This window comes from Halioglobus sp. HI00S01, from assembly GCF_001635445.1.
Lineage (GTDB): Bacteria > Pseudomonadota > Gammaproteobacteria > Pseudomonadales > Halieaceae > Halioglobus > Halioglobus japonicus.
Genome location: NZ_LWEE01000058.1, coordinates 1 through 115343, shown reverse-complemented (window position 1 = coordinate 115343; position 115343 = coordinate 1). Strand labels below are relative to the sequence as shown.

Sequence of the window (115343 nt, the reverse complement as noted above, 5' to 3'; positions counted from 1 at the left end):
ACGCTCCAGCGCCACGCCCAATTCGCGTATCGCCTTTCCTGACGGAGAGACGCTGATAGCCGAGGGTTCCGGCTACCGCGCCGCAACCGTCGAGGACCTGTTTAATTACCAAGCCTTTACCACCGCAGTGGTGCCGCTGGAGCGAAGCAGCATCTACGGCAATGCCAGCTACGACTTCAACGAGAGCATCACCGGCTACGTCGAGCTGAGCTACCTCAAAACCAATGCCAGGTCCACGCTAGCCCCCACCCCGGTGTTCACCGGTTTTGAAACAGAACCGCTGGTGGTTGCCGCAGACAATATCTACAACCCCTTTGGCGAAGAGTTGCTCGATGTACGCCGACGGCTGGTCGAGCTTCCTACCCGGCGCCAGCGCAACGAGTCCCGAGTGTCCCGGTTCAGCGCGGTTATCGAGGGTCTATTCAGTGAGTGGCACTGGGACATCGGTTACAACTGGAGTCGCAGCGAGGCCAGCGAAGTAACCTCCAACATTGTCAATGCCGACAATCTGCGCCGCGCCCTGGGCCCATCATCCGGTTGCCAGGGGCTGGCACTGGATGGATGTATCCCGATCAACTTGACAGGACCTGCTGGCAGTATAACGAAGGAACAGGCTGACTATATAACCGCCGTTGGTGAAGTGAGCGGTTACTCGCATCTTTCTTCGGGTAGTATCAACGTCACCCGGGCTATGCAGGGCCTTCCCGCTGGCCGCCTGGACCTGGCGATGGGACTGGAGGTACGCCATGAGTCCACCAGAAAGCGCCCCTCCCCGCTGCTAGCCAACATCGGCACCATCGGCGCAACCAATTTCGAACCTACGCGGGGAGATCGCAATATCATCGAAATTTACGCGGAGGCAATACTACCGGTCTGGAAAAGTGCTAGTAACCTTTCCCATTTCGATGTAGAAGCGGCCGTTCGGTACTCGGACTACAACGACTTCGATGACACCATCAATCCTAAGCTGGCCCTACACTGGCAGGTAGGGCCCGAGTTCCTGCTGCGGACCAACTATGCGGAGGGGTTTCGCGCGCCGAGCCTGAACGAGCTGTTCGCTGGTGTCACAGAGAGCCAGGACTTCCTAGAGGACCCCTGCACCCGCCCGAAGAACGTGAGTGCACTACCGGGGTGCAGCCAGTTGGCGGACCCGTCACGCAACCAGTTCCTCACGCTCAAGGGCGGCAATACCGAGCTGCGGCCCGAGACCTCGAACAGTTATAGTGCCGGGCTAGTCTGGACGCCTGTCGCCCTCCCCGGCCTGGCGGTCTCAGTGGACTATTTCATAATTGACCAGGGGAACGTGGTCTCCTCTAGCGCCCAGTTTATTGTCAACCAGAGCGCCCGCGACAGCAGCTTCCAAGACAGAGTCGAGCGTGACGCCCAGGGCAACCTGACACTGGTTCGGGCCAACAATATCAACATCGGAAAACGCAAGGTGTCCGGCGCGGATACGGCCCTCACCTACCACTACCGCAAAGGACCCTGGGGCCAGTTCAGCTTGGTGGGCAGCTCCACCTATATGCGGGGGTACAAAGCGCGTCTGAACCGCACCGCCTCTCGAATAGATTTTGCTGGGACATTCCGTGACGAAGCCTCCGAGGGATTGGGTGGTATCCCCGAGTGGAAGGCCCAACTGGGTCTGCGCTGGGCCCGCGACAGGTGGCGCGGTAGCTGGCAGATGCACTACGTGGGCAGCATGGAGGAGTTGGTGCCAGGCATAGACAATACCCGCGAAATCGACAGCTGGTTGGTGCATGACTTGCAACTCAGCTACACCGTCCCCGTACTAGGTGGCTTGCGGCTGACCCTGGGCGTGGACAACCTGCTCGGCGCCGAGGCACCCTTGGCGGCCTCGGCGTTCAATGACAATATCGACGGCCGCACCCATGAACTGAAAGGGCGTTTCTGGTACAGTCGAATCTCCCAGCGCCTGTAAACGCAGTATCCAGAGGGCTAACTCCATGACCGGGACTGCCATTGATCCTATTTCCGCACTCTTTTCCCGCTCACTACACCTGTGTGTATGCCTGATTGCCTGTGCTCTCCTTCTTCCAGCCCTGCCGGCATTCTCAGAGGAGTTCCCAGGAATTCGCGAACTGATGAGTGGTGACGAGTTCGAAGCCGCCGGACTGGGACAGCTGGACGCAGAACAGCTGCGCGCCCTCGATACCTGGCTGCTGAAATACACAGCCGGGGAAGCGGAACTGCTCCAGATCGACAATGAGGAGGTCAAGGAAGCCCGGGGATTCTTCTCCCTGCGGGCTCGGATAGATGGTGACTTCCAGGGGTGGGACGGCGAGACGAAGTTTTACCTGGATAATGGCCAGGTCTGGCGCCAGCGGCTCTCGGGCCGCTACAAGCATCGGGGTGAGCCCAACCCGGAAATCGAAATCACCCGCAACTGGCTCGGGTTTTACAAAATGACAGTGCTTGAGACCGATAAGAGCGTCGGCGTCAGTCTGGTCAAATAGTGAACAAAATCGCCGTCTGAGGCGGTATCAGGGTCAAAAAGCAGAAGTTGACAGCAAACCAACCATCAATGCTCCCACAACCCTCCACAATCGTGAATTTTTCACATTTTTTAATGCTCACAACACCTACACTGCTTTGAGGTTAAGGGAGACTTGTACGTCTTACCCATATGGTCGCGTGGCTCCGCCCACTATAAAAGTGGCCTACCTTTATCTAGAAAATACAGGGGTATTAAAATGATGCATAGAAAACCACTAGCACTCGCTGTGAGTGCTATTTTGGGGATGGGCGCAGGTGTGTCCTCTCAGGTCTCCGCACAGGAAGGTGCTGACCAACTTGAAGAAGTTGTTGTCACCGGCTCACGAATCCTCAAGGCAAACCTGGTAACCTCAAGCCCAGTAACCGAGCTGGACGCTGAGCAGATCGAACTCACCGGTGTTACTCGGATCGAAGACGTGCTCAATTCCATGCCGCAAGTCTATCTGGACCAGAGCGCCGGCCAATCCATTGAATCACAAGGTACCGCAACGGCCCAGCTGCGTAATCTCGGCGTAAGCCGTACTCTGGTTCTGATGAACGGTCGTCGTCTCCCCGCCAATTCGCCCCTGTCGTCTGAATCAGGCGCCGACCTTAACCTGATCCCTACGTCTCTGGTCAAGCGGGTTGAAATCCTGACCGGTGGTGCCTCTTCTACCTACGGATCCGACGCTGTCGCTGGTGTCGTCAATTTCGTCATGATGGATGATTTTGAAGGCATTAAGATCGACTACCAGCACGCTGCATACCGCCATGACAACAGCGGTAACGCTCCTGGCGATGCCACCGTGGCAGCCGGCTTCCCCGTACCCGACGGCGTACAGAATGACGGTGATATCGATGACATCACCATCATGCTGGGCGGAAACTTCGACAACGGCCGAGGCAATATCACTGCCTGGGGTACTTACCGTGAGATCGAACCTGTTCTGCAGGGCGATCGCGATTACAGTGCATGTGCGGTACGCCGCGTATCAGATGGCTCCCTGGCGTGTCTGGGCTCAGCCACAAACCAAGCCGGTTCCTTCTACTTTGAAAACGACGGGTACACTAACATCTACAACGTTCAGGGCAACAGCCTTGAGCCTGGTCTCGGCAAGCGCTTCAACTTTGCCGCACCCAGCTACTACCAGCGTCCTGATGAGCGCTACACCCTTGGTGCCTTTGGCCACTATGAGCTGAATGAGCACGTCGAGGCCTATACCGAACTGATGTTCATGGACAACCGCACCGTGGCCCAGTTCGGCCCGGCAGGTGTCTTCTTCAACAGTGGCTTCGAAGTAAACTGTGGCAACCCCTACCTGTCAGCTCAGCAGAGAGACACCATCGGCTGTGCCGGTGCTTCTGACGACACGACTGTAGGCGCCATCTTCGGACGTCGCAACGTGGAGGGCGGTCCTCGCCAGGAAGACCTGCGTCATACCACCTACCGCTACCTGTTCGGTGTTCGCGGCGACATCAACGAGACCTGGCGCTACGACGCTTCCTGGCAGTACGCGGAAGTGGACATGCGTTCAAGAGGCAGCAGCTACGTAAACATTGCTAATGCGCAGGAAGCGCTGCTCGCGACTCGTGACGCAGATGGTAACATCGTGTGTCTCTCTGGCGGCAACTGTGTGCCTTGGAACATCTGGCAGACTGACGGCGTTACCCCTGATCAGACTGGCTGGCTGAACCAGCAGTACTTTCAGACCGGCACCACCGACCAGGAAGTCTTCAGTGCATACGTCCAAGGTTCTCTGGGAGACTACGGTATCCAGATTCCCACCGCGCAGACTGGCATTGACGTGGTACTGGGCACCGAGTACCGCAAAGAAAGCCTAACTTACCAGCCCGATGATGCGGCTCTGAACGGCGAGGTAGGTGGTCTTGGCGCAGCCCTAACCCCTGTTGACGGAAGCTACGACGTAATGGAGTTCTTCGTCGAAGCCAGCATACCCCTGGTAGAAGGCAAGACCTTCATGGAAGAGGTCGTACTAGACGTTGGCTATCGTTACTCAGACTACGACCCCAGCGGTGAGACTACCAACACCTATAAGTTTGCAGGTTCTTGGGCCTTCGATCAGGACATCAAGGTGCGAGCCAGCTACCAGCGTGCAGTGCGTGCGCCGAACATCAACGACCAGTTCCAGCCCCAGCAGGGCACACTGTTCGCGATGGACGACGACCCCTGTGGCAACGTAGTTAACGGTCGGTCCGGTCGCGGCTATACGTTCGAGCAATGTGCTCGCACAGGCGTGAGCCAGGCTGTATGGAACAACGGCGGCCCGACTGATTCTCCTGCGAGCCAGTACAACGCGCTGATCGGCGGCAGTACTGAACTGGCTCCGGAAGAGTCCGACACCTATTCTGTCGGCTTTGTATTTACCCCCAGCTATATTGATGGCCTGAGCTTCAGCTTGGACTGGTACGACATCGAAATTACCGATGCGATCTCCAACATCGCGGCAGAAACCACTCTTATCCAGTGTATCGAGAACGGCCAGTTCTGTGACAAGATTCGCCGTGGTCAGAACGACTCTTTGTGGCTGGGTAGCGCCGGTCCGGACAACGGTATCGAGGCCCTTTCGCAGAATATCGGCTTCTTCCGCGTGAAAGGTATCGACGTAGAGATCAACTACAACCTCGATATAGGTAGTATGGGTAGCATCCTGTTCAACAACAACTATGGCTACATCGACAGCTGGGAGCAGGAAGAATACCCCGGCGCTGGCGTCGTCAGCTGCGAGGGCGCCTACGGTGGTTCTTGTGGTACTCCTACAATTGAAAACCGCAATCGCTTCTCTGCTAACTGGGCCACCCCCTGGGACGTCAACCTCAACCTGACGTGGCGCTACATCGGTGAAGTAAAGCAGGAGTTCACCGCCAACCCGCCCTCCGACCTGGATGCGGTCAACTACCTTGACCTCTCCGGTACTTGGAATGTTACTGATTGGGCGAGAATACGTGCAGGTGTCAGCAACATTACCGACGAAGAGCCCGAGTACGTACCTCAGGGTGTGACCGCTCGTGAAAACGGCAATACTTTCCCAGGCTACTATGATGCGCTGGGGCAGTACTGGTTCGTTGGTGCGACCTTCGAGTTCTAAAAGAGCTCAATTTAACTCAGACAAGGCCGGCTTATGCCGGCCTTTTTTTCTACCTCGCAGCCGCTTGTGCTGGATCAGCACCGAAACGCAGAGGCCAAACCCTCGCTGTGGTATCATCGCTACTCTTCCCAGTGTATGACTCAGGTTCGGGGCAACCCATGCAAGAGCGCGCGATGCTGCAAAAGGCGGCGTCTTTTTTACAATCCGGCAGGCGCGACGAAGGCGTGGCAATCTGCCAACAGGTACTGCGCAACAATCCCAACAGTTCGGATGCCACCCATTTTCTAGCCATGGCGGCGCGCGATGCCGGCCAGTCGCAGCAAGCCGAGGCATTGTTTCGCAAAAGCCTATCCCTTGCACCGCGGCGCCCCGACTTCATGGTGAATTTCGCGGCTTTTCTGCGCAGTCAAGAGCAGCTAAAGGAGGCGCGCAAGGTTCTGCGTCGAGCGGTAAAATCCTCAGCGGACTTTGTCCCGGGCTGGTACCAGCTAGGTCTTCTGCAATTCAATACAGGCGAGCTCGCCGACGCGCACCGCAGCGCTATAAAGGTAACCAAGCTCGCCCCTGATCACGCGCCTGGCTGGGAGCTCCTGGCGGCCATCGAACAAAAGCAGGAACGACCGAAAGCAGCGATCAAAGCCTGTCGGCGCGGCCTAGAGAAAGCAACCAACGCTCCCCGGCTTCAATACTCCCTCGCGCAGCTGCTGCGACAGGAGTGTGAGTTTGAGGCTGCTGCAATGGCCTATAAGCAGGCGCGTGTCCTCGGCTTCGAAGCTCCCGATCTTTATCGCAACTTGACGGAGTCACAGCTGGAAATGGGCGATGCAGATGGTGCCATGACCTCAGCCGTCGAGGGTGTCAGGCGTTTCCCGGACAACCCAATGCTGCTAAAGTCCCACGCCCGCTTACACTGGGAGCTGCAGGCCCCCGGTGATCCACTGCTCACATTGTGGCAGTCCGCCCGCAACCTGCCGCAACGGCCGGACGTATGGCAGACACTGGTAGAACTGCTCAACCGCTTCAATCGCTATGATGAGAGTGAGGAAGCGCTGCGCGTGGCGGCCTCCCTGGGATGCCCGCAGACACCCGAGATACGGATGCTGATGGCCATGGGCACCGCTAGGGCCGGCGAGCCCACAGAAGCTACGGCCATCTATTCGCAGCTCGAAGAAGCGTTCCCTACCCATAGGGGGATCATGCTCAACTTCGCCCAGCATCTTCTGGCCAACGGCGATCCCGCGCGCGCGGAGGTTTTGTGTTCGCGCGCACTTGAAACGCATCCGCAAGACCAGCTTGGGCTGGCCTACCTGGGCACTGCGTGGCAGATGCTAGGCGACGCACGCGAACACTGGCTGATGGACTATGAGACCATGGTCAATACCGTGACGCTCACACCGCCAGAGGGTTACTCAGATATTCGCGTCTTCATGGCCGACATACAGGAAGTACTGGAACAACTGCACCGAAGCCAGGCCCACCCTATCGACCAGACGGTTCGAGGAGGAACCCAGACTAATGGACACTTGTTCCGCCTGAGAGAGCCACTGTTACAAGATTTAGAGACCCGTATCAGGGCAGCCGTCGCTCAGATTATCGAACGCTTCCCACACGACCCCACACATCCACTGTGGGGGCGCCGGGCCAAGGCGCAAACCGAGGTCAAATTTGCAGGGGCGTGGTCCGTTCGGCTACGCAACGAAGGTTTTCACACCAACCACATTCACTCGGAGGGCTGGCTCAGTTCTGCCCTCTACATCGCCCTTCCCCATGAGGTTCAGGCGCAGCAGGTAGGGGACAAAGCAGGCCATATACAGTTTGGAGTGCCGTCGCTGGAGCCGCCATCAGACCTAGAACCGCGGCGAGTCCTGCGGCCCAAAATCGGCACCCTTGTGCTGTTCCCATCCTACATGTGGCACGGTACAGTACCATTTGCCTCGCAGCGGTCCCGGATCACGGTGGCCTTTGATTTGCTGCCCCGGAACTGAACCAGACTACCCCCCTAGCAGGAGAACTAACGTGACCCAAGCACTGCAGAGCATTCTGTCGACGGCAGTTAATCACCTTCGCGAAGGAAGACTGGAGGACGCCGAGCGGCTCGCCCGGCAGTTGCTGTCCGGCTTCCCGGAAGAGCCGGAAGCGAGCCTGTTTGCGGCCGAAGTCTCTCGTCAACGCAATGAAACGGGTCTAGGTTTGGAGCGACTGGAGAATGCGATAACCGCAAATTCGACGGACGCTAGGTTACTGGTGCGCAGAGCCCAATTCCTCTTTGAACTGCGCAGGCGCGAAGACGCTCGCAACGCGGTACAGGCCGCACAGCGCTATGTCAGTAGAGACCTATGGCAGCAACGCACGGTTGCCCACGTGCTGCGTGACTGCCAGGATCTTGAAGGTGCCCGGGCATGGCTGCTCACCTCGATAGAGGAGTTGCCGGACAGTATTGAGCTGCTCTACGACCTCGCCATTATCGAATTCCACCTGAACCTACCAGAAGAAGCGACTGCGCACGCCGAAAGACTGCTGGAACTACAGCCTTTTCATCACGGCGCTTTGCACCTGCGGTCCACTCTGCGCAGGCAGAGTGCCGAAGATAACCACATAGACGATATCAGGGAACGGCTAGAGCAGGCCCAGGAACACCCCCGGTTCGTGGGGGTCGCCAATTACGCGCTGGCTAAGGAGTATGAAGACTGTGGCAATTATGCCGCCTCTTTCGAGGCACTGCAGCGCGGTGCCCGAGCCTACCGCAATACCGTCCAGTTTTCGCTGGAGGATGAGGTGGGCGCCCATGAACACATCATGAGTACATTTACTGCCACGGCCCTCGAGCAGCTCGGGGAAGGCCACGCGGAGCCCGGGCCCATTTTTGTGGTCGGGATGCCACGCACCGGCACCACCCTGGTGGAACGGATACTGAACTCCCATAGTCAGGTCGCATCCCTTGGGGAATTCACAGATTTTCCGAACCTGCTGTCGGAAGCGATGCAGCAAACGCCGGCAAAGACATCCACTATCGATACCTCCCTTGCCCTCGACTTCACAAAACTCGGCAGGGATTACATGGCCGCAGCCCGTCAGCTGGTGGGGGAGCAACCCCGCTTCGTGGACAAACTGCCATTCAATTTCCAGTACTGCGGCTACATTCTAGCCGCAATGCCGGAGGCAAAGATCGTTCACCTCACGCGCGACCTCATGGATACCTGCTACGCGGTATATAAAACCATTTTCTTCGGGGCCTACAACTTCTCATACAACTTGGAAGAGTTGGCCCACTACCTAGTCAGCTATCGCGCACTCATGGATCACTGGCACTCAGTCTACCCCGATAGAATCGTTGACGTTGCCTACGAGTCCCTTGTTTCTGATCCTGACCAGGTCTCGCGCAACCTGCTAAGCGCTATCGAGTTGACCTGGGAAGACGCCGTGCTGGACTTCTACAAGCTGGATTCTGCATCGATGACGGCCAGCGCTATGCAGGTGCGCAATCCCGTCAATAAGGATTCAATCGGCTCATGGCGCCGGGCAGAGGCAGGCATGGCTCCCGCGAGGAAGATTCTGGAAGACGCCGGACTGCTGTACTAGCCCTCTTGGGTACTCCAGGCATAGTTGGCACGCAGCAACACGCGTATCATTTCTTTCTCCGCCTCGTTCAGCAGCGGATTCCACACGTCGAAAATCAGGATGACGCGCGTTTCGTCTGCGTTATTCCACGCCTCGTGTTGGATGCTATCATCGAATACCCAGGCCTCCCCAAGGCGCCACTCGCGAGTCTCGTTGCCCACACGAAATCCCGCCGGGCCGGGCAGCACCAAGGGCAGGTGCACCAGCAGCCTGGCATTAGTCGAGCCGGTGTGGGGAGGGATTCGCGTGTTAGGTGCCAGCGCGGAGAACACTGCCGTAGGGGCAAAGTCCTGTTGGTCAGCCATGGGTATCGACGACAAAACTTCTGTGGTCTGAGGGCACAGACGCTGTGGCTCCAGCTGGGGCTCGCCATCTCGCCACAGCCATAGTGCGCTCCATAGTTCGGAGCCATTGAGCTCCTTGTACTGGTTTTCCGGGGTGCCGGGCGGATAGTCTATGTAGGGCGCAAACCCAGGTAGGTCCAGCTCCAGCAGCGCAACAAGCTCGTCGCGGATCGTCCCAGTGTTTGCTTCGAGCGCCTCCAGCCACGGGAAGTATTCCCTGTCGAAGAAGGGTATGGCCGGCAATCGTGGGATATGCAATTGAATGGGCTCGGCATTGTAGATTCGCTTTGTGCCAGCAAGAATGCCGATTGTCTCCTCGATGCGCGCACTGGTGTCACCGGATGAGAACCTGTCAATGCCCGCAATGGCATCACGCAAATACGCCTCCAACTCCACGCTGACCGCATCCACGGTCTCGCGCGCCCTGGCGATGGGTGCTTTCAGCGAACTTGGTATCTGGCCCTCAGTCGGCGCAATTTTGAGCGCATTGGCAAAGATCTCGGCTGCTAATCGCTCCTTACCCATCTGTTTGAGTATTTCGCCCTTGGAGAGCAATGCAAGGAAAAAGTAAGGATCTGCGGAGAGCGCCTGATCGAGAACCTGCACTGCCGTGCTGAATTCGCCAGATAATCGATGGGCGAGGGCCCGGTGCAGCTTAAGCTCTAGGTTCTGCGGGTAACGGCGCTCGAGCTCGGCGAGCTGTGCTTTAGCACCCGCCAAGTCTCCGCGCTGCAGATGATCCATCGCAGCGGCGATATCAGCGCGCTGCTTAGCGTCTACAATCATAGGGTTTCCTAGCAGTATCTGAAGTCAAGTCCCTATTGTAAAGGTTGAGCCTGTCGCGGGCGAGTGTGGGCGATCAATAGCGAATGAGGTAACTGCGCTCTACCGGGCTGGATGCAACCGCTTCTCCGGCGACAAGGCTGGGCCGGAATCGGATGTTCTTGAGAAAACGGTGGCTACGATTCACCGTATCCGAGTTGTCAAGCTCACTAGGGGAAAGAACTTCAATATCCCTAGCTTTACCGTGCCGGGACACCGTGAAGCGTAGCCTCACCTCGCCGCTGTGGGGCACCGGTATGACCAAGCGCCCCGGCTGGAAGACGACCTCCCTAGGCAACTCCAGTGGTGTGCCGAAAGTTTGCTGTCGCCATATCTCGACTTCCGGCTCGTCATCCATCAGTTCCCACGCATCCGCATAAGTGTTCTGGGCCAGAGCGTAACGATGGTGCCATTGGTACCAGTCGCCCAGTGCCACCACCATATCGGCTCGATCCCGCATGCTCTTCGACGGATCATTGTCTACGATCGCCTGCATTTGCCTGATGTTTTGCTCACCGTAGCGATAGTTGAAGTCGCGAAAACGCATGAACCGCATCTTTTTCAATGTCGGCAACTCGACGTGATCCTGCTGTCGCATTTCGACTGCGACGGAGGCCTCGGACTCACCCGCATAAGTGGACATCAGGTACTGGGCCTTCAGCTTGCCCAGAAGATAAGGAAGAGCTGCAGGGTCATGCTCACCCTCGCGCGAGATCACGGCATCCACCATCTCAGAATACAGGTCGATCATCCCAAGAATGCGCGGGTAGCGCTCCCGGTCCAGTTCAGAAATGTAAGCATTGCGCTGCCAGTCCGCGTACTGCTCAACAGCCAATAGCATTTCAGGATCTGCCGCGTGCATATTTTTCCGCTGGATCCTGAAAAGGTAGTTCTGGTAATTGTCGGCTTCGACAAACTGGCCCTGGGCCATCAAGGCTTCCACTATCTGCTGCACCAGCGGAATCTGCAGAGGTGTTTCAAGGCCTTCGTTGACGCGCAGCAGGTGAATCGCCTTGCTATAGGAGTCTATGGCTTGAGAATAACGCTGATTCTCATGGTGAACGGCGCCTTGGCGACTGAACGCCACTGCCTGCTCTGCTGAATAGGGGCCGAAGGCCTGCGTGGAACCCAGAGATTCTTCAAGATAGGTCGCAAGTCCGCCGGAGTCGAGTGGGGAGTGGATGTGCGGTTTGTAGCCGTTTACCGGGTCGTCCAGACGCGCAAGGTTGCCGCCGTAAGCTGTGGCGGTGGGCAATTTTGGAACGATAGAGCTGCAGCATCCGGCGTCATACTCCCCCGCGGTGACGCCCGAGGACGTTGCCAGGAAGAACAGTGCCAACCCGGTCATAACTCGGGCAGAAGTCATCTTAATCAGTCCTGGGACCCTGAAACGATTTTCAGTATATCCTGCTCGCGATTGCAGATCTACTGTTGCTCCCCCTCGGCAATCCCGGCTGCCTTACGGAAACTATCTTCAACTTTTCGCACTTCATTTCGAGTCAATTGAGAGGACCCCATCAAACGGTAGGACTAATGTACGTTGGAATTGCGGAGTATGGCCATGTTAAGAAAGTGCTCGTCCTCCTCGTAGTCTGCCTCCGCATAGGCCTGCTCGGCTAGGTGGTACAAATGGTAGGGATTCTGACGACTGAATGTTCGCATTTGAGCGGCATACTGCTCTCCAACTCGGTCATAGAGCCGTGCCAGATTGCTCATGGCGGCCGGATCATCGCTTTCGTCTATAGCACGTAGATAAGCGGCCAAAGAACGGGGAGGAAACGCCCTGAAGTGTTCCGGTCTTCACCAACAGGTCGGTCTGCAGCTTATGCATTGACTCCAGGTAGAACCAGATGTCCATGGGGCATTATGCCGCCTTGTAACCCATCCACTCGGTGTGTTCGTACACCTGACTGCGCAAGTTCATGATATTGGCAAGGCGCATGATCTCAGCGGGCGGCGGCGCTGCCTGTTTGTTTTTCTTGCTGGGTTTGGCCATGGGATTACCTGCGCTTCGAAGGAGAGTATTATAGGCACTTCGCCAGCGGAGGGGCACAGGTGCCTGCCAGTAAAAATTCATCAGCCGAGCACTGGAGCCAGTGGTGGTCCGAGGGGCACATCACCAGCTTCGGCCCCGCGCTCATCAATAACTATGAAGGCGCGACGCGCGCGCACTGGTTACAGATATTCGCGGAACTATCCGAAGCCGATATCCTTGATATCGCCACAGGTAACGGCGCTCTGGCCACGCTCGCGGTAGAGTGCGCCGAAACGCATGGCAAGCACTTTCAGGTGACGGCAACAGACATCGCCGCCATCGGCGAGCATACCAGCAGCACCGACTCTAATATCCCCCGATGGCGCGGGCAGATCAGTTTTCGTGCAGAGGTGCCCTGCGAACAACAGCCATTCCCGGATGCGAGCTTTGATCTCATCGTGTCCCAGTACGGATTCGAATACAGCGATATAGACGCCACCCTGGCGGAGATACACCGCTTACTGCGCCCCGGTGGCCGCTTCCAGGCCGTCGCCCACCACGCGAGTTCCGGGGTGATCAAGCGGCAGGGGCTTAGCGCGCGCATTTATCAGGCTGCGCTACAGCAATTGAAGTTATTCACGCTGTTAAAGAGACACTTTGACAGCTGGGGCAAGGCCCGCAATCCACAGGCGGTTGAGAAGCTGACCACCAAGCCCAAATTCCAGAAGAGCCACAATGCGCTGGAGAACGCATTGCGCCAGTTTGTCGGTGCGTTCCCCAACGACGAGACTGCAGCAAGGCTGTTCTGCGCGATTGACGATCTGCGCGGCGACGCACCTCGCATGTCGCCCGAGGCCCGCACGGCGGCACTGAAAAAGCAGGAGGCCGGCTTCCTTGGCGCACAGGCGCGCCTGCAGGATCTTTTTAGCGCGGCACTGGACAGCGACCGTATCGAACACATAAGATCGCGCGCCCGCGATATCGGCTACAGTGATGCTACGGCCGAACCCTTTCTCGATGAGGATGGGGCCCTGGCGGGGTGGTCTTTGCGGCTGCTGAACTAACGACTGATACAGGATTTCACCGTGGACTTAATGACCGCTTTTATCACCCTGCTTTTCGTCATGGACCCGTTGGGCAACGTGCCCATCTTCCTGTCGGTGCTGAAGAATGTGGACCCCGCTCGCCGCCAACGGGTACTTGCGCGGGAGCTGGTCATCGCATTGGTGGTCCTGCTGCTGTTCCTGTGGGGCGGTGCTGCCCTGCTCGACCTGCTCGGCCTGCGCCAGGAGTCAGTCAGTATTGCGGGTGCGATCATCCTGTTCCTGATCGCTATTCGCATGATTTTCCCGTCACCCTACGGCCTGATGGGAGATACCCCGGAAGGCGAGCCATTTATCGTTCCGCTGGCCATTCCCATGGTCGCCGGCCCCTCTGCCCTGGCGATTGCGATGCTGCTGGTGACCACCAATCCGGACCGGATGATGGACTGGACCCTGGCCCTGATCGGCGCCTGGGCCGCATCTGCCGTGTGTTTGATGAGCGCGCCGCTGTTGCTGCGTGTACTGGGCAATCGCGGCCTGGTCGCGGTAGAACGGCTGATGGGAATGGTGCTGGTAATGATCGCCGTGCAGATGTTCTTCGAGGGTGTAGATGGATTCCTGCACCTGCGGGGCTAGTACCGCGGCGACCTGAACTCCGGGGGCATCAGATGACTGCCCCCAACCTTGCCGCTATTTCTAGCGGGCGTATTCGAACAATAAATTGAAGCTCACCGGCACGGCCGTGCTGATGTTCGTCAGGCCGGCCACTGCTCGCAGTGCCTCCACGCCACCGGCAAGGCCAAAGTCCGCCGCACTGACCACAATAGGCTTTGCAGTGACCACCCGCAGCGACGCCTCATCACCAAATACCACCACCGGCGCTGTATATTTCCTCTCCAGACCGTGCATGCTGACGGCAAAGGTAACGTCCGTGCTCATCGCACGACCATCGGCAGCCGCGGTGAGAATATCGGGCTCTATCAGCGCAGAAATCGTCGTTGTTGGAAACTCGGCAGTTTCAAAGAGCAGTTCGCGCATACGTTCATCGCGAATTTCGATCAGCGTGTTCACACTGTCCAGGTTAATCGTCACCGTGGCATTGCCGTCCTGGCCGATAAAACCCATCAGACTTTCAAAGCTGTGGCTCTCCGCAACCGCGAGATTCTTGACGGTTATGAAATCAACACTGGACTTGGCATCGTCCAGCTCCCACTGCGCCAGCGTCGGCAGTGCGGTCGCCATCATGCCCATGGCCAGACCCCAGATACCCACTCGTTTTGCCGTTTCTCGCATGGTCGTCACCTCCTTTCAACTGTGAATAGCGCACCATCCTAACCGGCGAGTCACACCCTCGCCAAGGCCATGGCAGCACTACTATATATATGTTTTTACATATATATGATAATGCATATATGATATGCGCCACGCTGGAGGACACCATGAACCCACAAGCCCTGTTTAAATGCCTGGCAGATGACACCCGCCTTAAGACCGTGCTGCTGATCGCCGCCGAGCAGGAGCTGTGTGTCTGTGAGTTGACCACAGCACTGGAAGTGAGCCAGCCCAAGGTCTCCCGCCACCTGGCGCAATTGCGCGATGCCGGTTTGCTGGCAACACGCCGCGCCGGGCAGTGGATTTACTATTCTATTAACCCTGAGCTGCCTGACTGGGCAAAAGATATTGTCGCTACCACCGCCCGTGGCAATCAGGAGGTCGTGGCGAGCTGCTGTGAGCGGCTGCACACCATGGGCGACCGCCCGGAACGCAATCGAAAGTACTGCGGAGCCAGCGCATGAAACTGTTGTTTATCTGCACACACAATCGCTGCCGCAGCATTATTGCAGAGGCTGTGACCCGCCAGTGGGGAGCACACACCCTGGAAGCACGTTCCGCGGGCAGTCAGCCCTCGGGGGTGGTTCACCCCCTGTCGCTGAAATACCTGGCCGAGGCGGGCGCAAACATCGACGGCCTTACCAGCCAATCCTGGGATGTACACGAAGCCTGGGCACCGGATGTGGTCATCACTGTGTGTGATCAGGCAGCCGGGGAATCTTGTCCGGTGTGGTTTGGCCAGGCCCTGAAGGTGCACTGGGGCCTCAGTGACCCCTCGCGCCTGGCGGGAACGGACGAAGAAATTGGCGCCGCATTCAAGGCGACCATCGCTACACTGAGCTCACGTATCGAAGCTTTGGCGGCGGCCCAACCGGATACGCTGGACACCGAATCACTGCGCGCCTTGCTCACAGCACTGGGAGAGAACTAATGGGAATTTTCGAACGCTATCTGAGTGTCTGGGTCGGGCTCTGCATTATCGCGGGCGTACTGCTGGGCAATCTGTTTCCCGCAGCCTTCGCCACCGTGGCCAGCTGGGAGTATGCCCACGTCAATCTGCTGGTAGCCGTGCTGATCTGGCTGATGATTTATCCGATGATGATTCAGGTCGATTTCTCCGCCATCAAGGATGTCGGTAAAAAGCCTAAAGGCCTGGCACTGACGCTGGTGATTAACTGGCTGATCAAACCCTTTACCATGGCCGCCATTGGCTGGCTGTTTTTCAAGATGTTTTTCGCCAGCTGGGTAGACCCGCAAACCGCCAGTGAATATATCGCGGGCATGATTTTGCTGGGTGTCGCGCCCTGTACCGCTATGGTCTTCGTCTGGAGCCAGCTGACAAAAGGCGACCCGAATTACACGCTGGTGCAGGTGTCGGTGAACGATATCATCATGATCTTCGCCTTCGCCCCGATTACCGCTTTTCTGCTCGGGGTTAGCGATATCACGGTACCCTGGGAAACGCTGTTGCTGTCGGTGGTGCTCTATGTGGTGTTGCCGCTGGTCGCTGGCTATCTCACCCGCCGCTTCCTGCACGACAAGGTCTCGGACTTTGTCCACAAACTGAAACCCCTGTCTGTGGTCGGATTACTGGCAACTGTGGTGTTATTGTTCGGCTTTCAGGCGGAAACTATTCTGGCCAAGCCAGAACAAATTGTGCTCATCGCCATCCCCCTGCTCATCCAGACCTACGGCATTTTCTTTATCGCCTATCTGGCCGCGAAAAGAATGGCCCTGCCGCACAACGTGGCCGCCCCGGCCGCCATGATTGGCACCAGCAATTTTTTCGAACTGGCGGTCGCTGTGGCCATTTCACTGTTTGGGCTACACTCTGGCGCAGCACTGGCCACGGTGGTAGGCGTACTGGTGGAGGTGCCTGTGATGCTGTCACTGGTAAAGTTCGCCAACAATACCCGGGACTGGTTCCCCGCGCCTGAGTCACAGCCCGCTACCAACGCTTGAGATCAACTATGAACGACCTACCCAATATCGCCCCTGACTCCCTGCAGGTCCCCACGGCAGAAGACCTGGTACCCGCTGAGCGATCCACCCATCCGCCGCGTATTCTACTGCTGTACGGATCGCTGCGCGAGCGCTCCTTCAGCCGCCTGGTCGTCGAGGAGAGCAAACGGCTGCTGCAGGCCATGGGCTGTGAGACACGCATCTTTAACCCCAGTGGCCTGCCACTGCCCGACGACGGCGATGAAAACCATCCCAAGGTGCAGGAGTTGCGCGAGCTGATGACCTGGTCAGAGGGTCAGGTGTGGTGCTCGCCGGAGCGGCACGGTTCGATGACTGCAATCATGAAAGCGCAGATCGACTGGGTGCCCCTTAGCATTGGCGCTGTTCGTCCCACGCAGGGCAAGACCCTGGCGGTGATGCAAGTTGAAGGCGGTTCGCAGTCCTTTAACGTGGTCAACCAGCTGCGCGTACTGGGGCGCTGGATGCGCATGCTCACCATCCCCAACCAGTCGTCTGTAGCCAAAGCCTGGGCGGAGTTTGATGACAACAATCGCATGAAGCCCTCCGGCTTCTACGATCGCATTGTCGATGTCTGTGAAGAACTGGTGAAGTTCACCCTGCTCACTCGCGACATCGCCGACCATCTCGTCGATCGCTACTCCGAGCGCAAGGAGACCGCAGAGGATCTCATGAACCGGGTTAACCAACGCTCGCTGTAGCGGAATGACACCACTTATTAAGAGGCCCGAGAACCAACGCCGACACCGAGCGGGTGCTATGCTGGTCCAGATAAGACCCAAAGAAATCTGGACCATGGCAACAATGAAACTACCCCTGGTCACGGCGCCATTCTGAATTCGGCTGTCAGCCGGATGCGGCCGGTAATGCTCACAACGGCAACAATCATTCTGGGTTTGATACCGCTGTTAAGTGACGTGTTCTTCGTGAACATGTCGGTGACCATTATGGCGGGACTGGGCTTTGCCTCACTGCTGACACTGGTGGTGGTGCCAACGCTCTACGCGATCTGTTTCAAGATTCACCGCGAGCGGTGACACAACCGGGGGCGGCCTAGATAACCTCAGCCAGGTCGCCCTTCTTCTCGAGCCAGGCCTTGCGATCTGACGCGCGCTTCTTGGCCAGTAACATATCCATCATGTTATTGGTGCCGTCACCGGCATCCAGCACCAGCCGCACCAGGCGCCGGGTGTCCGGGTCCATGGTGGTTTCGCGCAACTGCATAGGGTTCATTTCGCCCAGGCCCTTAAAGCGCTGCACGTTCACCTTACCGCGCTTTTTCTCGGCCTCGATACGGTCCAGCACGCCCTGCTTTTCCGCCTCGTCCAGGGCGTAGAACACTTCCTTGCCCACATCGATGCGGTACAGCGGCGGCATGGCCACGTAAACATGGCCCGCCGCCACCAGGCTACGGAAGTGGCGCACGAACAACGCGCAGATTAATGTCGCAATGTGCAGGCCGTCGGAGTCAGCATCGGCGAGGATACAAACCTTGTGGTAGCGCAGACCCGACAAATCGTCAGAGGCAGGATCAATACCCAGTGCCACTGAAATATTGTGCACCTCCTGGGAGGCCAGAATCTCCTGGGAATCCACTTCCCAGGTATTAAGAATTTTTCCGCGCAGGGGCAGGATGGCCTGAAACTCGCGGTCGCGGGCCTGCTTGGCGGAACCACCGGCAGAGTCACCCTCTACCAGGAACAGCTCGCCGCGAGTGGGGTCATCACCGGAACAGTCCGCCAGTTTGCCAGGCAGGGCCGGTCCTGCGGTGACTTTTTTGCGCACGACCTTCTTGGCGCTGCGCATACGGCTCTGGGCATTGCTAATGCACATCTCCGCGAGCTTTTCAGCCTCTTCGGTGTGCTGGTTCAACCACAGGCTGAAAGCGTCTTTAGCAACGCCAGACACGAAAGCAGCCGCCTCCCGGGAAGACAGTCGTTCTTTAGTCTGACCGGAGAACTGCGGGTCTTCCAGCTTGGAAGACAGTACATAGCAGCAGCGATCCCAGATATCATCGGGCGTGAGTTTCACGCCGCGGGGCAGCAGGCTGCGCAACTCACAGAACTCACGCATGGCGTCAAGCAGGCCGGTGCGCAAGCCGTTAACATGGGTACCGCCCTGGGCGGTAGGGATCAGGTTCACGTAGGATTCGGCGATGACTTCGCCGCCTTCCGGCAGCCACTGCACCGCCCAGTCCACGCCCTCGGTAGAACCGGCAAAGCTGCCGGTGAAGGGCTGTTCCGGAATGGCCGGATAATCAATGGTGGAGTCAGCCAGGTAATCGGTGAGGCCGTCCTCGTAGTACCACTCCTGGGTTTCGCCTTTCTTTTCGTCCTTGAATTTCACTCGCAGGCCAGGGCACAAAACGGCCTTGGCGCGCAGCACATGCACCATGCGCGATACGGAGAAATTAACCGAATCGAAGTACGCAGGATCCGGCGTGAACTTCACCGTGGTACCGGTATTGCGCTTACCGCAGGTATCGATCACCTTGAGGTCAGAGGTTTTTTCCCCGCCCGAGAAAGTAATCTGGTGCACCTGGCCATCGCGCTTAATGGTGACAATCAATTCGTTCGACAGGGCGTTGACCACCGAGACCCCGACGCCGTGCAGGCCACCGGAGAACTGGTAGTTCTTGTTGGAAAACTTACCACCGGCATGCAGCGTGGACAGAATCACCTCTACGCCAGGCTTGCCCTGCTCGGGATGAATATCCACAGGCATGCCGCGACCATTATCGGAGACCGACACCGAGCCGTCCTTGTACAGCACAACTTCGATCTGGTCAGCGTGACCGGCGAGGGCTTCGTCGACACTGTTGTCGATGACTTCCTGGGCCAGGTGATTGGGTCTGGAGGTTTCGGTATACATGCCCGGGCGCTTGCGCACGGGCTCAAGCCCCGTTAGGACTTCGATATCTTCGGCGTTATATGTGCTCATTATGGTGTTACTTGATACTACTTGGAGAATTGGCCGGGTTCATCGCATTGTACATGAGGGGGCGGCCAGCGAACGGAAGCTCTGAGAAAAATTTTGCGGGACTACTTCAGTCCAGATAACCGCCGGATTCCAGGTCGACATACAGCGATGTGGTCAGCCTTGAAACCGCGGATTCAATCCGCCCATCCGGATGCAGGTCGAGCCAGCGATATCCCGGCGCCTGGGCGTCGGCCTTGAAGTTGTCGCTGCCCGGCGCAAACTGCACGCAGGTAGAGGGGGAGGCCATAAGCTCAACCGACCCGCGCTGACGATCAATCTGCTGGTGCACATGCCCCCACAGCACCGCGCGTACCCCGGCAAAACGCTCCGTCAGTGCCCAGAACGCGTCCGCATCAGCGACCATTTGCTCGTCGATCCAGGCGCTGCCTACGGCCACCGGTTGATGGTGCATGCACAGCAGACTGTGCAGACCCTCGGCTTCAGCCAGGATGAGAGCCGTCTCGATGCGCGCCAACTCCGCAGGTCCCAGGCGCCCGCCAACCTCGCGGGGTATCTGCGAATTGAGCATGAGAATCTGCCACGGCCCAACTCTGATTTCCCCTGTCAGACGCTCGGGATCACGGGCTGCCGCCAGCATCTGGTCGCGATCGTCGTGGTTCCCAGGCAGCCAGTAATGGGGCGCTGCGAGGGTCTCCAGATAGGATTCGAGGCGTTCATAGGCGTGCAGTGCGCCCTTGTCGGATAGGTCACCGGTGGCCAGCACCAGGTCGTACTGCGCACGCTCCCGCTGCACCTGCGCTAACACCTGCTGCAGGGATGCATCAGTATCCATTCCCAGCAGAGTGCCACCGGCCTGCTGGCACAAGTGGATATCAGTGAGCTGAACCAGACGGACGACGTCTGTCGCCGGTGTTACGCGCGCGATGGGTGCTGGTTCCGTCATACCGGTGGCTAGGGGCCGCTACTATCGACCGAAACAGGTTTGGTGCTGTGACCGTTGCCAAGACAATGTTCGAGCCAGTCCGCCAGGAAGCGGTTTTGCTGGGACTTCTCGTCCTGCTGGAACATCTGCTTGTTGGGATAGGCGTATCGCCCCTGAATACGACGGTGCGATTGGAAGCTGCCGACCTCGAGCATGCCCGCGTCGTGATAGGCGCGCACTTCCACCTTCAGGCTCCCCAGCCAACGCGCCTGGGCATGCTGCTGGTGGAGACGGAAAATGGTCGTATAGCGACAGCGCTCGACCACCTCCAGGCACACCGTGGCGGGACCGACGGCGAACTCGCGGGTGTTGGTGCTCTCGTAATCGGGAAACAGGCGCAACAATCGGGCATAGTTCGCCTCGCAAACAGCGTGAAGCTCTGCGAGGTTGAGGTTGAATTGTCGGCTTCTGGCAGCGTGCACGAAAAGCAGTTCCTATTTGCGACGAAACCCATGCAGGGCACGATCTATGTCATGGACCTGCTGGCAGTGTACCACTTATGATGGCCGTGACTACGTCCATTTTGGGCGGCAGTTCACACAATGCAAGGAACACTAGCGGCTGCTAAACTCTCTTTTTGCTTTTCGCCGCACTACCTTTACAGGGGAACCAATATGAAACGGACCGGAGTGGCGTTAATCGCACTGACACTCTCGATGGGCGCAAGCGCAGAATCCCTGCGCGATATCTATGAACTCGCACTTGAAAATGACGCCCAGCTCAAAGCGGAAGAAGCAATCTACCTGGCCAACAAGGAAAGTGAATCACTGGGACTCTCCGGCCTGTTACCGCAGATCGGCGCCAGCTACTCGCGCTCGGGCTCTGACACAGACACTGACTCGGAAAACTTCACCCTGACCGAAGACGGTATTGCCACGATTTCGTCCACCACCACATCAGATACGTATACCGACGCCTTCTCAGTGTCGCTCAACCAGCCGCTGTTTGACCTGCCGGCCTGGTTCAGCTTCAAAGCGGGCAAGGAACAGAGCAAACAGGCTGAGGCCACCTTTGCCGGCAACCAGCAGAATCTGATAGTGCGCACGGTTGATGCCTATCTGGCAGTGCTGCGCGCACAGGACAACCTGACCGCCTCGATCGCCGAGGAAAAAGCCTTTGAGCGCCAGTTAGAACAGACCCAGCAGCGCTTTGAAGTAGGTCTGATCGCCATTACCGACGTCTACGAAGCCCAGGCGGCTTACGATTTGTCGCAGGTAAACCGCATTGTGAACGAAAACGACGTTGCGGTTGCACTGGAGCAATTGTCGGTACTGACCGGCCAGAAACACAGCAGCCTGAATGTGCTGACCGATACATTTGAGCCCAATCCTCCGGAGCCCAATGATCGCGCGGCCTGGGTAGACTTTGCCCTGCAGAACAATTACGCGCTAAAAGCCGCGGAATACGCCGAGGAAGCAGCACGCCAGAACTCCAAGTCAGCGGCGACCGGCCACGCCTTCAAGATTTCCGGTAGCTACAGCTACTCCGATACTGAGACCGACGGCTCCCGCACCATTGATCCGGCCAACGACTTCCTGAGCCCACCCTATAACGCCACCGATGGCGACCAGTGGTCGGTTAACCTGAGCCTGCCGCTGTACTCTGGCGGCGCCATCAGCGCCAACCGCCGCCAATCAGCACAGCAATTCAATGCCGCCCGCGAACAGCGGATTAACCTTAGCCGCAATACGGTGACCAACACGCGTTCGCTGCACATGACAGTGAACAGCAATATCAGCCGCGTAAAAGCGCGCAAACAGAGTATTGTCTCTTCGCGCAGTGCGCTGGATGCCACCCAGGCGGGCTACGAAGTGGGTACACGTAACGTAGTAGACGTGCTCAACGCCCAGCAAACCCTGTTTGCCGCGGTGCGCGACTACTCCAATAGCCGCTACGACTACATTTACAGCATACTGCTGCTCAAGGAGCAGGCTGGCCTGCTGAGCCCGGAGGACATTTACAATCTGGATTCCTTCCTGATCACACCTGCGCCGCCGACAGCCAGCGAAAGCGAATAATCCCTATCGCCCGGCGCTGCTCAAGCGCCGGGCACTCGTTCGTCCACCAACGCCGTCAGGCGCGCCAACGCCCCGCGATTCTCGGCGACCACCTGTTCACCGGCCTCACCCATGGCCTGCATTACATTGGGTGCCGCCAGTATCTCCATCAGACAACGACCCAATTCATCGCCATCGGCAACCTGGCGCATAGCGCCAGCAGTGGTGAGCAGTTCAGTAATCTCGGTGAAGTTGAACATATGCGGGCCACTGACTACAGGCACACCCCAGGCCGCAGCCTCGAGGACGTTCTGCCCGCCGTGTTGGATGAAGCTGCCGCCTATGACGGCGATATCAGCGACACCTGACAACAGCCGCAGCTCGCCCATGGTGTCACCCAGATAAACGTCGCGACCGGCCTCAGGGGGACGGCCCGAAGAGCGGCGAACCACATTGAACCCCTCTCGGGCACACAGTGCGGCCACGCCGTCGAACCGTTCCGGGTGGCGCGGCACCAGCAACAACAGGGCGTTGGGGTGGTGTTCACGCACCTCACCCAGGGCCTGCAATAGCAACTCGTCTTCGCCCGGATGGGTGCTCGATCCCAGCAGCACAGGCGCGTTCGGCCAGGAGGATTTCAGGGCCGTCGCTTCGGCCCGCAAACTGTTATCCAGATCGATATCGAACTTAATGCTGCCGGTCACCTGGAGCCGGTCCGCGGCAAGCCCCAGCTGGACAAAGCGCTCACCGTCCGCCCGGGACTGACAGGCGACCAACGTCAACTGCTGCATCATCTGCGCTGTGAGTCCGGCCACCCGCTGGTAACCCCGGGCAGAGCGCGCCGAGAGGCGAGCGTTGGCAAGAATCACCGGGCACTGATTGCGCTGGGCGTGGTGTAACAGGTTGGGCCACAGCTCGGTCTCCATGACCACCAGTAGTCCGGGCTTTACCCGGGCAAAGAAACGGGCCACAGCCCCGGGCATGTCCCAGGGCGAATAGACATGAAATACGCGCTCACCAAACAGCGAGCGGACCCGGTCCGACCCAGTGGGTGTTGTGGTTGTGACCACAATATCAGCTTCGGGGTAGCGCTGGAGTAAATGCTCAATCAGGGGCGCGGCCGCCAGGGTTTCCCCCACCGACACGGCATGCACCCACACTGCGGTGCGAGGCAGATCGGGCCGCGGCGCGAACCAGCCAAAACGCTCGGCCAGACGCTGACGATAGACAGGCGCACGCCGCGAGCGCAGCAGCATGCGCAGCAGGATAAAGGGCAGCAACAGGTAGAATAAGGCGCTATACACGTAGCGCATGAACAACTCCAACGGCGTTAGTGGGGCAAGCATACCGCCTGTGGCCCTTCACTGACCACTGCGAGAATCGCCCACTCGGAAAAGTGATTCGAGTTATAATCGCGTTTTTGTTTCCAGGGAGCGGGCATGACCGCACCGGTAATCCAACCCGACATTGCCATCATTGGCGGCGGCATTGCAGGCCTGTGGGCGCTGTGCCAGCTGCGCAATGCCGGCTACCAGGCCATCTTGTTCGAGCAGGAGGCGCTGGGCAGCTATCAGACGGTGGGCTCCCAGGGCATGATTCACGGCGGTATCAAATATGCACTCTCTGGTGCCCTGAGCAACAGTTCGGAAACGATTTCCAGCATGCCCGGCGTATGGCGCGAGTGCCTGGCAGGCAACGGCAAAGTCGACCTGCGCAACTGCGAAGTGCTCAGCGAGGATTTCTATCTCTGGTCTGACACCGGCCTCACCTCACGCGTGGGTTCGTTCTTTGCCAGCAAACTACTGCGCGGCCGCGTCGATCGCCTGGCACCCGCTGACTATCCGGCGGTGTTGGCCAATCCCGCGTTCAAGGGTCAGGTCTACCGCCTGATTGACCTGGTACTGGATGCACCCTCCCTGGTCAAAACCCTGGCAGATCAAAGCGACGGCGCCATCTTCAGCATCGACTGGAACACCAGCACCCTCGCCGTCGACAGCCGCCAGGCCATTATCGATACCCCCTTTGCCCAGGTTTGCCCGCGCCAACTGATTCTCGCCGCCGGCGCAGGCAATGAGGGCCTGGTACAGGCTCTGGGAGGCAGCTCACCAGCCATGCAGCGGCGTCCACTGCAGCAAGTCATCGTCAAACACGAGTATCCCGAGCCCTTTTACGGCCACTGTACCGGCGGCAGCCCTAGCCCTCGCCTGACGGTGTCCAGCCACCGAACCAGCGCGGGCGAGCCGGTGTGGTATCTGGGCGGCGATCTCTCCACCGAAGGCGCCGACTGGGAACCACAGCGGGTCATTGAGCGCGCCAAGGCAGAACTGGATGAGTTATTCCCCTGGATTGACTTCGGCCACTGCGAATGGCGCACCCTGCGCCTCGATCGCGGCGAGCCGCGCCAGTCAGCGCTTAAGCGCCCGGACACCGCTTACGTCGGCGCTGTCGACAGCGTCGACAACGCCCTCGTGACCTGGCCCACAAAGCTGACCCTGAGCCCCGATCTCGGCAACGAACTGGAGCACACCCTGGCCAGACGCGATATGCGCCCCGGACCCAGCGCAGACCTCGCGCCCCTTGCGGGACTGGGTCAGCCACCGATTGCCAGCGCGCCCTGGGATACCCTGTTCTCATGAGTTGGATGCGCCCGCTGGGATCCACCGGCATTGACGTGAGCGCCATTGGCCTTGGCACCGTGAAGCTGGGCCGCGATCAGGGCGTGAAGTATCCCAACGGGTTTACCATTCCCGATGACAGGCAGGTGCTAGAGCTGTTGGCCCAGGCCCGCGACCTGGGCATTAACCTGATCGATACGGCGCCGGCCTATGGCGTCAGCGAAGAACGCCTGGGCACGTTGCTGGCCGGGAACCAGCGCGACTGGGTGATCTGTTCCAAGGTCGGCGAGGAATTTTCTGACGGGCAGTCGCATTTTGATTTCACCCCGGAGCACACGCGCTTCTCGATAGAGCGCAGCCTTAGCCGTCTGGGTGTGGATGCCATTGATATTGTGCTGGTGCACTCAGACGGCAACGATATGCACATCATCGAGACACTCGGTACCTTGCAGGCATTAGCGGAACTGAAACAACGCGGTCTGATCAGAGCCTTCGGCATGTCGACCAAAACTGTTGAGGGAGGCCTGGCCGCCGCAGCGCAGAGCGATGCTGTCATGGTGACTTACAATCTGGCCCAACAAGAGGAAGCCGAGGTACTCGACGCCTGTGCCGCGCAGGGAAAGGCCGGCCTGATCAAAAAGGCGCTGGCCAGTGGCCATCTGGCTGATATCGACAACCCGGTTCAGGCGTCCATGGATTTGATATTAGGCCATGCGGGCAGCACAGCCGCCATCGTCGGCACCATTACACCTGCCCACCTGCAGGCCAATGTGGCTGCCGCAAGACAGGCGCTCGGCGGCGGCTAACCCGAATTCACCGCGTCAGCTGTCTTGCTGGATCTGGTTGACAATGGCCGTGGTGGAGAGGTTTTCAATCACTCCCAGCACCCGCACCTCACCGCCATAGCCCTCGACAATTTCCCAGCCGACCACCTCTTCCTTGCCGGCATAGTCGCCGCCCTTCACAAGCACATCCGGGCGCAGCGCTTCCAGCAGGGAGCGCGGCGTGTCGTCTTCGAAACAGACGACCCAGTCCACCGACTCGAGCCCGGCCAGCACCGCCATACGGCGATCCTCGGGATTAATAGGCCGCCCCGGTCCCTTGAGACGTTTCACGGACGCGTCGCTGTTTACGGCCACAATTAACCGGTCACCCTGTTGCCGGGCCTGCTCCAGGTAGCTGACGTGGCCGGCGTGGATAATGTCAAAGCAACCGTTGGTAAAGACCACACGTTCGCCCTGGACACGGGCATCGGCTATCGCAATCTGCAACTGCTCCAGAGTCATTGCCCCGCGTTCAGAGCCATGCTCCTGCTGCACCGCACGGCGCAACTCCGGCGCACTGACAGCGGCGGTGCCGAGCTTGCCCACCACGATACTGGCAGCAACGTTGGCCAGCCCTACCGCCAGCGGCAGATCGGCACCCGCGGCAACCGCCGTCGCCAGGGTGGCAATGACGGTATCGCCAGCACCGGTCACATCAAACACTTCGCGAGCGCGCGCCGGCAGGTGCAATTCCTCTTCACCCGGACGCAGCAGCGTCATGCCGTGTTCGCCACGAGTTACCAGCAGCGCAGATAAATCTAGCTCCGTCATCAACTGTTCGCCGCGACTCACCAGTTCAGCCTCGCTGGGGCAATGGCCGACCACGGCCTCGAATTCGTGTAGGTTGGGGGTTAACAGGGTGGCACCGCGATAGCGGCTGAAGTCGGTGCCCTTGGGGTCTACCAATACCGGCACACCGGCAGCCCGGGCTGCCGATATCAGCGGCGCGGGACCAGCCAGCGCGCCCTTGGCGTAATCTGACAATATCAGCGCACCGCATTGCTGCAGCCGCGCCTCGAGGCCGTCGGCCAGGGAATCGCCGCTGGCCGCAAGCGCGTCCTCCTCAAAATCGAGCCGAATCAACTGCTGGTGACGGCTGATCACCCGCAGCTTGGTAATCGTGGGCTGGCCTTCTACCCGCGTGAATGCGCAGTCGACACCAGCGCCCATCAGCATATCCTGCAGCGAATCCGCCATCTCGTCTGCGCCGGTATACCCCTCCAGGCTCGCCGCCGCGCCCAGCGCTGCAATATTCAGGGCCACGTTCCCGGCACCGCCCGGGCGGTCCTTGATCTGCTCTACCTTGACCACGGGTACGGGGGCCTCGGGCGAGATACGCGACGTACCGCCCTCCCAGTAGCGGTCGAGCATGATATCCCCCAGTACCAGCACACGGGCCTGGTCGAATCGGGGCATCTCAAGTTTCATTGGCAATTCCTTGGCTTGGCAATGGCGGCATCATACCACGCCCACAGCCTTGCCTTGTCGGGGCAAACGGGCTACTTTGCCCTGCCCCAAAAGGACCACGACTCATGATTCCAGACCTGCCCGCCGACATCGACCAGATCAAAGGCTTTCTCGCCGACGACGAGGCCGCCGCCCTGTACGAACACGCGCTCGCCGAGAGCAGCAAGGGCCCGGTGCTGGAGATTGGCAGCTACTGCGGGAAATCCACTATTTACCTGGGTCTGGCCTGTCGACAACATAGCAGTACGGTGTTCGCCCTGGACCATCACCGCGGTTCAGAAGAGCATCAACTGGGCGAGTTCTTCCACGACCCGGACCTCTACGACGGCTCAGAAGGCCTTATGGATACGTTCCGGGAATTTCGCCGCAACATGCGCAAGGCAGATCTGGATGACACCGTCGTCCCGGTCGTCGCCGGCTCCGAAGCCGCCGCCCGTCACTGGCAGACTCCCCTGGCCATGGTATTCATCGACGGCGGCCACAGTCTCGAGGCAGCCCTGCTCGACTACCGTTGCTGGACCGCTCACCTGATGCGCGGCGGGATACTGGCCATTCACGATTTGTTCGACGACGCTCATGCGGGTGGCCAGGCACCTTATGCGGTGTATCGGATGGCCAAGGCTTCTGGGTTGTTTGAGGATCTGGGGCAGGTGAATACGTTGGGGCTTTTGCGGAGGCTGTAATTACGCTGGTTCTTTTTTTGCTAAGCGGGACGTGTAAGCCTTCTCGCTTCCCGAAACCACTGCGAGCCCATCCATGGGACGTTTCGGCGTCCGGCATCCTGCCTCCCGACGATTTCGGGAAGCGAGAAGACTTACCCGCCCCTCCGATCGTTCATCACCCTGAACACACCAATAACTCGTCCCGTGAGCCAAACTGAAATCAAGCACCATCACAGCGGTATCAGGTTTTCGCCACCATCAGGCCGCGCTCAGGTTTTGTGGAAGAGACGAAGGGCTTTCCGCGGTGGGTGTTTGAGGAGTGCTTGAGGATTGCGCAGCAATCCCACTCCGAGTTACGCCGCGGCCGTAGTCTCTAGAACAAAACCTGCGGCCGTGGCGAAGGCCTGATACCGCTGGGATGGTGCGGCTAGCCAAGAACGATCAATCCGCTTTGGAGATACGCTCTTCAGCGGAAGATTCAATGCCCAACAACTGAGTCGAGCAGAACAACTGTGACGCCGCAGTGTGCTCGGTCAGCGCATCGGCAGCCATCAGGATAGCGCCCGCCGTCCAGGTGGGTTTTTCGTCGGGCCAGAGCAGGTCTTCAACCATCTGGTAACCCGTCCAGTAAGAACCGTCGTCCAGACGCCACTGATGCAGCCAGCTGTAGACCTCAACCGCGCGAGCATGATCGCCCGCCGCCAGCAGTGCCATCACCAGCTCGCAGGATTCAGCGACAGTCACCCAGGGCTCGTCAGACACACAGCGACAACCCAGGTCTTTTTCGACAAATTCATCCCAGCGCTTGTTCAGACGCGCCAGCGCCTCTTTATGGGGCAGAACACCGGTGAGCACCGGGTAAAACCAGTCCATGGAGTAGCGTGCTTTGCTTTCCCAGGTGCGATCAAAGCGCTCCGGCTTATGACGCAGGGCATGGCCAAGACGCTCGCGGGATTCGAGCCACTGGGGGCGGTCCTCGCCAAGGGTGTAGGCAATATTGTGGGCGCATTCGAGGCTCTTGTAGATAGAGCTGCACCCCGTGATTAGGGCGTCGCCCTTGGGATTGCCGTCAGCGTCTACCGCCCAGTGAATTTCGCCGTGCTCGGTTTGCAGGGCAAGGACAAAGCCGATGGCCTTGTCGACCATGGGCCACATGGCGCGCAGGAAATCCCGGTCTTCGGTAACCAGGTAGTGATGCCAGATACCTGTGGCCACGTAGGCCACAAAGTTGGTTTCGCGGCGCTCGGCGTTGTCGACGTCCTCGCCGCGGTAGGCGGCCCACCAGCTGCCATCGACCAGCTGCATGCTGTACAGCCACTCGTAGGCGCGGCGCGCGGCATCGAATTCACCGCCAATCGATAAACCCATGGCCGCTTCAACGTGGTCCCAGGGGTCTGCGTAACCGCCATCGAACCAGGGAATTTCACCGCTGGGACGCTGGGTTTCGAGAATGAATTCTACCGTGGGGCGCAGGAATTCCGACGGGAACAGGCCGCGGCTGAGATACAGGCCGCTCATGAGGTGGCTTCCTTGCGGAAGTACATCACCACACTTTTACCCATGACCGGGTTCATCAGCTTCTCTGACACCCGGGTCAGTGCCGGTTGCTCCATCAGGTCCCAGACCAACAGGCGGTGGTACTGTTTCACCAGCCAGTTGTCGTCCTGATTGTTCCAGAACATGCACTTCAGCCACCAGAACGGCACATGCAGGGCGTGGGCCCAGTGGCGGTGGTAACGGGCAAAGCCGAGCTGCTCGATGTCTTCGCGCAACTCGTTGGCGCGGAAAATACGGATGTGACCGCCGGGGGTGTTGTAGTAACCCTCGCTCAGGGCCCAGCAGATTTTCTCGGGCCAGCGGCGCGGCACACTGGCGCAGAACAGGCCGCCAGGCTTCATAACGCGTTCTATCTCAGCGAGCGCACCGCGGTAGTCCGGAATGTGCTCCAGGACCTCGCTGCAAATCACTTTATCGAACGTGTTATCGGCAAAGGGCAGTTCCAGCGCGTTGGCAGACGACAGGCCGAAGGTCTTGGCATCGTTGTCGGGCTCGTCGAAGTGCTCGAACTTTTCCTGGGTAGTTTTCAGATCGTTCAGCGACAGATCAACGCCTACGGAATGCACATTGGCTTCAACGTAGGCGGAAATCACATGACGTCCCTCGCCGCAACCGAGGTCGAGGACCAGGTCGCCGTCTTTGAGGGGAAAGTGGTCAAAATCAACTGTCTGCATGCGCCAGTACTTCTCGGTAATATGCTGTCATTTCGCGCGCGCAAACCTGCCAGCAAAATTTCTCTTCAATGCGGGCCTTGCCGGCCTCGCCCAACTGCGCCCGACGGGCCGGGTCCTGCAGTAACTCATCGATCGCCGTCACCATGGCGTCGACATTCTTCGCCGGCACTATCACACCGGCATCGCCAACCACTTCAGGCAGGGCGCCACCGTCGGTGGATACCACCGGCACACCGCAGGCCATGGCTTCGCCAGCGGGTAGGCCGAAGCCTTCGTATACGGAGGGCACCACCGCAACACTGGCCTGGGCGTAGTAGCGCACCATTTGTTCAGTGCTGATACCACTCACAAACTGGATCTTGTTTTCCAGACCCAGCTTCTTCACCAGTTTTTCAGTCTTGCCTCCCGGCAGCGGCTTGCTGACCAGCAGCAACTCCAACCCGGGGTACTTTTCCAGCAGCCTGGCGTAGGAGCGAATCAGGTAGCGCGTGCCTTTGAGTGGCGCATCAGCGCTACACGTGGCCATCAGCCGCAGCGGGCGGCGCTCAATATCCGGCATGGGGCGGAACATTTCCGTGTCGATACCGTTGTATACCAGGCTGATTCCCGCCGGCTGCAGGCCGAAGTCGCGGGCAATATCCTGGCGCGAGCAGTCCGAGACAGTCACAACATTGTGCAACTGCTTGACCACCTTCTTCTGCATGTTGAGGAACGAGTGCCAGCGACGGATCAGCAAACGCTCCCACGCGCCGCGAGCGGCGCTTAGTGCAATGCGCAAATCACTGGTAATCGGATGGTGAACGGTCGTCACCAGCGGCAGGCCCATGTCCTGCAGCTGCAACATGCCCCAGCTGAGGCTCTGATTGTCGTGGATGAGATCGTACTCACAGCCGTGCTCTTTCAGGTATTTCACCGCGCGCCGGCCAAAGGTATAGGGCTCGGCGAAACCGCCCGTCAGCTTGCTGGTCCACTCGATGATGTTAGTCATCGACTTGAGGTGATGGGGGCGCAGTGAACCCAGGCCATTTTCGAATAAATCGAGGCTGGGTAGTTCAATCAGGCGAACCCGCGGATCGAGGTGCGGATAGGGAGGGCCGGAAATAACGTCCACTTTATGGCCTGCATCAACCAACGCTTTGCTAAGATAGCGGAGGTAAACACCCTGTCCGCCGCCGTGAGGCTGACTGCGATAGCCGAGCAGTGCGATGCGCAGCGGCATTGCTGGCGCAGCAACAGGCGCCGCGGGAACATGCGGTTGAGCCTCTGTAGATAGTGTCTCGACTTGCCTGATGGGGGCATCCTCTCAATATTTATGGGGTAAACGCAGGCGGGCGGGGGACGGCGCTTTATCGTTGTACGCATCCACCGGGAGTTCCAGCGCCTGAACTTTCCGGCAAAGAGGCTAGATTTTAAGCAGCGGGCGGTTAAAAATCCAGCCCCTGTACGGCCGTACAGTCAGTGCCGCGGCTTCGTCAGCCATCGTAAAAAGCCGCTATAATTGATCCCTTTTATCAGGCCAAGATCTGTTCTCATGAGTCAAACCCCCTATAAGGGCATCATTCTCGCCGGCGGCTCCGGTACCCGCCTCCATCCATTGACCAGTACGGTCTCCAAGCAGCTCATGCCGGTTTACGACAAACCCATGATTTACTACCCGCTGGCGACGCTCATGCTGGCGGGCATACGCGATATCCTGGTGATTACCACGCCCCGCGACCAGGCGGCCTTTGCCGACCTGCTCGGCGACGGCTCCCAGTGGGGAATCAACATCAGCTACACCGTTCAGCCCAGCCCGGATGGTCTGGCCCAGGCCTTTATTCTCGGGGAAGACTTTATTGGCGCGGATCGTGCCGCCCTGGTGCTAGGCGACAACATTTTTTACGGCGGCGGTTTTAGCCTCAAACTCAAGAGCGCGGCCCAGCGAGAGGCTGGCGCGTCTGTGTTCGCCTATTATGTGCAGGATCCAGAACGCTATGGCGTGGTCAGCTTCGACGCCGAGGGCGTCGCCCAGGACATCGAGGAAAAGCCCGAGCAACCCAAGTCACACTACGCCGTCACCGGCCTGTACTTTTACGATAACGATGTCATCGACATCGCCAAGAGTATCCGGCCGTCACATCGCGGTGAACTGGAAATCACCGACGTTAACAAGGTGTACATGGAGCGCGGCGATCTCAATGTTGAGGTGATGAGCCGCGGCAGCGCCTGGCTCGATACCGGCACCCACAATTCACTGCTCGACGCCGCCAACTTTGTGCGCGTTGTAGAAGAGCGGCAGGGATTAAAGATCGCCTGCCCCGAAGAAGTGGCCTATCGCATGGGCTTTATCAACGAAGAACAGCTGCTGGCGCTGGCGGCCCCGCTGGAAAAAAGCGGCTACGGCGTTTATCTGAAAAGCCTGTTAAACGAACGAGGGGTAGTATTCCATGAAGTTTGAAGCGACACCGCTGGAAGGGGTGTACCTGCTAACGCCCAAGGTCTTCGGCGACGAGCGGGGCTTTTTCATGGAGAGCTGGAACGCAGCGACCTTTCGCGATTTTGGCTTTGATCTCAAGTTTGTGCAGGACAACCACTCGCGTTCGGCACGGGGGATTTTGCGCGGCATGCACTACCAGCGGGAGCACACCCAGGGCAAGCTGGTGCGAGTCACCTCCGGGGCGGTCTTTGACGCCGTGGTCGACATGCGCAACGACTCACCGACCCTGGGCCAGTGGTATGGCGTTGAATTAAGTGCTGCCAATCACCAGATGCTGTGGGTGCCGCCGGGGTTTGCGCACGGCTTCTACGTCATGTCTGAGTTCGCTGACTTCCAGTACAAGTGCACTGACATCTACCACCCTGCCAGTGAGGTATCGCTGGCCTGGGACGATCCGCAGGTAGGTATAGAGTGGCCGATTCCGCAGGGAGAATCGCCCCAGCTATCGGCCAAAGACGCCGAGGGCCTCGCCCTGGGCGAAGCCCCGCTGCTTTAACGATTGAGCAGCGGCCGCCACCAGTCCTCGTTGTCGAGATACCAGTCGAGGGTTTTGGCCAGGCCTGTCTCAAAGGTTTCCGCCGGCGAATAGCCAAGCTCGCCACTGATCTTGCTGGCGTCGATCGCGTAACGCCAGTCGTGGCCGGCGCGATCTTCCACAAAGGTAATCAGATCGCGGGCGCTTTTGCCCGCGGCCTGGGGAGCATCGGGGAAGCGCGCCGCCAATGACGCATCCGCTGCAAAGCGCGCATCCAACTGTTCGCACAGCAAATTGACGATATCGAGATTGTTCCACTCGTTGTTGCCGCCAATGTTGTAGGTTTCGCCGACCACGCCATCCAGAATCACTTTTTCAATACCGCGGCAGTGGTCCTCCACATAAAGCCAATCTCGAATATTGCTGCCGTCGCCATACACGGGCAGTGGCAGGCCGCGCAGGATGTTGGTCAGGCACAGGGGAATCAGCTTCTCGGGGAAGTGGTAGGGCCCGTAGTTGTTGGAGCAATTACTGGTGCTGACCTGCAGGCCGTAGGTGTGCAGATAGGCGCGCACGAGATGGTCCGACGCTGCCTTGCTCGCCGAGTAAGGTGAGTTGGGCTCATATTTCTGCTCCTCGTAGAACCCGGGCGCATCCGGGGCGAGGGAGCCGTAAACCTCATCGGTAGACACATGGTGAAACCGGTGCGGCAGCGGCTCAGCGCCACCGAGCCAGTATTCCCGCGCTGCCTGTAACAGGCTGTGCGTGCCTACCACGTTGGTTTCAATAAAGGCATCGGGGCCGGTAATCGAGCGGTCGACATGACTCTCCGCGGCAAAGTGCACCAGGGTATCCACCTGGTGTTCGCGCAGACAGGCAAGCACTGCCGCCTTGTCGCAGATATCGGCGTGGACAAACGTAAACCCTTCTGTGCCCTCCAGCCCTTCGAGGTTTGCGCGGTTGCCGGCGTAGGTCAGGGCATCATAGGCAACAATGCGATCGCCCGGGTGCTGTGCCCGCCAATAGTAAACGAAATTTGCGCCGATAAACCCGGCGGCACCGGTAACCAATAGTGACCTGGCCATTTACAACTCCTTTAATTCCTGCAGCATGGCGCGCAATTGCTCACGCCAGTGGCGGCCATTCATTTCCAAATCGCGCCAGCTGCTGCGCTTGTCCAGCACACTGAACGCCGGGCGCGCCGCCGGCGTGGGGTAGTCACTGGCAGGAATCGGCGCGATCGCAGGCGCAGTGGCCAGTAGTTCACAGGCCACACCCTCTTCGGCAATGGCCACGGCAAAATCGTACCAACTGCACACACCGGCGTCCGACCAGTGGTAAATCCCGCCGACCTCGGGTCGGCTCGCTGCCTGCCACAGGGCCGCGGCAAGACCCCGAGCCCAGGTGGGCGTACCGATCTGGTCGGCAACTACCGCCAGTTGGTCACGCTCGGCCATCAGCCGCAGCATGGTTTTCACAAAGTTCGCGCCGAAAGCGGAATACACCCAACCGGTGCGCATGATCAGCGCGTCCGGCGCAGCAGCCAGTACCTGTTCTTCACCGGCGAGCTTGGTCCGGCCATAGGCACCAATAGGGGCCGTCTGAGCGTCGGGGAGATAGGGTGAACTGGCCAGGCCATCAAATACGAAATCGGTGGATACATGCAGCAGACGTGCGCCTGCTGCCACGCAGGCCCGGGCGAGATTACCCGCTCCGTCGCCATTAATGCGCATGGCTTGCTCGATCTCTTCCTCAGCCTTGTCCACTGCAGTATAGGCGGCGGCATTGATCGCCAGCGAGGGTTGTTCACGCGCTATCAGAGCTTCGACAGCTTCAGCGTCGCCTATATCCAGTTCGCTGCGGGTCAGGCTAACGCACTGCGTGGAAGCCGGTGCTGTACGCAGTAACTCCTGGCCGAGTTGGCCGCCTGCGCCGGTGACTAAAACTTTCTCTGGCAAAACAACTCCTGGTGGGGGCGATGCTGGTTTCCGCTGGTTGCCGGCGTTAGACTAGCCACAAACGAAACCAAGTAAAAACGTGTACCCGAACCCAACTTCAACTTCCCTGTCCCATCTCGATTATCGCTGGGTATTTGCCGCCAGCTCGCTGCTGTCGGCCTGGTTAATCGCGATCGACCCGCTGATTAACCGGGACGCTATCATATACCTGCGTGCCGCCGATGCCTACTTACAGCATGGCTTCGCGGCCAGTCAGCAGGAGTTCGGACGCCCCCTGCTATCAATTTGCATTGCGCTTATCCACCAGTGGACCGGGCTGCCCACCCTGTGGGCGGGGCAATTAATTACGACCCTGGCCTATGCGGTGCTGTGCACGGGCTTTGTCGCCGTCATCCACGTGCTCGGCGGCGATCGCCGTATCCAGTTGCTCGGCGCCATCGTGGTGTTATCGCACCCACTGCTCAATCATCTGCGCAGCTCCATCATGCGCGACCCCATCTACTGGGCCCTGCTCATACTGGCGTTTCGGGAATTACTGCTGTATCTGCGCAGCCCCACCCTCAAATACCAGTTCCGTTGGTTCAGCTATATCGTGCTCGCCAGCCTGTTTCGCTTCGAAGGCCTGTTTTTCGCGGCCCTGGCACCGCTGGCCGTGCTGTTTACCCGAAACGTCGATCAGCGCCTGCGCCACTGCCTGCATTTACTCATTCCCCAGCTCGTCGCCATTGGTATCGCAGCCGCAGGTATAGTCCTCTATCGGCAGGGACTGGGTAGCGATACAAATCTATTTCCGGCCATTAACCAGTATCTGGAGCGACTCTGGGCTTTCCCCGGCCAATTCGCGGCAATGTCGCAAGCCACCGGCGAGGCCATGCTTGAATTTACGGCGCTGGAAGATGCCTCTATTGCAGTGACCGCCGGCCTGCTCGCGGTGCTGGCAATTAATATTTGCCGAGCCATTACCTGGCCGTGGGTTGCCGTGCTGGTGTGGGGCCGGCTGACAGGCCTGCTTGGGCGACTGCGTAATGACGATGTGGTGCTGTTGCGGGCGCATGCGCTTATCGCGCTGCTCTATCTCGCCCTGTTTATGCTGATCAATCGCTTCATGCTGGAGCGCTACAGCATACAGCTGGTGTTGTTCCTGCTGCTATACCTGCCCTTCCTGCTCGGCACGCTTTGGAACGCCGGCGGCTGGCGCAAGGGACTGGTTATTTTGCTACTGGTGGGAATGAGCCTCGATACCGTGCTCACGGGCGATGGCGATAAACGCTTCATCCGCGAGGCCACACAATGGGTGGAACAAAACACCGACGCCCAGGCCAGTATTGCTACCAACGAAAAATATATCGCCTATTTCAGCCGTCGCGACTTCGACTGGACCGCAGCCCTGGGCCAGGAGTTCAAGCTCCAGAATCTGATAGCCAAGAGCCGCCACTGGCGCAACAAGGATTACCTGGTGATCTACGTTCGCCGCCGCGACGAAGCGCCCTGGGCCGAGTTTCTGGCCAACAACCATCTGACCGAGAGCCGATCCTTCGCCAGCAACAATCCCAAGAAAGGCCGGGTCGCCGTTGTGCAGGTTGGCGAGCCGTGAACTACCAGGCGCTGGCGGAAACCCTGGCAGACGAACGACTGCCTGAGGGCTGGCGCATGGTAGGCAGTTCCGTTCACGCCCGGGTGGCAGTGAATGGCGACGGCAGCGTGCACTACAAGGAATTTCTGCCCAGGGGGCCACTGGAACGCCTCAAGGCATTGGTGCGCGGCTCTCGTGCCTCCCGTGCTCGCACCCACAATGCACTCTTGCAGCAGGCCGGGTTCAGGGCGCCCGACAATCTGGCCTGGGGCAAACTGCCTGCCGGCCGGGAGTACCTGTTCAGTTCCACGGTTCCCGGCTACGGGGTCACCACCTGGCTGCGCGACACGCTGATTGAACGCCATGGCGCCGATCTCGCGCAGCGCCGCCAGCTATTGCGGGAACTGGGCACGTTTATTGGCCGCATGCACGCCGCAGGATTCGTCCACGGCGATTTGCGGACCAGCAATGTACTGGCCGAGTTTCAGAACAGCCACTTTCAGTTCGCGCTGATCGACAACGAACGCAATGTTTTCAGGACGCCCGCTGCTGGCCGCGCTATGCTGCGTAATCTAATGCAGCTGAACATGCTGTTGCCAAGCGACGTCAGCGACCGCGATCGCATGCGGTGCTTTTGCGCGTGGCGCACCCAGATGGTTGAACTCAGCGACACCGAGGCCCGGGTACTGGGCCTGCGTGCCTACCAGTGGGCCATGGAGCGGCTGCAGGCCAAGGGGAAAGTGCAATGAACCTACTGACCAATCTGCTGTGGCGGCTCATGCCCGCCAAAGAGCGCGAAATGCTGCTGGCCTACGCACCTCAGTATCAGCAGCGTCACATCGAGCGCATCCTCAAGGGTCGAGCAACTTACCAGCCCTGTTTTGACGAACACCAGGCTTTGTTCATCCACGTCCCCAAATCGGCGGGGCGCAGCGTGGTGCGCGGTATGTTTGACATCAAATCCGTGGAGCACGCACCCGCAGACTGGTACCAGCTACTCGACCCCGACAAGTATCGCCGCTACTTTAAATTCACCTTTGTTCGCAATCCCTGGGACCGGGCGGTGTCGGCCTACACGTATCTGCAACAAGGCGGCTCCGCGGCGAGCAGCGACGACAGTTTATGGAGTGAGTTCGTCGGCAACTTTGCCTCGTTTGACGAATTTGTCACGCAGTGGATGACGCCTGAAAACGTGATGCGCAATGCCTTGTTCACGCCGCAGATTGTGTTCTTAACCAACCGGTTCGGTCAGATGGATATGGACTATGTCGGCCGCTTTGAGAATTTACACTCGGACTTCAGTGCTATCGGCCAGAAGCTTGGTGTGGAACGCGAGCTGCCCCACCTGAACCAGAGCCGTTCACAGCCCTACCAGACGTTTTACTCTGAGGCGTCACGGCAGCGGGTGGCCGAGGTGTATCGGCAGGATATCGAGGCGTTCGGGTACAGTTTCGACTAGACCAGACGGTGACCGCGCTCACCGTACTTGCGCAAGTGCCTGGCGCGGAGCTTGTCCAGCAGCGGCTGCATGCGCACTTCGATGTCCCGCGCGGGAACACAGCGATCTTCGGCGTACGCTTCCAAAAATGCCGCGTAGTACTCTGGTGCCAATCCCATGTCTTCGGCATTAAGGGTAAAACGAGCCACATCCCGAACACAGTGTCCGCTGGAGGGGCCGGCAGGGCAGACAGCCTCAAGATCCACAAGGTATATTGAGGACTGACTCACCAAGAAGTTACTCCACTTGGCATCGCCATGGCTGTAGCCGGCCTCGTGCAGCGTTGCCAGCACCGCGCCGGCGTGCGCCATCAGATGTTGCAACCTCGCAGGTTTCAGTCCTTCCACCCAGAGATGCTTCAAGTCCTGCCCATCGATTATGGCCTCAGTAAGCAGCAGCACACCATCAGGCATAAGCGCACAGGCATGCGGCGCAGGTACTTCAATGCCCAACGCAGCTAACGCAACGGCGTTGTCAAAGGCAGCTACCCCGCGGCAACCCCCGAAACGAAATTGCAGACGTTGAATCATATTTTTGGGGCGGTAGTACTTGGCGTAATGCAGTTCACCGCCGAGCTCTACCAATGCAACCAACGAGTACGGGTCTTGCTTGAGCACCCTACCCTCGCGCTGCAACCACGCAGCAGTGCCCTCGCTGTCGCTCAGAGCCAAGGGTGCGTCACCGCGCAGTAGGCGCAGCGCCGTCACGAGGCCGCCAGTGCGGGCGGCTCACGCCCGTGATCTTTGCGATACAGTTTAATTGCAGCGCGCTCAACCGCACGCCATAGCGAGACATGCTCTGTCAGTGCTGGCCGCAGGCCTCCGGGGGTATACCAACGCATAAACCGCAGCAGGTCGCGGCGACTGACGCCACAGTCCATCGCCGAGAAGTACAGCCCTCCCAGATCTTTTACTAGCCAGCGCCGCGGGGTGCTCGCCCGCAACTGGGCCCGATGTAAATCAATCAGGTGACAGGTGGGACTGGCGCTGGCCAGGGTTTGCTCGTCCAGATGAAAGTGGCACAGATAAAAGTCGCGATGGTTAATACCTGCACGGTGCATGCGCCCTGCGCTATCTGCCAGCTTGCGCAAAATTTTCAGGCGCGTTGAAAACATCGGCGGGTGACTTGCCCATGAGGCGCAGTAGTCTTCAAGACTGACGGTGCCAACCAGATCGTCAGTGACAATCATGGAGTGCTGGCGCGCCGGGTTGGCACCGAAGCGGGCATAGGCAGCCACGCTCATGGTATCCACCCCCAGTTCGGTCAATGCCAGCACTGCGCGATACTCATTGCTCGCGCCCAGCACGGGCAGTCGCAGCTGCAGCAGATTCTTACAAATTTCGCCCCAGCCAATACCGCTGTGCAACTTGAGAAAATAGGAATGGCCGCCGCGACCAAAGCGCAGTGTTTTGCGCCCTTCCTTGTTGCGGTAAACGTCTTCTGCGGGCGCGCTGCCGGCCACCTCGTCGGCCCAGTGCAACAGCGCTTGCGCAGAGGATGTCAGGCCCTCAACGGCAGCGATATCTTCGCGCACATAGCTCTCAGCCACGGGCCTTATCCAGTTTGTGCATCACGCTGCGCTCAATGATTTCCGCTCCGGTGCTGTGCATGGAATACAGATCGGTCACCTCAGCGTACACCAGCCCGGTGTCTCGACACTGCTGTCGATAAACTCCATCGAGACAGCGCAACACCGCCAGGTTCAGGTCTTCCTGCTGGAAGGGTGAACGCAATACAAGCCCCGCTTTGGCCCGAACGATGTGATGTGCATAACCACAGACCTCCGTGCAGATGACCGGCAAACCCGCCACCAGCGCTTCCAGCAATACAATACCGGCAGCCTCATCCAGGGCCGGGTGAATCAAGGTATCTGCACCGAGCAGCAACTCCGGAATATCATCCCGGCCGCCGAGGAATTCCACATATTCATCGACCTTGAGCTTGCGCGCCAACCAGCGAAAACGCCGGGTCTTGTCCTGGCCTACCACCAACAGGCGTATTTTCTGGTGTGGCTGCTCTTCACGCACATGCGCCAGCGCATGGAGGGCCCGATCCAGCCCTTTCTTGATGAATCCAGAACCCACGAACAACAGCAGCATTTCGCCCGTCTCAGATCCCAGCTGTTCCCTGGCAGCGCGGCGCCGCTCGGCCGCATCCGGCCCGGCTCGACGATCAGGCGAGATACCCGGCGGCAGCATATGCATACGCGCTTCGTCCGTGTGGTAGTGCTGCACAAATTTCGCTTTCTCCGTCTCGGAGATCAGCAGAATTTCTGTGTCGCTTTGCGGCCCGAATACCGCCGCTTCATAGGCTGAAAAATGACGGAAACGGCCGCCGCGCCTATACAACACGCCGCGCTCATTCAAGGCCTTGTCGAGATAGCAGGAGTCAGCCGCGTAATAAACATCCAGACCGGGCATTTTGTTAAAGCCCACCACGCCATCGACGGGGTCCGCAGCGAGATCACGGCTCACCCAGGCGAGAAATTTCTCATTGCGCCGGTGATGGGTATTGGCTTTGACAGGAACGTGACGCAGCTCGGCGTCGGCAATGGCATCTCCCTGCCAGCTGATGTAGTAAATGCGGCAATGGTGTCCTCGCGCCTGGCACTCTTCGACAAAGCGGCGGAAATCACGCTGCATCCCACCGTAGGGGAAGTACTTGTAGAGCAGGAACGCCAGCTTCACGCCGACTTCTCCTGCGGCAGCACCGCGGTGAGCTTTGACCATACGTCTGTTGCGGAAATAGCAGTCATCATCGCCAGCGGATCGTCGGTATCTTCAGGCCCTACCGGCGACTGGATATGCACCTGGTGCTGACCGTAAGCCCCGATCAACGCGGTATCCGTTGGCCCGTACAATGACACCGTCGGGACATCCAGCGCGGCAGCGAGATGGCCGAGGCCAGTATCCACAGCAACCGCCCCATCCACCTCCAGCAGCATACTCGCCAGCCCCCGCAAGTCCAGGCGCGGCAACACCCGACCGGTGCCGGCGGCAGCGACGATCTGGGCCGCCCGGACTTTCTCTTCTTCGCTGCCCCAGGGCAACCACACAGGATAACCCGCGGCATCGGCTAACGTCAGCAGCTCGGCCCAGTGCGCCACCGGCCACAGCTTTTCTGCGCGGGCCGTGCCGTGAAAAAACATCAGGCCACGACAGCGCTTTTCACGTGTGCGGGCGAGGTTGGCCCGAACGCCATAGTCGCCCCGCTCGCTATCAATTGAGTACCCAAGGACGCTGGCAAACAAGCGCCGGGTGCGCTCCACCGCATGCATTTGCACCGGCACGCTGTACTTGTGGTGATAGGCGGTCGCCGCCAAACCTTCACGGGCGCTATGCTTGTCGAACCCGGCAATGGGCGTTTGCGCCAGCCGCGAGACAAAGGCGCTCTTGAGTAAGCCCTGTGCATCGATGACCAGATCGTAATGACGGCTGCGCAACTGCTGGCGGAAATTGCGCCACTCGGGGCCCGTAAAATTGCGCAGCGGACGTTTGCGCAAGCGTCGGAAGGCAATGGGCAAGGTTCGATTCACTGCCGGATGCCACGCGGGAATTTCCGCAAAGGCTTCTTCCACCACCCAGTCAAACTGAATGCCGGGAACCGCTCGGGCAGCATCCGTCACTGCGGGCAATGTATGAATCACATCCCCCAGCGACGACATCTTGACTATGAGAACTCGCATCAGGCCTAGGCAGGCTCCGCCAACAAAACGTCAAGTTTACCAGCAACCAAGCTGGCCGGCGTCTCACGCATGCAGCGATGATGGCCCAGCGGACACTCACGCTCAAAACAGGGGGCGCAATCAATGTCGCTGACCAGCGTTGCACTGTTGGGATTAAGTGGCGGTGTAAACCCCGGCGAGGTGGCCCCGTAAATCACCACCAGAGGGCGCCCGAGGGCAGCGGCAATGTGCATGAGCCCGGAGTCATTACTGACCACAGCATCGGCCAGGGATAACATATCTACCGCTTCGGCCAGCGCCGTGCGCCCGGCGAGGTCGAATATTGCCTCACTCTGGCCACAGGCCTCGGCTATCTCTGCGGTCACCACCTGGTCATTGGCGGATCCAAATAACACGATTTGCCAGTCACGATGCAGATACTGACGGGCGAGTTCAGCATAGTATTGTGCCGGCCAGCGCTTGGCCCCACCAAATTCGGCACCGGGACACAGGGCCAATAGGGGTTTGTCGTTGCGCAAGCTGAACTTCTGGCGCGACGCCTCTGCTTGAGCGCTGTCCACGGTGAGCTGCGGCGCGGGCAACGCGTCAGGCAAGGTTGCCGCGGCGTCGATACCCAGTGCGGCAAACTGCTGCACCATCAGCGGCAGCACCTCCTCGTCCAGTAAGCGCATATCGTTGAGTAGCCCGTAGCGCATTTCTCCGCGCCAGCCAGTGCGCCGGGGAATCCCGGCAAATGCGGGTACCAGGGCCGACTTCAGTGAGTTAGGCAAAATGATAGCCTGATCGTACTGCTCCTCACGCAGCGTCCTGCCCAGGTGCCAGCGCCGGCGCAGGCCAATTTCGCCGTGTCCCACCGGCAGATTGATCGCACGACGCACCTGGGGCATGCGCTCAAGAATCGGCTCGCTCCAGCCAGGCGCCATCACATCGATGATCACTCCGGGGCGGGTTTGCTCGAGCAGCCGGTACAGCACCTGCGACATCACCATGTCACCAACCCAGGACGGCCCTACGATGAGAATTTTTTCGCCGCTGCTCATGCCTTGCTTACTCCTTTGGGCAACTCACCAAATAATTCCTGCCAACAGCCCATGACCTGCGCTCGCTGCGCGGCAAACCACGCGGGGCTGGCTACGCCGGGGCGCTGCTGCAGGGCCAACTCGTGGGCGCAGCCGCGGTATTGCAAATAGGCTTCGGTCAGTGCCCGACAGTGGTCGGTTGCAAACAGCCCTGCGCGCTGCAACTCTTCGAGGATACGCACGTTGTCGGGCCAGGTCGCGAGCTGCGGATGTTTTGCAGCCCATGCCAGCACCGCATATTGGGCCATGAATTCTATATCGACAATGCCGCCACTGCCCTGCTTTAAATCGAATGCATCATCGCGCTCCACCGGTAACAGATGGTCGCGCATCTTGGCTCGCATATTGACCACTTCCTGCGCCACCGCTGCCGCATCCCTGGGCTGGCACAAGGTTTCACGACGGATTACGTCGATTCGTTCAGCGACCATCGCGTCACCGGCCACATAACGGGCCCGCACCAGAGCCTGGTGCTCCCACGTCCAGGCATTCGCCTGCTGGTACCTGGCAAAACCCTCGACGCTGGGTACCAGAGAGCCGGAGTTGCCGTCGGGACGCAGGCGCATATCAATCTCATAGAGCTTGCCCAGAGACATACGCGTTTCCATGATATGGATAATTCGTTGTCCCAGGCGCATATAGAAAACCGCATTATCGATACTGCGAGCCCCGTCAGTGGTGCCCTGGGGGGCGGCATCAAACACGAATACCAGGTCGAGATCTGAGCCATAACCCAGCTCCAGCCCACCCAACTTACCGTAACCGTAGATCGCAAAGCCATAGCCCGTGCTGTCCCGCGCGGGTTCTCCGTACTTGCGCGTCAGATCTGCCCAGGCAACAGCGATAACCTGCTCGAGGATAACCTCGGCGATCCAGGTGAGATTGTCGCTGACCTTCATCACCGGTAGCCGCTCCCCCAACTCGCTGGCAGCAACACGCAACACCTGCGCCGCCTTGAAGTAGCGCAAGGCATTCATCTGTGCTTCCAGATCGTCCGGTTTCAAACGAGCGACTTGCTGCTGCAACTGACTTTGCAGCTCAGCCTTGCAGGGGGCACTGTACAGGCTGGTGCGATCGAGAAATTCATCGAGCAAGACCGGGTGCTGGGCCATCTGTTCAGCAATCCACGGACTGGCACCACATAGCAGCGCCAGCTCCCGCAGTGCCGGCGGGTTTTCCAGCAACAGCACCAGATAAGCAGAGCGGCGCACCACGGCCGTCACCAGGTGCAGCACCCTGGCCAGGGCCAGATCGGGGTCATCGGTGTCAGCGCAGGCATGCACCATTTGGGGCATGAATTTCTCGAGTCGCTGGCGCCCCTCGGCCTGCGCAGCGGCAACACGCCGGGAAGCCCAAAACTCTTTCAGCAAAGCGACTGTGGCATCGAGCTGCTGGAAACCCAGCGCTGTCAGAGCCTCACCGCTAATGTCTTCTCCCCACAACTGACTGGCCTCGCCGGGGTTGTCCTGACCTTCATCCGGGTCGGCAATCAGCTGGTGAAAGTGCTGCGAAACCCGCGCTCTATGCGCATCGAGCGCCTGGCGGTACAACGACCAATCTGCAAACCCCATCACGCTGGCCATCGCCCCACGAGCCAATTCGTCCGTGGGCAACTCCTGGGTCTGCTTGTCCTGATAACCTTGAATAGCGTGTTCGCTATCACGCAGAAACAGATAGGCCTGGCGCAACTCAGTCGCCGCTTGCTCGGGTAGACAACCCAGGTGCACACACTCCTCGAGCGCAGCCAACAGCAAGCGCTGCTGTAAGCCCAGGTCGCGCCCTCCGCGAATCAATTGAAAACACTGGACGATAAATTCGATCTCGCGAATGCCGCCATGACCTAGTTTAACGTTGTCATGCAGGCCGCGACGGCGCACTTCTGCACTGATCATCTGCTTCATACTGCGCAGACTCTCAATGACGCCAAAGTCGACATAGCGGCGGTAAATAAAGGGCCGCAATGATGCCATCAACGCCTGCGCTCGCCCGGGATCGCCGACTATCGGCCGAGCCTTGATCAGGGCGTAGCGCTCCCAATCGCGGCCCTGCTCCTGATAGTAGGCCTCGAGAGCATTGAAGTTGTGGACCAGTGCGCCACTCTCGCCATAGGGACGCAAACGCATGTCGACCCGAAATACGAAGCCCTCGGGCGTGGTCTGGTCCAGCGCGGCGATGACCGCCTGCCCCAAACGAATAAAAAATTCCTCATTACTGAGATTGCGCTTTGCGCCGTCGGTATTCCCCGACTCGGGATAGGCGAAAATCAAATCGATATCGGAAGACAGGTTGAGTTCGCGTGCACCGAGCTTACCCATGGCCAGCACAATCAGCGATTGAGCGTCGCCGCTGTCGCGCCCAATAGGGCTGCCAAATCGTTGTTCTAATGCCCGATAACAATGCTTGACGGCCGCCGCTACACACACCTCCGCCAGTAGCGAGGTACTGCGCATTGTTTCGAAGGTGTCTGCCGCGCGCGTGAAGTCACGCCAGACAATACGCAACATGTGGCGCTGCCGGACCAGGCGCAACGTCAATCCAAGATCGTCAGAGGCCAGCAGTTCAGCATCCAACAAGCCGCGCAGCGCTGCTTCGTTCAGTGGCTGTTCAAATGCGCTGTTGCGCAACAGCTCTGCCAGCAACGCCGGCTTGCGTCGCACAAGCTCCGCAAAGAACGGGCTGCACGCTAGTACATGGAATAGCTGCTGAGCCAGTTCACCTTGCCTGGCGTAGTCGCCCAGGGCCTGAGCGGTACTCGTGTCGGCGCGTTCCAGTATGGCCTGCCATGCCCGCTTGGCGGACTCGGCAAGCACCGGCGGCAGACTCGGGTCAGGCATCCAGCACCGGCGCAACCCGCATCACTTCTTCGATCGTAGTTTCGCCGCGAGCCACCCGGGTCGCACCCGACAAACGCAGAGTACGCATGCCCTCGCGCATAGCCGCTTCACGAATGGCGCTGGTCTCCAGCTGGGAGTGAATCTGTTCCTGCACCCGGGGGCTGTTGACCAACACCTCGTAAATGCCCTTGCGGCCGGTGTAACCAGTGTTGCGGCAGGCCTTGCAACCCACCGGCCTGGCCACCTGGCGTGGCGGGGTAATCTTCCAGGGAGTGGNCAGCTGTTGCCAGGCACCCAGATCCACCGATTCCATAGTCTTACAGGCGGAGCACAGAATACGCACCAGCCGCTGCGACATGATGCCTCGCACGGTAGCCTTAACCAGATAGGCGGGGACACCGAGCTCAAGCAGTCGGGAGACAGAGCTGGGCGAATCATTGGTATGCAGGGTCGAAAGTACGAGATGGCCGGTGAGCGCTGCCTGCACGGCCATATTGGCCGTTTCCAGATCGCGGATCTCGCCCACCATGATAATGTCAGGGTCCTGGCGCATCAGCGCGCGCACGCCGGAGGAGAAATCCAGGTCGATACCGTGATTAACCTGCATCTGGTTAAACGCGTCCTCCACCATTTCGATGGGATCCTCGATGGTGCAGACATTCACTTCGCTGGTCGCCAGCTGCCGCAACGTGGAGTAGAGCGTGGTGGTCTTCCCTGAACCCGTCGGCCCCGTAACCAACACTATGCCATTGCCGCCGTCAGTCATCTGGTGCCAGCGCGCCAGGTCGTCTTCAGCCAGGCCCAATTGCTCGAAGCTTTTTTGCAGCACCTCGGGATCGAAAATCCGCATCACCAGCTTTTCACCGAAGGCGGTTGGCAATGTCGCCAGACGCAGCTCGACTTCACTGCCTTCAGGTGAGCGGGTTTTCAGGCGCCCATCCTGTGGCCGGCGTTTTTCGGCCACATCCATACGGCCCAGGATTTTGATGCGACTGGTAACCGCAGCGCACACCTGGTGCGGAAGCTCATACACACTGTGTAGCACGCCGTCGATGCGAAACCTGACATCGCCCTGCTCGCGCCGGGGCTCGATATGAATGTCGCTGGCGCGTTGCTCAAAGGCGTATTGAAGCAACCAGTCGACCACATTGACGATGTGCTGGTCGTTGGCGTCGGGCTCCTTCATGGAACCCAGTTCGAGCATTTGCTCCAGATTGGTGGTATTGGTGCGATTGTCGGAGCGGTCGCTGGCCTTGGCACTGCGCACAGAACCGGCCATGTTGTAAAACTCGACCGTGTGGCGGGCAATCGCCCGGGGGTCAGCCAGCACCCGGCGAATGGGCTTGCGCAGAACATGCTCGAGGTTACTTTCCCATGCGCGTATCCAGGGCTCGGCAGAGGCAATGACCACTTCATTGTCATTGACTTCCACCGCCAAAATCCGATGACGCTCAGCAAACGCCTGCGACATCACCTGGGCGATGGCGGAGACGTTAATCTTGAGCGGGTCGATATCGTACACCGCCTGATCGGTACGCTGTGACAGCCAGCCAAGCAGCGCATCCATATCCATTACCCGCCCCGGATTTGTCGCATCCTGCAGCTTCTGATCGGCCAGGTAGATCAGGGGGTGCACCTTGACCAGGGCATTGCCCGCAACCCGCTTAAGCTCGGCGTCGCCAAGGCGCCCCTCGCGGTGTAAATCCTGAGCCAGCGAGGTAAGATTCAAGCGCTGTTCGGCGAAGATGCCACCGTTGTCCATGGGCATTATGTCCTTTTCCCTGCGCAGCGCCCGGCGGGAAATCCAGCGCGCCGAGATGCGTTGTCGCGTTGCCGGCTATGCTAGCACAGGGGCCGGCTTTCGAGAGGTATCTCGCACCGGGAGAAATGAAATGTTACAGCGATAAGAACTTTTTATGACATTCGGCACTGTTGTGCATATACTGCGCGAAAGTTAGACACCCCATACTTTGGAGTCTCTCTATGGCCAGCGGCAGCCCTCTTGGCAATCTGTTCGGGCGTTCCCCGATCGGTCCCATTCAACAACACATGCAGGTGGCTACTGAAGCGGCCGAACATCTGCCCGAGCTGCTCGCAGCGACCGCCGATCAGGACTGGGACCGGGCCAAGGAAATTCACAAGGCCATTGCCGACGACGAGAAGACCGCCGACAAGCTCAAAAGCGACGTGCGCCGTCACTTGCCCAAGAGCCTGTTTCTGCCGGTGCCACGCTCAGATTTGCTACAGCTGGTCAGCATTCAGGATCAAGTGGCCAATACCGCCAAAGACTTCGCCAGCACCGTGATGGGCCGCGACCTGCGCTTTCCGGAGAAATTGTTCCCGGCGGTACTGGAGCTCACCAACACCAGTGTGGCCTGCTGTCAGCAGGCGCTCAAGGCCATCCAGGAACTGGACGAGTTGCTGGAGGTAGGTTTCACCGGTCGCGAGGTGAAGCGCGTGGAAGCCATGCTCAAGGAGCTCGACAAGCTGGAACGCCGCACCGACAAGCAGCAGTTCTCCCTGCGCCGCAAGCTATTCAAAATGGAACCCGATCTGCCGCCGGTAGACGTGATGTTTTACTATCGCGCCATGGCCCTGTTGGGAGAGCTCGCCGACGCCTCCGAAAAGGTCGGCGACCGACTGCAGATCCTGCTCGCCAAATAATCTACAGCAAACAATAATTTAGGTAACACGCAATGGAAATTATCGCAGAGTACGGCACGGTCTTTCTGATCATGGCCTGCATGTTTGGCTTCTTCATGGCCTGGGGAATCGGTGCCAATGACGTGGCCAATGCCATGGGCACCTCTGTCGGCTCACGCGCCCTCACGATTAAGCAGGCGATCTTTATCGCCATGATTTTCGAGTTCCTCGGGGCCTATTTGGCGGGTGGCGAGGTCACCTCGACGATACGTAAGGGCATTATTGATGCCGACGTAATGGCGGATGACCCGCAGCTAATGGTCTACGGGATGATGTCCGCGCTATTAGCTGCAGGTACCTGGCTGCTGGTCGCGAGTATGAAGGGCTGGCCAGTGTCCACCACCCATTCAATCGTGGGCGCCATCGTGGGCTTTGCAGCGGTGGGTATTTCGGCCGAATCTGTTCACTGGGACAAGGTCGGCAGCATTGTGGCTTCCTGGGTGGTATCACCCGTGCTCGCAGGTACGATTTCCTTCGGCCTGTTCATGAGTGTGAAGTGGCTCATTCTGGATACCGACGACCCCTTTAACCGCGCCAAGAAGTACATCCCCATCTACATGTGGATGGTCGGCTTCATGATCTCCATGGTCACCCTGCTCAAGGGCCTGAAACATGTTGGCCTTGATCTGGATCTGGGACTGGGCAGTAAGTTCGCCAATGCGCTGCCCGTATCGGCCGTGATCGGCCTGCTGGTTGCGGGTCTCGGCGCCCTGCTGCTGCGCAACATCAGCGACGACGAGGACCACGAGAATCGCTTTGGCAGCGTTGAAAGAGTCTTTGCCGTGCTGATGGTATTCACCGCCTGTGCCATGGCCTTCGCCCACGGGTCAAACGACGTGGCCAACGCGGTGGGTCCCCTCGCGGCTATTGCCAGCACCGTACAGTCAGGCGGCGAGATCGCTGCAAAATCCGCCATGCCCTGGTGGATTCTGCTGGTCGGCGCCGCGGGTATTGTCGTTGGCCTCGCCACCTATGGCTGGCGTGTTATCACCACCGTGGGTCGCAAGATCACCGAGCTCACCCCCAGCCGCGGTTTTGCCGCAGAGCTTGGCGCCGCCGCCACCGTGGTGCTTGCTTCGGCAACAGGCCTGCCCATCTCGACCACACACACGCTTGTGGGCGCGGTACTCGGTGTAGGTTTCGCCAGAGGCATTGCCGCGCTCAACCTGCGCGTGGTGGGCACCATCTTTATGTCCTGGATTATTACCCTGCCAGCCGGTGCCGGCTTGGCCATTCTGTTCTTCTTCATCTTCAAGGCCATGTTCGGCGCCTGATCGAAGATCGCTATTCCCGGTTGCCTGCGCGCACAGGCGACCGGGGTCTCATCCAATCTCCCACTCCGAGAGCCACAGCGTGCTTGGCCCTGAACTGTGCAAAATTGCCATTGGGTAATTAGCGCAGACTTCGGTAGTCTTGATTATTCGCCATTTATCAATGTGTTGGAGAGCATCGTGATCACGCCGGGCCGGGGCCATATCCGCTGGTTCAGGAATACCGCACCCTATATCAATATGCACCGGGGCAAGACCTTTGTGCTGATGTTGGGGGGCGAGGTCGCGCAACACGACAATTTTTCCAACATTATTCACGACATCGCCCTGCTCAAGAGCCTGGGCATCAACCTCGTACTCATCCATGGTGCCCGCCCGCAAATTGCCGCTCGCCTCGCCGCTGCAGATGTCGAGAGCGTTATGCACAAGAATATCCGGATCACTGACACCGCTGCGCTGGAACATGTCAAAGACGCCGCCGGCTCACTGCGGGCCCAGTTCGAAGCGTTGCTGTCCATGGGGCTGCCGAACTCGCCCATGCAGGGCGCGCGCATCCGGGTGTGCTCTGGCAATTTCGTCACCGCCCGCCCCATGGGCGTTGTCGACGGCGTAGATTTCCAGCACACGGGCAAAGTCCGGAGGATCGACGTCAGCGGCATTCATGACCAATTGAACGATGGCTCCATCGTGTTGTTATCGCCGCTGGGCTACTCGCCCACCGGCGAGATTTTCAGCCTGGCACTGGAGGATATTGCAGTGAACTGCGCGGCGGCCATCGGCGCGGACAAGCTGATTCTATTCGGGGCCGAGGCAGGCGTAACCAATCGCGACGGTGAGCTCATCCGCCAGCTGGCGGTCAGCGAACTGGAAAACCTGACGATCCAGGACACCGCGCAACGCACGCTGTTGCAGACGGCACAACTGGCCTGCAAGCAAGGTGTGCCGCGCTGTCAGATCATTAGCTACCAGGACGACTGCGCCCTGCTCGAAGAACTGTTTACGCACGACGGCAGCGGCACTCTGGTCGCCAATCTGGACTATGAACAGTCGCGTCAGGCGGACATTGAGGATGTGGGCGGCATTCTCGAACTGATCGAGCCGCTAGAGCAGCAGGGGATACTGTTAAAGCGCTCCCGAGAGCTACTGGAACAGGAAATCCACTGCTTCCAGCTGCTTGAGAGGGACAGCCGCATCATTGCCTGTGCAGCACTGTACCCGTTCCCGGACGAAAGCTGCGGTGAGATCGCCTGTGTGGTCACCCACCCCGATTATCGCGGCGGCCAGCGCGGCCAGCGATTGCTGCGCGAATTGGAGCAGGAGGCACGCAACCAGGGACTTAAGCGAGTCTTTGTGCTCAGTACCCAGACCGCCCACTGGTTTCTGGAACAGGGCTTCGCCGAGCACTCAAGGGATGAGCTGCCAGACCAGAAGCAGGCGCTGTACAACCTGCAGCGTAACTCCAAGGTTTTCTTCAAGGATTTGTAGGCATTCCTGGCGAGGGCACGGGGGAAAATATGAAAAGACGGGGCGCCGCCTCAGTAGTGACACCTATCGCCCTCGCCGCTCAACCCATACTGGCAGACACCGATACCTATGACCGGATCTGGGCCTATGAAACGCTGTATGCCTCCGAGAGCGGCGCTGTTCGCGAATTGGACCTCAGCGGGCGGTTGCAGGCCGATGCCTATCATTTCGACGCCGACGGAATACACGAAGACGATCTGCAGTGGCGGCGCTTCCGGTTTGGCTTCACCGCCCGATTCGCTGGTGACTGGATGGCGCAACTGGAGGGCGACTTCGACCTCAACGAATCTTCCGGCGATTGGTACAACCGCCTCACCGACGCTTATATCGGCTGGCAACCCGACAAGGCTCGCGACCTGCGTATTCTCAAGCACTCCGCCGGGTTCACGCTGGACGGCGCCACCTCCTCCAAAAAGCTGCTGACACTGCAACGCAGCAACCTGACCAATAACCTGTGGTTTACCGCCGAGTATTTCACCGGGGTCAGCATGAAGGGTACGCTCGACAACAACTGGGATTACCGGGTCGGCATTTTTTCCAGTGATGGCAATGACGAGTGGAGCAAACTCGATGCCGGCTATTTCACCCTGGCATCCGCAGGCTATAACTTCAGCGAACCACTGGGCCTTGAAAACGCTACCGTACGCTTCGACTATGTCTACAACCAGCGCGATCCCCAGGCCAATACCCGCGATTTTGGCAATGTGTACTCCCTGTCAGGGAAATTCGAAGATGGCGACTGGGGGCTGTGGACCGATCTGGCAGGAGGCAGTGGCTACTACGGACAACCTGACGTGACAGGCCTGAGCCTGATGCCTTTTTATAATATCAGCGACCTCACCCAGCTGATCTTCCGCTACACCTGGCTGGATAGCGATGGCGACAACGGCCTGCGCCTGGGCCGCTATGAAAACGCGGTGGTGGATGGCCGGGGCGACAGGTACAGCGAATACTATGCGGGCCTGAACCTGTTCTTCTACGGCCACAAACTCAAGTGGCAGACTGGCGTGCAATACGCTGAACTTGACGACAACGCCGACGACGGCGGCGCTTACGATGGCTGGGGCATTACCACCGGCCTGCGTATCTCCTGGTAGCGACGCCCCCGCAGCCCGCACCATTCGCGGGCAGCGGCCCTCATAACGTGCAAAATAGTAACCATTCTGGCGCAGTGCCCTTATTCGGTGCACTGAAGCCGTTTTTTATTGATAAATATCAATATGTTACAGCAAATATTTTATACTCCAGAGGTTGCTTTTACGTAACAATATGTGAATATTAGTAACAGTGCGGTAACGCACCATCACCATCGACCGACCAACCAAGGAGAACCACCATGAAATACCTGTTATCCATTCCCTTACTCCTGGCTGCGACCTACACCGCCGCCGCATGCCCAACCCTGCGTCCTGAAGACGCCCCCGTACCCGTAGACGGCATGACAGCCACACAAGTCGAAATGCAGGCCTCCCAGGATGCCGCCAACCAATACGTGGAAGAGATCCTGCTATTCCTCGAGTGCAACGCACATCGACTGCACGATTTGGAGCACAACTACTACGTTCACCAGGCGTTTACCGCCGCCGAGACCTACAACGCGGAACTCCAGGAATTTCGCGGTCGCGACACCGTGGCAGGACGCTGACAGCGCCACCTGCGGGGCACATAACATAACAGCCCCAGCTTCCACCCCACCCCGATACAAGCCTGCGCGTTTTTGCTATCCTCGCTGGCTGATTTTTTACCCAAACCGGCCACCGCCGTACAAACGGATAGCACCATGCCAGAACTTCGCTCCAAGACTTCCACCGGCGGCCGCAATATGGCCGGCGCCCGCGCCCTGTGGCGCGCCACCGGGATGAAAGACGGTGACTTCGAAAAGCCCATCATCGCCGTGGTCAACTCCTTCACCCAGTTTGTGCCGGGACACGTACACCTGAAAGACCTGGGACAGCTGGTGGCCCGGGAAATCGAAGCTGCCGGCGGTGTGGCCAAAGAATTCAATACTATTGCGGTCGATGACGGTATCGCGATGGGCCATGACGGCATGCTGTACAGCCTGCCCTCCCGCGACATCATCTCTGACTCCGTGGAATACATGGTCAACGCGCACTGTGCCGACGCCATGGTATGCATCTCCAACTGCGATAAGATCACCCCCGGAATGCTGAACGCCGCCATGCGTCTCAACATTCCCGTGGTCTTCGTCTCTGGCGGCCCCATGGAGGCGGGCAAGACCAAATTATCAGAGCACAAGCTGGATCTGGTCGACGCTATGGTGATCGCCGTTGACGACAGCGCCGACGATGAAACCGTCGCCGAATACGAGCGCTCCGCCTGCCCGACCTGCGGCTCCTGCTCGGGCATGTTCACCGCCAACTCCATGAACTGCCTCACCGAGGCGCTGGGCCTGTCACAGCCGGGCAATGGCTCAACCCTGGCCACCCACGCCGATCGCGAGCAGTTGTTTCTGCGCGCAGGCCGCCTCATCGTCGATTTGTGCAAACGCTACTACGAACAGGATGATGCGTCGGTACTGCCGCGCAACATCGGCAGCTTCAAGGCCTTTGAAAATGCCATGATGCTGGACATTGCCATGGGCGGTTCAACCAACACGATCCTGCACCTGCTGGCTGCGGCACAAGAGGCCGAACTGGACTTCACCATGGCGGACATCGACCGCCTGTCACGCAAGATTCCGCAGCTGTGCAAAGTGGCGCCCAACACGCCGCTTTATCACATGGAAGATGTGCACCGCGCCGGCGGCGTCATGGGCATTCTCGGCGAACTCGATCGCGCCGGACTGCTGCACACCGAGTGCCCCACCGTGCACAGCCCCACTATGGGCGCAGCGCTCGACAACTGGGACATCATGCGCACCGAGAACGAAGACGTGCGCCAGTTCTTCAAGGCGGGCCCTGCGGGCATCCCGACCCAGACAGCCTTCAGTCAGAGCACTCGCTGGCCGAGCCTGGATAACGACCGCACCGGCGGTTGTATCCGCTCTATCGAGAATGCATTCTCGCTGGAGGGCGGCCTGGCAGTGCTGTTCGGCAATATCGCCGAGGACGGCTGCGTCGTGAAGACCTCCGGCGTGGACGAATCAATTCTGGTTTTCTCCGGCCCCGCACACGTGTGCGAAAGTCAGGAAGCCGCCGTCGACGACATTCTCAACGACAAGGTCAAAGCCGGTGATGTGGTGGTAGTTCGCTACGAGGGACCTCGCGGCGGCCCGGGTATGCAGGAAATGCTCTACCCCACCAGCTACATCAAATCCAAAGGTCTGGGCAAAGCCTGCGCACTGCTCACGGACGGTCGCTTCTCCGGCGGCACCTCTGGCCTGTCGATTGGTCACGCTTCGCCGGAAGCGGCCGCAGGCGGCGCCATCGGTCTGGTGGAGAATGGTGACATCATCGAGATCAACATTCCCGAGCGCACGATCAATGTGAAACTCACCGACGAGGAACTCGACGCACGCCGCACCGCCATGGAAGCTCGCGGAGCCAAGGCCTGGCAACCCGTCGAAGTGCGCCCGCGAGCCGTCAGTGCGGCGCTCAAGGTGTACGCCAAAATGGCCACCAGTGCCGACAAGGGCGCGGTCAGGGATTTGTCCCAGCTGGATTAATCAAACACGCCGGTGGCTTGCGCCGCCGGCTATTTGCCCTGGGCAATCAGTGCCTGAATGTCGTCTCGAAAATCAGCGAGCTTGCGCCGCAAGCGCTGGTCCTGCTTGTCCGTACGCGTATTGGCCAGCGCTGCCAGCGCCGTATAAATAACGTCACTGTTGTGCTCGTAAACCGCCAGGTACTCCGGTGAAGCGTTGTCTTCACGCTCTGTCAGGGAATCGCGAACGGCCTGTTGCCAGCCTTCGTCGCGCTGCAGCATGTTTTCCAGGCGATCCAGCCAGAGGGCACGCTCCTGTAACCAATAGCTATCGGAACGCTGCATACGGTTGGCAGCCTGCTGCAGAATTGCACGCTGCTCCCTGTCCAGCCGGCCCATATAATCCTGGGCTGAATCCAGCAGATTCTCGTAGGCCTCCTCGTGGAACTCAGCGTCAGTGCGCGTCAGGTATTCCTCCTCGTACTCCACCTGCTTCTCGCGCAGCGAGGTAATGAACTCCCTCATCTGGTCATCGCTGAGGGCCTCGCCCAGCGCCAGCATCCACTCCAACCCCCGTGCCTCAATGCGCAGCCAGGCTGACTCGAAGGCATCTGCCGTTGCACTGATCTGCGCCGGCGCTACTTCGCCATCGAGATCGCGGGTAATTCCGTCAATGATATCGAGATAAGTGGGCAACTCATCGCGCCGGTGCCACTGCAGGAAGGGCCCCAACTCCTCCTTCAAGAGGGCTTTTTGAGGGCGTTCTAGGTCGACGTATTTACCGATGTACCAGGGAATGAAAAAGTCCAGGCGGTTATAGACAAAAGTGGTGCTGCTGCAGCCTTGCAGGAACAGCAGCAGGCAGGCAAGCAACCACAGGCGCCGGGAGATACTCATCGGACTACCAGGGCAGCGCATCGAGATCGACGTTGCCGCCGGTAATGACGACGCCCGCTCGCCGGCCCCGAAATCGCTCGGGGTGCTCCAACACGCCGGCAAAGCTCACCACGCCCGAGGGCTCTACAACCTGCTTGGTTCGTGTCCAAATGAGTTTCATCGCCTCGATAATCAGGGCATCCGGCACTGTCACAATGGTGTCTACATGCTTACGGATAATCTCGAAGTTCAGCTCACCCAGACTGGTGCGCAGACCATCGGCTATGGTGTTCACCGAAGCATTGCCCTGCAACTCGCCCAGCCCAAAGGAGCGAAACGCATCGTCAGCGCCCTCAGGCTCCACAGCAATCACTTCAATTTTTGGGTTGATATGTTTCGCGGCGATAGCGGTCCCTGCGAGCAGACCGCCGCCGCCCACCGGCACGGCGATGACATCCAGTTCAGCCACCTGCTGGAGTAACTCCATCGCCACTGTACCCTGGCCGGCGATAACACGGCTGTCCATAAAGGGATGCACCGCGTTCGCGCCAGTGTGCTCCAACACCAACTCGAGACCAGCGGCGCGAGCCTGCTGGGTTGGCTCGCACTCAATAATCAGACCGCCATAGGCAGCCACCGCATCTTTCTTCACCTGCGGCGCATTCGACGGCATGACAATATGGGCGGGAATGCCGCGCTGGGAAGCGGCCATGGCCAGGGCCGCGCCGTGATTACCGGAAGAGTGCGTGGCGACACCTCGCGCAGCCTCTTCATCGCTGAGCGACAACACCGCATTGAGCGCACCGCGCGCTTTGAATGCGCCCACGCGCTGCAGGTGTTCACATTTGAAAAACACCTCGGCACCGGCATGCTCATTGAGCAAATGGCTCTGCATCACAGGAGTCTGGTGTACCCCCCCGGCGATACGCGCTAGCGCAGCCTCGATGTCCTGATATTGCGGTGCGATCTGACCTGTCAATTCATGTACCTCTAACTTCAAGCTGCCAGCCGGTCTGGCGCCAGACAAAATAGCCCAACAAAAAATTGGCCTGCAGTAACAGTGAAAGACTCCACTCGAAGGCGTCCTCTACAGACTCATAATAGGCCTCGTCCCAGGCATCCAACCCGACGGTCAGCACACCCAGAAGCAGCAGTGTGCCACAGACTGCCCACATGAGGGACAGCAAACCCGGTTTGAGGCCAGCCGGTTGCAATATACGCAACTGAGCCAGCATCAGCAGCTGCGCGAGGTAGGTAAACGAGAAAAACAATACCGTGCCAACCCGGCGCTGTGTGCGCCAGGCATCGCCACGCTCGCCGAGCACGGTGACGTAAAGCACCAGGCCCATGCAGGCCAGCAGCCCTAGCGCCAGCATCAAGAGATTGATCAGGCCGGGGGTTCCGCGATGGCGGTGCAGGCTTGCCAGCCAGGCGTGATTGAGCCACCAGTACGCCATCAGGATCACCGCGGCAGGCAGCATTGTTGCTCGAAACAGGTAACTGGCCGGCGGCTTGCGCCCGGTAGCGCTAATGGAAGTACAGCTGTCCAGATAGGGGTTACACCATTCCACCAGGCCGTGGCTGGCGGCCACGACATAAGTGAGCTGGACGGCAAAGAACGGCACCAGGGCCGCCAGCAGGGCGACAATGCGGACATTCATGGTGTGAGTTTAGCGAGCGAAACGGGGCATCGCTATGGTACTGTCTGCCCTTTCACCCAGAGACCCCCACCTTGCTAGAGACGCTCAATACCTGGTCGGCCAATTTCGCCAACGCAGTGTGGGGTACGCCCACGGTCATCCTGCTGCTGGGCGGCGGTCTGTTTTTCGCTATTTATTCGGGCTTCAGNCCCTACCGCCACTTCGGCCATGCCATCGGTATCATGCTGGGCAAGCACGAAACGCCGGACAGCCCTGGCGAGCTCAGCCACCGCCAGGCCCTCGCGGCCGCCCTGGCCGCCACCATGGGCCTGGGCAACATCTCGGGCGTGGCCCTGGCGATCGTAGCCGGCGGCCCCGGCGCCGTATTCTGGATGTGGATGTCAGCCCTGGTGGGCGTGGCCACCAAATTCTTCACCTGCACTCTGGGCGTGATGTACCGGGGCGAGGACAGCCTGGGTAATCTGCAGGGCGGTCCGCAATATGTCATTCGCGAAGCCATGCCAAAGGCGTTTTTTCCGCTGGCCATTCTGTTTTCGGTCATGGGTCTGATCGGCACTCTGCCCATGTTCCAGGCCAACCAGCTGACAGCCCTGATCAAGCAGAATATCGAGATTAGCGGCGACCCGATGGCGGTTAATCTGGGTATTGGCATCGCCATGGCGGTGATTGTCGGCATCGTCGTTTTTGGCGGGCTGCAACGTGTCGCAAAGGTGGCCGTGGCGTTACTGCCGCTCATGGTGTTGACCTACCTGAGCATGACCGCCTACATGATTCTGACCAACCTGCCCGAGGTCCCTGCCATACTCGGCCTAATTGTGACCGAAGCCTTTAACCCTCAGGCGGTTGGCGGAGGTTTTCTCGGGGTGGTGTTAATCGGCGTGAGCCGCGGCGTGTTTTCCAATGAGGCGGGCCTTGGCACGGAGGTCATGGCCCACGGTGCTGCGCGCACCAATGAACCCGTTCGCGAAGGCCTGGTTGCCATGCTTGGGCCGGTGGCGGACACGTTGATTGTCTGCACGTGCACGGCCATCGTGATTCTGCTGGCAGGCAACTGGCAGAACCCCGGGGACTTGTCAGGCGTCACCCTTACGGCCAATGCCTTTGCCACACAGCTGGGCACGCCGGGTATGCTGGCCTTGACCCTGGTGACACTGATACTCAGCAGCACCACCATGTTTGCCTGCTGGTATTACGGTGCGAAATGCTTTGGGTTTCTGGCGGGGGCTCACGTCCAGCATCACTACCGCTGGTTCTTTCTGGCGACCATTGTGTTCGGCGCCGCCGTCAGCATTGATGTGGTGTTCAACCTGATTTCAGGGTCCTACGCGATTATGGCCATACCCACCATGGTATCGACCCTTTACCTGGCCCCGAAAGTGAAAGCGGCGGCGGCAGATTACTTCCATCGCCACCCCTATTAAACGCCTCAGGCAGCTGCTTCGGCGTCGCGCTCGGCGGACTTGTTGATGGCGCGCAGAATGCCGTCCAGAGAGGCCTGCACAATATCGTGGCTGCGGCCCACACCGCAGTAGCGCTCCCCTTCGATGTTGAGCTGGATGTAGCACACCGCCTCGGCATCTGCACTCTGGCTGAGAGCGTGCTCGGAATACTCCACCAGCACTATCTGCTTGCCGGTAAATGTTTCCATGGCGTCGACAAATGACGCCACCACACCGTTGCCTGTACCGGTAATGGTTTCCTGAGCACCACCGCGGCTGAGCTCGGCCTGCAGTTTGTCGACCTGGTCTTCGCGGCTCACGTTGTAGTTGCCCAACTGCCAACGGCCTTCGCCATTGAGATAAGTCTTCTGGAACAGATCGAAGATCGCCTCGGAACCCACTTCGGACTCTGACGCCTCGGCATGGGCCTGGACAGTACCGGAGAAGTCCACGGACAACCAACGCGGTAACTCGTAACCGTAGTCCCGCTGCAGCACATAGGCGATACCGCCTTTGCCCGACTGGCTATTGATACGAATGACTTCCTGGTAGGAGCGGCCAATGTCCGCCGGATCAATTGGCAAATAAGCCACCTCCCAGTGATCGCGACCGTCCTGCTGGGCGAGACATTTCTTGATCGCATCCTGGTGGCTTCCAGAGAACGCAGTGAACACGAGCTCGCCTGCCCACGGGTGGCGTGGGTGTACCGGCAACTGGGTGCACTCTTTCACGGTCTGAATAATTTCATCCATGTTGGCCAAATTCAGTTTCGGATCGACGCCCTGGCTGTACAGGTTCATGGCCATGGTGACCACGTCCATATTGCCGGTGCGCTCGCCATTACCCATGAGCGTGCCCTCGACACGGTCGGCACCCGCCATTACACCGAGCTCGGCAGCAGCGACGCCACAGCCGCGATCGTTGTGGGTATGCAGCGAAATCAGCAGGCTATCGCGGCGCGCAACATTGTCACAGAACCACTCGATCTGGTCGGCATAGACATTGGGTGTACTCATCTCCACGGTGGCCGGGAGATTAATAATGACCGGCTTCTCCGGCGTGGGCTGCCACACCTCGGTAACGGCGTTGCAAACCTCTACCGCAAAATCAATCTCTGTGCCGGTGAAGCTCTCCGGTGAGTACTCAAACACCCACTCTGTTTCAGGGTGCTTGTCCGCACAGGCCTGCACCAGTTTCGCGCCATTAACGGCAATGTCGATAATGCCCTGGCGATCGAGGCCAAACACCTGTTCGCGCTGTACCGTAGAGGTGGAGTTATACACATGCACTACGGCGCGACGCGCGCCCTTAAGCGCTTCAAAGGTTTTCTCGATCAGCTCCTGGCGGGCCTGTACCAATACCTGGATGGTCACATCCTCGGGAATACGATTGTTGTCGATGAGCTCGCGCACAAAGTCATAATCGTGACTGGAGGCCGAGGGGAATCCCACTTCAATTTCCTTGAAGCCCACCTTTACCAGTTGATCCCAGAGCCGGGATTTCTGGCGCGCCGTCATGGGCTCGATCAACGCCTGGTTACCGTCGCGCAAGTCCACGCTACACCATAGCGGAGCCGCCTCAATCACCTGGTCTGGCCAACGCCGATCGGGCTTGACAATCGGTTGAAACGGCTTGTACTTGCTGTGATCGAAACTGCTCATGGGGTTCACCTGTTATCAATAAAGTGGCTGCACCTGCGGCGCGGGCTCTCGTGAAGCGTTGCGCACGGCCCGCCCCAGGGTAAGGGGCGCGCCGCTGACACAGGTGATGTGTCAGCCAGGCGCAAAGTATAGTAGTTCGCGAAGGGTGATTGATTGCCAATAACGCGCTGTTATGGTCATATAACGCCATTATTCTCTACTATTTACCCCATAAGTAGAGACAAATGCCACGTTAACGTGACATTGTGACTTATTACCATCACGGAGCCCACGCTGTGAAACTCGACCGCACCGACCGCAAGATTCTCGATGCCATGCAGCGCAATGGCCGCATCACCAACCTCGAGCTCGCAGACCTCGTGAATCTCTCCCCCACCCCCTGTTCGCGCCGGGTAAAGCGGCTCGAGGAGTCAGGCCTGATCGAGCGGCACGTCAGCCTGCTCAACCAATCCATGCTCGGGCTGAAACTCACCGCCTATATCGGCATCAGCATGGACCGCCACACCCCGGACCGGTTCGAAGCATTTGAAGCGCAGGTGGCCGAATACCCGGAGGTCATGGAATGCTCCGTGGTTACCGGGCAGTCCTCGGACTACCTACTCCGGGCCGTCGTGCCCGACATGGAGTATTACGAGAAATTCCTCCTCGGCCGGCTCACCCGCATACCCGGTGTCACCGGGGTACACTCCAGCTTCGAGTTGCGCAAAGTCGTCAGGCGCACCGAGTTGCCGCTGGAGCACATCGACGACGAGACCGAGTTCAAGCGTTAAAACAGGGCAGTGAAGCTGGCCCCACCGGGCCTTGTGGCGCCCTTGCGCGCCGCGCAACATGTTCGCCTGAATAATTGCTCAATGAGGAACCCCAGGGCATGGAAACACAAGGTAAAGTCGCCATTGTCACCGGTGGTGCCAGTGGCATGGGCCAGATTTTCGCCCGCCGCCTGGCTGCAGGTGGCGCCAAGGTCGCGATCTTCGACGTCAACCAGGCCGGGCTCGATGCCACCGCCGCTGAATCGGATAATCTGACCGCGTTCCGCTGCGATATCTCCAGTCTGGAAGATGTGGAGACCAAGGTCGGCCAGGTCGCCGAACAACTGGGACCTGTCGATATTCTGGTTCATGCGGCAGCGTTGATGCCGGCCCACCTGCTGTCTGAGCACACCCACCCGGACATGGAGCGCCTGTTCCGTATCAACTATTTTGGCACCACCTATATGAACCGGGCTGTACTGCCCTCAATGACCGAACGCGGTACCGGTCGCATTCTGAACTTTGGCTCCATCGCCGGCATTGCCCTGGTACCGAAAATGGGCGCCTACTGCGCCACCAAGGCCGCCGTTAACGCCTATACCGAAGTGCTGCAGAACGAGATTCGCAACACTGGGGTGCGCGCTCACCTCATCTGCCCTCCCGCGGTAAATACTCCGCTGGTAGATCAGACCATCGATACCGACTCCCCCGGGAGCATTATCGAATCCAAGGAAAAAGGCCGCCTTGCTGATCCGGAGAAGATTGTCGACGCGATCTTCAAGGGTGTGGCCAAGGACAAGGACATCATCTATCCCAGCGAGGCCAAGTTCCTCTACTACTGGCGCGCCCTGGCGCCCAAACTGTGGTGGAAGACGGTGATGAACTTCGAAAAGTAGTTTTGCCAACGGGGGAGTGCTGGGCTAACCTCCCTCGCCCATGAGCGCCCGACACCTAAGTACCGACTCCCCCTGGCTGCTGGGCCTGCTCGCAGCCATCGTGGCGCTGGGCCCACTCAGCGTGGATATGTACCTGCCCGCCATGCCCAGCATGATGCGCGCTCTCGGTACAGACATCAGCGCCATGCACCTGAGCATCAGCACCTATCTGGCGGGCTATGCCATTTTCCACCTGGCCTGTGGCCCTCTGGCAGACCGCTTTGGCCGCAAGCCGATTCTCACCGCCGGTACTGCTCTGTTCGTTGTCGCCTGCCTCGGTTGTGCTCAGTCAGACACCGTCGGCGAACTGCTGATCTACCGCTTTTTACAGGGCGTGGGCGCCTGTGTTGGCCCAACGCTCGCGCGCACGGTGACCCGGGACCTATTCGGACCACGCCGCGCCGCCCGGGCGCTGTCACTGATCGCCATGCTCATGGCGCTGGGCCCGGCCATCGCACCGCTACTGGGTGGCTTTCTGTTGCTGGTGCTGCCCTGGCCCATCATTTTTATCGTTCTCGCAGCTTATGCGCTGGCCATGATTGTATTGCTGCAGACCTTCCTGCCTGAATCACTGCCAGAGCAGCAAAGCCTGCATCCGCTGAATATTCTGGGTAACTACGGCCAGCTTTGCATGGATGTTCGCTTCATGTCTGTGGTGCTGGCCAGTGGCCTGGTGTACGCCGGCTTGATGGCCTATTTGTCGTCGTCCAGCTATGTGTACATGGAACTGCTCGGCGTGCCGGTCCAGTATTTCGGATTTATCTTCCTCACCACAGTGGTAGGCTATATGGGCGGCAGTGGCCTCAGCGCCCGCCTCGCCAGCCGCCTGGACTCACACCAGATGCTAATGCGTGGCGCCACCTTGTGCACCGCAGCCGCCGGCCTGATGTGGCTGGGTGGAAGCCTGCGTCCCGACAGCGTGGCGGTACTGATGCTACCCATGGCCATTTATGCGGTGGGCATGGGCCTGGTGTATCCCCATGCCCTCGCTATTGCCCTCGCGCCCTACCCGCACATGGCCGGCACCGCGTCGTCACTCCTGGGCTTTATCCAGATGGGGTTGTCGGGCCTGTCAGCGGCACTGGTTGGCCAGGTCCTGACCGACAGTGCCCAGCCAATGCTCATGGCCATGTTCGGCTGCACTTTTGCCTGCCTGGTACTGAGCCGGGTGGTCGCGCGCGACGCCTGACCCTCCCAATGGGCTGTGGCATACTTTGCGCTCTGCTTTCTGGAGGTAAACCGTGCTCACCGCCCCCGACGTCACCCAACTTATTGGCAATACACCACTGCTGCATCTGCGCCAGGTTTCCGAACAAACCGGCTGCACCATCCTGGGCAAAGCCGAATTCCTGAATCCGGGAGGTTCGGTCAAGGACCGCACGGCCCTGGGGATTATTCGCGCCGCTGAGAAAGCTGGCGATCTCCAGCCCGGCGGACGGATTGTGGAAGGAACCGCCGGCAACACCGGTATCGGCCTGACCCTGGTGGCCAATGCGCTGGGCTATAAGAGCACGGTGGTCATGCCCATTACCCAATCCAAGGAAAAGATCGACTCCCTGGAATTGCTCGGGGCCGACCTCCACCTCGTGCCCGCCGCCTCCTATGACGACGATAAACACTACGTGCACACCGCCGCTCGCCTGGCTGACAAGCTGGCCGGCAAGGAAGAGCACGGCGCCATCTGGGCGCGCCAGTTCGACAACCCCGCCAATATGGCTATCCACGAAGCAACCACCGGCCAGGAGATCTGGACCCAAACCGAGGGCAGGGTCGACGGCTTCGTGTGCAGCGTGGGCACCGGCGGCACCCTGGCAGGCGTCTCCAGCGCTTTGAAATCACACAACCCAGGGGTGGCTATCGGCATCGTCGACCCCTGCGGTGCGTCCCTGTACAACCACTTTGCCAAAGGCCGGCTGGAGAAATCCGAAGGCAACTCGATTATCGAAGGGATTGGTATCAACCACATCACCGATAACCTAGCCGCCGCCCAGGTCGACCACGCCTACCACATCAGAGATGAGGACGCCCTGCCCTACGCATACAACCTGTTGCAGCACGAGGGATTGTGCCTGGGGGGCTCGTCGGCAATTAACATTGCCGGCGCTGTGAAGCTGGCCGAAGAACTCGGCCCCGGCCACACTATTGTCACCATTCTGTGCGACTACGGCACGCGCTATCAGAGCAAGCTGTTTAATCCCGTGTACCTGGAAAACAAAGGCCTGCCCGTACCAGAGTGGTTGCAGATATAGCCCATGACGCCGGGTGCGGCCCCCGGCAGTAATCGCCACCCATAAAAAACCCGGCACTTGCCGGGTTTTTATTACCACTGTCAGTGCGATCAGGAGCCGCTGGCGGCGCGCTCTTTCTCGACCAGGTAATCAACCACTTTCAGCATGTTGGCATTGCTGCCGGCTGTGCGAGCGGAGATCAGGTATTTGCCGGCCACCATCATTGACGGCGTGCCAGAGACCTTGGCACCGCGGGCAGTGGACGCGGCCTGGCGCACCTGGCTGTTAATACCGAAGGAGCTGAAGGCCTTGTTAAAGTCGTCGGCGGAAACACCGTTGGCCACAAACAAGTCGGCAATTTCAGCTTCGCTGGCCAAGCGCTTGCGATCGACATTCATGGCCTGGAAGATCATCGGGTGCATGGTCTCACCGACGCCAAGTGCTTCGGCTGTGTAGTAAGCTTTCGCGTGCAGTTCCATGGAACCACCCCACTGGGCGGGGATTCCGCGGAAGCCCACGTCGTCGGCCATGGTTTTCTTCCACTGACCAATCATCGGCTCGAACGTGTAGCAGTGACCGCAGCCGTACCAGAAGAATTCAGCGACTTCGATTTTGCCGGGCGTGGCGGTGCGAATCGCGGGCTCAATCAGGGTGTAGTGCTTGCCCTCTTCCCAGTTTTCCTGGGCACAGGCCAGCAGCGGCGCCATCATCAGAGTGAGCAGCAGTGCAGCGCGTTTAAACATAGTGATCTCCTTATTCGTTGACCTGTTATGACAGGCATCCCGACGGGGCGTTCGCCGGAAAACAAAAAAAGGTGGCAAATTGCCACCTTTTCTCAATTCACGGCGCTTACTTGAGACCGGAAATGTAGCTGGATACCGCTTCGATTTCCTTGTCGGACAAACCGAAGGCTGTGGTGCGCATGATCTTGGTTTCGCCGTCGTTAGTACGACCGGAATCATCTTCGTAACCAAGACGATACGCCTTCAGCTGTGCGGCAATGTAGTCAGCGTGCTGGCCTGCCAGCGCGGGGAAGCCCGCGGGCGCATTACCCTTGCCGTTGGGCGAGTGGCATGCGGTACAGGCGGCAACATTCCGTTCGGCAACACCGGAACGGTAAACCTTTGCGCCCAGTGCAATCAGCTCAGGATCAGCCTGGCCGCCGGAGCGGGGCTGGCTGGCGTAGAACGCGGCGATGTCGGCCAGCTCCTGATCAGACTTGTCGTCGACCTGGCCCACCATGGTGGGAATCGGACGAGCGCCATCGCGAATATCTTTCAACTGCTTCAACAGGTACTTCTCACCCAAGCCCGCAAGCTTGGGGAACGTCGCTGCAGCACTATTACCGTCGGCACCGTGACAGGCGGCGCACATGGTGGTCATGTCCTTACCCGCGGCGGCATCGCCACTCTGGGCGGAGGCTACTTGAGTCCAGCCCAGGATCAGGCTGGCCAGGATTACTACTTTCTTCATGTTCATTCCAGTGTGAGTCTATTTGTGCCTGCTTATTGTGCGGGCTTGGCCATGTACTCGATCAGCGCCTTGTAATCTTCATCGGAGCAGTCGAAGCACATACCTTTGGGGGGCATTGCGTTCAGGCCAGTGCCAACCGAGGCCACCAGTACATCCATACCCTTGGCCAGACGGGGCTCCCAGGCCGCCGCATCACCCGTCTTGGGCGCGTTCGCGGCGCCCGTCGCGTGGCATACGGCACAACTCTTATTGTACTTGTCCATATCGACATCGGCGTAAGCACCAGTGGCACAGACCATAAGGGCAGCGGCAAAAAACTTTTTCATGAGATACCTCGCATTTGGTTCCGGTGCTGAGCTGGCACCGCAAGCTTTTAATAACAGGCGAAAAAAGCTGTGGCATTATATACGAGATACCCACACCGACAAAGGCAATACCGCACAATGACTGACCCGGACCCAATCGACGCTCCGAAGGCCCCGGACTACCGCCAGGCTCAGTTCCTGACCAGTGCGGCCAAACTGCACCAGTGCCCGGAAGACGAGGGCTGGGAAGTGGCGTTCGCGGGCCGTTCAAATGCAGGAAAATCCAGTGCAATCAATAGCTTAACGAACAACAAGAAGCTCGCCAAAACCTCCAAGACTCCGGGCCGCACCCAGCTAATCAATTTCTTCGAGCTCACCCCCGACCAGCGCCTGGTCGACCTGCCTGGTTACGGTTTTGCCAAGGTTCCTGTCGCGGTTAAGAAGGAATGGACCAAGCAACTGGAGAGCTACCTGGCCAAGCGCCAGTCCCTGCGCGGCATGATTTTGCTCATGGACGTCCGCCACCCGCTACAGCCTTTCGACCAGCAAATGCTCGACTGGGCCCTCGCCGCCCAGATGCCGGTACACATTCTGCTCACCAAAGCCGACAAACTCAAAAAGGGTCCGGCCAACAACAGCCTGCTCTCGGTGCGTAAGCAGCTCAAGGAGCACGAGGAGCTGGTCAGCGTGCAATTGTTCTCGGCGCTGAAGCATACGGGCCATGAGGAGTTGCGGGCGGTCCTCGATCACTGGCTCACCGATATGGGAATCTTTGAGGACGACGAGATCGAGTCTGTTTGAGGCTGGGTTTCGGTAGTGGTTTCGACTAGCAAGGATTGCGGGGAAATAACTTCCACCTGAAAAGCGCTACAAGCACATCCATGTGGTCGCTTCAGCGTCCGGCATCCATGCCTCCCGACGATTTTCAGGCGAAAGTTATTTCCCCACAATCCGTCCCGGCACCCAGATCAAGCAGCTTTGGTTGCTCACATTCCCACCCAGCATACAGACAATTGGTCCACCAGCGCCAAGCCGCTTAAGTATCTTGCAACACAAACGGGGGTGGCGCTCGGTTATGCCCATTGGAGATCGTCGGGAGCCACGGATGGCCTTGCAGCGGTCTCCAATGGGCATAAGCGAGTGTCACACCGACGGGTATAGCCAACCTAAAAACTGAAGGACAAAAAAACCCGGTTGCCTCCAGGGGAAGAGGCGACCGGGACACCTAGCGTCTCTGGGGAAAGAGACTTTGCTCGCGAAGAGTCTTGGGGAAACTCTTCGTAGGGATGTAGCACTTGCTACGGAAAGTAAGACCGGGCAGATTGGCAGGAGTTCAGTCACCGGAAGAAAATTTTTCGCTTTATGGCCACAACCATCTTTCTGCTCATCGTCGCCGCCGGTTTCGGCCTGTTTCTGTACCAGACCTTCTGGCGCGACAAGCTCATTCGCAGACGGCCTTTCGCGCCCGAATGGCGCGCTATTCTTGTGAAGAATGTGCCCGTTTATCAAGCGCTTGAGCCCCGCGAGCAAACCCGCCTGGAAGAACTTATCCAGCTCTTTCTGGCCAAGAAAGATTTCTACGGCTGCGGCGGTCTGGAGATGACCGACGAGATCCGCCTGACGATAGCCGGTCAGGCCTGCCTGCTGTTGGTGGGCCGCGGCTGGCAGGTTTACCCCGGTTTAATGTCCGTGCTCGTGTATCCCAGCGCGTTTGTGGCACAGCGCGAGCAGCGACAGGAAGACGGCACCGTCAGCCACGGCGACCACCATCTGCTCGGCGAGTCCTGGTCCAACGGCAAGGTGATTCTGTCCTGGGATGATGTGACGTCCGGCGGACGGGACTTTCACGATGGCCACAACGTGGTACTGCACGAATTTGCCCACCAGCTGGACGGTCTTTCCGGCGCCACCAATGGCGCACCGCCCCTCGGGGGCAGCGGCCACGAGACCTGGGCTCAGGTGTTCAGCGATAACTACGAGGATTTGCAGGCCAGGGCGGCGCAGGGGCTGCCGACCGTGCTCGACCGCTATGGCACTACCAACCCCGCTGAGTTTTTTGCGGTCGCCACCGAGGCTTTCTACGAGCGCCCGTCGGCGCTGGAACGGGTCAGGCCCGATCTCTATACCGAGTTGCAGCGCTACTACCGGATCGATCCCAAACGGTGGGAGCGGGAGTATGAGCCACCGCCGCGTCAGGCACCCGCAACGCCGTGGCCCAACAAATGCGATTAGTGGGCTTCGCCCCAGTTATCGCCGCCGCCCGCCTCTACCAGCAGCGGTACGGAGAGCTCTGCGGCGCCAGACATGAGGCTGCACAGCTCTGTGCAGACACTTTCGACCTGACTCTCTGCTACTTCCAGCACCAGTTCATCGTGTACCTGCATGATCATGCGCGCATCGGCGGCGCCCTGCCCCAACCATTGGTCGACCGATAGCATCGCTTTTTTGATGATATCTGCTGCGGTGCCCTGCATAGGCGCGTTAATCGCGGTGCGTTCAGCCGCCTGGGCGCGCATTTTGTTGCGGGCGTTGATCTCTGGCAGGTACAGGCGGCGGCCAAACAAGGTTTCCACGTAGCCCTGCTCGCGGGCCACTTCCCTGGTGCGGTCCATGTAATCGGCGACGCCCGGATAACGCTCGAAATAGCGGTCGATATACTGCTGGGCCTCGTTGCGACCCAAGTGCAGTTGCTTGGCCAGTCCAAAAGCGGACATACCGTAGATCAGTCCAAAGTTAATCGCTTTGGCCTTGCGGCGCTGCTCGCCCGACACCGCATCCAGCTCAACTTCAAACACCTCCGAGGCCGTTGCCCGGTGCACGTCCTGCCCATCCTGGAAGGCTTTCAGCAGCCCCGGATCGTCAGACAGGTGGGCCATGATGCGCAGTTCAATCTGGGAGTAATCCGCCGCCACCACCTTGTAGCCTTCGGGGGCAATGAACGCCTGGCGGATACGCCTGCCCTCCTCCGTGCGAATCGGAATGTTCTGCAGGTTGGGGTCTGAAGACGACAGCCGGCCGGTGGCGGCCACTGCCTGGTGGTAAGAGGTATGCACCCTGCCCGTGGCCGGGTCGACCATCTCCGGCAGTTTGTCGGTGTAGGTGGATTTCAGCTTGCTGAGACTACGGTATTCCAGCAGCAGCTTGGGCAGCGGGTAATCCAGGGCCAGCTCGACCAGCACTTCCTCCGCTGTAGACGGCGCGCCCTTGGGCGTTTTCTTTATGACCGGCAACTCGAGCTTTTCAAACAGGATCTCACCCAGCTGCTTGGGCGAACCGAGATTGAATTCCTGCCCTGCCAGGCCGTAGGCCTCAGTTTTCAGCTCTTGCAAACGCGCGCCCAGTTCACTGCTTTGCCGGTGCAACATGTCTGATGACAACAGCGCTCCCTGGCGCTCAATACGCGACAGCACCGGCACCAGCGGCAGTTCTATGTCCTTGAATACCGGCACCAGGCTGGCCTGCTCTTCGAGCTTGGGCCACAGGGCCTGGTGCAGGCGCAGGGTGATATCGGCGTCTTCGGCGGCGTAGGGACCGGCCTCTTCCACCTTGATCTGATTAAAGGTCAACTGCTTGGCGCCCTTCCCTGCAATGTCCTCAAACTTGATGGTTTTCTGGCCCAGGTATTTGAGCGCCAGGCTGTCCATATCGTGGCGGGTTGCCGTGGAATCCAGCACATAAGATTCGAGCATGGTGTCGTAGGCAATACCGCGCAGTTCGATATCGTGGTTGGCGAGCACATTGGCGTCGTATTTGAGGTTCTGGCCGACCTTGGCCACCGCGGGGTCTTCCAGCAGGGGCTTCAGCTGCGCGAGTACAGCGTCGCGATCCAACTGCTCGGGCGCCCCGAGGTAATCGTGCGCCAGGGGCACGTAGGCCGCTCTGCCCGCGTCGACCGCAAATGATACACCGACGATGCGCGCCTCCATGTAGTCGAGGCTCGTAGTCTCGGTATCAAAGGCAAACAGCTCGGCGCTGCGCAATTGCGACAGCCACTCATCCAGCACGGCCTGGTCGGTGACAACGTTGTAGTCCACCTCAATCTGCTCAACAACCGGCGCAGGGGCTTCGCCCTCCCCCAGTAATTCATCGAGCCAGCCCCGGAATTCCAGCTTGGTAAACCACTCCACCAGCGCTTCCTTGTCAGGCTCGCCATTGGTTAGCTCTTCAGGGCCCTGCTCCATAGCAACATCAGTCTTGATGGTGGCCAGTTCATAGGACATAAAAGCGTTGTCGCGCTCCGCCTCGAGTTTGGCGCCCATGGTTTTGGCGCCGCGGAAAGACAATTCAGCGACCTTATCCAGAGAGGCGTATATTGACTCCAGGCTGCCCAGGCCCTGCAACAAACCCAGCGCGGTTTTCTCGCCCACACCTGGCACGCCGGGGATGTTGTCGACCTTGTCGCCCATCAGGGCCAGAAAATCGATGATCAACTCGGGCGGAATACCGAATTTTTTCTCTACGCCCGACTCGTCCATTACCGTTTCGGTCATGGTGTTGACCAGGGTGACGTGCTTGTCCACCAGCTGGGCCATGTCCTTGTCACCGGTAGAGATGACCACATCGCGGCCCTGCTCGCTGGCCTGGCGCGCCAGTGTGCCGATGACATCATCGGCTTCAACGCCCTCCACGCACAGGAATGGCAGGCCCATGGCTTTAACCACGGCGTGAATAGGCTCGATCTGTTCGCGCAGTTCATCCGGCATGGGCGGCCGGTTGGCCTTGTACTCAGGGTACATGTCGCTGCGGAAAGTTTTGCCCTTGGCATCAAAAATCGCGACCACCGGCGAGTCAGGGTAATCCACCAGCAGGCGCCGCATCATGCTGATGACGCCGCGCACCGCGCCGGTGTTAAGCCCGGCAGAGGTAGTAAGCATGGGCAGGGCGTGAAACGCCCGGAATACATAGGACGAGCCGTCGACAAGAACAATAGGGGGCTTGTTAGCCATAATGGAACTCTCTATTAGTAATCCCAGTGCACTCGTGCCGAGCGGTAGGTGACTTTCATCTTGGCCTGATCCAGCGGTGCTTTGAAGAAGCCGTGGTAATCGCCTTTCGGATTTATAAGTACCACATTGGAACTATGATCGACGAGATAGTTCTCGTCCTGCCCGGGCACCTTGCGGAACGGCGTGTTCAGCGCGGTAGCAAAGCGGTGTACGTCGAGAAACTCGCCAGTCACGCCGATGAAATCGGGATTGAAGTAGGGCACATACTGGCTCAGCTGTTCCACCGTATCGCGGGCCGGATCGACGGACACCATAACCACCTGGGTATCCTCGGCTTCGGTGCCCTCAAGCTGGGCCATGAACTGATCGAGGAACGCCATGGTGGTCGGGCAAACATCCGGGCAATAGGTGAAGCCGAAGAACACCAGGCTCCATTTACCCTCGAAACGGCTGCGATCAAAAACCTCGCCATGGTGGTCAATTAGGGATATTTCCCCGAAGTTGCGCGGAGTTTCGTGCAAATAAAGGCCATTTACCTTCATTTCGGTGCCGGACATCACCCTTGGTTGCTGAATGCGGTACACAAAGCCCGCCACAATCACAGTAATAAACAGGAGCACCACAACCACGGTGAAGCGGATGTTGCGGCGTTGGGTCTGGTCGGTCATAAGCTGCTTACCGGAAAGAGATAATGGTCGATGAGCATGATGATAAATAGCACCATCAGGTAAATGATGGAGTACTTGAAGGTCTCCATAGGTGCTTTGGGGTTCTTGTCCCTGATAAGTTCAATCGCCCAATACAGAAAACCACCCCCGAGCACCACGGCGCCCAGCAGGTAAAGCGGCCCGCTCAGCCGCGTGGCGTAGGGCAGCAGGGTGATCAGAAACATGATAATGGTGTACAGGAGGATATGCAGCTTGGTGAACGCCACGCCATGGGTGACCGGCAACATCGGAATTTCCACCTTGGCATATTCCTCGCGCCGGTGAATCGCCAGGGCCCAGAAATGCGGCGGGGTCCAGGCGAAGATAATCAGAACCAGGAGGAGGGCGTGGCCGTGGATCTCACCCGTAACGGCTGTCCAGCCAAGCAGAGGAGGGGCCGCGCCCGCCAGGCCACCGATGACAATATTCTGGGGCGTCGCCCGTTTGAGGAACATGGTGTATACCACCGCGTAGCCGAGCAGCGACGCGAAGGTCAGCCAGGCCGTGAGGGCGTTGATATACACAAACAGGATGCCCATACCTAGCCCGCCAATCACCAGGGCGAAGATCGCCGCCTGGGTGTTGCCCACCTTGCCGGTGGCCACCGGGCGGTTTAGGGTGCGCGCCATTTGCTGGTCAATGCGCTGGTCTACCAGGTGATTCACTGCCGCCGCCGCGCCGGCGCACAAGGCAATGCCCAGATTACCCAGAATCAACACATCCAGGGGCACCATGCCAGGTACCGCCATGAACATGCCGATGGCTGAGCAGAGGATCATCAGCAGCACGACATTGGGCTTGGTCAGCTCTTTGTAGTCGCGCCAGCTGGCCGCTTGTGTGGTCTGTACGTCTGCCATGGCGCTGCTACCCATTGGAATTCTTCAGCAGAAATTTGAGATCGGAGATGACATCCTTATAGGAAATGTCCCCAGTGTAAGACATCATCACCCAACCGGCGGGATCCACCAGGTACCAGGTGGTCTGGTCGGCTGCGAGCTCGGGGAACAGCTGATCAAAGGCGCGATCACCCAACACCAGCGGCGTCAGCCCCTTCTGCTCCGCCTCGAGGTATTCGGCAAAGCTTGCCGGGGCAGGGCGCTCGTCACTGAGCTGGGCGACACCCAGCTGTGTCTCGACGACCGGCACCTCGGAAATGTACATGCGATCGATACGATTCAGCTCTTTACCCATGGCGATGTGAATCTGGCGGGTCATATACAGGCTGTTTTCACAGGTGGCGTCACAAACAGGATCGTTATTTACCACCAGCAACGTCCATTTCAGCGGCAGGTCCGCGTAGGGCCCTGCTTCACCGTTCTGGGCCAGCAGCGGGTAGTCGTCCAACTGCCGCGGCGGCTGGACCAGCGTACCCATATTGGCCGTGCCAAGGGCGTCGACAAGGTCGAGCTTGCCGTTGATCACAAAGTACCAGAGCCAGGTGCCCGTCAAAATCATCGTCACCGGTATGCCGATGATAGTGAGTAGGACCAGCCGGTTATTGCGCAGCTGGATATCGTCTTGTGCTTCACTCATGGTCGTCGCCGGCCCTCCTGCGGCCTCGCAACAGCTGCCAGATGTTGGTACTGCGCAGCAGGTAAATCAATGCCAGTACCGCGGCCATGGTGAACCACTGTACGGCGTATCCTGTGTGTTTCTCCGGACTGACATTAATCACCTGCCAGTCCACGCTCAGCGCACCGGGCTGGCCGGCGTCGATGCGCACCGGGTAGGGGAACACATTCCCGTCCAGTGCCGCGCTAATCTTGTTCATCTCCACCGCCTGTATCCGCTTGGGCCAGCCCTCTGCCAGCGCCTCATCCGCCAACAGGTACGGCGTTCCCGGCGCCACATAAACATGGCCGGTAAGGCGCACAGCCGCCGGGGCTGGCGGGACTTCCGGCAATCGCTGGCGGCTCGGGTCGGCCGCCACCCAGCCGCGATTAACCAGCGCCAGCTCACCGTTTTCCAACTCAAACAACGCCAGTACCTCATTGCCGTACTTGCCTGCCTGCATGCGGTTATCCAGCAGGAAGTACTCGTTGCGGTATTTGCCTTCAAGACTGACCGGCAAATAGGCCAGCGCCTGGGCTGACTGCCCATCGATTGCCGTCAGTGGGGCAGGGGGGCTGGCCTGTTTGGCTGCAAACGCCTGGGCCAGCGCCGCTTTTTCCTGGGCCCGGTCCATTTGCCAAAAACCCAGCGAGATCAGCAGCGGCAACAGCAACAGGGTGAACAGCGTAATACGCCACTCAAAATCAAATTCCAGCCGGCCCGACATTAGCCAGCGCCCGTTTCCCGGAGTGGTTTATACTGCAGGCTCACGCTAGGAGATACCCCATTGTTAAAAGCGTTAATAATCATTCTGATGCTGGCCCTGGTCGCCAGCCTGGGAAGTGGATTCTACTACCTGATGGTTGATCAGGGGGACAAAAACAAAAAGCGCACCTTTCATTCGCTCGGCGTGCGCCTCACTCTGGGCGTCGCGCTGCTATTGGTCATCATCTACGGTATTGCCACCGGCCAACTCGGTAATCGCAATCCCTGGGATGCCGGACCTCAGCCTTTGACCGAAGAACCCGCATCGCAATAATCAGGCCCCGGATACGATGACCCCCGCATCAGGGCGGGGGTCTCGTTGCCTGGGCTAAACCTGCTCGCCGTCGTTTACAGAATGTAAACAAACAGGAACAGGAACACCCAGACCACATCAACAAAGTGCCAGTACCAGCTGGACGCCTCGAAACCGAAGTGGTCATCCGCGGTAAAGTGGCCACGCAGGCTGCGAATCAGCTGGATTGCCAGCATGGTCGCACCCATGAGCACGTGGAAGCCGTGGAAACCGGTCAACATGAAGAACGTGGATCCGTAGATACCCGAATTCAGGGTCAGGCCAAAGTGCGCGTAGGCTTCATAGTATTCGTAGTACTGCACGAACAGGAAGATAATCGCCAGGCCAACGGTAATACCCAGCCAGGCGTTAAACTTGCGCTTGTTGCCTGCAAGAATGCCCATGTGCGCCATGTGCACAGTGAAGCTGGAAGTCAGCAGGATAATAGTGTTCCACAGCGGTAGCCACTTGTACCAGGCCGATACTTCGCTAAAGGCCATGGACGTCCCAGCGGAGGTGAAAGAACCGTTGTTGGCCAAAGGCTGAACCGCGGCACCGCCCACAGCTTCCTGGGGTGTTTCCATCATCGGCCAGGCATACTGGAAGCCTTCCCACAGCAGGCCGTTCATACGGCCGCCTTCACCTTCACCAGCCAGCCAGGGGCCCGCCAGGGTGCGCACGTAAAACAGTGCACCAAAGAAGGCGAAGAAGAACATCACCTCAGAAAAGATGAACCAGAACATCCCCATCACATAGGATTTCTTGAGCTGGGCGCTGTTCATGCCGGCGATGTTTTCGCGAATTGCCGTGCGGAACCACACGAACAGTACCGCCATAAACCAGAACAGGCCAAAGATCAGTGTAGACCAGGACCCACTGGTGATACCGTCACCAAAGGTCTTGTCGTTCATGACGCTGGCGGCGCCAAAAATCGAGAGCATGAGGCCAATGGTGGCGAGTACCGCCATCTTGCTCTGCTCTGGGACATAGTACTTTTCGTACTCTGTCGAGGTCGGATTACTCATCGTTATATATCTCCGTTAGCTCGCAGGTTCCCCAACCTGCGCCTCAACGGGCGGCTACGCCGCCCGCCATATCAGTTACATCAAATATTGTGTACGACAGGGTGATAGTGCGGATATCCCGCGGCAAATCCTGATCGACAATGAACTGCAGTGGCATCTCAGTCGCGGTATCACCGTTCAGAGGCTGCTGGTTAAAGCAGAAACACTCTGTTTTGTGAAAGTACTCGGCCGCACGGGCCGGCGAGACACTGGGAACCGCTTGGGCAACCATGGCTTCAGAGAGCGGGTTGCGGGCGTGAAACACCGTGTCGTTCACAGCACCAGGATGCACCTTCATCGCGTTCACGTCAGGACCAAATTCCCAGGGCATGCCCTCGTTATTGGTCGCCATGAACTGGATTGTCACGGTGCGGCTCTCGTCAACCTCGGCAACCACCGAAGTGTACGCCTGGGCGGACGTCTTGCCGTTAATGCCCAGGGCATCACACAGCGCGTCGTAGAGCGGCACCATCACCACAAAGACAAACGCAAACATGGCCACCGCTACCGCCACCAGCTTGATGACGGTATCGATGGCAGGATTGGCGCTTACCTTGATCACTTAACTCCCACCAATCAGTGCGCAGACGCTTCGATCTTGGGAGGTGTCTCGAACGTGTGGTAGGGCGCAGGTGTGGGCACAGTCCACTCCAGGCCTTCCGCACCGTCCCATACCTTCTCTTCAGAGGTGGGCTTGCCGGAGACAATAGTAGCGATCACGTTGTACAGGAACAGGATCTGCGAGGCACCGTAAATAAAGGCACCAATGGAAGACATCATGTTGAAGTCAGCAAACTGCAGAGCGTAGTCCGGAATACGACGTGGCATACCTGCCAGACCCACAAAGTGCTGCGGGAAGAAGGTCAGGTTAAAGCCGATGAAGGAAATCCAGAAGTGGGTCTTACCCATGGTTTCGTTGTACATCTTGCCGCACCACTTGGGCAGCCAGTAGTACACCGCAGCGGTCATGGAGAATACCGCACCCGCAACCATTACATAATGGAAGTGGGCGACCACGAAGTAGGAATCGTGATACTGGAAGTCCGCCGGTGCAATAGACAACATCAGTCCGGTAAAGCCACCAATGGTAAACAATACCAGGAAGCCGATGGAGAACAGCATCGGGGTTTCAAAGGTCAGTGCACCGCGCCACATTGTGGAGATCCAGTTAAAGACCTTCACACCCGTCGGTACCGCAATCAGCATGGTGGCGTACATGAAAAACAGCTCGCCTGCGATTGGCATACCCACGGTATACATGTGGTGCGCCCATACGATGAAGGACAGGAACGCAATCGACGCTGTGGCGTACACCATGGAGTCATAACCGAACAGCGGCTTGCGGGAGAACGCAGGGATAATCTGCGAAACCACACCGAAGGCCGGCAGGATAATGATGTATACCTCAGGGTGACCGAAGAACCAGAACACGTGCTGGAACAGTACCGGGTCACCGCCGCCGGCAGCCGAGAAGAAGCTGGTGCCAAAGTGGATATCCATCAACATCATGGTGACCGCACCGGCCAGTACCGGCATTACCGCCACCAGCAGGAAGGCGGTGATCAACCAGGTCCAGACGAACAGCGGCATCTTCATGTAGGTCATACCGGGCGCGCGCATGTTCATCACCGTGGCGATGATGTTGATCGAGCCCATAATGGACGACAGACCCAGTACGTGGACTGAGAAAATGAAGATAGTCACTGACGGCGGCGCGTAAGTGGTCGACAGCGGAGCGTAGAACGTCCAACCGAAAGCGGGCGCGCCGCCTTCCATGAACAGAGTCGATGCCAGCAGCAGGAATGCGGGTGGCAGGATCCAGAAGCTCCAGTTATTCATCCGTGGCAGAGCCATGTCCGGCGCCCCGATCATCATCGGGATCATCCAGTTAGCCAGGCCAACGAAGGAGGGCATAATCGCCCCGAATACCATGACCAGACCGTGCATGGTGGTCATCTGGTTAAAGAATGCCGGATCTACCAGCTGCATGCCGGGCTGGAACAGCTCGGCACGAATAACCATGGCAAAAAAGCCGCCAAGCAGGAACATGGCGAACGAGAACCACAGGTACATGGTTCCAATGTCTTTATGGTTGGTGGTAAAGAGCCACCGAGAAATGCCCTTGGCGGGGCCGTGATGATGATCTCCCATCGCTAAATCCTCCGCTTAGCCTTTCTTGTGGTTGAAGACATCAATGGGCTGAACCATGTCGCCCATATTGTTGCCGAATGCGTTGCGCTGGTAAGTGATAACAGCGGCCATATCGACATCGTTCAGCTGCGGGCCAAAGGCCTGCATCGCGGTGCCGGGCACGCCGTTAATGCCCACATCGAGGTGGCCACCCAGTTCACCGGTGGCAATGGGGCTGCCAGCAATCGCCGTACCCACGCCGCCTTCACCGGCAGCACCGTGGCACGCCAGACAGTTGCGATCGTAAACCGCTTTGCCTTGCTCCATCAGCTCATCGAGCGTAAAGGTCTTGGCCATCAGCTCTTTGATCTGGGCCGCTTCGGCCTGCTTGCCACCGAGCCACTCAGCGTATTCTTCTTTGCTCACCACATTGACCACAATCGGCATGAAGCCGTGGTCTTTACCACACAGCTCAGCACACTGGCCGCGGTAAACACCTTCAACAGAGGTCTTGGTCCATGCTTCGTTGATAAAGCCGGGGATCGCATCACGCTTCACTGCAAGCTCAGGAACCCACCAGGAGTGGATCACGTCGTTGGCAGTTACTAGGAAACGCACCTTGGTATCGGTGGGCAACACCAGCGGCTCATCCACTTCCAGGAGGTAGTGCTGGCCTTTGTCTTCGCTGTTGTAGATCTCGCCCTGGCTGGTGCGAAGGTTGGAGAAGAAGCTGACGTTCTCGCCCTCTTCATTCAGGTATTCGTATTTCCACTTCCACTGATAGCCCGTGACGATGACGTCCATTTCGGCTTCATCGTTGTCATAGATTTCGAGCAGCGTTGACGTTGCCGGGAACGCCATACCAATGAGGATAAAGAACGGAATCACGGTCCACGCGATCTCTACCTTGGTGCTCTCGTGGAAGGTGGCCGGTTCGTGGCCCCTGGATTTGCGGTGGGCGTAGATGGAATAAAACATTACCCCGAACACCCCGATACCGATGATTGTACAGATACCGAGGATGATCATATGCAGGTTGTAGATCTGCGCGCCCACATCAGTGACACCCGGTGACATGTTGACTTCATTCATGTCGCCGTGAGCCGCAAGGACAGCGGAGCTAAACAACACAAGCACAGGACCAAGCGCGAGCCTGAACAGCCGCTTCGCGATACAACACATTTCCCGTGTCTCCATTGTAGTTTATCTATTTATAAGTACTTCCCATCAACTGGCTTCTATTAATAAACCCTCGCATTGCCTACCACCTCGCGGGCCGTTTTAAGCACAAACGACGTCGCCTCCAGGCAAACCTTGGGGAGGTTGCCCGATGCAAAGACAGGGTACGGAATTACCAGCTGACTTCGTTCTGCCCATGGTGCGACAATTAGACGCAGGGCAGAAACGCTCAGAGTATAACCACATTGGTCGCCAAATCCCAAGGCTTTCCTGGCCGCCCAGAGCGGCAAACTTCCACAAATCAAAGGCATAGCGGCCAAAACTTGAGGCAGGTTTAACCAGATATGACGTCACACCGGACGCTGGATCGCAAAATCTGGGATATCGCCTGGCCGGCCATTCTTTCGAATATTTCCATTCCGCTGTTGGGATTGGTGGATTCAGCGATTCTAGGTCACCTGGACAACAGCCAATATCTGGGGGCCGTTGCGGTTGGCGCGGCGATCCTGTCCTTCCTGTACTGGGGCTTCTCGTTTCTGCGCATGGGCACCACCGGGCCCGTGGCTCTGGCAGAGGGCGCCGGCAACCAACATGATTCCTTTTTGGTACTTTTTCGTTCGAGCGCCATCGCACTGGTGATAGCAGCAGGGGTACTGCTGTTCCATGCCCCGTTACTTGCGCTGGGCATGGGCATGATGGCGCCCGCGCCTGAGCTGGCGCCTCTCACCGATAGCTACATGAACATTCGTATCCTCAGCGCACCAGCGGTACTTCTGACCTATACCGTGGTGGGCTGGTGCATTGGCCGTCAGGATACCCGCTGGCCGCTACTTATTGTGGTCGCCACCAACCTTACCAATATCGCCCTGGATTTCCTGTTCGTTATGGGGCTTGGGCTCAACAGCGATGGGGCCGCAATGGCGACCGTAATCGCCGAATACCTGGGTTGTGCCCTTGCCCTGTATACGGTGTGGCGACATCGGCACCAGCTGAATACTCGAGCTGTTATAAGAGATATGAAGATAGTGAGCGCTTACCGTCTAATTTTGAGCAGTAACCGCTACCTGTTTGTCCGAACCATTTGCCTGCTGTTCAGTTTCGCGTTCTTCACTGCCGCCGGCGAAAACTTTGGCACCGATACCCTGGCCGCCAACACCCTGATGATCCAACTGCTGCTGATTGGCGCCTACGGGATGGACGGCTTCGCCTATGCTGCCGAGGGGCTCACCGGCAATCGCCTGGGGGCGGGCGACCTGCCCGGTTTCTACCGGGTTGTGGCGCGCTGCACGCTCTGGACCGCGGTGTCGGCGGGCACTGTCAGTGTCGCCCTGGTGCTGTTTGAGGCTCCCCTACTGAATGCGCTGACCAGCCTTGATTCCGTAAAAGAACTCATAGGCCAATACTACCTCTGGCTGGTAGTCCTGCCGCTGCTGGCGGCGCCCAGCTATCTGTTGGACGGGGTATTCATCGGCAGCGCCCAGACCCGCCACATGATGACCACCATGCTGATCTCGACCCTGGGTGTCTACCTGCCGCTGTGGTACCTGACCACCGGCTGGGGCAACCACGGCCTGTGGCTGTCCTTCGCCGCCTTCAACCTGGCGCGGGGCATTACGCTGTATGCCTGCTATCGCCAGGTGTCACAGCGACACGCCTGGCAGGCCGCCGTACATTAGCAAATCCCCCAGCTTGTACTAGCCTTTGCTGTTACCGCAGGCAGATGATCCTTATCGGACGGCGACATGAGCACAACCGATATCCGGGAGAGCATCAACCGTGCGCTGGACCATGAATCGCGCACTCATGACTTGCGCCACACACTGGAACGGCGCCTTCCGGACTTGCACGCCAAACTAGAGTTCCCGACCGAAGAACCGGCCGAGGCGTTGCTCGCCTTTGTTATCGATTACGTGGAGAGTGTGCCAGGCTGCCTGAGCCTGGTGACCGCGGTGAGTAAACAATTTGGCTTTTTCGATTACGCGGCGCCCTTTCTGCACATTGCCGAGGACTACTTCCTAAGCCCGCCAGAGGAACTACCGCAGGCTGGCGGGCTGGAGGCGCTGCTCGACGAAGCCTTCCTGGCGCACCGACTGCTGGAAGAGGTGAATGATCACCATTTACGCCACTTACAACGGCCGCTGCTGCCCCTGAACATGACCGAAGCCAACCTCATCGTCCACCACCTGCTCGGAGACGAGTTCGCCACGCGCCTGGAGCAGCTGGTGCAATACGCCGCCGCGCAACTGCTGGAGCGGGAGCATGTCTGGGAAAAGGTCAAGGCGCTACCCGGCACGGACGCACCAACACCGCCGATAGCCAGCAGCGAGACGCTGACCGGGTTACCCCAGCAAATACGCCTGCGCCTGGCCGGTTAATCGTCTGTTTTGGCGGGATCTACCAGGGTTACCACCTGCGCGGGAGTCTCCACGCGTCGCGCCGCAGCCCGGCTGACGCGCGTGGGCAGTTCCGACGGGGAGGGGGGTGCCTCGGGGCGGGCCTCGCTGAAATCGCAGGCCACACATTCACGCTGGTTACTGTCCATGTCGACCACGATTTTGTCCATCGCTCCACAGCGGGGGCAGACCGCTCCGGCAATAAAACGTCGACGGGTATGATCGGATGACATAATGCGTGCTCTCTGATGCTGGCCAATGAGGCCGGGGCTGGCTATTGTAGCAGCCCACCGACCCAGCGAGACCCTCCATGCAACATTACACCGCGACAAGCCTGCGTACTTTCAAGGACATGACACCTACGGTGGGCGAGCGCGTACTGATCGACCCATCGGCGGTCGTCCTCGGCGACGTGGTACTGGGCGACGATGTATCAGTCTGGCCCCAGGTGGCGATACGCGGCGACATGCACCGCATTCGCATTGGTGCCCGCACAAGTGTTCAGGATGGCTGCGTGCTACACATTACCCACGCCGGCCCCTATAACCCGGACGGCTGGCCGCTATTAATCGGTGAAGAAGTCACCATTGGGCACAATGCAACACTGCACGGCTGCACAATTGGCAACCGGGTGCTGGTCGGCATGGGTGCCACCGTCATGGATGGTGCAATCGTTGAGGACGACGTAGTGATCGCCGCTGGCGCGCTGGTGACTCCCGGCAAGACCCTCAGGTCAGGCTATCTGTATGCAGGCAGTCCGGCCCGGGAAATGCGCGCCCTGAGCGAGAAAGAAATGACCTATTTCGGTTACAGCGCCAACAACTACGTCAAGCTTAAAGACGAACACATTGACGAGTTGGAGCGAGGCTAGGCAGCCTCCATCGCCAGACGCAATTCGGAAATCACCGACTGGGTCTCAGGCCGCACGCGGCGCCAGATGTAAAACGACTCAGCCGCCTGCTCAACCAGCATTCCCAAACCATCCGCCACTGCCCAGGCCGCGTGGTGCGCCGCCCAGCGCATAAACGGGGTAGGTTCATTGCCGTACACCATGTCGTAACAGCAGCTGTGTTCTGTGAGCAGGCCAGCGGGAAGATCGGGCGCCTCGCCGGACAGGCCGGCACTGCTGGCGTTAATGACCAGATCAAACTGACGCTCACCAATCAGATCGTATCCACCCCCTTCAATCGCGCCCAGATCACTGAATTCCTTTGCAAGCTGGGTCGCCCTGGCAGCCGTTCGATTGACCACCAGCAATGACTTGGGGCGCTCTCGCATCAGCGGCGCCAACACACCACGCACCGCACCGCCGGCACCGATAATGAGGACACGCATGCCCTGAACCATCCACCCGAGATTGGCGACCATGTCGCGCACAATACCGACACCATCGGTATTGTCGCCCTCGATCGCGCCATCCTCAGCGACCGACAGGGTGTTGACGGCACCGGCGCGGCGCGCACGGTCGCTGAGCCGGTCAGCGAGCGCAAAGGCTTCCTGCTTAAAGGGCACGGTGACGTTCAGGCCCCGGCCACCTTCGCTGAAGAAGGCCCGGGTTGCGCGCTCGAAATCGTCCTCTTCTACTCGCACGGCGCGGTACTGAAGGCGGTGATCACACTGGCCAGCAAAGGCCGTATGGATCGCCGGTGACTTACTCTGTTTGATGGGGTTGCCGAATACGGCGTATTTATCCATATCAGCCATGGGCAACATCCCCCAACCAGTCGCGATCCTGCAGATAAAACTCCGTGAGCTCTGCTTCAGGGCTACCCGGTTCGGGCCGGTAATCGTACTCCCAGCGAACCAGCGGTGGCAGTGACATCAGGATAGCTTCCGTACGCCCGTCTGACTGCAGGCCGAATAAGGTCCCGCGATCAAAGACCAGATTAAACTCGACATAGCGGCCGCGGCGGTACAGCTGGAACTCGCGCTCGCGCTCACCATAAGGGGTATCTTTGCGTCGGCCTACGATAGGCCGGTAGGCTGGCACAAAGGAATCGCCGATGGCGCGCATAAACGCAAAGCTGGTGTCGAAGTCCCACTCGTTGAGGTCGTCGTAAAACAGCCCGCCAACGCCCCGCGGTTCGCGCCGGTGCTTGAGGTAAAAATACTCGTCACACCATTTTTTAAAGCGTGGATACACATCCTCACCAAAGGGTGCGCAGGCATCGGCGGCAACCTGGTGCCAGGCTATGCAGTCGTCGACATTGCCGTAGTAAGGTGTGAGATCATAGCCGCCGCCAAACCACCATACGGGCTCCTCGCCATCCTTCTCGGCCACAAACATGCGCACATTGGCATGGGATGTGGGTACGTAGGGATTGCGCGGATGTATGACCAGCGAAACGCCCATCGCCTGGTAACTGCGACCAGCCAGCTCAGGCCTGGAGGCACTGGCAGACGCCGGTAGCTCGGCTCCCATAACATGCGAAAAGTTCACCCCCGCTTTTTCAAACACGGCCCCCTCGCTAAGGACCCTGCTGCGACCACCGCCGCCTTCGGGCCGCTCCCATTCATCGACAATAAAGTCCGCAGCGCCGTCTTCCTCAGCGAGCGCGGAGCAAATGGATGCCTGAAGGGAGAGAAGGTAGGCCTTGACCTGTTCTACTTGCATGGGGTGCTTTCCTTGCCCGGTGTTGCGGTGCTGCATTATACGCAGGGCGACCGGCGAACAATAGGCAATCAGGCGCGGATAATATTGCCCGCCAAGTCGCGGATCTGGCTGGGCCGGCCGCTGCCGCCCAGCTCACCCGGCACAATGTGCACTGCACTGTCGCCAAAGTAGGCGAGGACCTGTCCAGCGTTCATGGCTGGATCAGCCCCCGCGGGATTGGCAGATGTGGACACCAGCGGCCCGCCAAAGGCATCGCAGAGCTGGGCCACGCCCGGGTGATCACTCACCCGGACTGCCACGGTTGCGTGGCTACCGCAGACCCAGCTCGGCACCCGGCCCCCATGGGGCACCAGCCAGGTATTGGGCCCCGGCCATGAAGCGTGTAGCAGAGCGCGCTGCTCGGGGGCCAGATCACTCAGCAGGAACTCCAGCTGAGCCTCCGCGGCGGCCACCAGTATCAGGCCCTTTTCCACGGGACGTTGCTTGAGGTCGAGAATCTGCTGCACCGCAGGCTCTGATCCAGGGTCCGCTGAAAGCCCCCAGACCGCTTCGGTCGGACAGGCAATGACGGCCCCGAACTGCAGCGCATTCAGGGCAGATGCCAGCTCAGGCTTGGATAGGGGCTCGCTCACGGGTGGGCCTTTGCATATGGTGGGAACCCCGCGAAACTAACCAACACGCCGTCGCTTGGCAAGGGGTCAGTCGGGCGCTCCGCGGACAAATCCGCCACCAGCACGGCTAATGGCGCCGCAAAGCTCCAGCCGGGACAGTTCTGCCACCACCTCCGCCACCGGATAGCCGCTGGCCGTCACCAGGTCATCCAGATTCACCGACTCACAGCCAAGGTAGCGCAACAACCAGGACTGAGCAGCGGCGGGTGGAGCCCGGTCTGCGAGCAAATCCAGCTGCAGCCCATGCATGGCGCCCAACTCCTCCAGTATGTCGTCTACCCGGGTGACCATTTTGGCCCCGTCACGCAATAACTTCAGGCAGCCAGCGCCNCCACTATGGGCGGGCGACCAGGGCAGCGCAAACACCTCGCGCCCCTGTTCAACCGCCGTTTGGGCGGTAATCAGCGAGCCGCTGGGCAGGGCAGCTTCCACCACCAGTGTCCCCAGGCTCATGCCGCTAATGATGCGATTGCGGCGCGGAAAGTTCTCCCGTCGCGGGGCGACCCCGGGCGGATATTCGCTGACCAGACAGCCCGCTGCGAGGATCTCATCGGCCAAGGCGCGATGCCGGGCAGGGTAGATTCGGTCAATGCCCGACCCCATTACCGCCACGGTTTTACCCCCGCCATCCAGCGCGCCCTGATGGGCAGCGCCGTCGATGCCGCGGGCCAGGCCACTGCAAATATGCATGCCTGCGCCCACCGCAGCGCTGGCAATGCTCACCGCCAGCTTGAGGCCGGTGACCGTGGCATTGCGGGCACCCACTACCGCCAGGAACGGCACCTGCAGCACGGCCGGATCACCGCGCACATAGAGGAGCGGCGGCGGGTCAGGAATTTCGCGCAACAGGGGCGGATAGTTGTCGTCGGCAATGGACAACACGTGAGCGTGAACCGCATGAAGTGCGGCACGCAGAGGATCTTCAACGTTCACAACATCGTCCTTGACGTAATGTCGGTTGGTTTATGGCGGGGGAGGGCTGCTCCCCCGGGAGCGGCCTCCTGCCGCCCGAATCATTGCCTCAGGGGTTCTTGACCTTGTCCAGAACCTTCAGCACGCGATTGGATTTGAGGACAATGGCATAGCTGGCCTTGTCAAATACCTCAAACACCATCGCCAATCCCGCTCGGGAATCGGGCAGACGGACATTTTCCTGGGCGACTTTATCGAATACCAGTTCGCCGGTCTGGTAAATCGCCAGTACGTGGCCGATTTCAAGGCCGTCGCGCTCACCCTTGTTCAACACCACGATGTCGGTGGTGCCAATCTGGGTGACGCCGCCGTCCACAGCGACCATGTAACCATCTTTGATCTCGACTTCCGGTGCGCGCGGCTGGAACGTAGCGTCCAGCACCTTTTCTTCCAGCGGCAGCAGCCGGTCGCCATTGCGCACTTCTTCGGTCACGCGATTGATGCGCAACTCGGTGACCCGCACGTCGTTGCTGGACAGCAGCTTGGCGCCGCCAATATCCATGGCCTGATAGCCGAGCAATTCTTCGGTAAAGGGGTCGCGATAGGTGTCACCGGCACGATAAATTCCGTAGGCGCGTTCGCCTTCAGGGAAGTAGCCGCGGCCATAAATGATGTCGCCGGGCGTGCTCAGCAAATGCCCCTGGTCACCGGAGACGACATAGGCAGATTGATTCAGCTCATCAGCACTGACAACCCGGTGGCGGGCGAGGAAAGCGCCAATTTCATCCAACGGAATCACCGGAATTGCCAGGTCCAGTGGCGAAACCCGCATGGTGGGATCCAGTTTGACGTCACGGCCCCGGCGCATGCGCAGGCGTGGGTTGCCGTCTACCCAGACCAGGTACAGTTCATCGCCGGGATAAATCAGGTGGGGATTATCGATCTGCGGGTTAACGTCCCACAGCTCTGGCCACAGCCAGGGTTCGCGCAGATACATGCCGGAAATACCCCAGAGTGTGTCGCCCTTCTTGACGATGTAAACCTCGGGCACATCTTCATTGAGCTCTACCGCTGCGTTCGCCCAGGCACCGAATAACAGTGTCCCCAGCAGTACCAATATCGAGAATGACCTTGTTTTCATTTTTTCATCCCTGCAGAGCCTCGGTCACCCAATATTGGCAATTTTCCAGCCGACATTAGGCTCCCCATATCCCGAGGCAGTATAATCACTACATCAAGTGTGCTGCCGCTATGTGTTGGTGGCAAGTGTAAATGTTATTATTCCCGCAGCCCGCCTGCATCCGAAAATTCCCGAAAAGAGCAGATTTGATGGCAGTACTCGACATACTGGAATTTCCCGACCCCCGCCTGCGCACTGTCGCTGAACCGGTGGCCGAAGTAACCGATACCCACCGGCAGCTGATCGACAACATGTTCGACACCATGTACGACGCGCCCGGCATCGGCCTGGCCGCGACCCAGGTGAACGTGCACGAGCGCATTCTGGTCATGGACTTGTCCGAGGACCAGAGCGAGCCGCTGGTGTTCATCAACCCAGAAGTAGAAGTCCTCGACCCCGAGTTAGGCCAGTACGACGAGGGCTGCCTCTCCGTACCCGGCTTTTACGAGACCGTCAATCGACCACAGCGAATCCGCGTGAGCGCCCTGGACCGCGACGGCAACAGCTTTGAAGAAGAGCTCGACGGCCTGCTGGCCATCTGCCTGCAGCATGAAATTGATCATCTCGACGGCAAGCTGTTCGTCGACTACCTGTCTCCCCTGAAGCGCAAGCGTATTCGCAGCAAACTGGAGAAAAGCCAGCGCCGCCGGGCTTGAGCACACCACCATGAAACTGATTTTCGCCGGCACACCGGACTTCTCTGCCGCTCATTTAAGGGCACTTATTGGCAGTGAGCACCAACTTATTGCGGTGTATACCCAACCTGACCGACCGGCAGGGCGAGGCAAGAAGCTACAGCCCAGCCCGGTCAAGAAGCTGGCGATCGAGGCGGGNATTCCCGTCTACCAGCCAGCCAGTTTGAAAGACGCCGACGCGCAGCAACAATTAGCCGACCTTGGCGCCGATGCAATGGTTGTGGTGGCCTACGGGCTGATCCTGCCCGAGGCGGTATTGCAGGCGCCGCGGCTCGGCTGCATTAACGTCCACGCCTCACTGCTGCCGCGCTGGCGCGGTGCCGCACCGATTCAGCGGGCGATCGAGGCGGGCGACACAAAAACGGGCACCACCATTATGCAAATGGATGCCGGCCTCGACACCGGGGCCATGCTGGCTACCGCCAGCGTCGACATCGGCCCGCAGACTACCGCTGCCAGTCTGCACGATGCCCTGGCCGAGTGCGGCGCACCCCTGCTGATTAATGTACTGGCCGACCTGCCCGGCCACCAGGCGCGCGCCCAGCAACAGGACGACGCCCTGGCCAATTATGCGCACAAGATTCTCAAACCCGAGGCCGAAATCGATTGGACCCGCAGTGCCGCGGAGCTCGACCTCGCGATTCGCGCCTTCAACCCCTTCCCGGTGTGCTTCAGCATGCTCGAGGGACAGCGGGTAAAGATCTGGTCCGCCACGCCCGCCAGCAATGCACCGCTGTCTGAGCCTCCAGGTACTATTCTACGCACCGGCCGCGACGGCATACTGGTGAACTGCGGGGCCGGGCAACTGGCCATCCAACGCCTGCAACTGCCCGGCGGCAAACCGCTTGATGCAGAGCAGGCTCTGAACGGCAGCGCCGACATACTCAGTGTGGGTAAGCAGTTCCAGCTGCCCAAGGCAGACGACTAATGGCTATGGATACCCGGGTTGGAGCAGCACGCGTGCTCGCCGAAGTACTGGAAGGGCGCTCTCTGAACCAGGCGCTCCCCGCCATGCTCGACAAAATCAGCGCCCGCGATCGCGGCCTGTTACAGCAGCTTTGCTACGGCACCCTGCGCAGTGCCCCCCGCCTCGAAGCCCTCCTGGCGCAGATGCTGGACAAGCCGCTGCGCGACAAAGATCGCGACGTGCACGCACTGCTGATGTGCGGACTTTACCAGCTCGAGGAAACCCGTATTCCCGACCACGCAGCAGTATCCGCAACGGTCGCCGCCACACGGGGCCTGAAGAAAAACTGGGCCAAGGGTATGACCAACGCTGTTTTGCGCCGCTTTCAACGCGAGCGGGAAACCCTGGTAGCAGCCCTGCCTGCGGCGGCCGCCAACGCACACCCCGAGTGGCTTTACGACGCGCTCATGCAGGAGTGGCCCGAGCAGGCTGGTGACATCATCGCAGCCAACAACGAACAACCGCCCATGACCCTGCGCATCAACCTCAGCCGGGGCAGCCGTGAGGACTATCTCGCCTTGCTGGTTAAAGCCGGCATCGCAGCCCGAGCGGGCGCACACAGCCCTGCCGCTGTCTACCTCGACAAACCCATGGACGTGGCCGAACTGCCGGGCTTCGGACTCGGGGATGTCAGTGTCCAGGACGAGGCAGCGCAAATGGCCGCACTGCTGGTGGCGCCGAGCGCCGGCGAGCGCATCCTCGATGCCTGTGCCGCCCCGGGCGGTAAAACCGGGCACTTGCTGGAGCTCGAGCCCGCCGCTGACGTCACCGCCATGGACGTTGACCCGTTGCGCCTGCAGCGCGTTCAGGAAAACCTCGAACGATTAGAGCTGGGCGCCGAACTGCTGGAGGGCGACGGCCGCCAGCCACCGTCCAACCTGGGCGAGCAGGCCTTTGACCGCATTCTGGTTGACGCGCCCTGTTCCGCCACCGGTGTTATCCGCCGCCACCCAGACGTGAAGTCGCTGCGCCGCACCACGGACATCGACGGCTTCAGCGAACAGCAATCATACATTCTGGACGGGCTGTGGCCACTGCTGCGTCAGGGGGGCACGCTGGTATACGCCACCTGTTCCATTATGAGTGGCGAAAACGATGCCACAGTGTCGCGGTTTCTCGCGAGACACAGCGACGCCAGCGCCGCAGCGCCTGCGGTTGACTGGGGGCAACCCACCCAGCACGGTCGCCAGTTGCTACCCAGCCCCGGCGGCCCCGACGGGCTTTACTACACGCTGCTGCAAAAAAGCTGACCAGGCGCGCGCTGCGCTGATGTGCAAATTGCCATTTGCGGCTCTTACATTGTGCGACCCTTTTCTTTATTGTTCCCCGTATTCAGGGGGGCCCCGTCCGCGACATGAAAATTATTATTCTCGGTGCAGGCCAGGTTGGCGGTACGCTTGCCGAGCACCTCGCCAACGAACAGAACGACATTACTGTCGTCGACACTGATAGCGGAAAACTGCGCGCGCTGCAGGACCGGCTTGACATCGGCACCGTCACCGGCGGCGCATCACACCCCAACACCCTGTATAAAGCCGGCGCCGAAGATGCCGACATGCTGATTGCCGTCACCAACTCCGACGAAATCAATATGATGGCCTGCCAGGTCGCCCACTCCCTGTTCAACACGCCCACCAAGATTTCCCGGGTACGCTCTCCCAATTACCTCGCGCACCAGGACCAGTTGTTCAACCGCGATCACGTCCCTGTGGATGTCATCATCGGCCCCGAACAGCTGGTCACCAAGAATATTCGCCAGCTTATTGCCAACCCCGGCGCGCTGCAGGTGCTGGATTTTGCCGAGGGCAAAGTGCAGTTGGTCGCGGTGCGCGCTTACCACGGCGGCCCAATCGTCGGTCAGGAATTGCAGGAAATTCGCAACCACATGCCCAAGGTGGACACCCGGGTGGCAGCGATCTTCCGCCAGGACCGCGCCATCATGCCCGAGGGGACGACGGTCGTAGAGGCGGACGACGAGGTCTTCTTCATTGCCGCCCGGGAAAATATTCGGGCGGTCATGGCCGAGATGCGCAAAGTCGACAAACCCTACAAACGGGTGATGATTGCTGGCGGCGGCAACATCGGCGCCACCCTGGCCCTGTCCATCGAGGACCAGTATCAGGTCAAGGTCATCGAGCAATCCTACGACCGCTGTAAGGTGTTATCGGAACGACTCAAGCACACCATTGTGCTCAACGGCAGCGCATCCGAGCCACAGCTGTTGTACCAGGAAAATATCGAAGCCACCGACGTGTTCTGCGCACTCACCAACAACGACGAATCTAATATCATGATGTCGATGCTGGCCAAGCGTATGGGCGCCAAAAAAGTCATCACCCTGATTACCAATGCCGCCTATGCCGAACTGGTGGGCGATGAAATCGACATCGCGATTTCACCCCAGCAGATCACCATTGGCAGCCTGCTGACACATGTGCGACGCGGCGACATCAGCAACGTGCATTCGCTGCGCCGCGGCGCCGCAGAAGCGATCGAAGTCACCGCCCACGGCGACGCCTACTCGAGCAAAGTGGTAGGTCGGCGCCTCGACGAGATCCCGCTCCCGGAGGGCGTAACCATTGGCGCCATTGTTCGTGGCGAAGAAGTGCTCATCGCCCATGGCCACATGGTAGTCGAGACGGACGACCACGTGGTTCTATTCCTCGTAGACCGGCGCAAAATCAGTGCGATAGAGAAATTGTTCGCCGTGGGTTTCGGGTTCTTCTGAATGCACCTCTCGGTCTCAATGCGCATTCTCGGCATTTTGCTCATGCTGTTTTCGAGCACCATGCTGGTGCCATTGCTACTGGCACTACTGAGCGACGACAACACTGCCACCGGGTTCCTGATGGCACTGTCGATCACCTTTTTTGCCGGGCTCGCCATCTGGGTCCCGGTAATGAACGCCCGACACGAGCTGCGTATTCGCGATGGCTTTCTCATCACCTCCCTGTTCTGGAGCGTACTGGGCCTGTTCGGTGCGCTGCCCTTTGCACTGACCGACAGCCTGCACCTGAGTACCACCGAAGCGATTTTCGAATCTATTTCCGGTCTGACCACCACCGGTGCAACGGTTATCGTCGGCCTGGATACACTGCCGCAGTCAATTCTGATTTATCGTCAGCTCCTGCAGTGGATGGGCGGCATCGGCATTATCGTGGTGGCGGTGGCAGTACTGCCGATGCTCGGCATTGGTGGCATGCAGCTCTACAAGGCTGAGACACCCGGGCCTTCCAAAGACAGCAAGCTGACGCCGCGCATTACCGAAACCGCCAAAGCGCTGGCCATTGTTTACGTGTCGCTGACCATTGTTTGCGCGGTGTGTTACTGGGCTGCCGGTATGACCGCGTTCGACGCTATCGCGCACGCCCTGTCCACCGTGGCCATTGGTGGCTTTTCGACCCACGACGCCAGCATGGGCTACTTCGAGAGTAATACCATTCTGATGATATGCAGCCTGTTTATGTATATCTCAGCGATTAATTTCGGACTGCACTTTATCTTCTGGCGGCGCCGCAATATCGCCCCCTACCGCAAAGACTCCGAGACCCGGTTTTTTTCCGCCGTACTGTTGATCTGTGTCGCAATAACCTGCGCTTATCTGATTATCAGTGAAGTCCTGGTTGCATCGGATGCCGTTGTCCACGGCATTTTCCAGGCGATTTCCATTACCACCACCACCGGCTTCGCCACCCAGGACTTCGCCCACTGGCCTTCCTTCTTGCCGGTCATGCTGCTGATGTTCTCGTTTATGGGGGGCTGTGTAGGCTCAACCGGCGGTGGCATGAAGGCCATGCGCATCATGCTGATCTACAAGCAGGGCGTGCGCGAGATGAAACAGCTGATTCACCCCAATGCGATTATTCCGCTCAAGGTCGGCAGGCGTCGGGTAGAAGCGTCTGTGGTCAGTGCGGTATGGAGCTTCTTCGCGGTATACACAACGAGCTTTATTATAATCATGCTGCTGTTAATGGCGACCGGGCTGGACTTTACCACCGCGTTTTCAGCGGTGGCAGCGGCCATTAACAATCTGGGCCCGGGCCTGGGTGAGGTGGCGGCCAACTACTCGTCGATTTCCGATACCGCCAAAGCCATTCTGTGTTTTACCATGCTGCTGGGCCGCCTTGAGGTCTTCACCCTGCTGGTGTTATTCACCCCGATGTTCTGGCGGGTCTAAGTCTGCGCTGGCGCGCTTATTTCATGCCGCGCGATTTCTTGATCATTTCGTAGGCCGCCTGAATATCCTGCGACTTTTCGGTGGCCATTTTCACCATGTCTTCCGGCACGCCCTGGGCGATCAGTTTGTCAGGGTGGTTTTCGCTCATCAGTTTGCGATAGGCACGCTTGAGGCTCTTGTCGTCCACGTCCTTGCTAACACCCAGCGCCTCGTAGGCGTCTTCCAGGGTAGTACCGGGCTCGGGGCCAGCAGCACCGCCGTGACCATGGAAGTGACCCTGCGCCTGGGCCATGCGCAACATCTGCTCCAACTGGGCGCGGGTGAACCCCAGCAGCGTGGCAATGCGGTTGAGTGCATCGCGCTCGGCATCGTCCAGTGCCTGGTCTGCCATGGCCAGTGAAATCTGGAAGAAAAGCAGCGTCTGCTTGAGCTGCTGCTGACCACCGGTGGCTTCAAGAAAGCGTGATATCGCGGGCTCGGGCTGAAAGTTGGCAGCCGATCCCTCGCGAAACAGTTCAATCGCCCGCTTGCGCTGCTCCGCAGACAGGCCCATTTGCGAGATCACCATTTCCGTGTGATCGATTTCCTGCTGGGAGATATGGCCGTCCGCTTTGGCCATGTATCCGGACAACAGGAAAGTGGACTCGAAAAAGCTCTGCTTGATGCGGGCAATATTTTCAGGCGATGCAAAGCGCAGGGTTTGCCACAGGCCCTTGTCGAACAAGTGGCCCACGAACAGGCCGATCAACAGCCCGAGCGGTCCCAGCACCAGAAGGCCGAGTACACCGCCAATCAGTTTTCCGTAAAACATGGTTGTTCCTGTCAGCTGCCTGGAAGGCTGCTATAAATCGTCGTATACCCCGGGGCCGTTCTTCGGCCGCACCCGGAATCGTTTGTATTCCCACTGGTACTGCGTGTCGCAGTGGCGCAGGCATTTCTCGACACCCCGATTAAGCGCGGCCAGAGAAATGGCATTGTCCTCATCGTAGATCGCATCTTCTGCGGCGAAGTAGCGCAGCGCAAATCCGCCTGGCACTCGCTCGGCAAATCCAAATACCGCCAGCGCCCCCGTGCGCCGAATCATGTTGTTGGCGAGCGTCGGCGTGAAGCACTCAATTCCCATAAAAGAAATATTCTCCCCGGAGGCCAGATCTCGCGGGGCCTGATCGGGAAGAATGCCGGAGATTTTGCCGCCCTTTACGCTGCGCAACAGTTTCACGAGGCCGCGACTGTCGGTGGGCACCAGCGTGGCGCCGGCCCGCTGGCGGGCGTTCTCAATCATCGGCCCAATCGCTTCCAATTTGGGCGGTTCATACAGCGACACCATGCTACCCAGGGTCCCCGCATGCAGGCCTATCATCTCCCAGTTGCCCAGGTGCGGGGCGAGTACAATTACCCCACGGCCCTGTGCCTGGGCATCGGTTATCAACGCATCGCCCTCCACACTGACCATCAAGCCCTGCACATAGTTCCAGGGGCGCAACCAGACATGGCCCATTTCCGCTGCTAGGGCACCGGTTTCGCGCAGGCTGGCCAGCGCCATCGCCTGCTGTTCAGATGCGGTGAGATCGGGGAAGGCGAGTTCGATATTGCGCTCGGTCACTTTGCGGCTGCGGCCGCCAAAGAGCCAGTAAAGCGATACTGCCAACCGGCCAAGAGCTCGCGCCCAGGCAAGGGGCAACAGCGCACAGAAGTGCAGCAGCAGTTTCACCAGAGCCACTTTAATGCCATTCATGGGAGAATTTCACTTTCGGGCAAAGCGCGTATTATGCCGACAAAAGAGGCTGTATAATAGCCGGCTTTTTGACATCCGCTCACAGGTATTCCCGTGGCAAATCAGCCTGAAAAAATCCTTACATTTCAAGAGATTATCTTGAACCTGCAGCAGTTCTGGGCCGACCAGGGCTGCGTCGTCCTGCAACCGCTGGACATGGAAGTTGGCGCCGGTACATTCCACCCCGCAACCTTCTTGCGCGCCGTGGGCCCCGAAAGCTGGAACGCCGCCTATGTGCAGCCCAGCCGCCGCCCCACCGACGGCCGCTACGGTGAAAACCCCAACCGCCTGCAGCACTACTACCAGTTTCAGGTCGTCATGAAGCCATCGCCCGCCGAATTCCAGCAACTGTATCTGGAATCGCTGGCGGCCCTGGGCGTCGATACCGCGATCCACGACATCCGCTTTGTGGAGGACAACTGGGAATCGCCCACCCTCGGCGCCTGGGGGCTTGGCTGGGAAGTCTGGCTCAACGGCATGGAAGTGACCCAGTTCACCTATTTCCAGCAGGCCGGCGGTATTGAGTGCTACCCGGTCACCGGCGAAATTACCTACGGTATTGAGCGCATCGCCATGTACCTGCAGGGCGTTAACAGCATTTACGATCTGGTGTGGGCCGACGGGCCTGCGGGCAAAGTCACTTACGGCGATGTGTTCCACCAGAACGAAGTGGAAATGTCGCGCTATAACTTCGAAGAAGCAGACGTCGAGCAACTGTTCGGCTTTTTCGACCACTGTGAGAAAGAAGCGCTGCGGCTGGTTGAGAAAAGCCTGCCGCTGCCTGCCTATGAAATGGTCATGAAAGCATCCCACACCTTCAACCTGCTGGATGCGCGCCACGCCATTTCGGTGACCGAGCGCCAGCGCTTCATTCTGCGGGTGCGGACCCTCGCCCGGGAAGTGGCCCAGGCCTATTTCGATGCCCGTGCAGCCCTGGGCTTTCCCATGGCGGAGGAGGGCATTCGCAAGGAAGTGCTCGATCGTATTGAAGCGGAGGCAAGCGCATGACTACCGAGACGCTGCTGATAGAGCTCGGCACCGAAGAGCTGCCGCCTAAAGCACTGAAATCCTTGGGGCTGGCATTTCGCGACGGCATCGTGATGGGGCTGGCCCAGCGCGAGCTGGAACACGGCGAAGTACAGTGGTTTGCATCACCCCGCCGCCTCGCGGTAATGATCGACAGGGTGCAGACAAAGGGTGCTGACAAAGACATCGAACTGCTGGGACCGCCAGCCGACCGCGCCAAAGACGCCGACGGCAACTGGACGCCAGCGGCCGCTGGCTTTGCGCGCAAGCAGTGCGTTGAGCCCGAGGCACTGGCGGAAATCGATACGCCCAAGGGCGTGCGCCTGGGCCTGCGTAAAACCGAGGCCGGTATTGAGACCTCATTGTGCCTGAACGACATTATCAATGAGTCCATCGCCGCCCTGCCGATTCCCAAGCGCATGCGCTGGGGCGCCAGCCGGGTCGAATTCGTGCGCCCTGTGCACTGGATCGTCGCCATGCTGGGCGACAACGCCGATCACGGCGAGGTGCTGGGCTTGCCAACAGGCAATGTCACCCGCGGCCACCGCTTCCATTCCAGCGGCGACATCACCCTGGCGCGGCCGGAAGACTACGTGGACACACTGAAGGCCGCCTACGTGGTCGCTAACTTCGACGAACGCCAACAAATGATTCGCGACCAGGTGGAAGTTGAAGCCAGTGCGCTCAGCGCCACCGCCGTAATCGACCCCGACCTGCTGGATGAAGTAACCGGACTGGTGGAATGGCCGGTGGCGCTCACAGGCTCCTTCGAAGAACGCTTCCTGGAAGTGCCCGCCGAAGCGCTGGTGTCCTCCATGAAAGAGCACCAGAAGTACTTCCATCTGGTCGACGCCGACGGGGCGCTCAAACCCAACTTCATTACCCTGTCCAATATCGAGAGCAACGACCCGGTACAGGTGATCGCAGGCAACGAACGGGTCATTCGTCCGCGCTTGGCCGACACTGCCTTCTTCTTCGAAACGGATAAGAAGAACACCCTGGAAAGCCGCCTCGAGAAGCTCGAGAACATTGTCTTCCAGAACAAGCTGGGCACGGTGGCAGACAAATCGCGACGCGTGCAGGCCCTGGCCGGCGCCCTCGCCGAGCAGATTGGCGCTCCCCGCGATCAGGCCGAACGCGCGGCCTTGTTGAGCAAGACCGACCTGGTGACCGAAATGGTTCTGGAATTCTCGGACATGCAGGGCATCGCCGGTTCCTACTATGCGGCCCACGATGGCGAGGCCGCCGATGTAGCCTCGGCGCTGGCACAACAGTACTGGCCAAAGTTTGCCGGCGACCGCCTGCCCGAAACGGCCACGGCCTGCGCACTCGGACTGGCTGACCGCCTCGATACCCTGGTGGGTATCTTTGGTATCGGCCAGCCGCCCACAGGCTCGAAGGATCCCTTTGCACTACGCCGCGCGTCATTAGCTGTGCTGCGGATTATCGTCGAGAGGAATCTCGATCTGGACCTGCGCGAATGCCTGACCCTGGCAGCTGCCGGTTATCCCGACAGTGTGATTGCCGAAGGCACCACGAAACAGGTGCTGGATTACATGATTGAACGTTTCCGCGCCTGGTATGAGGAAGAGAGCATTCCGGTTGAAGTGTTCAAGGCCGTTAGCGCGCGCAACCTCAGCAAGCCACTGGATATTCAGCGCCGGGTGCACGCCGTACACGCGTTCAGCCAGCTGCCCGAAGCGGCTGCCCTCGCGGCGGCGAACAAACGGGTGTCGAATATCCTGGGTAAGCTGGATGCCGACCACAGCTTCGGCGCGATCGACGAAGACCTGCTCACGGAGCCACCGGAACAGGCCCTGGCCGCCGAGCTTGGCAGGCTGGAAGGCACTGCGCGCGAGCTGATCAGCGATGACAAGTACAGTGAAGCACTGGCCAGCCTGGCCGTACTGCGTGAACCTGTAGACGCCTTCTTTGACGGTGTCATGGTGAACGCCGAGGATGAGGCCCTGCGCAATAACCGCCTCAACCTGCTCAAGTCGCTGCGCGACCTGTTCCTGGATGTAGCCGACATTTCGCAACTGGTTGTCGCAAAGTAAGCGCTATGTCTCTGCTTGTACTCGACCGCGATGGCGTTATTAATCACGACAGTGATGACTACATCCGGTCGCTGCAGGACTGGCAGCCCATCCCCGGCAGCATCGAGGCCATTGCCAGGGCCTGCCAGGCGGGCCTGCAGGTGGCCATTGCCACCAACCAGTCCGGACTGAGCCGTGGCTACTTTACCCTCGACACCCTGGAAGAAATTCACCAGCACCTCTGCCAGCTTGTCGAAGAACAGGGCGGCTCCATCGCCGGTATCTTCTACTGCCCCCACCTGCCCGACGAAGGCTGTGATTGCCGCAAGCCGGGTACCGGGCTGCTCAAGGCCATGGAAGCAGAGCTTGGGCAGAGCGCCAGTGGCGCCTGGTTTATTGGCGACAGCCTCAAGGACCTGCAGGCAGGCCGCGCTCACGGTTGCCGCCCGGCACTGGTGACCACCGGCAAGGGCGAGAAGACCCGCCAACAGCTCGCCAGCCCCGACGTCGCTATTAACGCCCCGGCCGACATTCCGATTTACGACGACCTCGCCAGCGCTATCGACGCCATCCTGTCCGCCTGAATTGGCGACAGGTCTGCCGCGCCCCGCTAACCCTCCAACCCTCCTTTGCTTTACACTCTTCAATTATAAAGAAGGGGAACAATGGAACAGATTGATCAACAGCTGCTGATTATTGCCGCGGCTTCTGCGGTCGGTGGCATCGCCATCGGCCTTGTCATCGGACTATTGCGGGGCCAGAACGCCGCGGAACGATTGCGCAACAGCCATCGCGAGCAAATGGATGAGCTGCAGGCAGAGCTGACCCAAACTACCCAGCGCGCCACCGGCCAAAGTGTCGAGCTGGAGCAGATACGCGGCCAATTGGCCGAGCGCGTCGCGCGCTGGGAGTCTGCTCAGGGCGAACTCGAAACGCTTAACCAGCGCTACCAATCCCTGCAACACGACTACACCCGGGTGAAAACCCAACAAGAAGAGCGCGACAGCCAACACGACGAGCAGATCAAATTGCTCAACGACGCCCGCGACAATCTGAAGCTGGAATTCCAAAGCCTTGCGCAGAAGATTTTCGAAGACAAAGGCAAGAATTTCACCGCCACCAATAGCGAATCCCTGGAGTCGTTGCTCAGACCGTTCCGCGATCAGATCAATAAGTTTGAAACCCGGGTAAACGAGGTGCATACCGAATCGGTAAAAGGGCAGACTGCTCTGGAAGCCGAGATCAAAAAGGTGCTGGAAATCGGTCTGGAGATGAATTCCCAGGCCACCAACCTGGCCACCGCCCTCAAAGGCGACAAGAAAACCGCCGGCAACTGGGGCGAGGCGCAGCTGCAACGCACTCTGGAACTGGCAGGCCTCATCCAGGGCGATCACTTCGAGACCCAGTCCAGCTTTACCGATGGCGAGGGCAAGCGGCGCCTGCCTGACTTTGTAATCAAACTGCCAGACAGTAAAAGCCTGGTCATCGATAGCAAGGTTTCGCTGGTAGATTACGACCGGGCCATCGCCGCCGAGAGTGAGGAGGAGCGGGCCCAGGCACTGGAAGCGCACGCACGGGCGGTACGCAACCACATCGATGATTTGTCTTCGAAGGATTACGCCAATCTTCCGGGGCTGGACAGCCCGGACTTTGTATTGATGTTCATGCCGGTGGAGCCAGCCTACATCGAGGCCATGAAACACAACCGCGATCTCTTCAACTACGGCTATCAACAGCAGGTCATCATGGTCTCCCACACCACGCTAATGCCGATTTTGCGCACCGTGGCCAACCTGTGGATGATCGACCAGAGCAACCGCGAAGCCCGAGAGATCAGTACCAAGGCAGGAGAAATCTATAACCAGGTCTGCCTGGTCGCCGAACGTATGCAAAAGCTGGGCAAAACGCTGCAGTCGGCCAACAACCACTACAACCAGACGATTAAGGGTCTGGCCGGCCAACAGGGTTTGCACGGTAAGATTGAACGGTTCCGGCAACTGTCCAGCAAAGCCAGCAAGCAGATGGTGGACCTGGAGCCCATTCACGCCGATATTGAACTGGAAAAGCTGGAAGCGATTGAACTGCCTCCCGCGGAAGAAACCGGCGAGGAAAACTCGGAACAGCGTATGCCGCTAGAAGTTGTCCGCTCAGATAACGACTAGCTTCAGGTGCTAGTGCTCGCAAGGGCGTGGAGGTTCAAGTCCTCTCCTGGGCACAGCCCCAGGACCCGGGCGAAGTTCTCGCCGCGGCGCTCGCCTACAGGGAGCTCCGACAACAAGCGTGCAAGGCCTAGCTCGGCGGCTGAAGAAATCCTGCTGGTCTACGACGGTGAGTGCCCGGCTTGTAGCGCCTAAAGTCGGCTGGTTGCTATCCGTGAAAGTGTGGGTGACCTCGTGCTGGTGAACGCCCGGGAAGACAGCATGACGATGGATGAAATTACGGCAGTGGGAATCGATATTGATGCTGGAATCCTGCCCAGCGGAAGTAGGCAGCGTCCCAGGTGGCGCTCTGGTCGGTGGCACCAGCAATAGCCGAGTCGGTGTTTCCTGTTCTTTCTGGCGCAGGTGAGTCAGTATTCGACCGATGACATCCTGGTCCTCAATGCTGGCGATGACCCTGACAGAACCACCTCAGCGGCCACAGACCTCGATGTCGGTACTGAACACGCGTTTTAGGCGCTGGGCCCAGGTCATGGCGGCATGGCGCTCGGCGGGACGGCCAGAAACCTGCGCCAGCACGATCGCCCAGATTGAAAGGACGTTCTTACGACTCACCTTCTGGCAGACGATCCTGTCGCTGGCCGGCTTCTTTACCGGTGCCGCCTCACTTCACGCCGCACTAAACGAATCACAGGCAGTTCGCCAGCAAACAGCCGCCTCCGTCTGGCCGTAAGTGCAGTACACGATTAATTACTCCAGCAATGAAGACGCGGCAGAATTCGCCCTGACCATAGATAACGTCGGTGTCGGCCCTGCGCGCATGCAGTCCATGCTCATCACGCTTGACGACAAAGCCATGACCGACTGGTAATCATTGACCGAAACAGTATTAGGCAGCGAGCCCCGGGTGGGAGTTGAGTACGGAAAGTTCAACGTAAGCCGTCGGCTCCTGGCGCCGGGTGAATCGATAGCGGTATTTCAGACAGACGATAAGGAGCTTGCCCTGAAGTTGCAGGAAGTTATCTACAGTCGCGCCGCTGCTCTTTCCTATTGCTACTGCTCGATCTTTGATGAATGCTGGATGAGCGCGACCTCTGAGGACAAGCAACCCATACATCCCGTTGATCAATGCCCGGATCATGGGGCCAATGGGTTTCTTGATCGAATCACAGCGAGTGACTCGCTATTCCCCGCTCCCCTGGTCTAGAAACCGCCAGAGGGTGGCGCAGACCAGTGCGTGATCAATGGTTCCGTCCAACAGATATCTGCGTACGTCGGAGATGCGAACCAATTCCACTTCTGTTCTCTCAGTCTCACTGACATGGGCTTTGTCGTCGACATCAGTGACATGACCATAAAACGTATGGAGCTTGTTGCCAAACAGCGCTGGGTTGGGATTGAGGATGCCAAGCGAGGTGACTTGATCGACAATGTGCCCGGTCTCCTCCCGACACTCGCGTATGGCAGCAGCGACAGGCTCTTCACCCACGTCAATCATCCCCCCGGGGATTTCAAGGGTAACTTGCTGGCTCCCATGCCGATATTGCCTGATCATCACGAGCTCTCCCTGATCTGTTATAGGAACCAGGTTGACCCAATCGGGACTGTCGATTACACAGAACGTGTGCTCTCTCGAGTTGTAGGGAGAACGCTCGAGCACCTCCATCAGCGTAAAGATGCGTGTTTCACTCAGTACTTTGTCCTGTATACGCAACCAGTTCTTTATCATGGGGCTCCTACATGATTAACGGCACATGGAACGCCTATCGAATGCGCCCGCCCACGGAAATACTCGTGTGAATACCGCTTCCGTAGCCTCGGCCTCCCCAGGAGCTATAGCCACTGGAGATACCTACACTGCCATAAACCTGAGGATCTGAGCACCCACTCAACGACCCCATGGAAAGGAAGAGTGCGCTGGCGACCAGCGCTTTAGTAAGCGCCGCAGCACCGAACCTGTTTAGTACCTTTTTCATGCGTCGCCTCCCCCCGATGTATTCTTGTCATCCCAGGTCTGCAGTCCAATCCCCGCCCCCGACGGCCCGGCAATAATAGCCATATGTCCCTGTGAAGGGCGCTCGGTGACTGGTAACAGCACCTTGCCCCCCAGTGACTCCACTCTCACGACTACCTCCTCTAGCTTCGCCTTGTCGGTAATTCGAAGATACTGCAGCCATAGCGAGGGTAGTTCAGCCACGGGGTTGGTACGGATGCCGAACCGGCGCTGGCCCTGGCTGGAAAGTACCTTATAGTCGACGCGGGCACCCTCGGGGTCCAGCTCGATCGAGCTTACGCTCAGGGGAGCGAGCCGCTTGTAGAATGCTGCAGCCGCACTGGCATCTTCGGCCCATAGCTCATCCCACAGGAAATCACCGGGGCGTATATCGTCACCATCGGCCGGATCACCGGATTGCGTTTGCAATAACGCAAACAGCACACCCTGGTTGTCGGCGACAACTGCAATCTCACCGCGGTCGCCCAACGAAGTAGGTGGCGTGTAGACGGTGCCTCCGCCGCTGGTCACAGCGTCCGTGGCGGCTGCAATGTCATAGACGGAGAGCAGGGACACCCACTGGGAAATATCTGCCGAGGTGGGCAATTGTGTTTGATCGATAAGGCCGCCTATAGGCCGCCCTTCATTGTAAATCATGCGGTAGTTGAGGTTGGCGTGCGGCAATGAACGAAATTCCCACCCGAGTAGTTCCGCATAGAAGCGCTCGGTCTCCGCTGGCGTATCGGTTAACAACTCGTGCCAGATCACCTTCCCCGCAAGGCGTTCACTGCCGCTACTGATAGCGGGCTCATTGATACTGCTCATACTGCAGGCCGCCACAGTCAGCAACATCGCCAGCCCACATAATATTCGATTCATTCGATGCACTCTCGGATGACCCAGCATTAATAACTATAGGGTATAAAGCCAAGACTGGCGAAATCCGCTGCCACTCTCTCCCGGTCAAAGGGTCACGTTTGTGCGCGCTTTCGTACCAAGCTTTCTACCAACACATCGCCCCGCGACCACCGCCTGCGCACACTGCCCCAGCTTTCCCTCAGCGCGTAAGGAAGTGCGAGCATGGCAGGTGTAGCAACCAGGGTCAGGGCTGTAGCAAATGACAATCCAAACACGATCGCCTGCGACAGCGGCGACCAGAACATTGCCAGCTCGCCATTGTGGGTCGCGGTCTGCGATACCAGATCGATAGAATGACCAAAGGCCAGGGGCAGGAGTCCACACACCGTTGTCACTGTGGTCAGGAGCACGGGGCGCATGCGCTGTGCCGTCGCTCTAACGATGACACTGCGAGGGTCCAACTCCGGGTTTTGGTGACGCAGGTGGTTAAAGGTATCAATCAGGATAATGTTGTTGTTCACCACAATACCCGCGAGAGCGAGGATGCCAACGCCGGTCAGCAGCGCACTGAAAGGCTTGGCAAGAATAAGTAACCCAAGCAGAACACCAGCGGTCGACATGACAACCGCGAGCAGTATCAACGTGCTCTGATAGAAGCTGTTGAACTGGGTGACAAGCAGGATAAACATCAGTGCCAGCGCCAGACTGAACGCGGTGGCCACGAACGCCATGGAATCCGCCTGTTCCTCGTTGGCGCCGCGGAATCGAATTACCAGCCCGGCATCGAAATCCTGCTGCTGCAACCACTGATCAATCTCACGCACCATCGCATCCGCCATCACGCCATCATTGACGTCAGCCCGGATAAGCTCCATCGGAACGCCGTCGATGCGTTTCAGGGAATCCACCCCCGGACCTGGCTGCACAGATACGAAGTTGCTCAACGGCACCATCCCTCTGTCGGTACTGACTCGGAGGGTCTCCATCGCACTGATTCCGCGCTCGGCGCCGGGATAGCGCACCCTAATATCGACCGCGTCATCCGCATCGTCCGGCCGATATTCACCGATCTTGACGCCATTCGTGACCAGTTGCACCGCAAGACCTGCGGAGGAGACGTCAGCACCGTACAAGGCGGCGCGGGTTCGATCGACCTCGACCCGCCACTCGATGGAAGGCAATGCCGCACTATCATCGATATCAACCAGTCCAGGCATAGTGTCGAGATGGGCACGCACACGCGCCATGGCCGGCTCGAGTAATTCTCGTTCTCTTGCAGTGAACTCGATCTGGATAGGTTTGCCGACGGGTGGTCCTTTCTCCAACGGCCTGATCTCGATATGGATACCGGCGAGGTGCGATGTCCTCTCCCGGATCTGGCGCATCACTTCGTTGCCCTTGATCGCGCGCTGGGATTCGGGGAACAGCTCGAGAAATATCGATCCGATCCTGTCCGACGTGGCGCCGTACTCGCGGACGCCAGAGCCGGGCAGCATTGTCTGCGTATTTACAAAGCGGATACCCGGCACCTGGAGGATCTCCTGCTCCGCCTCCAGCACCAGTTGGTTCACCTCGCTGGCAGACAAGTTGCCACGGCCGAGAACTGCCACGTTGATAAACTGTGGATCAGAGTCGGAGAAAAAGATCGTGCCGACACCGAATTTGCCATACGCCCAGAAAACGCTACCCAGCAGGCTGAACGATACCGCCAGTGTCGCGATGGGACGATTGCAAACGAACTTCAGCAACCGCGCGAATTTACCGGTCAGGCCATCCAAGGTCGCCGGGTCGCCGTTCTCCAGCAACGCCTGGGTCGCCGCCCCACTGTTATAGGTTGACTTCGAACCGCCAAGTAGCGAGCCCAGGACCGGGCCGAACAACAGCGCATACAGCAGGGACCCGACCAGGACAGAGAACACTGTCGTCGGCAGGTAACCCATAAACTGACCGGACACCCCGGGCCAGAACAGCATAGGAAGAAATGCAGCCAGAGTCGTAGCGGTTGACGCCGTGACCGGCCAGAACATGCGTTTCACAGATTCTGCGTAGGCAGCCTTGTGTTCCATGCCCTCATGCATTTTCCGATTGGCGTATTCAGTGACCACGATACCGCCATCGATGAGCATCCCTAGCCCTAACAACATGCCGAACATGACCATGAAGTTGAACGTGTAGCCCAAAAGGTAGATAACTGTCACCGAGAAGAGCAGTGAAAACGGGATGCCAAGGCCCACGACGAGCCCGCCGCGCAGGCCCATGACGGCCACCACCAACACCATGACAAGGACCAGCGCTGTCAGGATGTTGCCCTCAAGTTCGCGCACTTGCAGCGAGGCGAACTCTGCCTGGTTCTGTGATACCACCAACTCGATCCCGGCGGGCAGTGTTGACCGCGCAGCCTTCACCACCTGCAGGACCTGATCGACGCTGTCGATAACATTGGCGTTAGCGCGCTTGGTTACCGCAATCGATATCGTGTCCTGTCCGTTGTACCGGGCATAACCCTCACGGTCCTTGAACGTTCGGCTGATCGTGGCCACGTCTCGTAAGGTGACCACGGTGTCGTCCGCTGCCAGCACCGGCAGGTCGCGCAGGTCCTCAGCGCGCTCCACGACGGCCGGCACCTTCACAGCAAAGCGACCAGCATCCATGTCAACATTGCCCGCGGGTATCAATCGGTTGTTGCGCTGCAGCGTGGCCAGCAGGCTTTCGGCGGAAATTTGGTAGGCATGAAGCGCGTCGGGATTGATCACCACCTCGAGCACTTCCTCGCGGTGGCCCTGCATGTCTGCACTCAGCACCGAAGGAATTGACTCGATATCATCCTGCAGCGTCAGGGCCGCAGCGTAAACGACGCGCTCTGCCGACCTGTCTCCCAACAGGTTGATCGTAAGCATCGGGAAATCGTCCGCAGTGAGCTCATCCACAAAGGGTTCTTCTGCGGTTGTAGGAAGCTCGGCTTTTGCTCGATCTAGGGCTTCCCGGACGTCCGCGACAGCGATGTCGAGGTCGTAGGATACATCGAACTCAACAAAGAAAGAGGCCATTCCCTCGGCGGCGGTGGATTGCAGCTCCACAACACCTTCGAGTTTGCGCAACTCCGCCTCCATCGGCTGAACCAGCAAGCGTTCGGCATCCTCGGGAGAAATCCCCTCGTGGATTACGCCGACGTAGAAAAACGGCAACTCCACATGCGGGTCATTAGCAATCGGCAACGCTGCCCGTGCCAGAACTCCGGCAGCTACCAGCACTGCCAACAGGGACAGTGTGGTTCGCGTCCTGCTGAAAGCAGTTGCGATGAAGCCTTTCATCGAAGCGCGACCTGGTCACCGGACTTGTTGACGAAGACGGGGTCTACAATATCTCCCGGCGCCACGTACTCCTGGCCCACGATAATCAAGTTCACCTTGTCCGGCAGGCCAGTGACCCAGACGCCGCCAAAGCCGTCCTCCAGAATATCCACCGGGCTGAAGATAACGCGGTTGGAGTCGTCAATGGTACGCAACCCCAGCGCTCCCGTGTCGTCCAAACTGAGGAGCGAAGAAGCCACCAGGTGGGCCGGTACTTTCTCGACGCCGATGCTCATCGTCACTGTCAGGCCAGAGCGGATGCTGTAGTCCCTGTTGTCGACGGTAACTTCCACCGGATACGTCCGGGTCACAGAGTCGCTCTGCGTGCCAACGAATGATAATTGGCCAGCGATGCGCCGACCGGCCAGGCTTGTCCCTGTCACATCCTGTCCCACGGCCAGATTCTCGACCTCACTCTCTGTGACATCGGCGCGGACCAGCATCGGGTCAAGCTCAATAAGCCGCACACAGGTTTCCCCGGGCACGGCATAGTCGCCCACGTTCAGGTGCAGATCTTCGACCACTCCGTCAAAGGGCGCCGTGATCCGAGTCCTCGCCAGATTGAGCTTCTGTCGATGGAGGTGCGCGAGGGCACTCTCCTTGCGCGCCTGGGCATCCGCTGTCGCGACCTCTGACAACAGCCCATCATCGCGCAGCTTGCGACTGCCCTGGAGCTCGATACGCGCCGTCTCCAGAGCGGCTTGTGCCTCCTGAACGGCGACGCCTCGATCGTCGAGGGCCAGTTCGCAAAGCAGATCACCCGCCGCCACCTTCATACCCCGCTCCACCGGCCGCGCCACGACACCACCGGCAACTTCTGCCTTCACGTCAACCATGCGCTTGGCCTCGGTTTTGCCGCGCAATACCACATTGCGCGCGCGGAACTCGGCGGCAATGACATTGACTCGAACGCGGCTGAGTTCGCCCGCCGGCACTGTGCTACCAGCCAATATGGGGTTGAACGCCTGCGCAGTCGCTGTCTCTTCCACCGTAAAAGTGCCAGCGGCCATCCACAGACCTACGAGGCCCGCGATAACGACGGCAGAGATAACGTTTCTGGACATGCTGGTCCCCTGGCTACTGAACGGGTTAAAAAATATACGATGTATACGCCTTCCCAATCTGCTCAGACTTCCCGGTCTTCGGGAAAATTCACTGCTTACCCGGGTCTGCGTCCACGCCGATGAGCGCATTAGCAAAAATCATTTACCTTCGTAATTGAGCTATCCTTCAGGAGTGCATCAGCGGTGCTGACGTCGACAGGTCTGGCGAAAACGCCAGTCATACAGCCTTGCTCCTTCGTCAGCCTTTTGTCCACCGCCAAGCGCGCGTAGAACAGGCCCCAGGCATCCTAAGGAACCTAATCCGGCTGCGCCGCCGAACCGTAGATCAACGGACACTTCCCAGGACACTCATCATGGAACTTATCCGCTCCGACCTGTTAAAAAACGCCCTGGCCTCCGATCTTGTTGTCTCAGTGATAAAAAGGTTTTAATCAGGGATGTTATGGAAATTATGCGCTGAAGGTCGGATTAGACCGGAGTCGGGATATCAGCTTGTCAATAGATGACCATCCCTGGCCTCGGCAAACTGTCGCACTCCTGTGGCAGACACAGCCGCCGCACCACCTACTTCCTGTAACTAGAAAAGGGGCGCCGCTCCGCAACAGCGCCCCTGGTGACCCCCACCAGGGGTAGCAGGGGTCAGGACTGGTATTAGTCGATAGCAGCAACCTGGTCGGCACCGATCTGGCTCATCGCTGCATCGACGGCATTGTCGAGACACTCACGGCTGTCCGTGACGCCAGCCAGGCCGCCGGCGCGGTGGTAGTCCATGGGGCCACACACATCTTCGGCCGCTTCGCGAATACGGTTCTCAACCGCCAGGCGACCTTCTTCAGTAGCGAGTTCGGCGCGGGTGAAGGACACGCTCTTGCTGGGCACCTGGGATGCCTCAACCAGAGTCTCGTCGATGTTCTCGGCGGCAACGTTGAATGACAGGCCCGCAGTCACGGCAATGGCGGCAGCGGACAGAATGTTTTTAGTAACGATACGGTTCATGGCGTTTCTCCCTACAGGCCCAATGGCCTCTCTTCTTGAACCAACCCAGACCCGTTCTGCGTTGGTGTTGGGAACTAAGTTAGGAGGAAAAGCCGGAGAGAAAAACCGTGTTTCGCCGAACCGCGGGGGTTGCAGGACGAGTTGCAGGCTGGCTGAGATGAATTGCAGCGACGAAAGCGACGGGGGATCTACTTAATAAAAGTGTAATGTATAAAACAGGCATGTCTTAGTTAAGATAGTCATATACACACACCCCAAAAATACGAATAAAGGGTTCTGTAATGCATAAGTTTCGCTCAACTGCTACAACCGTCTCACTGGCCGTGGCTGCTAGTACCGCCGCCGTCATTCCCCTTAGCGCCCAGGCGCAAATGGTCCTCGAAGAAGTGATTGTCACCGCCCGAAAACGGGAAGAATCGCTGCAGGAAACACCAATCGCCGTCACTGCCTTGTCCGCCAGGGCCATGGAAGAACTCGGTGTGCGCGATATTTCCGATCTGCGGAAGGTCGCGCCAAATGTCGATGTCTATGACGGCAATGGATCAACGGGCACCGGCAGCATCTACATCCGCGGCATTGGCGCGCGCAATGAAGGGGTGAATTTTGATTCCGGGGTGGGAATTTACCTGGATGGAATCTATGTCTCGCGGACCTCCGGCGCGGTGCTGGACAATGTTGACCTGCAATCGGTGCAAGTATTACGCGGACCACAAGGAACTCTATTTGGCAAAAACACGACGGGTGGCGCTGTGCTCTATACCACCAATAAGCCCACGGAGGAGTTGTCTGGCCACGCAGAACTGATGGCAGGCAACTATGATCAGTTCACTGCCAAGCTTACCGGCAACCTGCCGTTAATCGGCAACACCCTGCTATCGCGATTCTCGATTTACAGCAATAGCCGGGACGGCTACGTCACCAATCGCGCCAACGGCAACCCCGACATTACCGACGGCCAGGAATTCAACGATATTGATCGCAAAGGTGCCCAGGCCCAGCTGCGCTACAACGCCAGCGACAACCTCGTCTTTGACCTCAACTACATGTACTCGGAAACTGACCAGTCTGCCCGGGGCATGGACTGCGAGGTGGTGGATTCTGTTCCCGGGTCGGGCTGGCAGGCGGACCTGCAAAACCCCTTCATCATCGTCCCCTCCACCGGCCAGACCATTCAGGAGTGGTGTGCAGAGAACAACAGCCTGGGCATTGATAACGTCCAGGCCGACCTGGACCGTCCCGGTTATCGCGCTAAGACCAATACTCTGGGCCTGACCGTCGACTGGGAGTTCGAAGATCACAGTTTCAAGAGCATCACCGCCTGGCGGAAAACCGAATCCGGGTTCTCCCAGGAGATCGATGCCATTGGCATACCGGTGCTGGTGCGCACCAACTACGACGAGCCGTTTGCCGACGACTACATCACCGACGCCTACAGCCAGGAGTTCCAATTCTCCGGCTCAGCCTTTGACGACTCGCTTGAGTACGTGGTGGGTTTGTACGGGTTTTGGGAAGATTCCGACTCGGGTCCGCGGGTAGAGCCCTCGGGCCCGTTCTTCGGTGCACTGTTTATTCCCAATGTGGCCTACTACACGGCATCGCACACCAGCCTGACCTCCAAGAACACGGCATGGTCGGCCTTTGGCCAGGCGGACTGGAGTTTTCACGATGACTGGCGCCTCACGCTGGGCCTGCGATATACCGAAGAGGAGAGGGAGCTTACCCGTTCTTTCCGGGTAGCGGATATCTCTCAGATCGCTACGACCGGAGACGCCAGCAACATTGTGTCCGAGCAGTTTGTGCTGTTCCCCAGCGGCCCCGAAACCTTTAACCCCAATCACGGTTACGTTGTTCCGGACGACCCGCTGGCAGATCAGGAGGATAAGGTCGACGACTCGGCCGTTACCCCAATGGCCAGCCTGCAATATAGCTTTGGTGAATCTGGCTTCATCTCCGGGGGGTCGGCATACCTGTCGGCAACCAATGGCTTCCTGTCAGGCGGCATCAGCGACACCCTGGATATTGAGACCGGACTGATGGAACGATACGACCCCGAGGAAGTATGGAACTATGAGCTGGGCCTGAAGATCGACACACTGGACCGTCAGCTGCGCATCAATATGGCGCTGTTCTACACCGACTATGAGGACCGCCAGCTCACCACGGTAAAGATTAACCCTGTTGATGGACGCATTGCCGGGTCCCTGATTAACGCTGAGTCGTCTCGCATCGCGGGCGTTGAATTCGAAACCATGTACCTGCCCACCGAAAATCTGCAGATCATGGCCAACATTACTTTCAATGACGGCGAAATCAAGGAGTACAACGACGACCGGATTCTCTCAATCCCGGAGGGCGGGGCACCGGCTGAATGCGATGTGGTCACCGTGGGTACCGGTGATGTAATGACCTGCCCGGTCGACCGCTCCGACGAAAACCTGCCGCGCCTGCCAGAGGCGATCTACTATCTCGCTGCCCAGTACACCTGGGATACCAGCATCGGCGACATTGTCGCTATGGGCGCCTGGTCTTATCGGCAGGACGTGGATAACTGCTTCGACCGTAGCAGTTGCCTGTCAGGGCTTTACCTCAACGACCAGGAAGACTTTTCCGCACGCCTCACCTGGCTCTCCAACGATGAGAACATGCGCCTCACCGCCTTCGGTACCAACCTCACGGATGAGCGCTATATCGTCGGTGGTGTACCGTTGGTAGATGTCACCCAGACCGCCGGGGTGGTATACAGCCCGCCGCGCATGTACGGGCTGGAGTTCGCTTACTCGTTCTGATCAGGTGCGCATCTGGGCCGCGCCGTCCATGGACGGCAGGTCCAGGGTGGACAGCACACCTGAGCGCGCCGCTCGCACCGCCTCGATGGCGTTAACGACCCGGCATGCCGCCGTGGCATTGCCGCCACCCGCAGCGCCGGGCTCTACCGGATCCTCACCATGCACCGACAGGGTCACGCAGGGCGAGCCCTTGATAATGACCTGGTGCACACCCTGGCCCTCGGGCGGGTAGGGCCAGTCTGGCGCGCAGTCTTCATCTATACGGGTAACATGCTCCACCACAAACCGTTGTTGCCCCCCGCACAGCGCTGCCACTTCAAAACGGAACGCCCCCTGAGTGCCGGCTTCAAACAGACCCATTTGTTCAACATGAACATCTTTTTCCAGCGGACGCCGTTCCACGTGGGTAACAACTTCATCGACCGTCTGGCCAAGACCCTCGGCAACCACACGGACCATGCCCTCCCAAACCAGCCGCAGCGAGAAATCCAGCAGCATGGGCGGTGTCTCATCCATGGAGGTACCAAAACCAATCACATCCCGGACCACTTCAGGCTGGTCGTAGAGCGCGTAATTGAAGATTTCCCGTGTGCGAATCTCTTCAATATCTGACGACATGGCACTGGCAAACAAGGGCAGGGCGTCCATCACCCAACCCGGATCAATGCCCGACACAAACAGCGAGCTATTACCCGCCTGACAGGCCTGCTCAATCATGTCCACCAATTCAGCCGGGGCCGCCGGCGGATAGAGCAGGGGATGGAACGAAGTACTTACTACATCAATGCCGTTGCCAAGGCAGTCAAGTAAGTCCGCAAGCGCAGCCTCAGGGCGAATATCAGCGGTAGCGGTATAGACGACCGCGTCTACACCAGCGTCGCGAAGGGCCGGCCAGTCATTGGTCGCCAGCACGCCGACAGTTTCGATACCGGCAATGGTGCCCGCATCTTGCCCGACCTTGCTTTCACTGGCGACAACTACGCCCACCAGGTCGAGATTGGCATGACTGTGTACTGCACGAATAGCGGGGCGGCCGACATTACCGGTGCCCCAGACAACAACGCGTGTTTTCATTATGTTGCGTTCCTTGTGGGTATTGAAGCGAGTACGCAGCAAATGCTCCCGGCAGATTGCTGCAGGGTGGTTTTTGCAACGCACAGCAAACAGCGTAGCCGGTCAGGCCGCGTTTGCTATCGAGATGTAGCGGATTGAGTAAAAGGAATCGCCGCTGGCTTAAAAAGTTATTCAGCCCGCCAAGTGGCAAGAGCTAATCGGGGCGATTCAATATTGGCAAAAACGAAGCGCCTTTGTCTGTCCTTGACGAACACTAGCGTAGGGATGGTATCAAATAGCAGCTGAAGCAAATTAGGATCGCCACGCAGGCTGCTGAATTTAGTGTCCTCTAACATAGACTAATCCTGTTGCCATCTGAGGTTTTTTGCGGCGAGTTTTGATACCTCTTGTGTACCTACAGCCACTCAATCTTGCAATGGCAGTACCTTGTGCCTTCTACCTGCCAGTTCTGTCGGGGACAGCAAATAGAGCGCCTCAGGTTTCAACGCAGCCGAGCGCAGCAAGAAGTTGTGCAATTGCCGATGATGCAAATCGCTAACAATGTCTTCCATATGCTGCCCCCAGGTTCTGCTCTTTGGGAATGCGGCTGTTAGCTGGAGTCAGTATTAACAGCTGACACGCCGAAAGCCCCATGCGCCTAACTGTGCTCTATAATAGTGCGCGCAGCCGCACTTTCAGGCTGTTACCTACAAGGCGCGCCCCATTGCTGGCGGCGATATCAGTTTATGTTGGTGCGCGGTAGTGTCATAGGATTGGTGAGATAGCGGTGGAAGAACAGCAAGGTTACTTATTCTGGCGATCTATCCTGCTGAGCAAAAACTGAGGGCAATAAATTGCAGGAAAGAAATACCCTGGGTCATGTCATCAAGTTTGTGAAAGAATCGACGGGGCTGGCCATCACGTTTGCCTATCTGATTTTGATCATCTCCAGCATGGCGTACCTCGGCATTTTCTACGGGCGATTCAATGTTGATATCCTAAAGCTTGTGGCGCTTGAAGACATACTGGTAACGCCGATCAGAAGGCCGGATATCATCGTTGCCATTGTCGCCATCACCATAGCTGTCTCGATAAATGATGCGTTAGCGCGATACAACGCGCGACTTAGCCAAGGCTATGTGGGGAAAAAGAAACCCTGGTACATACGGTTTTATGAACGTGTATTCTTTTTCTTCCCAGCTACTGCACAAGGACACTACAGACTGACAGTAGCCTCCTTCTTTGGTTTTCTGTGTTTCTATATCGCTTTTTTCGCTTATGCAGAAGCGGAGGACGTGCTCGAAGGCAACGGTTACGAAGTTTTTTTGACGCTGTCTGAGAAAGCCGATAGTCGTAGTGTGATATTGCTTGGCACTACCAGCCTGTACGTCATCGTATACGATAGTCAATCTGGCCAAGTGCGCGTTCATCAAATGGAGTCCGTGGCGTCAATCACGCCGGCTGAGAATTCGTAGAAACAGCAAGACACTGAGGGGTATTAGTTAGCCGGCGAACCCTGGCTTAAGTTCGACACCCAAACGCTCTGTCATCATCTGAAGGGACGAGTCTGCATCCATCCAAAAAAGTACGTTTTACTACGAGAGCTGTTGGATCGCCATCTAAGTGGACACGGTGAAATCGCCAAGGCGGTGTTTTTATGGCTTCTTTTCCAAATATTAGTGAGAAGGAGTGCATCCAAGTTTCGCACGATATATGCCAAAAAAATTAACGTTACTAGTAGCGATGAATGTCCGCTTTCACCTCAAAGCGGCCGGTCGGTGAAGTTCAAATAACGTTTTTTAGGACCGCTTTCGGCCAAGAGCAGCCAACTTAAATCACATCTGTGATGCTTGAAGTTGCCAGAATTGACGTAATTTCCAGAAACGTTGAAGCGAAAGCTCTGGAAAGGCTCTCCAGCCAGAATCGAAGGGCACTGATCGGCCGGGAGCAACGCAGCGCTGGACATTGTTATCGATCAATTAGTGACTGTAGGTTCATGAATCTGATTTATTGCCCGGGATAACACGTTAGCACCTGAAAATCCAACCGTCGGTCCAGCGAGGTTGACAAAGTATCAGTTGAGTCATAACATCGATATAACATTGTTATATTGTTTTATTCATGAAGACAGCTACTCGAGATCGCATCCTGAACTGCACAGCTAAATTGGCGACCACGCCCGATAACCGAAAGCTGACTATACGAAACGTAGCCGAAGACGCCGGGGTTACGACACAGGCGGTCTACACACTATTCGGCGGGAAGGAAGGTTTAATCGCCGCTCTCTTTGAGGAGTGTTGGAATACGCTGACTCATCGTCTTCGCGATGTGCCAGAGAGCAGCCACCCCCTGGAAACCCTGTGTTCCCTAGGTCGTTGTTACATCCAGTTTGCCAAAGAGAACCCGGAGTTCTACACGCTAATGATCGGTCGGGCCACTGGCAGCGTTACCGTGCCTGATCGGGAGCTACGGCACGCGGCGCCGTGGAGTTCCATCACCATCAATGTCGTCAACAAAGCTATAGCTGATGGAATTCTGTCCGGCTCACCAGACGAAATTGGACGTCTCCTGTGGTCCACGGCGCACGGGTACATCGATCTGACCATCCATGGATACCTTCGATCAGATGATGAGCGCTTTTTACAACAGGCAACTCTGGCCTTGTTCAGCACTTTTGCCGGACCAAGATACTCGTCGGAGATGCTAATCAGCGAGGAGTGGTTCGGCTCTTGAAAACTTATCGATTGGTCGTGCTCGGTGCCACTGGCGTTACGGGTCAAAACACGTTCCGGCATCTTGCTGAGCATCTTCCGGCGGACTTTAGCTGGGCGATAGCCGGGAGAAATCCGGACAAAATGAAGAAGCTCGTGTCCGACTTCCCCGACAGGAATTCCACACCCGCTTACATCTCGGCGGACGTCGTAGACAGAGATTCCGTCGATGCCCTAATCAAAAATTGCGACGTGCTGATTCACCTCGCGGGCCCTTACGCCACGCACAGCGAACTGCTTTTTGAAAAATGTATCGAGCATCGCACGCATTACGTCGATATCGGCGGCGAAACGTTCTTTATTAAGCGGATGATCGAAAAGTACCACCAGGCTGCGAGCGACAAAAAAGTGATTTTGCTCCCCACGGCCGGGTACGAGTCAGTACCCTTTGATCTGCTAACCCTGCTTGCGATAACACATCTTGAAGGCGCCTATCAGGAGCACTGCGCAAAGATAAAAATTGTCACCTCATTCCACAGATTAGGGGGCGTCCGAGATAACCGTATTAGCGGAGGAAGCATCGGCACAATGAGGAACATTTTGGCGGGGGATGACTGCAATGCGTTTAATGACATGGCCTGCCTCCTGCCTCCCAAGGCAGACAACGGTCGGGTGCGAGACCGCAACAAGGTTCGCTATGCTGCTCGCTATGATGAGGACGTCCAGGCTTTTACGGGTCCGCTGCAGCCCGCGCCCTTCCTGAACGTCCCTGTCGTTCTTCGTTCTGCACACCTCCTTTCTCAGGTTGGTATCGACTACGGAGCAAACTTCTCCTACAGCGATTCCATGACTATGG

104 protein-coding genes and 1 pseudogene (1 of these 105 running past the window's edge) are annotated in these 115343 nt (G+C 58.7%); 52 read left to right on the top strand and 53 right to left on the bottom strand.

Annotated elements, in window-relative coordinates:
• The 5 genes from A3709_RS08870 to A3709_RS08850 form a co-directional block, all read left to right on the top strand.
• Window positions 1–1939, top strand: the 3' portion of a protein-coding gene (locus A3709_RS08870) for a TonB-dependent receptor (protein ID WP_066053213.1). 962 nt of this gene lie to the left of the window's left edge; 1939 of the gene's 2901 nt are visible here — the last part of the coding sequence; the start codon falls outside the window, past its left edge; it ends in the stop codon at window positions 1937–1939.
• A gap of 25 nt (window positions 1940–1964) precedes the next feature.
• Window positions 1965–2474 carry a hypothetical protein gene (locus A3709_RS08865; RefSeq protein WP_066053210.1) on the top strand — a complete coding sequence of 170 codons (510 nt, stop codon included), beginning with the start codon at window positions 1965–1967 and terminating at the stop codon, window positions 2472–2474.
• Between the two features lie 267 nt (window positions 2475–2741).
• Window positions 2742–5600 carry a TonB-dependent siderophore receptor gene (locus A3709_RS08860; protein WP_231871149.1) on the top strand — a complete coding sequence of 953 codons (2859 nt, stop codon included), beginning with the start codon at window positions 2742–2744 and terminating at the stop codon, window positions 5598–5600.
• 158 nt (window positions 5601–5758) lie between these two features.
• Window positions 5759–7585 carry a tetratricopeptide repeat protein gene (locus A3709_RS08855; RefSeq protein ID WP_066053205.1) on the top strand — a complete coding sequence of 609 codons (1827 nt, stop codon included), beginning with the start codon at window positions 5759–5761 and terminating at the stop codon, window positions 7583–7585.
• Window positions 7586–7616: 31 nt separating this feature from the next.
• Window positions 7617–9179 carry a tetratricopeptide repeat-containing sulfotransferase family protein gene (locus A3709_RS08850; protein WP_066053202.1) on the top strand — a complete coding sequence of 521 codons (1563 nt, stop codon included), beginning with the start codon at window positions 7617–7619 and terminating at the stop codon, window positions 9177–9179.
• Here A3709_RS08850 and A3709_RS08845 read toward each other — a convergent pair.
• The 4 genes from A3709_RS08845 to A3709_RS24815 form a co-directional block, all read right to left on the bottom strand.
• A complete protein-coding gene (locus tag A3709_RS08845; RefSeq protein ID WP_066053199.1) occupies window positions 9176–10348 on the bottom strand; it encodes an aspartyl/asparaginyl beta-hydroxylase domain-containing protein in 1173 nt (390 codons plus the stop codon). The two genes, A3709_RS08850 and A3709_RS08845, sit on opposite strands and share 4 nt — an antisense overlap.
• 73 nt (window positions 10349–10421) lie before the next feature.
• Window positions 10422–11750, bottom strand: coding sequence for a hypothetical protein (locus A3709_RS08840; protein ID WP_156507631.1), 1329 nt, complete (start codon window positions 11748–11750; stop codon window positions 10422–10424).
• 164 nt (window positions 11751–11914) lie between these two features.
• The gene (locus A3709_RS08835) at window positions 11915–12100 is read right to left on the bottom strand and encodes a hypothetical protein (protein WP_156507630.1); all 186 of its coding nucleotides are present in this window, start codon (window positions 12098–12100) and stop codon (window positions 11915–11917) included.
• A 148-nt stretch (window positions 12101–12248) separates the two neighbouring features.
• Window positions 12249–12380: a hypothetical protein gene (locus A3709_RS24815; RefSeq protein ID WP_255359731.1), complete on the bottom strand. Its 132-nt coding sequence runs from the start codon at window positions 12378–12380 to the stop codon at window positions 12249–12251.
• A 59-nt stretch (window positions 12381–12439) separates the two neighbouring features.
• Here A3709_RS24815 and A3709_RS08830 point away from each other — a divergent pair, with 59 nt between their 5' ends.
• Entirely contained in the window at window positions 12440–13423 is a 984-nt protein-coding gene (locus A3709_RS08830) for a class I SAM-dependent methyltransferase (protein WP_066053191.1), read from the top strand.
• Window positions 13424–13453: 30 nt separating this feature from the next.
• Window positions 13454–14038 carry a YhgN family NAAT transporter gene (locus A3709_RS08825; RefSeq protein WP_197484146.1) on the top strand — a complete coding sequence of 195 codons (585 nt, stop codon included), beginning with the start codon at window positions 13454–13456 and terminating at the stop codon, window positions 14036–14038.
• Window positions 14039–14098: 60 nt separating this feature from the next.
• Here A3709_RS08825 and A3709_RS08820 read toward each other — a convergent pair whose 3' ends face one another.
• Window positions 14099–14695, bottom strand: coding sequence for a YceI family protein (locus tag A3709_RS08820; RefSeq protein ID WP_082849999.1), 597 nt, complete (start codon window positions 14693–14695; stop codon window positions 14099–14101).
• A gap of 146 nt (window positions 14696–14841) precedes the next feature.
• Between A3709_RS08820 and A3709_RS08815 the strand changes: the two genes are divergently transcribed.
• The 5 genes from A3709_RS08815 to A3709_RS22540 all read left to right on the top strand — a co-directional run bounded on the left by A3709_RS08815 (window position 14842) and on the right by A3709_RS22540 (window position 17751).
• A complete protein-coding gene (locus A3709_RS08815) occupies window positions 14842–15198 on the top strand; it encodes a metalloregulator ArsR/SmtB family transcription factor (RefSeq protein WP_156507629.1) in 357 nt (118 codons plus the stop codon).
• Window positions 15195–15665, top strand: a complete 471-nt coding sequence (locus A3709_RS08810) for an arsenate reductase ArsC (RefSeq protein WP_066053183.1) — start codon at window positions 15195–15197, stop codon at window positions 15663–15665. The genes A3709_RS08815 and A3709_RS08810 overlap by 4 nt, the downstream gene beginning before the upstream one ends.
• A complete protein-coding gene (gene arsB, locus A3709_RS08805; protein WP_066053180.1) occupies window positions 15665–16696 on the top strand; it encodes an ACR3 family arsenite efflux transporter in 1032 nt (343 codons plus the stop codon). The genes A3709_RS08810 and arsB overlap by 1 nt, the downstream gene beginning before the upstream one ends.
• Complete coding sequence (gene arsH, locus A3709_RS08800) at window positions 16693–17415, top strand: arsenical resistance protein ArsH (protein WP_369795132.1); 723 nt, start codon at window positions 16693–16695, stop codon at window positions 17413–17415. The genes arsB and arsH overlap by 4 nt, the downstream gene beginning before the upstream one ends.
• An 87-nt stretch (window positions 17416–17502) precedes the next feature.
• Window positions 17503–17751: an efflux RND transporter permease subunit gene (locus tag A3709_RS22540; RefSeq protein ID WP_369795142.1), complete on the top strand. Its 249-nt coding sequence runs from the start codon at window positions 17503–17505 to the stop codon at window positions 17749–17751.
• A 16-nt stretch (window positions 17752–17767) separates the two neighbouring features.
• Here the strand turns inward: A3709_RS22540 and parE are convergent, their stop codons facing one another.
• The 3 genes from parE to A3709_RS08785 form a co-directional block, all read right to left on the bottom strand.
• Window positions 17768–19657: a DNA topoisomerase IV subunit B gene (parE, locus tag A3709_RS08795; RefSeq protein WP_146004248.1), complete on the bottom strand. Its 1890-nt coding sequence runs from the start codon at window positions 19655–19657 to the stop codon at window positions 17768–17770.
• 103 nt (window positions 19658–19760) lie between these two features.
• Window positions 19761–20597 carry a 3',5'-cyclic-AMP phosphodiesterase gene (gene cpdA / locus A3709_RS08790; protein ID WP_066053173.1) on the bottom strand — a complete coding sequence of 279 codons (837 nt, stop codon included), beginning with the start codon at window positions 20595–20597 and terminating at the stop codon, window positions 19761–19763.
• Between the two features lie 8 nt (window positions 20598–20605).
• Window positions 20606–21058: a DUF1249 domain-containing protein gene (locus A3709_RS08785; protein ID WP_066053171.1), complete on the bottom strand. Its 453-nt coding sequence runs from the start codon at window positions 21056–21058 to the stop codon at window positions 20606–20608.
• A gap of 192 nt (window positions 21059–21250) precedes the next feature.
• Between A3709_RS08785 and A3709_RS08780 the strand changes: the two genes are divergently transcribed.
• Window positions 21251–22654 (top strand): TolC family outer membrane protein, encoded by a 1404-nt coding sequence (locus A3709_RS08780; RefSeq protein ID WP_066053167.1) that lies wholly within the window; start codon window positions 21251–21253, stop codon window positions 22652–22654.
• Between the two features lie 20 nt (window positions 22655–22674).
• Here A3709_RS08780 and waaA read toward each other — a convergent pair whose 3' ends face one another.
• Window positions 22675–23946, bottom strand: coding sequence for a lipid IV(A) 3-deoxy-D-manno-octulosonic acid transferase (gene waaA / locus A3709_RS08775; protein WP_066053164.1), 1272 nt, complete (start codon window positions 23944–23946; stop codon window positions 22675–22677).
• Window positions 23947–24072: 126 nt separating this feature from the next.
• On the opposite strand from waaA, the gene A3709_RS08770 reads away from it, so the two are divergent.
• Window positions 24073–25269 (top strand): FAD-dependent oxidoreductase, encoded by a 1197-nt coding sequence (locus A3709_RS08770; protein WP_066053161.1) that lies wholly within the window; start codon window positions 24073–24075, stop codon window positions 25267–25269.
• Window positions 25266–26054, top strand: coding sequence for an aldo/keto reductase (locus tag A3709_RS08765; RefSeq protein ID WP_066053159.1), 789 nt, complete (start codon window positions 25266–25268; stop codon window positions 26052–26054). The genes A3709_RS08770 and A3709_RS08765 overlap by 4 nt, the downstream gene beginning before the upstream one ends.
• A 15-nt stretch (window positions 26055–26069) precedes the next feature.
• Here A3709_RS08765 and hldE read toward each other — a convergent pair whose 3' ends face one another.
• Window positions 26070–27500, bottom strand: a complete 1431-nt coding sequence (gene hldE / locus A3709_RS08760) for a bifunctional D-glycero-beta-D-manno-heptose-7-phosphate kinase/D-glycero-beta-D-manno-heptose 1-phosphate adenylyltransferase HldE (RefSeq protein ID WP_066053158.1) — start codon at window positions 27498–27500, stop codon at window positions 26070–26072.
• A 104-nt stretch (window positions 27501–27604) separates the two neighbouring features.
• Between hldE and A3709_RS08755 the strand changes: the two genes are divergently transcribed.
• Window positions 27605–28222: a class I SAM-dependent methyltransferase gene (locus A3709_RS08755; protein ID WP_066053156.1), complete on the top strand. Its 618-nt coding sequence runs from the start codon at window positions 27605–27607 to the stop codon at window positions 28220–28222.
• Between the two features lie 420 nt (window positions 28223–28642).
• Here A3709_RS08755 and A3709_RS08750 read toward each other — a convergent pair whose 3' ends face one another.
• From A3709_RS08750 to A3709_RS08740, 3 genes are read right to left on the bottom strand one after another with little or no spacing between them, the layout of a single operon-like run.
• Window positions 28643–29719, bottom strand: coding sequence for a prenyltransferase (locus tag A3709_RS08750; RefSeq protein ID WP_066053153.1), 1077 nt, complete (start codon window positions 29717–29719; stop codon window positions 28643–28645).
• Window positions 29716–30432, bottom strand: a complete 717-nt coding sequence (locus A3709_RS08745; protein ID WP_066053148.1) for a class I SAM-dependent methyltransferase — start codon at window positions 30430–30432, stop codon at window positions 29716–29718. The genes A3709_RS08750 and A3709_RS08745 overlap by 4 nt, the downstream gene beginning before the upstream one ends.
• Window positions 30419–31651: a glycosyltransferase family 4 protein gene (locus A3709_RS08740; protein WP_066053145.1), complete on the bottom strand. Its 1233-nt coding sequence runs from the start codon at window positions 31649–31651 to the stop codon at window positions 30419–30421. Before A3709_RS08740 ends, A3709_RS08745 begins: the two co-directional genes overlap by 14 nt.
• 312 nt (window positions 31652–31963) lie before the next feature.
• On the opposite strand from A3709_RS08740, the gene rfbA reads away from it, so the two are divergent.
• On the top strand, window positions 31964–32869 hold the full coding sequence (gene rfbA / locus A3709_RS08735) for a glucose-1-phosphate thymidylyltransferase RfbA (RefSeq protein ID WP_066053143.1): 906 nt from the start codon (window positions 31964–31966) through the stop codon (window positions 32867–32869).
• Window positions 32859–33404: a dTDP-4-dehydrorhamnose 3,5-epimerase gene (gene rfbC / locus A3709_RS08730; RefSeq protein ID WP_066053140.1), complete on the top strand. Its 546-nt coding sequence runs from the start codon at window positions 32859–32861 to the stop codon at window positions 33402–33404. Before rfbA ends, rfbC begins: the two co-directional genes overlap by 11 nt.
• On the opposite strand, the gene rfbB is transcribed toward rfbC, so the two are convergent.
• Together rfbB and rfbD are read right to left on the bottom strand one after the other, a co-directional pair.
• Window positions 33401–34468 (bottom strand): dTDP-glucose 4,6-dehydratase, encoded by a 1068-nt coding sequence (gene rfbB, locus A3709_RS08725; RefSeq protein WP_066053136.1) that lies wholly within the window; start codon window positions 34466–34468, stop codon window positions 33401–33403. The genes rfbC and rfbB overlap by 4 nt on opposite strands.
• Entirely contained in the window at window positions 34469–35341 is an 873-nt protein-coding gene (gene rfbD / locus A3709_RS08720; RefSeq protein WP_066053133.1) for a dTDP-4-dehydrorhamnose reductase, read from the bottom strand.
• Window positions 35342–35420: 79 nt separating this feature from the next.
• On the opposite strand from rfbD, the gene A3709_RS23640 reads away from it, so the two are divergent.
• From A3709_RS23640 to A3709_RS08705, 3 genes are read left to right on the top strand one after another with little or no spacing between them, the layout of a single operon-like run.
• A complete protein-coding gene (locus A3709_RS23640) occupies window positions 35421–36935 on the top strand; it encodes a hypothetical protein (RefSeq protein ID WP_066053130.1) in 1515 nt (504 codons plus the stop codon).
• Window positions 36932–37663, top strand: a complete 732-nt coding sequence (locus A3709_RS08710) for a lipopolysaccharide kinase InaA family protein (RefSeq protein ID WP_066053128.1) — start codon at window positions 36932–36934, stop codon at window positions 37661–37663. Before A3709_RS23640 ends, A3709_RS08710 begins: the two co-directional genes overlap by 4 nt.
• The gene (locus A3709_RS08705) at window positions 37660–38373 is read left to right on the top strand and encodes a sulfotransferase family protein (RefSeq protein ID WP_231871147.1); all 714 of its coding nucleotides are present in this window, start codon (window positions 37660–37662) and stop codon (window positions 38371–38373) included. Before A3709_RS08710 ends, A3709_RS08705 begins: the two co-directional genes overlap by 4 nt.
• On the opposite strand, the gene A3709_RS08700 is transcribed toward A3709_RS08705, so the two are convergent.
• Genes A3709_RS08700 through A3709_RS08670 form a run of 7 tightly spaced genes read right to left on the bottom strand, consistent with a single transcriptional unit; the run spans window position 38370 to window position 47772 of the window.
• Entirely contained in the window at window positions 38370–39119 is a 750-nt protein-coding gene (locus A3709_RS08700; protein ID WP_066053125.1) for a lipopolysaccharide kinase InaA family protein, read from the bottom strand. The two genes, A3709_RS08705 and A3709_RS08700, sit on opposite strands and share 4 nt — an antisense overlap.
• The gene (rfaP, locus tag A3709_RS08695) at window positions 39116–39961 is read right to left on the bottom strand and encodes a lipopolysaccharide core heptose(I) kinase RfaP (RefSeq protein WP_066053122.1); all 846 of its coding nucleotides are present in this window, start codon (window positions 39959–39961) and stop codon (window positions 39116–39118) included. The genes A3709_RS08700 and rfaP overlap by 4 nt, the downstream gene beginning before the upstream one ends.
• The gene (locus tag A3709_RS08690; protein ID WP_066053119.1) at window positions 39954–41099 is read right to left on the bottom strand and encodes a glycosyltransferase family 4 protein; all 1146 of its coding nucleotides are present in this window, start codon (window positions 41097–41099) and stop codon (window positions 39954–39956) included. Before A3709_RS08690 ends, rfaP begins: the two co-directional genes overlap by 8 nt.
• Window positions 41096–42097 (bottom strand): lipopolysaccharide heptosyltransferase I, encoded by a 1002-nt coding sequence (gene waaC, locus A3709_RS08685; RefSeq protein ID WP_066053116.1) that lies wholly within the window; start codon window positions 42095–42097, stop codon window positions 41096–41098. Before waaC ends, A3709_RS08690 begins: the two co-directional genes overlap by 4 nt.
• Before the next feature lie 5 nt (window positions 42098–42102).
• On the bottom strand, window positions 42103–43137 hold the full coding sequence (waaF, locus tag A3709_RS08680) for a lipopolysaccharide heptosyltransferase II (protein ID WP_066053113.1): 1035 nt from the start codon (window positions 43135–43137) through the stop codon (window positions 42103–42105).
• On the bottom strand, window positions 43134–46010 hold the full coding sequence (glnE, locus tag A3709_RS08675; protein WP_066053110.1) for a bifunctional [glutamate--ammonia ligase]-adenylyl-L-tyrosine phosphorylase/[glutamate--ammonia-ligase] adenylyltransferase: 2877 nt from the start codon (window positions 46008–46010) through the stop codon (window positions 43134–43136). Before glnE ends, waaF begins: the two co-directional genes overlap by 4 nt.
• Complete coding sequence (locus A3709_RS08670) at window positions 46003–47772, bottom strand: GspE/PulE family protein (RefSeq protein WP_066053107.1); 1770 nt, start codon at window positions 47770–47772, stop codon at window positions 46003–46005. Before A3709_RS08670 ends, glnE begins: the two co-directional genes overlap by 8 nt.
• Window positions 47773–47993: 221 nt before the next feature.
• Between A3709_RS08670 and A3709_RS08665 the strand changes: the two genes are divergently transcribed.
• The 6 genes from A3709_RS08665 to ilvD all read left to right on the top strand — a co-directional run bounded on the left by A3709_RS08665 (window position 47994) and on the right by ilvD (window position 55133).
• Window positions 47994–48674, top strand: coding sequence for a TIGR00153 family protein (locus A3709_RS08665; RefSeq protein ID WP_066053104.1), 681 nt, complete (start codon window positions 47994–47996; stop codon window positions 48672–48674).
• Window positions 48675–48706: 32 nt separating this feature from the next.
• Window positions 48707–49987 (top strand): inorganic phosphate transporter, encoded by a 1281-nt coding sequence (locus A3709_RS08660; RefSeq protein WP_066053101.1) that lies wholly within the window; start codon window positions 48707–48709, stop codon window positions 49985–49987.
• A gap of 180 nt (window positions 49988–50167) precedes the next feature.
• Window positions 50168–51469, top strand: coding sequence for an amino-acid N-acetyltransferase (gene argA / locus A3709_RS08655; RefSeq protein WP_369795141.1), 1302 nt, complete (start codon window positions 50168–50170; stop codon window positions 51467–51469).
• Between the two features lie 29 nt (window positions 51470–51498).
• Entirely contained in the window at window positions 51499–52605 is a 1107-nt protein-coding gene (locus tag A3709_RS08650; protein WP_082849997.1) for a porin, read from the top strand.
• Window positions 52606–52844: 239 nt separating this feature from the next.
• Window positions 52845–53153: a hypothetical protein gene (locus A3709_RS08645; RefSeq protein ID WP_066053095.1), complete on the top strand. Its 309-nt coding sequence runs from the start codon at window positions 52845–52847 to the stop codon at window positions 53151–53153.
• A 135-nt stretch (window positions 53154–53288) separates the two neighbouring features.
• Window positions 53289–55133 (top strand): dihydroxy-acid dehydratase, encoded by a 1845-nt coding sequence (gene ilvD / locus A3709_RS08640; RefSeq protein WP_066053093.1) that lies wholly within the window; start codon window positions 53289–53291, stop codon window positions 55131–55133.
• 29 nt (window positions 55134–55162) lie between these two features.
• Here ilvD and A3709_RS08635 read toward each other — a convergent pair whose 3' ends face one another.
• The 3 genes from A3709_RS08635 to A3709_RS08625 are packed head-to-tail and all read right to left on the bottom strand — an operon-like array spanning window position 55163 to window position 57648.
• Window positions 55163–56008, bottom strand: coding sequence for a DUF6279 family lipoprotein (locus A3709_RS08635; RefSeq protein ID WP_066053090.1), 846 nt, complete (start codon window positions 56006–56008; stop codon window positions 55163–55165).
• Between the two features lie 4 nt (window positions 56009–56012).
• The gene (locus A3709_RS08630) at window positions 56013–56966 is read right to left on the bottom strand and encodes a pyridoxal-phosphate dependent enzyme (RefSeq protein ID WP_066053088.1); all 954 of its coding nucleotides are present in this window, start codon (window positions 56964–56966) and stop codon (window positions 56013–56015) included.
• A gap of 1 nt (window position 56967) precedes the next feature.
• Complete coding sequence (locus tag A3709_RS08625) at window positions 56968–57648, bottom strand: hypothetical protein (protein ID WP_066053085.1); 681 nt, start codon at window positions 57646–57648, stop codon at window positions 56968–56970.
• 71 nt (window positions 57649–57719) lie between these two features.
• Here A3709_RS08625 and A3709_RS08620 point away from each other — a divergent pair, with 71 nt between their 5' ends.
• Entirely contained in the window at window positions 57720–59069 is a 1350-nt protein-coding gene (locus tag A3709_RS08620; protein WP_066053083.1) for a sodium:alanine symporter family protein, read from the top strand.
• Window positions 59070–59074: 5 nt separating this feature from the next.
• Here A3709_RS08620 and leuA read toward each other — a convergent pair whose 3' ends face one another.
• Complete coding sequence (gene leuA / locus A3709_RS08615) at window positions 59075–60748, bottom strand: 2-isopropylmalate synthase (RefSeq protein ID WP_066053079.1); 1674 nt, start codon at window positions 60746–60748, stop codon at window positions 59075–59077.
• 275 nt (window positions 60749–61023) lie between these two features.
• Here leuA and A3709_RS08610 point away from each other — a divergent pair, with 275 nt between their 5' ends.
• The 4 genes from A3709_RS08610 (at window position 61024) to A3709_RS08595 (ending at window position 64681) form a co-directional block, all read left to right on the top strand.
• Window positions 61024–61518: an Lrp/AsnC family transcriptional regulator gene (locus A3709_RS08610; RefSeq protein WP_066053074.1), complete on the top strand. Its 495-nt coding sequence runs from the start codon at window positions 61024–61026 to the stop codon at window positions 61516–61518.
• A gap of 98 nt (window positions 61519–61616) precedes the next feature.
• Window positions 61617–62393, top strand: a complete 777-nt coding sequence (locus A3709_RS08605) for an SDR family oxidoreductase (RefSeq protein ID WP_066053070.1) — start codon at window positions 61617–61619, stop codon at window positions 62391–62393.
• Window positions 62394–62433: 40 nt separating this feature from the next.
• Complete coding sequence (locus A3709_RS08600; RefSeq protein WP_066053065.1) at window positions 62434–63621, top strand: multidrug effflux MFS transporter; 1188 nt, start codon at window positions 62434–62436, stop codon at window positions 63619–63621.
• Between the two features lie 52 nt (window positions 63622–63673).
• Window positions 63674–64681, top strand: a complete 1008-nt coding sequence (locus A3709_RS08595; protein ID WP_066053062.1) for a cysteine synthase A — start codon at window positions 63674–63676, stop codon at window positions 64679–64681.
• 89 nt (window positions 64682–64770) lie between these two features.
• On the opposite strand, the gene A3709_RS08590 is transcribed toward A3709_RS08595, so the two are convergent.
• The 3 genes from A3709_RS08590 to A3709_RS08580 all read right to left on the bottom strand — a co-directional run bounded on the left by A3709_RS08590 (window position 64771) and on the right by A3709_RS08580 (window position 66459).
• Window positions 64771–65403, bottom strand: coding sequence for a thiol:disulfide interchange protein DsbA/DsbL (locus tag A3709_RS08590; RefSeq protein ID WP_066053058.1), 633 nt, complete (start codon window positions 65401–65403; stop codon window positions 64771–64773).
• 106 nt (window positions 65404–65509) lie between these two features.
• Entirely contained in the window at window positions 65510–66133 is a 624-nt protein-coding gene (locus A3709_RS08585) for a cytochrome c (protein ID WP_066053055.1), read from the bottom strand.
• A gap of 32 nt (window positions 66134–66165) precedes the next feature.
• A complete protein-coding gene (locus tag A3709_RS08580; protein ID WP_066053051.1) occupies window positions 66166–66459 on the bottom strand; it encodes a cytochrome c5 family protein in 294 nt (97 codons plus the stop codon).
• 117 nt (window positions 66460–66576) lie between these two features.
• Between A3709_RS08580 and yihA the strand changes: the two genes are divergently transcribed.
• Together yihA and A3709_RS08570 are read left to right on the top strand one after the other, a co-directional pair.
• Complete coding sequence (yihA, locus tag A3709_RS08575; protein WP_066053048.1) at window positions 66577–67239, top strand: ribosome biogenesis GTP-binding protein YihA/YsxC; 663 nt, start codon at window positions 66577–66579, stop codon at window positions 67237–67239.
• Between the two features lie 561 nt (window positions 67240–67800).
• Window positions 67801–68670 (top strand): zinc-dependent peptidase, encoded by an 870-nt coding sequence (locus A3709_RS08570; protein ID WP_066053045.1) that lies wholly within the window; start codon window positions 67801–67803, stop codon window positions 68668–68670.
• On the opposite strand, the gene polA is transcribed toward A3709_RS08570, so the two are convergent.
• The 5 genes from polA to A3709_RS08545 are packed head-to-tail and all read right to left on the bottom strand — an operon-like array spanning window position 68667 to window position 74369.
• Window positions 68667–71384 (bottom strand): DNA polymerase I, encoded by a 2718-nt coding sequence (polA, locus tag A3709_RS08565; protein ID WP_066053041.1) that lies wholly within the window; start codon window positions 71382–71384, stop codon window positions 68667–68669. The genes A3709_RS08570 and polA overlap by 4 nt on opposite strands.
• A gap of 14 nt (window positions 71385–71398) precedes the next feature.
• Complete coding sequence (locus tag A3709_RS08560; protein ID WP_066053039.1) at window positions 71399–72052, bottom strand: SCO family protein; 654 nt, start codon at window positions 72050–72052, stop codon at window positions 71399–71401.
• Window positions 72049–72948 (bottom strand): heme o synthase, encoded by a 900-nt coding sequence (cyoE, locus tag A3709_RS08555; RefSeq protein ID WP_066053897.1) that lies wholly within the window; start codon window positions 72946–72948, stop codon window positions 72049–72051. The genes A3709_RS08560 and cyoE overlap by 4 nt, the downstream gene beginning before the upstream one ends.
• 7 nt (window positions 72949–72955) lie before the next feature.
• Window positions 72956–73624, bottom strand: a complete 669-nt coding sequence (locus A3709_RS08550; RefSeq protein ID WP_066053037.1) for a hypothetical protein — start codon at window positions 73622–73624, stop codon at window positions 72956–72958.
• Window positions 73617–74369, bottom strand: a complete 753-nt coding sequence (locus tag A3709_RS08545; protein ID WP_066053034.1) for an SURF1 family protein — start codon at window positions 74367–74369, stop codon at window positions 73617–73619. Before A3709_RS08545 ends, A3709_RS08550 begins: the two co-directional genes overlap by 8 nt.
• 60 nt (window positions 74370–74429) lie before the next feature.
• On the opposite strand from A3709_RS08545, the gene A3709_RS08540 reads away from it, so the two are divergent.
• The gene (locus tag A3709_RS08540) at window positions 74430–74681 is read left to right on the top strand and encodes a DUF2909 domain-containing protein (RefSeq protein WP_082849996.1); all 252 of its coding nucleotides are present in this window, start codon (window positions 74430–74432) and stop codon (window positions 74679–74681) included.
• A 74-nt stretch (window positions 74682–74755) separates the two neighbouring features.
• Here the strand turns inward: A3709_RS08540 and A3709_RS08535 are convergent, their stop codons facing one another.
• From A3709_RS08535 to coxB, 4 genes are read right to left on the bottom strand one after another with little or no spacing between them, the layout of a single operon-like run.
• On the bottom strand, window positions 74756–75724 hold the full coding sequence (locus A3709_RS08535; RefSeq protein ID WP_066053027.1) for a cytochrome c oxidase subunit 3: 969 nt from the start codon (window positions 75722–75724) through the stop codon (window positions 74756–74758).
• A 43-nt stretch (window positions 75725–75767) separates the two neighbouring features.
• The gene (locus tag A3709_RS08530; protein ID WP_066053024.1) at window positions 75768–76325 is read right to left on the bottom strand and encodes a cytochrome c oxidase assembly protein; all 558 of its coding nucleotides are present in this window, start codon (window positions 76323–76325) and stop codon (window positions 75768–75770) included.
• 14 nt (window positions 76326–76339) lie between these two features.
• The gene (gene ctaD, locus A3709_RS08525) at window positions 76340–77914 is read right to left on the bottom strand and encodes a cytochrome c oxidase subunit I (protein ID WP_066053021.1); all 1575 of its coding nucleotides are present in this window, start codon (window positions 77912–77914) and stop codon (window positions 76340–76342) included.
• Between the two features lie 15 nt (window positions 77915–77929).
• Window positions 77930–79075: a cytochrome c oxidase subunit II gene (coxB, locus tag A3709_RS08520; RefSeq protein ID WP_066053018.1), complete on the bottom strand. Its 1146-nt coding sequence runs from the start codon at window positions 79073–79075 to the stop codon at window positions 77930–77932.
• A 341-nt stretch (window positions 79076–79416) separates the two neighbouring features.
• On the opposite strand from coxB, the gene A3709_RS08515 reads away from it, so the two are divergent.
• Entirely contained in the window at window positions 79417–80748 is a 1332-nt protein-coding gene (locus A3709_RS08515) for an MATE family efflux transporter (RefSeq protein ID WP_066053015.1), read from the top strand.
• Window positions 80749–80814: 66 nt separating this feature from the next.
• Window positions 80815–81447, top strand: a complete 633-nt coding sequence (locus tag A3709_RS08510; RefSeq protein WP_066053012.1) for a hypothetical protein — start codon at window positions 80815–80817, stop codon at window positions 81445–81447.
• On the opposite strand, the gene A3709_RS08505 is transcribed toward A3709_RS08510, so the two are convergent.
• Window positions 81444–81698 carry a YheV family putative metal-binding protein gene (locus tag A3709_RS08505; protein ID WP_082849995.1) on the bottom strand — a complete coding sequence of 85 codons (255 nt, stop codon included), beginning with the start codon at window positions 81696–81698 and terminating at the stop codon, window positions 81444–81446. The two genes, A3709_RS08510 and A3709_RS08505, sit on opposite strands and share 4 nt — an antisense overlap.
• Before the next feature lie 77 nt (window positions 81699–81775).
• Here A3709_RS08505 and A3709_RS08500 point away from each other — a divergent pair, with 77 nt between their 5' ends.
• Complete coding sequence (locus A3709_RS08500; protein ID WP_066053003.1) at window positions 81776–82336, top strand: gamma carbonic anhydrase family protein; 561 nt, start codon at window positions 81776–81778, stop codon at window positions 82334–82336.
• Here the strand turns inward: A3709_RS08500 and aroE are convergent.
• From aroE to A3709_RS08475, 5 genes are all read right to left on the bottom strand, one after another.
• Window positions 82333–83169: a shikimate dehydrogenase gene (gene aroE, locus A3709_RS08495; protein ID WP_066053894.1), complete on the bottom strand. Its 837-nt coding sequence runs from the start codon at window positions 83167–83169 to the stop codon at window positions 82333–82335. The two genes, A3709_RS08500 and aroE, sit on opposite strands and share 4 nt — an antisense overlap.
• Window positions 83162–84079, bottom strand: a complete 918-nt coding sequence (gene hemF / locus A3709_RS08490) for an oxygen-dependent coproporphyrinogen oxidase (protein ID WP_066052999.1) — start codon at window positions 84077–84079, stop codon at window positions 83162–83164. Before hemF ends, aroE begins: the two co-directional genes overlap by 8 nt.
• Before the next feature lie 68 nt (window positions 84080–84147).
• Complete coding sequence (locus tag A3709_RS08485) at window positions 84148–84711, bottom strand: Sua5/YciO/YrdC/YwlC family protein (protein WP_197484129.1); 564 nt, start codon at window positions 84709–84711, stop codon at window positions 84148–84150.
• Window positions 84712–84777: 66 nt separating this feature from the next.
• Window positions 84778–85683, bottom strand: a complete 906-nt coding sequence (gene dprA / locus A3709_RS08480; RefSeq protein WP_066052996.1) for a DNA-processing protein DprA — start codon at window positions 85681–85683, stop codon at window positions 84778–84780.
• A gap of 88 nt (window positions 85684–85771) precedes the next feature.
• Window positions 85772–86803: a LysM peptidoglycan-binding domain-containing protein gene (locus tag A3709_RS08475; protein WP_066052992.1), complete on the bottom strand. Its 1032-nt coding sequence runs from the start codon at window positions 86801–86803 to the stop codon at window positions 85772–85774.
• A gap of 188 nt (window positions 86804–86991) precedes the next feature.
• On the opposite strand from A3709_RS08475, the gene def reads away from it, so the two are divergent.
• From def to A3709_RS08450, 5 genes are all read left to right on the top strand, one after another.
• Entirely contained in the window at window positions 86992–87498 is a 507-nt protein-coding gene (gene def, locus A3709_RS08470) for a peptide deformylase (RefSeq protein ID WP_066052990.1), read from the top strand.
• 10 nt (window positions 87499–87508) lie between these two features.
• Window positions 87509–88465: a methionyl-tRNA formyltransferase gene (gene fmt / locus A3709_RS08465; RefSeq protein ID WP_066052988.1), complete on the top strand. Its 957-nt coding sequence runs from the start codon at window positions 87509–87511 to the stop codon at window positions 88463–88465.
• Window positions 88465–89754 (top strand): 16S rRNA (cytosine(967)-C(5))-methyltransferase RsmB, encoded by a 1290-nt coding sequence (gene rsmB / locus A3709_RS08460; protein WP_066052985.1) that lies wholly within the window; start codon window positions 88465–88467, stop codon window positions 89752–89754. The genes fmt and rsmB overlap by 1 nt, the downstream gene beginning before the upstream one ends.
• Window positions 89755–89858: 104 nt before the next feature.
• The gene (gene trkA, locus A3709_RS08455; protein ID WP_066052981.1) at window positions 89859–91232 is read left to right on the top strand and encodes a Trk system potassium transporter TrkA; all 1374 of its coding nucleotides are present in this window, start codon (window positions 89859–89861) and stop codon (window positions 91230–91232) included.
• Window positions 91233–92681, top strand: a complete 1449-nt coding sequence (locus A3709_RS08450; RefSeq protein WP_066052978.1) for a TrkH family potassium uptake protein — start codon at window positions 91233–91235, stop codon at window positions 92679–92681.
• A 16-nt stretch (window positions 92682–92697) separates the two neighbouring features.
• On the opposite strand, the gene djlA is transcribed toward A3709_RS08450, so the two are convergent.
• Both djlA and A3709_RS08440 read right to left on the bottom strand, forming a co-directional pair.
• Entirely contained in the window at window positions 92698–93492 is a 795-nt protein-coding gene (gene djlA / locus A3709_RS08445) for a co-chaperone DjlA (protein ID WP_066052975.1), read from the bottom strand.
• 30 nt (window positions 93493–93522) lie between these two features.
• Window positions 93523–94416: a lysophospholipid acyltransferase family protein gene (locus tag A3709_RS08440; RefSeq protein ID WP_066052972.1), complete on the bottom strand. Its 894-nt coding sequence runs from the start codon at window positions 94414–94416 to the stop codon at window positions 93523–93525.
• Between the two features lie 93 nt (window positions 94417–94509).
• On the opposite strand from A3709_RS08440, the gene glyQ reads away from it, so the two are divergent.
• The 4 genes from glyQ (at window position 94510) to rmuC (ending at window position 99679) form a co-directional block, all read left to right on the top strand.
• Entirely contained in the window at window positions 94510–95463 is a 954-nt protein-coding gene (gene glyQ / locus A3709_RS08435) for a glycine--tRNA ligase subunit alpha (RefSeq protein ID WP_066052970.1), read from the top strand.
• Entirely contained in the window at window positions 95460–97538 is a 2079-nt protein-coding gene (gene glyS / locus A3709_RS08430) for a glycine--tRNA ligase subunit beta (protein WP_066052968.1), read from the top strand. The genes glyQ and glyS overlap by 4 nt, the downstream gene beginning before the upstream one ends.
• 5 nt (window positions 97539–97543) lie before the next feature.
• Entirely contained in the window at window positions 97544–98101 is a 558-nt protein-coding gene (gene gmhB / locus A3709_RS08425) for a D-glycero-beta-D-manno-heptose 1,7-bisphosphate 7-phosphatase (protein ID WP_066052965.1), read from the top strand.
• 81 nt (window positions 98102–98182) lie between these two features.
• A complete protein-coding gene (gene rmuC / locus A3709_RS08420; protein ID WP_082849994.1) occupies window positions 98183–99679 on the top strand; it encodes a DNA recombination protein RmuC in 1497 nt (498 codons plus the stop codon).
• A gap of 330 nt (window positions 99680–100009) precedes the next feature.
• Here the strand turns inward: rmuC and A3709_RS24505 are convergent.
• Window positions 100010–100231, bottom strand: a pseudogene (locus A3709_RS24505) (IS91 family transposase); the annotation flags it as partial.
• 178 nt (window positions 100232–100409) lie between these two features.
• Here A3709_RS24505 and A3709_RS23115 point away from each other — a divergent pair.
• A complete protein-coding gene (locus A3709_RS23115; protein ID WP_156507626.1) occupies window positions 100410–100547 on the top strand; it encodes a hypothetical protein in 138 nt (45 codons plus the stop codon).
• A gap of 312 nt (window positions 100548–100859) precedes the next feature.
• Here A3709_RS23115 and A3709_RS08405 read toward each other — a convergent pair whose 3' ends face one another.
• The 5 genes from A3709_RS08405 to A3709_RS08385 form a co-directional block, all read right to left on the bottom strand.
• Entirely contained in the window at window positions 100860–101405 is a 546-nt protein-coding gene (locus A3709_RS08405) for an NUDIX hydrolase (RefSeq protein WP_066052958.1), read from the bottom strand.
• A 243-nt stretch (window positions 101406–101648) separates the two neighbouring features.
• Window positions 101649–102548 (bottom strand): VOC family protein, encoded by a 900-nt coding sequence (locus A3709_RS08400; protein ID WP_066052953.1) that lies wholly within the window; start codon window positions 102546–102548, stop codon window positions 101649–101651.
• A 92-nt stretch (window positions 102549–102640) separates the two neighbouring features.
• Window positions 102641–105838, bottom strand: a complete 3198-nt coding sequence (locus tag A3709_RS08395; protein ID WP_082849993.1) for an efflux RND transporter permease subunit — start codon at window positions 105836–105838, stop codon at window positions 102641–102643.
• Window positions 105835–106941 (bottom strand): efflux RND transporter periplasmic adaptor subunit, encoded by a 1107-nt coding sequence (locus A3709_RS08390; protein WP_066052950.1) that lies wholly within the window; start codon window positions 106939–106941, stop codon window positions 105835–105837. Before A3709_RS08390 ends, A3709_RS08395 begins: the two co-directional genes overlap by 4 nt.
• A gap of 651 nt (window positions 106942–107592) precedes the next feature.
• Window positions 107593–107937 (bottom strand): UrcA family protein, encoded by a 345-nt coding sequence (locus A3709_RS08385; protein WP_066052948.1) that lies wholly within the window; start codon window positions 107935–107937, stop codon window positions 107593–107595.
• A 281-nt stretch (window positions 107938–108218) separates the two neighbouring features.
• Between A3709_RS08385 and A3709_RS08380 the strand changes: the two genes are divergently transcribed.
• Window positions 108219–110723, top strand: a complete 2505-nt coding sequence (locus A3709_RS08380; protein WP_066052945.1) for a TonB-dependent receptor — start codon at window positions 108219–108221, stop codon at window positions 110721–110723.
• On the opposite strand, the gene A3709_RS08375 is transcribed toward A3709_RS08380, so the two are convergent.
• Window positions 110724–111797, bottom strand: coding sequence for a hypothetical protein (locus A3709_RS08375; protein ID WP_066052942.1), 1074 nt, complete (start codon window positions 111795–111797; stop codon window positions 110724–110726).
• Between the two features lie 833 nt (window positions 111798–112630).
• Here A3709_RS08375 and A3709_RS08370 point away from each other — a divergent pair.
• The 3 genes from A3709_RS08370 to A3709_RS08360 form a co-directional block, all read left to right on the top strand.
• A complete protein-coding gene (locus A3709_RS08370; protein ID WP_066052941.1) occupies window positions 112631–113251 on the top strand; it encodes a hypothetical protein in 621 nt (206 codons plus the stop codon).
• Between the two features lie 646 nt (window positions 113252–113897).
• Window positions 113898–114509 carry a TetR/AcrR family transcriptional regulator gene (locus A3709_RS08365; protein WP_066052938.1) on the top strand — a complete coding sequence of 204 codons (612 nt, stop codon included), beginning with the start codon at window positions 113898–113900 and terminating at the stop codon, window positions 114507–114509.
• The coding region (locus A3709_RS08360; protein WP_156507625.1) for a saccharopine dehydrogenase NADP-binding domain-containing protein at window positions 114506–115343 on the top strand (838 nt) is incomplete at its 3' end. The genes A3709_RS08365 and A3709_RS08360, both read left to right, overlap by 4 nt.

What these genes read in the sequence shown, in the direction of transcription:
- A3709_RS08600 (WP_066053065.1), top strand. Translation starts at nt 62,434, where the DNA reads ATGAGCGCCCGACACCTAAGTACCGACTCCCCCTGGCTGCTGGGCCTG.
- A3709_RS08865 (WP_066053210.1), top strand. Translation starts at nt 1,965, where the DNA reads ATGACCGGGACTGCCATTGATCCTATTTCCGCACTCTTTTCCCGCTCA.
- coxB (WP_066053018.1), bottom strand. Translation starts at nt 79,075, where the DNA reads ATGTGTTGTATCGCGAAGCGGCTGTTCAGGCTCGCGCTTGGTCCTGTG.
- A3709_RS08550 (WP_066053037.1), bottom strand. Translation starts at nt 73,624, where the DNA reads ATGAGTGAAGCACAAGACGATATCCAGCTGCGCAATAACCGGCTGGTC.
- A3709_RS08515 (WP_066053015.1), top strand. Translation starts at nt 79,417, where the DNA reads ATGACGTCACACCGGACGCTGGATCGCAAAATCTGGGATATCGCCTGG.
- A3709_RS08365 (WP_066052938.1), top strand. Translation starts at nt 113,898, where the DNA reads ATGAAGACAGCTACTCGAGATCGCATCCTGAACTGCACAGCTAAATTG.
- rmuC (WP_082849994.1), top strand. Translation starts at nt 98,183, where the DNA reads ATGGAACAGATTGATCAACAGCTGCTGATTATTGCCGCGGCTTCTGCG.
- A3709_RS08380 (WP_066052945.1), top strand. Translation starts at nt 108,219, where the DNA reads ATGCATAAGTTTCGCTCAACTGCTACAACCGTCTCACTGGCCGTGGCT.
- glyS (WP_066052968.1), top strand. Translation starts at nt 95,460, where the DNA reads ATGACTACCGAGACGCTGCTGATAGAGCTCGGCACCGAAGAGCTGCCG.
- A3709_RS08650 (WP_082849997.1), top strand. Translation starts at nt 51,499, where the DNA reads ATGAAAAGACGGGGCGCCGCCTCAGTAGTGACACCTATCGCCCTCGCC.
- A3709_RS08505 (WP_082849995.1), bottom strand. Translation starts at nt 81,698, where the DNA reads ATGTCATCCGATCATACCCGTCGACGTTTTATTGCCGGAGCGGTCTGC.
- gmhB (WP_066052965.1), top strand. Translation starts at nt 97,544, where the DNA reads ATGTCTCTGCTTGTACTCGACCGCGATGGCGTTATTAATCACGACAGT.
- A3709_RS08825 (WP_197484146.1), top strand. Translation starts at nt 13,454, where the DNA reads ATGACCGCTTTTATCACCCTGCTTTTCGTCATGGACCCGTTGGGCAAC.
- A3709_RS08845 (WP_066053199.1), bottom strand. Translation starts at nt 10,348, where the DNA reads ATGATTGTAGACGCTAAGCAGCGCGCTGATATCGCCGCTGCGATGGAT.
- A3709_RS08660 (WP_066053101.1), top strand. Translation starts at nt 48,707, where the DNA reads ATGGAAATTATCGCAGAGTACGGCACGGTCTTTCTGATCATGGCCTGC.
- polA (WP_066053041.1), bottom strand. Translation starts at nt 71,384, where the DNA reads ATGGCTAACAAGCCCCCTATTGTTCTTGTCGACGGCTCGTCCTATGTA.
- A3709_RS08705 (WP_231871147.1), top strand. Translation starts at nt 37,660, where the DNA reads ATGAACCTACTGACCAATCTGCTGTGGCGGCTCATGCCCGCCAAAGAG.
- A3709_RS08665 (WP_066053104.1), top strand. Translation starts at nt 47,994, where the DNA reads ATGGCCAGCGGCAGCCCTCTTGGCAATCTGTTCGGGCGTTCCCCGATC.
- aroE (WP_066053894.1), bottom strand. Translation starts at nt 83,169, where the DNA reads ATGGCTGATATGGATAAATACGCCGTATTCGGCAACCCCATCAAACAG.
- A3709_RS08510 (WP_066053012.1), top strand. Translation starts at nt 80,815, where the DNA reads ATGAGCACAACCGATATCCGGGAGAGCATCAACCGTGCGCTGGACCAT.
- A3709_RS08570 (WP_066053045.1), top strand. Translation starts at nt 67,801, where the DNA reads ATGGCCACAACCATCTTTCTGCTCATCGTCGCCGCCGGTTTCGGCCTG.
- A3709_RS08820 (WP_082849999.1), bottom strand. Translation starts at nt 14,695, where the DNA reads ATGCGAGAAACGGCAAAACGAGTGGGTATCTGGGGTCTGGCCATGGGC.
- rfbB (WP_066053136.1), bottom strand. Translation starts at nt 34,468, where the DNA reads ATGGCCAGGTCACTATTGGTTACCGGTGCCGCCGGGTTTATCGGCGCA.
- A3709_RS08740 (WP_066053145.1), bottom strand. Translation starts at nt 31,651, where the DNA reads ATGCCGCTGCGCATCGCACTGCTCGGCTATCGCAGTCAGCCTCACGGC.
- A3709_RS08475 (WP_066052992.1), bottom strand. Translation starts at nt 86,803, where the DNA reads ATGAAAACAAGGTCATTCTCGATATTGGTACTGCTGGGGACACTGTTA.
- A3709_RS08750 (WP_066053153.1), bottom strand. Translation starts at nt 29,719, where the DNA reads ATGAGCGGCCTGTATCTCAGCCGCGGCCTGTTCCCGTCGGAATTCCTG.
- rfbC (WP_066053140.1), top strand. Translation starts at nt 32,859, where the DNA reads ATGAAGTTTGAAGCGACACCGCTGGAAGGGGTGTACCTGCTAACGCCC.
- A3709_RS08580 (WP_066053051.1), bottom strand. Translation starts at nt 66,459, where the DNA reads ATGAAAAAGTTTTTTGCCGCTGCCCTTATGGTCTGTGCCACTGGTGCT.
- A3709_RS08390 (WP_066052950.1), bottom strand. Translation starts at nt 106,941, where the DNA reads ATGTCCAGAAACGTTATCTCTGCCGTCGTTATCGCGGGCCTCGTAGGT.
- glnE (WP_066053110.1), bottom strand. Translation starts at nt 46,010, where the DNA reads ATGCCTGACCCGAGTCTGCCGCCGGTGCTTGCCGAGTCCGCCAAGCGG.
- A3709_RS08375 (WP_066052942.1), bottom strand. Translation starts at nt 111,797, where the DNA reads ATGAAAACACGCGTTGTTGTCTGGGGCACCGGTAATGTCGGCCGCCCC.
- hldE (WP_066053158.1), bottom strand. Translation starts at nt 27,500, where the DNA reads ATGAAACTTGAGATGCCCCGATTCGACCAGGCCCGTGTGCTGGTACTG.
- A3709_RS08585 (WP_066053055.1), bottom strand. Translation starts at nt 66,133, where the DNA reads ATGAAGAAAGTAGTAATCCTGGCCAGCCTGATCCTGGGCTGGACTCAA.
- A3709_RS08770 (WP_066053161.1), top strand. Translation starts at nt 24,073, where the DNA reads ATGACCGCACCGGTAATCCAACCCGACATTGCCATCATTGGCGGCGGC.
- A3709_RS08625 (WP_066053085.1), bottom strand. Translation starts at nt 57,648, where the DNA reads ATGAATGTCCGCATTGTCGCCCTGCTGGCGGCCCTGGTGCCGTTCTTT.
- A3709_RS08855 (WP_066053205.1), top strand. Translation starts at nt 5,759, where the DNA reads ATGCAAGAGCGCGCGATGCTGCAAAAGGCGGCGTCTTTTTTACAATCC.
- waaF (WP_066053113.1), bottom strand. Translation starts at nt 43,137, where the DNA reads ATGAGCAGCGGCGAAAAAATTCTCATCGTAGGGCCGTCCTGGGTTGGT.
- leuA (WP_066053079.1), bottom strand. Translation starts at nt 60,748, where the DNA reads ATGAGCAGTTTCGATCACAGCAAGTACAAGCCGTTTCAACCGATTGTC.
- rsmB (WP_066052985.1), top strand. Translation starts at nt 88,465, where the DNA reads ATGGCTATGGATACCCGGGTTGGAGCAGCACGCGTGCTCGCCGAAGTA.
- A3709_RS08535 (WP_066053027.1), bottom strand. Translation starts at nt 75,724, where the DNA reads ATGAGTAATCCGACCTCGACAGAGTACGAAAAGTACTATGTCCCAGAG.
- A3709_RS08450 (WP_066052978.1), top strand. Translation starts at nt 91,233, where the DNA reads ATGCACCTCTCGGTCTCAATGCGCATTCTCGGCATTTTGCTCATGCTG.
- A3709_RS08440 (WP_066052972.1), bottom strand. Translation starts at nt 94,416, where the DNA reads ATGAATGGCATTAAAGTGGCTCTGGTGAAACTGCTGCTGCACTTCTGT.
- waaC (WP_066053116.1), bottom strand. Translation starts at nt 42,097, where the DNA reads ATGCGAGTTCTCATAGTCAAGATGTCGTCGCTGGGGGATGTGATTCAT.
- A3709_RS08500 (WP_066053003.1), top strand. Translation starts at nt 81,776, where the DNA reads ATGCAACATTACACCGCGACAAGCCTGCGTACTTTCAAGGACATGACA.
- A3709_RS08385 (WP_066052948.1), bottom strand. Translation starts at nt 107,937, where the DNA reads ATGAACCGTATCGTTACTAAAAACATTCTGTCCGCTGCCGCCATTGCC.
- A3709_RS08765 (WP_066053159.1), top strand. Translation starts at nt 25,266, where the DNA reads ATGAGTTGGATGCGCCCGCTGGGATCCACCGGCATTGACGTGAGCGCC.
- A3709_RS08835 (WP_156507630.1), bottom strand. Translation starts at nt 12,100, where the DNA reads ATGAGCAATCTGGCACGGCTCTATGACCGAGTTGGAGAGCAGTATGCC.
- arsB (WP_066053180.1), top strand. Translation starts at nt 15,665, where the DNA reads ATGGGAATTTTCGAACGCTATCTGAGTGTCTGGGTCGGGCTCTGCATT.
- A3709_RS08840 (WP_156507631.1), bottom strand. Translation starts at nt 11,750, where the DNA reads ATGACTTCTGCCCGAGTTATGACCGGGTTGGCACTGTTCTTCCTGGCA.
- A3709_RS08400 (WP_066052953.1), bottom strand. Translation starts at nt 102,548, where the DNA reads ATGAATCGAATATTATGTGGGCTGGCGATGTTGCTGACTGTGGCGGCC.
- A3709_RS08810 (WP_066053183.1), top strand. Translation starts at nt 15,195, where the DNA reads ATGAAACTGTTGTTTATCTGCACACACAATCGCTGCCGCAGCATTATT.
- A3709_RS08545 (WP_066053034.1), bottom strand. Translation starts at nt 74,369, where the DNA reads ATGTCGGGCCGGCTGGAATTTGATTTTGAGTGGCGTATTACGCTGTTC.
- A3709_RS08635 (WP_066053090.1), bottom strand. Translation starts at nt 56,008, where the DNA reads ATGAGTATCTCCCGGCGCCTGTGGTTGCTTGCCTGCCTGCTGCTGTTC.
- A3709_RS08560 (WP_066053039.1), bottom strand. Translation starts at nt 72,052, where the DNA reads ATGACCGACCAGACCCAACGCCGCAACATCCGCTTCACCGTGGTTGTG.
- def (WP_066052990.1), top strand. Translation starts at nt 86,992, where the DNA reads ATGGCAGTACTCGACATACTGGAATTTCCCGACCCCCGCCTGCGCACT.
- cpdA (WP_066053173.1), bottom strand. Translation starts at nt 20,597, where the DNA reads ATGACGGAACCAGCACCCATCGCGCGCGTAACACCGGCGACAGACGTC.
- A3709_RS24815 (WP_255359731.1), bottom strand. Translation starts at nt 12,380, where the DNA reads ATGGCCAAACCCAGCAAGAAAAACAAACAGGCAGCGCCGCCGCCCGCT.
- A3709_RS08645 (WP_066053095.1), top strand. Translation starts at nt 52,845, where the DNA reads ATGAAATACCTGTTATCCATTCCCTTACTCCTGGCTGCGACCTACACC.
- A3709_RS08815 (WP_156507629.1), top strand. Translation starts at nt 14,842, where the DNA reads ATGAACCCACAAGCCCTGTTTAAATGCCTGGCAGATGACACCCGCCTT.
- cyoE (WP_066053897.1), bottom strand. Translation starts at nt 72,948, where the DNA reads ATGGCAGACGTACAGACCACACAAGCGGCCAGCTGGCGCGACTACAAA.
- A3709_RS08590 (WP_066053058.1), bottom strand. Translation starts at nt 65,403, where the DNA reads ATGTTTAAACGCGCTGCACTGCTGCTCACTCTGATGATGGCGCCGCTG.
- A3709_RS08745 (WP_066053148.1), bottom strand. Translation starts at nt 30,432, where the DNA reads ATGCAGACAGTTGATTTTGACCACTTTCCCCTCAAAGACGGCGACCTG.
- A3709_RS08605 (WP_066053070.1), top strand. Translation starts at nt 61,617, where the DNA reads ATGGAAACACAAGGTAAAGTCGCCATTGTCACCGGTGGTGCCAGTGGC.
- rfbA (WP_066053143.1), top strand. Translation starts at nt 31,964, where the DNA reads ATGAGTCAAACCCCCTATAAGGGCATCATTCTCGCCGGCGGCTCCGGT.
- ctaD (WP_066053021.1), bottom strand. Translation starts at nt 77,914, where the DNA reads ATGGGAGATCATCATCACGGCCCCGCCAAGGGCATTTCTCGGTGGCTC.
- djlA (WP_066052975.1), bottom strand. Translation starts at nt 93,492, where the DNA reads ATGTTTTACGGAAAACTGATTGGCGGTGTACTCGGCCTTCTGGTGCTG.
- hemF (WP_066052999.1), bottom strand. Translation starts at nt 84,079, where the DNA reads ATGCAAGTAGAACAGGTCAAGGCCTACCTTCTCTCCCTTCAGGCATCC.
- ilvD (WP_066053093.1), top strand. Translation starts at nt 53,289, where the DNA reads ATGCCAGAACTTCGCTCCAAGACTTCCACCGGCGGCCGCAATATGGCC.
- trkA (WP_066052981.1), top strand. Translation starts at nt 89,859, where the DNA reads ATGAAAATTATTATTCTCGGTGCAGGCCAGGTTGGCGGTACGCTTGCC.
- A3709_RS08755 (WP_066053156.1), top strand. Translation starts at nt 27,605, where the DNA reads ATGATTCCAGACCTGCCCGCCGACATCGACCAGATCAAAGGCTTTCTC.
- A3709_RS08780 (WP_066053167.1), top strand. Translation starts at nt 21,251, where the DNA reads ATGAAACGGACCGGAGTGGCGTTAATCGCACTGACACTCTCGATGGGC.
- yihA (WP_066053048.1), top strand. Translation starts at nt 66,577, where the DNA reads ATGACTGACCCGGACCCAATCGACGCTCCGAAGGCCCCGGACTACCGC.
- A3709_RS08395 (WP_082849993.1), bottom strand. Translation starts at nt 105,838, where the DNA reads ATGAAAGGCTTCATCGCAACTGCTTTCAGCAGGACGCGAACCACACTG.
- waaA (WP_066053164.1), bottom strand. Translation starts at nt 23,946, where the DNA reads ATGCGCTACGTGTATAGCGCCTTATTCTACCTGTTGCTGCCCTTTATC.
- A3709_RS08405 (WP_066052958.1), bottom strand. Translation starts at nt 101,405, where the DNA reads ATGATAAAGAACTGGTTGCGTATACAGGACAAAGTACTGAGTGAAACA.